The sequence below is a fragment of the Micromonospora sp. NBRC 107095 genome, from assembly GCF_030269705.1.
GTDB lineage: Bacteria > Actinomycetota > Actinomycetes > Mycobacteriales > Micromonosporaceae > Micromonospora > Micromonospora parva.
Window position 1 is genome coordinate 229416 of the sequence record NZ_BSTU01000003.1, and the last position, 115343, is coordinate 344758.

105 protein-coding genes (1 of these 105 only partly in view) are annotated in these 115343 nt (G+C 72.3%); 52 read left to right on the plus strand and 53 right to left on the minus strand.

Annotated elements, in window-relative coordinates:
• The 3 genes from QSK15_RS17820 (at position 1) to QSK15_RS17830 (ending at position 2357) form a co-directional block, all read left to right on the plus strand.
• Positions 1-585 (plus strand): TetR/AcrR family transcriptional regulator, encoded by a 585-nt coding sequence (locus QSK15_RS17820; RefSeq protein ID WP_285795301.1) that lies wholly within the window; start codon positions 1-3, stop codon positions 583-585.
• Between the two features lie 17 nt (positions 586-602).
• Entirely contained in the window at positions 603-1274 is a 672-nt protein-coding gene (locus tag QSK15_RS17825; protein WP_285795302.1) for a lysophospholipid acyltransferase family protein, read from the plus strand.
• A gap of 156 nt (positions 1275-1430) precedes the next feature.
• Positions 1431-2357 (plus strand): endonuclease/exonuclease/phosphatase family protein, encoded by a 927-nt coding sequence (locus tag QSK15_RS17830; protein WP_285795303.1) that lies wholly within the window; start codon positions 1431-1433, stop codon positions 2355-2357.
• A 104-nt stretch (positions 2358-2461) separates the two neighbouring features.
• Here QSK15_RS17830 and QSK15_RS17835 read toward each other — a convergent pair whose 3' ends face one another.
• The 5 genes from QSK15_RS17835 to QSK15_RS17855 form a co-directional block, all read right to left on the minus strand.
• On the minus strand, positions 2462-3586 hold the full coding sequence (locus QSK15_RS17835) for a glycosyltransferase family 4 protein (protein WP_285795304.1): 1125 nt from the start codon (positions 3584-3586) through the stop codon (positions 2462-2464).
• Positions 3583-4842 carry a M48 family metallopeptidase gene (locus QSK15_RS17840; RefSeq protein WP_285795305.1) on the minus strand — a complete coding sequence of 420 codons (1260 nt, stop codon included), beginning with the start codon at positions 4840-4842 and terminating at the stop codon, positions 3583-3585. Before QSK15_RS17840 ends, QSK15_RS17835 begins: the two co-directional genes overlap by 4 nt.
• Before the next feature lie 102 nt (positions 4843-4944).
• A complete protein-coding gene (locus QSK15_RS17845) occupies positions 4945-5163 on the minus strand; it encodes a hypothetical protein (RefSeq protein WP_285795306.1) in 219 nt (72 codons plus the stop codon).
• 342 nt (positions 5164-5505) lie between these two features.
• The gene (locus QSK15_RS17850) at positions 5506-6225 is read right to left on the minus strand and encodes a DinB family protein (RefSeq protein ID WP_285795307.1); all 720 of its coding nucleotides are present in this window, start codon (positions 6223-6225) and stop codon (positions 5506-5508) included.
• Positions 6226-6429: 204 nt separating this feature from the next.
• Positions 6430-7881, minus strand: coding sequence for an NYN domain-containing protein (locus tag QSK15_RS17855; protein WP_285795308.1), 1452 nt, complete (start codon positions 7879-7881; stop codon positions 6430-6432).
• A gap of 127 nt (positions 7882-8008) precedes the next feature.
• Between QSK15_RS17855 and QSK15_RS17860 the strand changes: the two genes are divergently transcribed.
• From QSK15_RS17860 to QSK15_RS17880, 5 genes are all read left to right on the plus strand, one after another.
• Positions 8009-9763 (plus strand): DEDD exonuclease domain-containing protein, encoded by a 1755-nt coding sequence (locus QSK15_RS17860; RefSeq protein ID WP_285795309.1) that lies wholly within the window; start codon positions 8009-8011, stop codon positions 9761-9763.
• A 127-nt stretch (positions 9764-9890) separates the two neighbouring features.
• Positions 9891-11684, plus strand: coding sequence for a RelA/SpoT family protein (locus QSK15_RS17865; protein WP_279518205.1), 1794 nt, complete (start codon positions 9891-9893; stop codon positions 11682-11684).
• Between the two features lie 53 nt (positions 11685-11737).
• Positions 11738-12280, plus strand: a complete 543-nt coding sequence (locus QSK15_RS17870) for an NUDIX hydrolase (RefSeq protein WP_285795310.1) — start codon at positions 11738-11740, stop codon at positions 12278-12280.
• Entirely contained in the window at positions 12277-13146 is an 870-nt protein-coding gene (locus QSK15_RS17875) for a nucleotidyltransferase family protein (protein WP_285795311.1), read from the plus strand. Before QSK15_RS17870 ends, QSK15_RS17875 begins: the two co-directional genes overlap by 4 nt.
• A 77-nt stretch (positions 13147-13223) precedes the next feature.
• Positions 13224-13511, plus strand: a complete 288-nt coding sequence (locus tag QSK15_RS17880; protein ID WP_238680081.1) for an Lrp/AsnC family transcriptional regulator — start codon at positions 13224-13226, stop codon at positions 13509-13511.
• A 105-nt stretch (positions 13512-13616) separates the two neighbouring features.
• Here QSK15_RS17880 and QSK15_RS17885 read toward each other — a convergent pair whose 3' ends face one another.
• From QSK15_RS17885 to ctaE, 5 genes are all read right to left on the minus strand, one after another.
• Positions 13617-14309, minus strand: coding sequence for a DUF4142 domain-containing protein (locus tag QSK15_RS17885; protein WP_285795312.1), 693 nt, complete (start codon positions 14307-14309; stop codon positions 13617-13619).
• A 193-nt stretch (positions 14310-14502) separates the two neighbouring features.
• Complete coding sequence (qcrB, locus tag QSK15_RS17890) at positions 14503-16134, minus strand: cytochrome bc1 complex cytochrome b subunit (RefSeq protein ID WP_285795313.1); 1632 nt, start codon at positions 16132-16134, stop codon at positions 14503-14505.
• Positions 16131-17219, minus strand: coding sequence for a cytochrome bc1 complex Rieske iron-sulfur subunit (gene qcrA / locus QSK15_RS17895; protein WP_285795314.1), 1089 nt, complete (start codon positions 17217-17219; stop codon positions 16131-16133). The genes qcrB and qcrA overlap by 4 nt, the downstream gene beginning before the upstream one ends.
• 64 nt (positions 17220-17283) lie before the next feature.
• Positions 17284-18120 carry a cytochrome bc1 complex diheme cytochrome c subunit gene (qcrC, locus tag QSK15_RS17900; protein WP_285795315.1) on the minus strand — a complete coding sequence of 279 codons (837 nt, stop codon included), beginning with the start codon at positions 18118-18120 and terminating at the stop codon, positions 17284-17286.
• 70 nt (positions 18121-18190) lie between these two features.
• Positions 18191-18790 (minus strand): aa3-type cytochrome oxidase subunit III, encoded by a 600-nt coding sequence (gene ctaE, locus QSK15_RS17905; RefSeq protein WP_030337743.1) that lies wholly within the window; start codon positions 18788-18790, stop codon positions 18191-18193.
• 108 nt (positions 18791-18898) lie between these two features.
• Here ctaE and QSK15_RS17910 point away from each other — a divergent pair, with 108 nt between their 5' ends.
• The 4 genes from QSK15_RS17910 (at position 18899) to QSK15_RS17925 (ending at position 21949) form a co-directional block, all read left to right on the plus strand.
• Positions 18899-19819: a cytochrome c oxidase assembly protein gene (locus QSK15_RS17910; RefSeq protein ID WP_377618298.1), complete on the plus strand. Its 921-nt coding sequence runs from the start codon at positions 18899-18901 to the stop codon at positions 19817-19819.
• A 106-nt stretch (positions 19820-19925) separates the two neighbouring features.
• On the plus strand, positions 19926-20321 hold the full coding sequence (locus QSK15_RS17915; RefSeq protein ID WP_285795316.1) for a response regulator: 396 nt from the start codon (positions 19926-19928) through the stop codon (positions 20319-20321).
• A 90-nt stretch (positions 20322-20411) separates the two neighbouring features.
• The gene (trpD, locus tag QSK15_RS17920) at positions 20412-21455 is read left to right on the plus strand and encodes an anthranilate phosphoribosyltransferase (RefSeq protein WP_285795317.1); all 1044 of its coding nucleotides are present in this window, start codon (positions 20412-20414) and stop codon (positions 21453-21455) included.
• Between the two features lie 290 nt (positions 21456-21745).
• Positions 21746-21949, plus strand: coding sequence for a hypothetical protein (locus QSK15_RS17925; RefSeq protein ID WP_285795318.1), 204 nt, complete (start codon positions 21746-21748; stop codon positions 21947-21949).
• Between the two features lie 146 nt (positions 21950-22095).
• On the opposite strand, the gene QSK15_RS17930 is transcribed toward QSK15_RS17925, so the two are convergent.
• Positions 22096-22521 (minus strand): cytochrome c oxidase subunit 4, encoded by a 426-nt coding sequence (locus QSK15_RS17930; protein ID WP_285795319.1) that lies wholly within the window; start codon positions 22519-22521, stop codon positions 22096-22098.
• A gap of 9 nt (positions 22522-22530) precedes the next feature.
• Entirely contained in the window at positions 22531-23502 is a 972-nt protein-coding gene (ctaC, locus tag QSK15_RS17935; RefSeq protein ID WP_285795320.1) for an aa3-type cytochrome oxidase subunit II, read from the minus strand.
• Between the two features lie 288 nt (positions 23503-23790).
• Here ctaC and QSK15_RS17940 point away from each other — a divergent pair, with 288 nt between their 5' ends.
• Both QSK15_RS17940 and QSK15_RS17945 read left to right on the plus strand, forming a co-directional pair.
• Positions 23791-24942: a cysteine desulfurase family protein gene (locus QSK15_RS17940; RefSeq protein ID WP_285795321.1), complete on the plus strand. Its 1152-nt coding sequence runs from the start codon at positions 23791-23793 to the stop codon at positions 24940-24942.
• Positions 24939-25172: a sulfurtransferase TusA family protein gene (locus QSK15_RS17945; protein ID WP_285795322.1), complete on the plus strand. Its 234-nt coding sequence runs from the start codon at positions 24939-24941 to the stop codon at positions 25170-25172. Before QSK15_RS17940 ends, QSK15_RS17945 begins: the two co-directional genes overlap by 4 nt.
• 118 nt (positions 25173-25290) lie before the next feature.
• On the opposite strand, the gene QSK15_RS17950 is transcribed toward QSK15_RS17945, so the two are convergent.
• The 3 genes from QSK15_RS17950 to QSK15_RS17960 form a co-directional block, all read right to left on the minus strand.
• A complete protein-coding gene (locus QSK15_RS17950) occupies positions 25291-26268 on the minus strand; it encodes a carbohydrate kinase family protein (protein ID WP_285795323.1) in 978 nt (325 codons plus the stop codon).
• A 198-nt stretch (positions 26269-26466) separates the two neighbouring features.
• Positions 26467-26835 carry an iron-sulfur cluster insertion protein ErpA gene (gene erpA, locus QSK15_RS17955; RefSeq protein WP_030337969.1) on the minus strand — a complete coding sequence of 123 codons (369 nt, stop codon included), beginning with the start codon at positions 26833-26835 and terminating at the stop codon, positions 26467-26469.
• Between the two features lie 169 nt (positions 26836-27004).
• Entirely contained in the window at positions 27005-28141 is a 1137-nt protein-coding gene (locus tag QSK15_RS17960; protein ID WP_285795324.1) for a glycerate kinase family protein, read from the minus strand.
• A gap of 68 nt (positions 28142-28209) precedes the next feature.
• On the opposite strand from QSK15_RS17960, the gene nadA reads away from it, so the two are divergent.
• The 6 genes from nadA (at position 28210) to QSK15_RS17990 (ending at position 38997) form a co-directional block, all read left to right on the plus strand.
• On the plus strand, positions 28210-29409 hold the full coding sequence (gene nadA, locus QSK15_RS17965; RefSeq protein WP_285795325.1) for a quinolinate synthase NadA: 1200 nt from the start codon (positions 28210-28212) through the stop codon (positions 29407-29409).
• Positions 29410-29621: 212 nt separating this feature from the next.
• The gene (gene murA / locus QSK15_RS17970; protein WP_030337972.1) at positions 29622-30977 is read left to right on the plus strand and encodes a UDP-N-acetylglucosamine 1-carboxyvinyltransferase; all 1356 of its coding nucleotides are present in this window, start codon (positions 29622-29624) and stop codon (positions 30975-30977) included.
• 72 nt (positions 30978-31049) lie between these two features.
• Positions 31050-31643, plus strand: a complete 594-nt coding sequence (locus tag QSK15_RS17975) for a DUF3043 domain-containing protein (protein WP_030337973.1) — start codon at positions 31050-31052, stop codon at positions 31641-31643.
• 158 nt (positions 31644-31801) lie between these two features.
• Positions 31802-32362, plus strand: coding sequence for a helix-turn-helix domain-containing protein (locus tag QSK15_RS17980; RefSeq protein ID WP_285795326.1), 561 nt, complete (start codon positions 31802-31804; stop codon positions 32360-32362).
• 384 nt (positions 32363-32746) lie between these two features.
• Complete coding sequence (locus tag QSK15_RS17985) at positions 32747-37954, plus strand: WG repeat-containing protein (protein WP_285795327.1); 5208 nt, start codon at positions 32747-32749, stop codon at positions 37952-37954.
• Between the two features lie 44 nt (positions 37955-37998).
• Positions 37999-38997 carry an aldo/keto reductase family protein gene (locus QSK15_RS17990; protein WP_285795328.1) on the plus strand — a complete coding sequence of 333 codons (999 nt, stop codon included), beginning with the start codon at positions 37999-38001 and terminating at the stop codon, positions 38995-38997.
• Between the two features lie 105 nt (positions 38998-39102).
• Here the strand turns inward: QSK15_RS17990 and QSK15_RS17995 are convergent, their stop codons facing one another.
• Both QSK15_RS17995 and QSK15_RS18000 read right to left on the minus strand, forming a co-directional pair.
• Positions 39103-39900 carry a site-2 protease family protein gene (locus tag QSK15_RS17995; protein WP_285795329.1) on the minus strand — a complete coding sequence of 266 codons (798 nt, stop codon included), beginning with the start codon at positions 39898-39900 and terminating at the stop codon, positions 39103-39105.
• Positions 39900-40100, minus strand: a complete 201-nt coding sequence (locus QSK15_RS18000; RefSeq protein ID WP_030337978.1) for a hypothetical protein — start codon at positions 40098-40100, stop codon at positions 39900-39902. Before QSK15_RS18000 ends, QSK15_RS17995 begins: the two co-directional genes overlap by 1 nt.
• 146 nt (positions 40101-40246) lie before the next feature.
• Between QSK15_RS18000 and QSK15_RS18005 the strand changes: the two genes are divergently transcribed.
• From QSK15_RS18005 to QSK15_RS18020, 4 genes are all read left to right on the plus strand, one after another.
• On the plus strand, positions 40247-42049 hold the full coding sequence (locus QSK15_RS18005; RefSeq protein ID WP_285795330.1) for a serine/threonine-protein kinase: 1803 nt from the start codon (positions 40247-40249) through the stop codon (positions 42047-42049).
• 59 nt (positions 42050-42108) lie between these two features.
• Entirely contained in the window at positions 42109-44082 is a 1974-nt protein-coding gene (locus QSK15_RS18010) for a bifunctional adenosylcobinamide kinase/adenosylcobinamide-phosphate guanylyltransferase (RefSeq protein ID WP_285795331.1), read from the plus strand.
• On the plus strand, positions 44072-44845 hold the full coding sequence (gene cobS, locus QSK15_RS18015) for an adenosylcobinamide-GDP ribazoletransferase (RefSeq protein WP_285795332.1): 774 nt from the start codon (positions 44072-44074) through the stop codon (positions 44843-44845). Before QSK15_RS18010 ends, cobS begins: the two co-directional genes overlap by 11 nt.
• Before the next feature lie 67 nt (positions 44846-44912).
• Positions 44913-46202 (plus strand): DUF2314 domain-containing protein, encoded by a 1290-nt coding sequence (locus QSK15_RS18020; protein ID WP_285795333.1) that lies wholly within the window; start codon positions 44913-44915, stop codon positions 46200-46202.
• 122 nt (positions 46203-46324) lie between these two features.
• Here QSK15_RS18020 and gcvT read toward each other — a convergent pair whose 3' ends face one another.
• The gene (gene gcvT, locus QSK15_RS18025; protein WP_285795334.1) at positions 46325-47455 is read right to left on the minus strand and encodes a glycine cleavage system aminomethyltransferase GcvT; all 1131 of its coding nucleotides are present in this window, start codon (positions 47453-47455) and stop codon (positions 46325-46327) included.
• A gap of 162 nt (positions 47456-47617) precedes the next feature.
• Between gcvT and QSK15_RS18030 the strand changes: the two genes are divergently transcribed.
• Entirely contained in the window at positions 47618-49192 is a 1575-nt protein-coding gene (locus QSK15_RS18030; RefSeq protein WP_285795335.1) for a leucyl aminopeptidase, read from the plus strand.
• Positions 49193-49239: 47 nt separating this feature from the next.
• On the opposite strand, the gene QSK15_RS18035 is transcribed toward QSK15_RS18030, so the two are convergent.
• Positions 49240-49569, minus strand: a complete 330-nt coding sequence (locus tag QSK15_RS18035) for a hypothetical protein (RefSeq protein ID WP_124777748.1) — start codon at positions 49567-49569, stop codon at positions 49240-49242.
• A 178-nt stretch (positions 49570-49747) separates the two neighbouring features.
• Between QSK15_RS18035 and lpdA the strand changes: the two genes are divergently transcribed.
• Both lpdA and sucB read left to right on the plus strand, forming a co-directional pair.
• Positions 49748-51139, plus strand: a complete 1392-nt coding sequence (gene lpdA, locus QSK15_RS18040) for a dihydrolipoyl dehydrogenase (protein ID WP_285795336.1) — start codon at positions 49748-49750, stop codon at positions 51137-51139.
• Positions 51140-51205: 66 nt separating this feature from the next.
• Positions 51206-53038 carry a 2-oxoglutarate dehydrogenase, E2 component, dihydrolipoamide succinyltransferase gene (gene sucB / locus QSK15_RS18045; protein WP_285795337.1) on the plus strand — a complete coding sequence of 611 codons (1833 nt, stop codon included), beginning with the start codon at positions 51206-51208 and terminating at the stop codon, positions 53036-53038.
• Positions 53039-53103: 65 nt separating this feature from the next.
• On the opposite strand, the gene QSK15_RS18050 is transcribed toward sucB, so the two are convergent.
• On the minus strand, positions 53104-54039 hold the full coding sequence (locus QSK15_RS18050) for an SDR family NAD(P)-dependent oxidoreductase (protein ID WP_285795338.1): 936 nt from the start codon (positions 54037-54039) through the stop codon (positions 53104-53106).
• A gap of 152 nt (positions 54040-54191) precedes the next feature.
• Here QSK15_RS18050 and QSK15_RS18055 point away from each other — a divergent pair, with 152 nt between their 5' ends.
• Together QSK15_RS18055 and QSK15_RS18060 are read left to right on the plus strand one after the other, a co-directional pair.
• Entirely contained in the window at positions 54192-55529 is a 1338-nt protein-coding gene (locus QSK15_RS18055; protein ID WP_285795339.1) for a low temperature requirement protein A, read from the plus strand.
• A 92-nt stretch (positions 55530-55621) separates the two neighbouring features.
• On the plus strand, positions 55622-56116 hold the full coding sequence (locus QSK15_RS18060; RefSeq protein ID WP_285795340.1) for a hemerythrin domain-containing protein: 495 nt from the start codon (positions 55622-55624) through the stop codon (positions 56114-56116).
• On the opposite strand, the gene QSK15_RS18065 is transcribed toward QSK15_RS18060, so the two are convergent.
• Positions 56113-56508: a MerR family transcriptional regulator gene (locus QSK15_RS18065; RefSeq protein WP_285795341.1), complete on the minus strand. Its 396-nt coding sequence runs from the start codon at positions 56506-56508 to the stop codon at positions 56113-56115. The two genes, QSK15_RS18060 and QSK15_RS18065, sit on opposite strands and share 4 nt — an antisense overlap.
• A 55-nt stretch (positions 56509-56563) precedes the next feature.
• Here QSK15_RS18065 and QSK15_RS18070 point away from each other — a divergent pair, with 55 nt between their 5' ends.
• The 3 genes from QSK15_RS18070 to QSK15_RS18080 all read left to right on the plus strand — a co-directional run bounded on the left by QSK15_RS18070 (position 56564) and on the right by QSK15_RS18080 (position 59695).
• Positions 56564-57556: an aldo/keto reductase gene (locus QSK15_RS18070; RefSeq protein WP_285795342.1), complete on the plus strand. Its 993-nt coding sequence runs from the start codon at positions 56564-56566 to the stop codon at positions 57554-57556.
• A 156-nt stretch (positions 57557-57712) separates the two neighbouring features.
• The gene (locus QSK15_RS18075) at positions 57713-58612 is read left to right on the plus strand and encodes a TIGR01777 family oxidoreductase (protein ID WP_285795343.1); all 900 of its coding nucleotides are present in this window, start codon (positions 57713-57715) and stop codon (positions 58610-58612) included.
• 168 nt (positions 58613-58780) lie between these two features.
• A complete protein-coding gene (locus QSK15_RS18080) occupies positions 58781-59695 on the plus strand; it encodes an LLM class flavin-dependent oxidoreductase (protein ID WP_285795344.1) in 915 nt (304 codons plus the stop codon).
• Positions 59696-59795: 100 nt separating this feature from the next.
• Here the strand turns inward: QSK15_RS18080 and QSK15_RS18085 are convergent, their stop codons facing one another.
• On the minus strand, positions 59796-61019 hold the full coding sequence (locus QSK15_RS18085; protein ID WP_285795345.1) for an extracellular catalytic domain type 1 short-chain-length polyhydroxyalkanoate depolymerase: 1224 nt from the start codon (positions 61017-61019) through the stop codon (positions 59796-59798).
• 219 nt (positions 61020-61238) lie between these two features.
• On the opposite strand from QSK15_RS18085, the gene QSK15_RS18090 reads away from it, so the two are divergent.
• The 3 genes from QSK15_RS18090 to QSK15_RS18100 all read left to right on the plus strand — a co-directional run bounded on the left by QSK15_RS18090 (position 61239) and on the right by QSK15_RS18100 (position 64233).
• Positions 61239-63071, plus strand: coding sequence for a DUF6311 domain-containing protein (locus QSK15_RS18090; RefSeq protein WP_285795346.1), 1833 nt, complete (start codon positions 61239-61241; stop codon positions 63069-63071).
• A gap of 80 nt (positions 63072-63151) precedes the next feature.
• Positions 63152-63793: a lipoyl(octanoyl) transferase LipB gene (gene lipB, locus QSK15_RS18095; protein ID WP_285795347.1), complete on the plus strand. Its 642-nt coding sequence runs from the start codon at positions 63152-63154 to the stop codon at positions 63791-63793.
• Between the two features lie 47 nt (positions 63794-63840).
• The gene (locus tag QSK15_RS18100; protein WP_285795348.1) at positions 63841-64233 is read left to right on the plus strand and encodes a VOC family protein; all 393 of its coding nucleotides are present in this window, start codon (positions 63841-63843) and stop codon (positions 64231-64233) included.
• 44 nt (positions 64234-64277) lie between these two features.
• On the opposite strand, the gene aspS is transcribed toward QSK15_RS18100, so the two are convergent.
• Entirely contained in the window at positions 64278-65564 is a 1287-nt protein-coding gene (aspS, locus tag QSK15_RS18105) for an aspartate--tRNA(Asn) ligase (RefSeq protein WP_285795349.1), read from the minus strand.
• 446 nt (positions 65565-66010) lie between these two features.
• On the opposite strand from aspS, the gene lipA reads away from it, so the two are divergent.
• Together lipA and QSK15_RS18115 are read left to right on the plus strand one after the other, a co-directional pair.
• Complete coding sequence (gene lipA, locus QSK15_RS18110) at positions 66011-67006, plus strand: lipoyl synthase (RefSeq protein WP_081883748.1); 996 nt, start codon at positions 66011-66013, stop codon at positions 67004-67006.
• Between the two features lie 53 nt (positions 67007-67059).
• On the plus strand, positions 67060-68760 hold the full coding sequence (locus QSK15_RS18115; protein ID WP_285795350.1) for a hypothetical protein: 1701 nt from the start codon (positions 67060-67062) through the stop codon (positions 68758-68760).
• 15 nt (positions 68761-68775) lie between these two features.
• Here QSK15_RS18115 and QSK15_RS18120 read toward each other — a convergent pair whose 3' ends face one another.
• Together QSK15_RS18120 and QSK15_RS18125 are read right to left on the minus strand one after the other, a co-directional pair.
• On the minus strand, positions 68776-71826 hold the full coding sequence (locus tag QSK15_RS18120) for a helix-turn-helix transcriptional regulator (protein ID WP_285795351.1): 3051 nt from the start codon (positions 71824-71826) through the stop codon (positions 68776-68778).
• Complete coding sequence (locus tag QSK15_RS18125) at positions 71823-71993, minus strand: hypothetical protein (protein WP_167337283.1); 171 nt, start codon at positions 71991-71993, stop codon at positions 71823-71825. The genes QSK15_RS18120 and QSK15_RS18125 overlap by 4 nt, the downstream gene beginning before the upstream one ends.
• A 207-nt stretch (positions 71994-72200) precedes the next feature.
• Between QSK15_RS18125 and QSK15_RS18130 the strand changes: the two genes are divergently transcribed.
• A complete protein-coding gene (locus QSK15_RS18130; RefSeq protein ID WP_285795352.1) occupies positions 72201-72887 on the plus strand; it encodes a DUF4191 domain-containing protein in 687 nt (228 codons plus the stop codon).
• Between the two features lie 221 nt (positions 72888-73108).
• Here the strand turns inward: QSK15_RS18130 and QSK15_RS18135 are convergent, their stop codons facing one another.
• On the minus strand, positions 73109-73507 hold the full coding sequence (locus tag QSK15_RS18135; RefSeq protein ID WP_352232185.1) for an RDD family protein: 399 nt from the start codon (positions 73505-73507) through the stop codon (positions 73109-73111).
• 263 nt (positions 73508-73770) lie between these two features.
• Between QSK15_RS18135 and glnA (QSK15_RS18140) the strand changes: the two genes are divergently transcribed.
• The 3 genes from glnA (QSK15_RS18140) (at position 73771) to QSK15_RS18150 (ending at position 76640) form a co-directional block, all read left to right on the plus strand.
• Positions 73771-75195 carry a type I glutamate--ammonia ligase gene (gene glnA / locus QSK15_RS18140; RefSeq protein WP_285795353.1) on the plus strand — a complete coding sequence of 475 codons (1425 nt, stop codon included), beginning with the start codon at positions 73771-73773 and terminating at the stop codon, positions 75193-75195.
• A 99-nt stretch (positions 75196-75294) separates the two neighbouring features.
• Entirely contained in the window at positions 75295-75660 is a 366-nt protein-coding gene (locus QSK15_RS18145) for a PadR family transcriptional regulator (protein WP_285795354.1), read from the plus strand.
• The gene (locus QSK15_RS18150) at positions 75657-76640 is read left to right on the plus strand and encodes a hypothetical protein (protein ID WP_285795355.1); all 984 of its coding nucleotides are present in this window, start codon (positions 75657-75659) and stop codon (positions 76638-76640) included. Before QSK15_RS18145 ends, QSK15_RS18150 begins: the two co-directional genes overlap by 4 nt.
• A gap of 60 nt (positions 76641-76700) precedes the next feature.
• Here the strand turns inward: QSK15_RS18150 and mptB (QSK15_RS18155) are convergent, their stop codons facing one another.
• The 5 genes from mptB (QSK15_RS18155) to QSK15_RS18175 all read right to left on the minus strand — a co-directional run bounded on the left by mptB (QSK15_RS18155) (position 76701) and on the right by QSK15_RS18175 (position 85139).
• A complete protein-coding gene (gene mptB, locus QSK15_RS18155) occupies positions 76701-78239 on the minus strand; it encodes a polyprenol phosphomannose-dependent alpha 1,6 mannosyltransferase MptB (protein ID WP_502889627.1) in 1539 nt (512 codons plus the stop codon).
• Positions 78240-78253: 14 nt separating this feature from the next.
• A complete protein-coding gene (gene mptB / locus QSK15_RS18160) occupies positions 78254-79654 on the minus strand; it encodes a polyprenol phosphomannose-dependent alpha 1,6 mannosyltransferase MptB (protein WP_285795356.1) in 1401 nt (466 codons plus the stop codon).
• Between the two features lie 61 nt (positions 79655-79715).
• Positions 79716-81332 carry a hypothetical protein gene (locus QSK15_RS18165; protein WP_285795357.1) on the minus strand — a complete coding sequence of 539 codons (1617 nt, stop codon included), beginning with the start codon at positions 81330-81332 and terminating at the stop codon, positions 79716-79718.
• Positions 81325-84372 carry a bifunctional [glutamine synthetase] adenylyltransferase/[glutamine synthetase]-adenylyl-L-tyrosine phosphorylase gene (locus tag QSK15_RS18170; protein ID WP_285795358.1) on the minus strand — a complete coding sequence of 1016 codons (3048 nt, stop codon included), beginning with the start codon at positions 84370-84372 and terminating at the stop codon, positions 81325-81327. Before QSK15_RS18170 ends, QSK15_RS18165 begins: the two co-directional genes overlap by 8 nt.
• Positions 84372-85139: a type 1 glutamine amidotransferase gene (locus QSK15_RS18175; RefSeq protein ID WP_285795359.1), complete on the minus strand. Its 768-nt coding sequence runs from the start codon at positions 85137-85139 to the stop codon at positions 84372-84374. Before QSK15_RS18175 ends, QSK15_RS18170 begins: the two co-directional genes overlap by 1 nt.
• Before the next feature lie 114 nt (positions 85140-85253).
• Here QSK15_RS18175 and QSK15_RS18180 point away from each other — a divergent pair, with 114 nt between their 5' ends.
• The gene (locus QSK15_RS18180; RefSeq protein ID WP_285795360.1) at positions 85254-86189 is read left to right on the plus strand and encodes a S66 peptidase family protein; all 936 of its coding nucleotides are present in this window, start codon (positions 85254-85256) and stop codon (positions 86187-86189) included.
• A 94-nt stretch (positions 86190-86283) separates the two neighbouring features.
• On the opposite strand, the gene QSK15_RS18185 is transcribed toward QSK15_RS18180, so the two are convergent.
• Entirely contained in the window at positions 86284-87162 is an 879-nt protein-coding gene (locus QSK15_RS18185) for a Vgb family protein (protein WP_285795361.1), read from the minus strand.
• 182 nt (positions 87163-87344) lie between these two features.
• Between QSK15_RS18185 and QSK15_RS18190 the strand changes: the two genes are divergently transcribed.
• A complete protein-coding gene (locus tag QSK15_RS18190; RefSeq protein WP_285795362.1) occupies positions 87345-87821 on the plus strand; it encodes a hypothetical protein in 477 nt (158 codons plus the stop codon).
• 315 nt (positions 87822-88136) lie between these two features.
• Here QSK15_RS18190 and QSK15_RS18195 read toward each other — a convergent pair whose 3' ends face one another.
• The 4 genes from QSK15_RS18195 to glnA (QSK15_RS18210) all read right to left on the minus strand — a co-directional run bounded on the left by QSK15_RS18195 (position 88137) and on the right by glnA (QSK15_RS18210) (position 91340).
• Positions 88137-88520, minus strand: a complete 384-nt coding sequence (locus tag QSK15_RS18195; RefSeq protein WP_285795363.1) for a VOC family protein — start codon at positions 88518-88520, stop codon at positions 88137-88139.
• A 174-nt stretch (positions 88521-88694) separates the two neighbouring features.
• Positions 88695-89387, minus strand: a complete 693-nt coding sequence (locus QSK15_RS18200; protein WP_285795364.1) for a helix-turn-helix transcriptional regulator — start codon at positions 89385-89387, stop codon at positions 88695-88697.
• A gap of 88 nt (positions 89388-89475) precedes the next feature.
• Positions 89476-89901 carry a DUF350 domain-containing protein gene (locus QSK15_RS18205; RefSeq protein ID WP_285795365.1) on the minus strand — a complete coding sequence of 142 codons (426 nt, stop codon included), beginning with the start codon at positions 89899-89901 and terminating at the stop codon, positions 89476-89478.
• An 89-nt stretch (positions 89902-89990) separates the two neighbouring features.
• A complete protein-coding gene (gene glnA / locus QSK15_RS18210; protein ID WP_030330117.1) occupies positions 89991-91340 on the minus strand; it encodes a type I glutamate--ammonia ligase in 1350 nt (449 codons plus the stop codon).
• 285 nt (positions 91341-91625) lie between these two features.
• Here glnA (QSK15_RS18210) and QSK15_RS18215 point away from each other — a divergent pair, with 285 nt between their 5' ends.
• On the plus strand, positions 91626-93383 hold the full coding sequence (locus tag QSK15_RS18215; RefSeq protein ID WP_285795366.1) for an NAD+ synthase: 1758 nt from the start codon (positions 91626-91628) through the stop codon (positions 93381-93383).
• Positions 93384-93572: 189 nt separating this feature from the next.
• The gene (gene panB / locus QSK15_RS18220) at positions 93573-94418 is read left to right on the plus strand and encodes a 3-methyl-2-oxobutanoate hydroxymethyltransferase (protein ID WP_210865449.1); all 846 of its coding nucleotides are present in this window, start codon (positions 93573-93575) and stop codon (positions 94416-94418) included.
• A gap of 50 nt (positions 94419-94468) precedes the next feature.
• On the opposite strand, the gene npdG is transcribed toward panB, so the two are convergent.
• From npdG to QSK15_RS18240, 4 genes are all read right to left on the minus strand, one after another.
• Positions 94469-95167, minus strand: coding sequence for an NADPH-dependent F420 reductase (gene npdG / locus QSK15_RS18225; protein ID WP_030330123.1), 699 nt, complete (start codon positions 95165-95167; stop codon positions 94469-94471).
• Positions 95168-95268: 101 nt separating this feature from the next.
• On the minus strand, positions 95269-96699 hold the full coding sequence (locus tag QSK15_RS18230) for an RNB domain-containing ribonuclease (RefSeq protein WP_285795367.1): 1431 nt from the start codon (positions 96697-96699) through the stop codon (positions 95269-95271).
• An 80-nt stretch (positions 96700-96779) separates the two neighbouring features.
• A complete protein-coding gene (locus QSK15_RS18235) occupies positions 96780-97592 on the minus strand; it encodes a histone (protein WP_352232186.1) in 813 nt (270 codons plus the stop codon).
• Between the two features lie 83 nt (positions 97593-97675).
• Positions 97676-97879 (minus strand): hypothetical protein, encoded by a 204-nt coding sequence (locus tag QSK15_RS18240; protein ID WP_030330129.1) that lies wholly within the window; start codon positions 97877-97879, stop codon positions 97676-97678.
• Positions 97880-98219: 340 nt separating this feature from the next.
• Between QSK15_RS18240 and QSK15_RS18245 the strand changes: the two genes are divergently transcribed.
• Together QSK15_RS18245 and QSK15_RS18250 are read left to right on the plus strand one after the other, a co-directional pair.
• Positions 98220-99320: a M48 family metallopeptidase gene (locus tag QSK15_RS18245; RefSeq protein WP_285795369.1), complete on the plus strand. Its 1101-nt coding sequence runs from the start codon at positions 98220-98222 to the stop codon at positions 99318-99320.
• Positions 99321-99380: 60 nt separating this feature from the next.
• Positions 99381-99878 carry an NUDIX hydrolase gene (locus tag QSK15_RS18250; RefSeq protein WP_285795370.1) on the plus strand — a complete coding sequence of 166 codons (498 nt, stop codon included), beginning with the start codon at positions 99381-99383 and terminating at the stop codon, positions 99876-99878.
• Between the two features lie 3 nt (positions 99879-99881).
• Here QSK15_RS18250 and QSK15_RS18255 read toward each other — a convergent pair whose 3' ends face one another.
• From QSK15_RS18255 to QSK15_RS18265, 3 genes are read right to left on the minus strand one after another with little or no spacing between them, the layout of a single operon-like run.
• Positions 99882-100838, minus strand: a complete 957-nt coding sequence (locus QSK15_RS18255) for a hypothetical protein (protein ID WP_285795371.1) — start codon at positions 100836-100838, stop codon at positions 99882-99884.
• 31 nt (positions 100839-100869) lie between these two features.
• Positions 100870-101880: a hypothetical protein gene (locus QSK15_RS18260; protein ID WP_285795372.1), complete on the minus strand. Its 1011-nt coding sequence runs from the start codon at positions 101878-101880 to the stop codon at positions 100870-100872.
• Positions 101874-102206, minus strand: a complete 333-nt coding sequence (locus QSK15_RS18265) for a PadR family transcriptional regulator (RefSeq protein ID WP_285795373.1) — start codon at positions 102204-102206, stop codon at positions 101874-101876. Before QSK15_RS18265 ends, QSK15_RS18260 begins: the two co-directional genes overlap by 7 nt.
• A 173-nt stretch (positions 102207-102379) precedes the next feature.
• Between QSK15_RS18265 and QSK15_RS18270 the strand changes: the two genes are divergently transcribed.
• Positions 102380-102970, plus strand: a complete 591-nt coding sequence (locus tag QSK15_RS18270) for a GrpB family protein (protein WP_285795374.1) — start codon at positions 102380-102382, stop codon at positions 102968-102970.
• A 123-nt stretch (positions 102971-103093) separates the two neighbouring features.
• Here QSK15_RS18270 and QSK15_RS18275 read toward each other — a convergent pair whose 3' ends face one another.
• Together QSK15_RS18275 and QSK15_RS18280 are read right to left on the minus strand one after the other, a co-directional pair.
• Entirely contained in the window at positions 103094-103993 is a 900-nt protein-coding gene (locus tag QSK15_RS18275; protein WP_285795375.1) for a hypothetical protein, read from the minus strand.
• 25 nt (positions 103994-104018) lie between these two features.
• A complete protein-coding gene (locus QSK15_RS18280; protein WP_285795376.1) occupies positions 104019-104618 on the minus strand; it encodes a GNAT family N-acetyltransferase in 600 nt (199 codons plus the stop codon).
• A gap of 66 nt (positions 104619-104684) precedes the next feature.
• Between QSK15_RS18280 and QSK15_RS18285 the strand changes: the two genes are divergently transcribed.
• A complete protein-coding gene (locus QSK15_RS18285; RefSeq protein ID WP_285795377.1) occupies positions 104685-105569 on the plus strand; it encodes a transglutaminase domain-containing protein in 885 nt (294 codons plus the stop codon).
• Here QSK15_RS18285 and QSK15_RS18290 read toward each other — a convergent pair.
• The 4 genes from QSK15_RS18290 to QSK15_RS18305 all read right to left on the minus strand — a co-directional run bounded on the left by QSK15_RS18290 (position 105556) and on the right by QSK15_RS18305 (position 109143).
• Positions 105556-106497 carry a redoxin domain-containing protein gene (locus QSK15_RS18290; protein WP_285795378.1) on the minus strand — a complete coding sequence of 314 codons (942 nt, stop codon included), beginning with the start codon at positions 106495-106497 and terminating at the stop codon, positions 105556-105558. The two genes, QSK15_RS18285 and QSK15_RS18290, sit on opposite strands and share 14 nt — an antisense overlap.
• Entirely contained in the window at positions 106498-107724 is a 1227-nt protein-coding gene (locus tag QSK15_RS18295; protein WP_285795379.1) for an epoxide hydrolase family protein, read from the minus strand.
• A 151-nt stretch (positions 107725-107875) separates the two neighbouring features.
• Positions 107876-108352: a nitroreductase/quinone reductase family protein gene (locus tag QSK15_RS18300; RefSeq protein ID WP_285795380.1), complete on the minus strand. Its 477-nt coding sequence runs from the start codon at positions 108350-108352 to the stop codon at positions 107876-107878.
• Between the two features lie 11 nt (positions 108353-108363).
• The gene (locus QSK15_RS18305; RefSeq protein ID WP_285795381.1) at positions 108364-109143 is read right to left on the minus strand and encodes a glucose 1-dehydrogenase; all 780 of its coding nucleotides are present in this window, start codon (positions 109141-109143) and stop codon (positions 108364-108366) included.
• Between the two features lie 145 nt (positions 109144-109288).
• On the opposite strand from QSK15_RS18305, the gene QSK15_RS18310 reads away from it, so the two are divergent.
• A complete protein-coding gene (locus QSK15_RS18310) occupies positions 109289-109909 on the plus strand; it encodes a TetR/AcrR family transcriptional regulator (protein WP_285795382.1) in 621 nt (206 codons plus the stop codon).
• 54 nt (positions 109910-109963) lie between these two features.
• On the opposite strand, the gene QSK15_RS18315 is transcribed toward QSK15_RS18310, so the two are convergent.
• The gene (locus QSK15_RS18315; RefSeq protein WP_285795383.1) at positions 109964-110812 is read right to left on the minus strand and encodes an SDR family oxidoreductase; all 849 of its coding nucleotides are present in this window, start codon (positions 110810-110812) and stop codon (positions 109964-109966) included.
• Positions 110813-110933: 121 nt separating this feature from the next.
• Here QSK15_RS18315 and QSK15_RS18320 point away from each other — a divergent pair, with 121 nt between their 5' ends.
• Both QSK15_RS18320 and QSK15_RS18325 read left to right on the plus strand, forming a co-directional pair.
• The gene (locus QSK15_RS18320; protein ID WP_285795384.1) at positions 110934-111536 is read left to right on the plus strand and encodes a TetR/AcrR family transcriptional regulator; all 603 of its coding nucleotides are present in this window, start codon (positions 110934-110936) and stop codon (positions 111534-111536) included.
• A gap of 55 nt (positions 111537-111591) precedes the next feature.
• On the plus strand, positions 111592-112509 hold the full coding sequence (locus QSK15_RS18325; RefSeq protein ID WP_285795385.1) for an expansin EXLX1 family cellulose-binding protein: 918 nt from the start codon (positions 111592-111594) through the stop codon (positions 112507-112509).
• Between the two features lie 50 nt (positions 112510-112559).
• Here QSK15_RS18325 and QSK15_RS18330 read toward each other — a convergent pair whose 3' ends face one another.
• The 3 genes in view from QSK15_RS18330 to QSK15_RS18340 are tightly spaced (at most 42 nt apart) and all read right to left on the minus strand, a layout consistent with a single transcriptional unit that may run on beyond the window.
• Positions 112560-113933, minus strand: coding sequence for a hypothetical protein (locus QSK15_RS18330; RefSeq protein ID WP_285795386.1), 1374 nt, complete (start codon positions 113931-113933; stop codon positions 112560-112562).
• Between the two features lie 42 nt (positions 113934-113975).
• On the minus strand, positions 113976-115172 hold the full coding sequence (locus QSK15_RS18335; RefSeq protein WP_285795387.1) for an RNA polymerase sigma factor: 1197 nt from the start codon (positions 115170-115172) through the stop codon (positions 113976-113978).
• On the minus strand, positions 115169-115343 hold the 3' portion of the coding sequence (locus QSK15_RS18340) for a YciI family protein (protein WP_285795388.1). 167 nt of this gene lie beyond the right edge of the window; 175 of the gene's 342 nt are visible here — the last part of the coding sequence; its start codon lies beyond the right edge, outside the window; it ends in the stop codon at positions 115169-115171. The genes QSK15_RS18335 and QSK15_RS18340 overlap by 4 nt, the downstream gene beginning before the upstream one ends.

Sequence of the window (115343 nt, forward strand, 5' to 3'; positions counted from 1 at the left end):
ATGGACGCCGACGAGACCGGGCTGCGGGCGCGACTGGTGGCCGCCGGGGTGGACCTGGTGCTCAGCGAGGGCCAGTCGGCGGTGTCGCTGCGGGAGATCGCCCGCCGCGCCGGGGTCTCGCACGGCGCACCGCGCCGCTACTTCCCCACCCACGTCGACCTGCTCTCGGCCATCGCCCGGGAGGGCTTCGCCGACCTCACCGCACGGGTCGAGCAGACGATGCGCGACGTCGGGCCGGACCCGCGTACCCGATTGACCGCCCTGGCCCGGGCGTACCTGGACTTCGCGGCGGCCCATCGCGGCATGTTCGAGTTGATGTTCCGCCACGACCTGCTGGACAGCGGCCGGCTGCGGCTGCGGGAGACGAGCCTGCCGCTGTTCGCCGTGCTGGTCGACCTGGTGGCGCAGGTGCGCCGCCCCACCGACGCCCCTGCGGCGGTGCTCGCCGGGGCGCTCTGGGCCAACCTGCACGGCATCGCCCAACTCTGGGCCTGGGGCAGCCTGCCGCTGGCCACCGGCGCCACCGACGACGACGCCCTGCTGCGCTCAGCGCTCGACGCCCATCTCGGCCCGCCCTCCACCTAGCCGAACCCGGAGAACCCGTGCCCCTGCTGTACGACCTCACCAAGCTGACCGTCGGCACCACGCTGCGGCTGGGCTGGCGGCCCCGGGTGGAAGGGCTGGAGCATCTGCCCCGGCACGGCGGCGCGATCCTCGCCGGCAACCACCTGTCCGTCGCCGACGAGTTGTTCCTCGTCACCTCGACGCCCCGCCACGTCACCTTCTGGGCGAAGGTCGAGTACTTCACCGGCCGGGGGCCGGGCGGCTGGCTCAACCGGCGGATCGTCGCCGGCATGGGCGCCATCGCGGTCGACCGTACCGACGGCCGGGCCGCCCTGCGCGCCCTGGACGCCGCCATCCCGGTGCTACGCGCCGGCGGCCTGGTCGCCGTCTATCCGGAGGGCACCCGCTCACCGGACGGGCGGCTCTACCGGGGCCGCGTCGGAATGACCCGACTGGCCCGCGACGCCGAGGTGCCGATCATCCCAGTCGGCGTGACCGGCACCGCCGAGGTGCTGCCCGTCGACGCCCGGCTGCCCCGCCGACACCCGGTCACCCTGCGGTTCGGCACGCCGATCCCGGTCGCCGGACGGATCAACAGCCCGCGCGACATCCGGACGGTCACCGACGAGGTGATGGCGGCGATCCAGCAACTCACCGGCCAGGAGTACGTACCGCGTTACGCGCCCGCCCGGGAGAACCCAACCGCCTGAAACCACCCTCGGCCGGCCCCTCCGAACGCAACCAGCAGTGCGCGAATATGCCGCCTGCGGCCCGATTCGCGAGTTCTTTCGCCTCTAACGACCGGGTCCACATTGGAATTGGACCATGGCTAAGATTGACAATCTCACGCCATCACGGGGGTAAATGTGCGTATCTGGAAGGGCGGCCTGGTGGCCGCAACCGTTCTCACTGTCCTATTGGCCAGCGCCGGTGTCAGTTCAGCGGCCGCTAACGTCAGCTACAACGTCTGGACCTGGAATGTGGCGGGCTGGACGATGCACCGCGGATCGACCAACAACGGTCTGATTAACGTGATCTCCGATTCCATCCGAAACCGCTCGACACATCTCGCCGCGCTCAACGAGCTTTGCTGGGGGCAGTACAAGGCGGTTCAGGCGAATCTCCGGGCGTCCAACTGGGGCGAGGACCCGGAAGACTACTCGAGGTTCGAGAGCACCAACGACACCGGCTGCAACGGCGAAAAGTCCGGCATCGCCCTCTTCAGCAAAGCGCCGATGGGCACGGCCAACCGCATCACGTTGCCCGACGACGGCCGGGTGGAGAAGCGAAAGCTGTTGTGCGCACCACTTGAGGCCCGTCCCCACCTTCGGTTCTGCACCACCCACATCACCACGTCGAGCGACGACATCGGGGGAAGTCCGATCAACCAGCAACAACTCGACGCGGTCCGCGCTCACGTGGATGCGTTCAACGCCAACGGCGACACCGTGATCATCGCCGGCGACTTCAACGCCCAGCCCAGCTACAACCGTCTGGACAAGTGGTATGCGCGGTCGGTGAACAACTCGAACAACCCCGACAACGTCGGCGCTCATCGCGAGCTTGACGATCGTGATTCGCGCTGCGTTGGATACGGCGAGAACAGCCAGGACGATGGCACCCCTCCCGGTCCGTGTGGGCCGGGCAAGAAGGTCGATTTGATCTTCGTACGGGAAGACAAGATCGTGGGTGCCTACGACGGCGATTCGCTGAGCATTTCCAACAACTGCGGCGGCGCCTGTTCCGATCATCGAATCGTCATCGGATCGGTAACCGTGACGGTAGCTTCCTGACCCACCAGATTCCACGCAAGGGCGGTAGCAGTGGGGTCTCGTCCACGCCGACGAGGCCCCACTTGACCGGGATGGTGCCGGGGCCTGCTGCCTCCAGGTAACCGTCAGCCGACGAGCAACGCCGCCATGCGGTCCGCCTGCGCCTCCCAGCGCCACTCCCGTTCCACCCAGGCCCGGCCCGCCGCACCCAGTTGGCGAGCCAGGTCCCGGTCGGCGAGCAGCTCGCCGACCCGGTCGGCGAGCTGGCCGACGTCCCGGCCGCGGACGACGTAGCCGGTCTCCCCCTCACGGACCGCGTCCGGTGCGCCTCCGGAGTCACCGGCGACCACCGGCAGGCCGGTGGCGGACGCCTCCAGGTAGACGATGCCCAGCCCTTCGACGTCGAGGCCACGGTTGCGGGTACGGCACGGCATCGCGTAGACGTCACCGGCCGCGTAGTGCGCCGGCAGCTCGACCGACGGCACCGTGCCGGTGAACACCACATCCCGCTCCACACCGGTCTGGCGGGCCAGCTTCTCCAGGGTCGCCCGGTACGGCCCGCCACCGACGATCAGCAGCGCCGCGTCGGGCACCCGGCGGCGGATCTCCGGTAGGGCCCGGATCAGCGTGTCCTGCCCCTTGCGCGGCACCAGCCGGGACACGCAGACGACCACCGGCCGGTCGGTCAACCCGAGCCGCGCCCGGACCTGTTCACCGTCCACGGTCGGGTGGTACATGTCCACGTCGACCCCGGGCGCGAGGCGACGCAGGTCGGTCACCCCGTCCAACACCCGGGCCAACCGGCTACGGGTGTACTCGCCGAGATAGGTGGTCACGTCCACACCCCGGCCGATGCGCCGCAGCGCCGGCCGGGCGGCCGGCACCGCCGCCCAACCGACCTCGTGGCCGTGGGTCTGCGCCACCACCCGCTGGATGCCGGCCCGTCGCCGCAGGCCGGCCGCGAGCAGCCCCAGCGGGGCCGCCGCGCCGAACCACACCGTGTCGCAGTCGTACGCGCGCGCCAACCGGGCCGCCCGGCGGGCGATCAGCGGGGTGGGCAGCAGGACCCGGGTGCGCTCCCGGATCACCTCGAACGGCTGGTCGGCGTCGAACTTCGCGGCCCCGCGCCAGCTCGACGCGTAGACGACCACCGAGCCGGCCGGTTGCCGGACCGCGAGGTTGTGCACGAAGGACTGGATCCCACCCGGGCGGGGCGGGAAGTCGTTGGTGATCAGCAGGGTGCGACTCATCGGCCAGCCTCCCGGGCGTACGCGCGGGCGGCGGCCATCCGCTCCACGGTGGACGGATGCGAGGCCGAGTAGAGGTATTCCCAGCGGGGCGGGTCGGGATCGCCGAGGTTGACCGAGCCGAGCCGGCGCTGCATCGACTCGAAGGACTCCGGGTCGTTGGTGAGCGCGAGCGCGTGGGCGTCGGCCCGCGCCTCCACTCGACGGGACATCAACGCCTGCACCGGAGCGGCGACCAGCCCGGCCACTGTGACCAGGGCGACCAACAGTGGAAACGCGACAGGTTGGGCCACCGAGTCGACGCCGGCCAGCCGCAGCAGTGGACCCCACGAGCCCAACAGGTAGAGCGCCACCACGGCCGCTGCCGCGCCCAACGCCCCGGTCAGCGTGCCGACCGCCACATCGGAATCCTTCGCGTGCCCCAACTCGTGCGCCACGACGGCGGTCACCTCGGCCGGGGTCGCCTCACGCAGCAGCGTGTCGTACACGACCACCCGTCGGGTCGGACCAAGGCCGGAGACGTACGCGTTGACCGCCCGGGTGCGGCGGGAGGCGTCGGCGACCAGCACGTCCCGCACCGGGACCCCGTCGCGGGCGGCCATGCTCATCAGCTCGGTGCGCAACGGGCCCTGCTCCATCGGGGTGAACCGGTTGAACACCGGCTCCACCAGCACCGGCAGCACGAACGACAGCAGCACCACCAGCACGGCGGCGCCGGCCGCGCCGAACGCCCACCACCAGCGCGGCGCGAGCCGGATGACGGCGTAGAAGCCGAACAACGCCACCGCGCCGATCACCGCGCTGACCGCGTACGACTTGAGCAGGTCGACAGCCCAGCCGCTCCAGCCGTTGGTGCTCAACCCGTAGCGGGTGAGAACGCTCTGCCGCCAGGCGGCGAACGGAAGTGTCACGAGGTCGGCGACGAGCATCACCGCCAGCCCGCCGAGCACCGCCTGCGCGGCCCAGTGCCCGCCGAACGGCCGGCCCACCAGCTCGACCAGGCGACTGCCCAGCGGGGTCAACCCGAGCGCGAGGGCGATCAGCAGCCCGACGACGAGCGCGGCGTAGCCGCCGGGGCGCAGTGCGGCCCGGAACTCCCGCCCCTTGGCCACCTGCTCGGCCGGCAGGTCACGCAGCGCGGCGAGCTGGTCGGCGCGGGGCGCCGGTGGACGGTGCCACGGGATGAGCAGCGCGGCCAGCACGACCAGCGCGACGGTCAGCCCGGCCAGGGCCAGCAGCGCCCACCCGCGCGGGGTCACCGCGTCACCGCCCGTTGTACCCCGCTCATCGCGCCGCTCCTCCCGCCGTGACCGCTCATCCTATGGCCCGCGAAAAGCCCGCTTCCGGGCGCGGTGTCGCGCTCAGGCGACCCGGCGGGTGGGGCGGCGGCGAGCGGCCGGTGGGCGGGCGGGCGCGGTCAGCACCTCCACGTCGAAGCCGGCTCGGGCGAGCACCTCGATGGCCTCGACCTCGGCGGCGACCAACCCGGCCGCCGGGGACGTCTCGTCGAACAGGGCGGTCAGCGGGCAGCCGGAACAGCCGTCGGCCCGCCTCGCGCACCCGTCGCAGTCGATGAGCATCACGCCTCCTGATCGGCTCGCGGCACCGGGGCGACTCTCGCCGTCGCCGGCCGAGCACCGTCGGTGACATCGACACTAAACACCGGGTACGACAGGAACCCCGTCCGACCGCCCGTTTCAGGGCTAGATCCACTCCACATCAGCGATATCGGGGTATCCCACCCTTTCGGAACGCCCGACATCACGGAACTCCTGCCGGGCGCCGCGGCCCTATGAGGTGGTCGTCCGGCTCGCCTGGATGACGCCGGGCACCGACGCACTGCGTCGTGAGCTGGCCCGGCGACTACCGACCAGCTGACCGGCGAGGGCCCGAGCGCCCGCCTGGTCGTCGGGGGCGAGGTCTCAGCCCTGCGCGTCGAGGTCACGCAGTGCGTAGCGGAGGTGCTGCCACTCCTCCTGGAAGATCACGTGGAGGCAGTGCCGGACGGACACGCTGTGAGCGGGCCACCAGGCGCTCGGCCGAAACTCCGCGAGCAGCTCCGGCGTGACGGTCGCCAGGAACTCGCGCACCATGGCCTGCCGCTCGGCCCGCACCTGGAGGACCGCGTCGAATGTCGGCTGCTCGGTGGCGAAGACCGACATGTCGAAGCCGTCGGTCTCGTACTCGGCGTGCCACTGACCCAGCGGGTGGAACGGCTGCGGCAGGCGCAGGACTGCCTTGCCCAACCAGGCGTCGGCGGCGAACGCGAGATGGCGCAGCGTCTGCGCGAACGACCACTCCCCGTCGATCGATGCGTCGACCGCACCCTCGGGCATGGACACGGCCCGGTCGACCGCCGCCGCCCAGGCTCGTTCGAGCGCGGCCCACCCCGCCCGGAGATCGTCCGGGTTCTCGGCCCGCCGGAGGTCGCGCCCGGGAAAGCGCCGGTTCAGCTCGGCCTCGACCAACGGCACGACATCGACGCCGTTGACCAGGAACGTGCCGTCGGCCAACCACGGCGCGTCGATGTCCAGCCCATCGACGTCGACGCCGCGCATCACCCCACCGGCCAGTGTCGACCTGTTGAACCGGGCACCGCGCAGGTCCCGATCGACGAACACCGTGACGTCGTCCCGTGCCATGGTGACTCCCTCCGCCGACGACAGCGGCGACATTAGCCCTCGCGTACGACAGCGACCGTCCGACAATCGATTGAGCAGGATCGACCCGGGTTCAAGGAACACGGGCCAACCCCACCAGTCGGACACCCCGACATCATGGAACTCGTGTCGATCACGGCGCTGGAGTCCGGATGTGCGGACGGAAACCGGCGTGTCGCGGGGACGTCAGGAGCGGGCGAGCCGCCGCAGCAGCGAGTCCGCGCCCAACGGGTACGCCCCGTGCCGGCGTACCCCGTCGGCGACCTCGCGGTCCGACGAGACCACGACCACCGGCCGCCCCGCCGGCTCGGCGCGGACCAGCCGCCGGATCAGCTCGTCGGCGGTCTCGCCCTTGCGGGAGAAGAGCACCCGCACGCCGCGCGGCGCGGGCGGCAGCCCGTGCATCCGCTCGGCGCCGTCGAAGACCACTGTGACCTCGTCGCCGGTCTGCGCGGCGATCCCGCCCAGCCCGGTGATGAGGCGCTTGCGCTGCTGCTCCAGGGACATCTCACCGAAGCCACGCTTGGTGACGTTGTAACCGTCCACCACGAGGTGCGCCCGGGGCAGGGCGAGCAGTTGGTCGAGCCGAGCCGGGTCGTCGGTGTCGCGGGCGCGGGTGGCCGGGCCGGCCGAGGCGCTGCCCGGTTGCTCGGCGAACGCGTCGGCGACGAAGTCGGCGGGGAGTTTGTCCACCGGATCGAGCGCCAGCTCCCGGCGCAGCCCGACGGCGGCCTGGCCGATGGTCTCCAGGAGCAGCCAGAGCCGGGCGTCGTCGACCGAGCGAGCCTCCTTGGCACTGGCCCGCGCCACCCCGGCGGCGGCCTCGGCCTCGGCCAGCCGGGCCCGGGCACGGCGGAGTTCGGCGTCCACGTCGGCGCTGGCGCGGGCCGCCCGGCCGCGTTCGGTGGCCAGCATCTCGGTGGCCTTCCGTTCGCGGGCCTGGGTCTCCCGCAGGGTGCGGGCCAGCTGCCGGGACTCCTCGCGGAGCTGACCCAGCTCCTCGCGGACCCGGGCCAGTTCGTCGCGGAGCTTGTCGGCCTCGACCCGGGCCACCGCTCGGTCGTGCTCGGCCCGGGTGGCCCGCTGCTCGGCCTCGCGGACCAGCTCGGCGACGACGGCGCTGTCCGCCTCGGCGCGCACGGCCGCGCCGCTGGCGTCGATCAGCTCCCGCCAGCCCCGCGGCCGGGCCAGGTAGGCCAACGCGGCCACCTCGACCGGGTCGGCGGCGGCGGGGGCGGTGCCCTCGACGACGGCGGCCCCGAGGTCACCGGCGTCGGCCAGGACCCGCGCGGTGACCCGCTGGCGGAACAGCGGGTCGGCCGTGAGCTGGGCGGCGATGACCGGCGCGCCGAGCCGGGCGCGGCGGTTGGGGGCGAACTTGGCCACCCGGCGCAACGGCACCGGCACCTCGTCGGCGGGGAGCGTGGGCAGCACCGCCGCGGTCAGCGTCACGATCCGCTGCCGAACCGGCTCGGGCAGGGTCGGCTCGGGTTCGGCGGCGGGCCCGTCGTCCGTCGTCGACCCCGGTGCGCCGGATGGCTCGGTGACTACGTTGTCGTCCGGGTTGCCCACGGCACCGTCGAGCGCGACCGGATCCTCCTGCGGGAGGTGGTCGTCGAACGGCTCGGTGAGGGGCATGTGGCAAGTCTCCCACCGCGACCGGGCCCACCGCCCGGTGAGTGAGCCGATCTCTCATCCTAGCCCCATGGTGACGGATGGGACGGCTGCGACCGGAGTGTCGCACCGGGGCGCTAGCGTGCCGCCGATGGCACAGGCGGAGTACGTCCAGGAGTCACTTGCCGGCCTCGACCCGGCGATGGGCGGGGTGGACCCGGCCCTGCCGCTCTACGCGACGACCTTCGTGGTCGTCGACCTGGAGACCACCGGCGGCGCGCCGGACGGCGGCGGCATCACCGAGATCGGCGCGGTGAAGGTGCGCGGTGGCGAGCAGTTGGGGGTGTTGGCGACACTGGTCAACCCGGGGCAGCCGATTCCGCCCTTCATCACGGTGCTGACCGGGATCACCCAGGCCATGCTGGTGCCGGCGCCCCCGATCGAGCAGGTGCTGCCGAGCTTCCTCGAGTTCATCGACGACGCGGTGCTGGTGGCCCACAACGCCCCGTACGACGTGGGCTTCCTCAAAGCCGCCTGCGCGAAGCACGGCTACCGCTGGCCCAACCCCCGGGTGCTGGACACGGCGGCGCTCGCCCGCCGGGTGCTGACCCGCGACGAGGTGCCCAACCGCAAGCTCGGCACCCTGGCCGCCTACTTCCGCACCAGCATCCAACCGACACACCGGGCCCTGGACGACGCGAAAGCCACCGTCGACGTGCTGCACGGCCTGATCGGCCGGCTCGGCGGGCACCGGGTGGACACGGTCGGCGACGCCATCGAGTTCGCCCGCGCGGTCACCCCGACCCAGCGCCGCAAACGGCACCTGGCCGAGGGGCTGCCCAAGGTCCCCGGGGTCTACATCTTCCGGGCCGCCGACGACCGACCGCTCTACGTGGGCACCTCCGTCGACATCGCCACCCGGGTGCGCAGCTACTTCACCGCCGGCGAGAAGCGCGCCCGGATCTCCGAGATGCTGGGCGCGGCCGAGCGGGTCGAGGCGGTGGAGTGCGCCCACTCGTTGGAGGCGGAGGTCCGGGAGCTGCGGTTGATCGCCGCCCACGCCCCGCCGTACAACCGCCGGTCCAAGTACCCCGAACGCATGGTCTGGCTCAAGCTGACCGACGGTCCGTACCCTCGGCTGTCGATCGTCCGCGACCTGTCCCCCACCGACACCGCGTACCTCGGGCCGTTCACCTCCCGGCGGGCCGCGGAGCTGGCCGCCGCCGGCTTCCACGACGCGGTGCCGCTGCGCCAGTGCACGCACCGGCTCTCGCTGCGCACCGTCACGCCAGCCTGCGCGCTGGCCGAGCTGGGTCGCTGCCCGGCACCCTGCGAGCACAAGATCACCCCCGAGGAGTACGACGACAGCGCCGTCGCACCCTTCCGCGCGGCGACGGCCAGCGACCCCCAGCCGGTGGTGGACGCGCTGCTCGCCCGGATCGACGTGCTCTCCCGTGACCAGCGCTACGAGGAGGCCGCCGTGGTGCGCTCCCGGCTGGCCGCCGTACTGCGGGCCACCGTGCGGATGCAGCGGCTGGCCGCGCTGACCGGCATCGTCGAACTGGCCGCGGCCCGGCCGGCCGCCCGGGGCGGCTGGGAGTTGGCGCTGATCCGCCACGGCCGGCTGGCCGGCGCGGGGGTGTCCCCACCGGGCGTGCACCCACGGCCCACCCTGACCACGATCCGGGCCACCGCCGAGACGGTGGCGGGCGGGCACGGTCCGGTGCCGGCCGCCACCGCCGAGGAGTCCGAGCGGATCCTGTCCTGGTTGGAGCGGCCGGAGACCCGACTCGTCGAGATGTCCTCCGGTTGGTCCTCTCCGGCGAGTGGTGCGGGCCGGTTCCGTGACCTGCTGGCGAAGGCCGAGAGCGGCGCGTCCCACCAACTCTCGACCGAACGCTCATGACCAACTGACCGATCGGACTACGTCGACTCGCTTAGGCTGTTAGAGAAGTGCAGTCCTGCCCGATTCGTGGGCCTGCTCCCGCCGCCGGCTTCCGGCGACGCGGAGCCGGGGTGAGGAGGTGTCCCTCGTGGACGTCGACGCCGGACACGGCGCCGCCCTGGGGGGCGCCCTGCCGACACAGCCGGGTGAGCTGCCGCTCGCCCGCCGGCTGCGATCGCTGCTCAGCTGGCCCACCACCGATTCCGACCCGGTCACCCAACTGGTCCGCACCCACCGGGGCATCCACGCCGGCACCGACCCCGCGGTGCTGCGCCGCGCCTACACGATCGCGGAGAACATGCACCGCGGGCAGTTCCGCAAGAGCGGGGAGCCCTACATCACCCATCCCCTCGCGGTGGCGCAGATCTGCGCCGAGCTGGGAATGGACACCACGACCCTGGTCGCGGCGCTGCTGCACGACACCGTGGAGGACACCCGCTACACCCTCCAGGCGCTCTCCGAGGATTTCGGCGGCGAGGTGGCGCACCTGGTCGACGGGGTGACCAAGTTCGACAAGGCGTTCTACGGCAAGGCCGCCGAGGCGGAGACGATCCGCAAGATGATCGTCGCGGCCGCCAAGGACGTCCGGGTGCTGATCATCAAGCTGGCCGACCGGCTGCACAACATGCGCACCCTCGGGGTGCGCTCCGCGTCGTCGCGGGAACGGATCGCCCGCAAGACCCAGGAGGTGCTGGTCCCGCTCTGTGACCGGCTGGGCATCCAGACCCTCAAGCGCGAACTGGACGACGTGGTGCTGCTGCACCTGGAGCCGGAGGAGCACGCCCGGCTGGCCCGGCACGTGCACGACCGGCCAGGCTGGGACTCGTACCTCGACTCGGTGGTCGCCCGGGCCCGGGTGGCGTTGCGGCGCAGCCGGGTCGACGCCGAGGTGAGCCCCCGCCCCCGGCACCTCTACTCGATCTGGAAGGACACCATCGCCGGCGGCCACACCGCCCCGTACGACCTGCCCCGCATCGTGGTGGTGGTCGACGGCCCGGCCACCGACTGCTACGCCGCGCTCGGCGCGATCCACGGCACCTGGCGACCGGTGCCCGGCCGTTTCAAGGACTTCATCGCGTCACCGAAGAACAACCTCTACCGGTCGCTGCACACCAGCGTCTGCGGCCCGCAGGACCGCACCGTGGAGGTGCTGATCCGCACCGAGGAGATGCACCGCTCCGCCGAGTACGGCATCGCCGCCGACTTCCGTTTCCCGCGCTCGGGCAACGGCAGCGCCGCAGCCCGCGCCGAGCAGTTGGACTGGCTGCGCCGGGTGCTCGACTGGGAACCGGACGCTGCCGACCCGGCACAGTTCTACGAGTCGCTGCGCTGCGATCTCGCCGAGGGGCAGATCCAGGTTTTCGCCGACGGACGGCAGATCGTGCTGCCGGCCGGCGCCACGCCCGTCGACCTCGCCTACGAGCTGGGCAGCGAGCGGGGCGACCACTGCCTCGCCGCACGCATCAACGGTCGGCTCGCCCCCCTGAGCTCCGAGCTGGACGAGGGCGACGTGGTGGAGATCTTCACCGAGAACGACGGCGACAACGGTTTCGAGGCCGGGGTGGCGCCGCGGGGCCCCCGCCGGGAGTGGCTGAGCTTCGTGAAGTCGCCGAACGCGCAGATGCAGATCAACAGGTGGTTCGCCGAGCACACCGAGCCGGGCATCACGATCAGCGACAAGGTGCGCCTCGGCCGGGCCACCATCGGGCTCGCCCTGCGTCAGCACAATCGGGGCCTCGCCAGTGACCTGCCGTTGCTGCGCCTCTCCGAGGAGTTGGGCTACCCCGACCTGGAGACCCTGCTGGTCGCGGTCTTCGACCGGGTGATCGAACCGGACACCGTGGTCCGCCAGCTCATCGACCTGGTCGACCATCGGCAGTGACCCGACGGGCCCCAGCGCGTCCGAAGGACATTCGCGACCACTAGCCTGGAGTCATGATCCCCCGCTCCCGCGCCACCGGTCGGGCCCTCTTCTACCAGGCCTTCTACCGGCTGCCGCTGCCGGTGCGCCGGCGTCTGGTCCGGCTGGCGGTGCCCAAGTACGTCGTCGGCGCGGTGACCCTGGTCCGTGACTCCGAAGCGACGGGCGCGGGTCGGCTGCTCATGCTGCGCCAGCCGCCGGGCAAGGCGTGGTCCCTTCCCGCCGGCCTGCTCGACCGGGGCGAGGCCCCGGTGGTCGGCGCGGCCCGTGAGCTGTTCGAGGAGTCCGGCATCCGGCTTCCGCCGTCCCGGCTGCGCCCGGCGGTGCCGAACGCGATCGTGCACGCCAAGGGCTGGGTGGACATGGTCTTCGAGACCGACGTGCCGGCGTCCAGCACCGACCTGACCGTCGACGGGGCGGAGGTCTTCGAGGCGGCCTGGCACCCCCTGGACGACCTGCCCAAGCTGACCTGGCCGACGGCCCGGCTGCTCGCCTACTACGACATCGGGCCGCTGGCCGGGAAGTTCCCGCCACCGGTTCCCGACGACACCCCGTGACCGGCGCGGCCGGTCTGCCGGCACAGCTGTGCGCGGTGGTGCTCGCCGCCGGCGAGGGCACCCGGCTGCGCCCCCTCACCGAACGAGTGCCCAAGGCGCTCTGCCCGGTGGGCAACGTGCCCCTGCTGGATCGGGCGTTGGGGCGGTTGGCCGGCCTCGGCCTGACCGGTCCCGACCGGGTCGCGGTGAACGCCTGCTACCTCGGCGAGCAGGTCGTGGAGCACGTCGGTGACCGGGCACACCTGTCGGTGGAGCCAGGCGACCCGCTGGGCACCGCGGGCGGGGTGGCCAGGCTGCGGGACTGGATCGACGGTCGGCCGGTGCTGGTCGGCAACGCCGACGCGTACCTCGCCGACCCGACCGCTCCCCCGGGCCCGGACGTGGCCGCCCTGCTCGACGGCTGGGACGGGCACACCGTACGCCTGCTCGGCCAGCCTGCCGCGGACCCGGCGGCGCCGGGCACCTTCGCCGGGCACTGCTTCACCGGCTTCTCGCTGCTGCCCTGGCGTCTGGTCCGGGACCTGCCGGTCGTCTTCTCGGACCTGGTCCGCGCCGTGTGGCGGCCGGCCGAGGCGGCGGGCGCCCTGACGGTGGTGCCCTATCCGGGCACCTTCTTCGACACCGGCACCCCGGCCGACTACCTGGCGGCCAACCTGCACGCCGCCGCCGGCGGCGCTATCGTCGCGGAGTCCGCGACGGTGACCGGCCGCTGCGTGGAGTCCGTGGTCGGCGCTGGCGCGCGGGTGGACGGCGACGTGTCCCGCACGGTGGTGTGGCCGGGCGCCACAGTACGCGCCGGTGAGCGGCTCGAGAACGTGATCCGCGCCGGGAGCGACCTGACGGTGCCCTGCGCCGCCCAGGGCTGAGCGCGCCGGCTCCCGCCTCCGTCCCGGGCCGGAACATCTAGCATGGGCGACGACGCCGACGAACGGAGAAATGCCCCGTGATCACCGCGATCGTGCTGATCGACTGCGCCACCGATGCGATCCCCGAGGTGGCGGAGAACCTGGCCAACCTTCCCGGTGTCAGCGAGGTCTACTCGGTGGCCGGGCACGTCGACCTCATCGCCATCGTCCGGGTCCGCGAGTTCGACCAGATCGCCCAGGTCATCGCGGGCAGCATCTCCAAGGTCGAGGGTGTGCTCAACACCGAGTCGCACATCGCCTTCCGGGCGTACTCCCAGCACGACCTGGAGGAGGCGTTCGCGATCGGCCTGGCCAGCGCCGACTGACCCGCTCGCCGCCACCAGGCCCGCGCCGGCGGCACGGCGGCGGGTAGCGCGCACAGGGCGGCCGGCCCACCCCGCTGGGTGGACCGGCCGTCTGCTGTGGCTACGTCAGCTCTCGCTGGGAGCCGGTACCTCGGTGGAGCCACCGCCCGGAGCCGGCGACTCGGTGCCGGTGCCGCCGCCCGGAGCCGGCGACTCAGTGCCGGTGCCCGGAGCCGGCGACTCGGTGCCGGTGCCGCCCGGGCTGGGCGTACCGCTGGCGCTGGTCTGCGGAACCGGGATGCCCAGCTTGTTGGCGAGCGCCACCAACTCGTCGTAGTGCGTCTGCAGCGTCGGAAGCGCCGTCTGCGCCAACTGGACCACCGACGGCTCGGAGCCCTGCGAGATCTCCGTCTGGGTGGCCTGGATGGCCTGGACGTGGCCGGCCAGCTCACTGGTCACCCAGAGCCGGTCGAACTCCGCGCCGCTGGCGTTGTTCAGCTTGTCGATGACCGCCTGCTGGTCGGCGTTGGGCTCGTTCGGCAGTTCCACGCCGAGCTGCGACGCGGTCTGCTGCACCGTCTGGTCCAGCTGGGTGTGGTCGGTCTTCAGCATCGCGCCCAGGTCCTTGACCCCCTGGTCCTTGCCCTTCTGCTGGGCGAGGTCACCAGCGGTGATCTCGAACAGGTTGACCTGGTGTACCGCCTGCAGGTACTGGGTGTCCTGCGTCGACGGCTGTGCCGCGGCCTGCGCGGCCGCGGCCGGCGCGACACCGACCAGTACCAGCGCGGCCAACAGGCCGAGGCGTTTGATACCCAACATGCTTCCCCCCCTTGAGACGTTGGACCGCACGGATACCCGGCTCACCGGGGTTATTCCTGCGATCCCCCGGGCGCGCGGGGTCGACCGGTCCTGCCGTGGCCGTCCGACTCCTGGTCGGATGGGCGGGGGGTGCGGATACGACGTGGCGCCCGCCGGAATCCGACGGGCGCCACGTAACGGTGCGACTGGGTGGTCAGTGGCGGCTCTCGCCGCTGCCGACCTCCTCGCGCTCGGGCCGGGCCTCGACCGGCGGGTGCCCCGGTGAGACCGGTGCCTCGACCGGCTTCTCGATCGGGTAGAAGAAGCCCCGGATGGCCGGGCCGAGGGCCCCCAGCCGGTTCATCTTCTTCGGTACGACCCAGCCGACGTAGTCGAGCTGGCCGTGACCGTCCGCGTGCCCGTTGGACGCGCTGAGCGGCTGGTGCACCTCGACGAACCGGCCGTCCGGCAGCCGCCGAATGATGCCGGTCTCCACGCCGTGCGCGAGCACCTCCCGGTCGTGCTGCTGCAGGCCCAGGCAGAGCCGGTAGGTGACGTAGTACGCCAGCGGCGGGGCCACCAGCAGGCCGATCCGGCCGGCCCAGGTCATCGCGTTCAAACTGATCTGGAACTTGTCCGCGATCACGTCGTTGGCGCCGGAGAGCGTCAGCACGATGTAGAACGCGACGGCCATGGCGCCGACGGCGGTCCGGGCCGGGGCGTCCCGGGGACGCTCGAGCAGGTTGTGGCTCTTGTAGTCCTTGCGTTGCCGAGCTTCCAGGAACGGGTACATCGTCGACAGGCCCACCAGGATGCCGGGTAGCACCACCGTCGGCCAGAACAGCGGCGGGATGACGTACCCGTCACCGAGCGGGATGTTGATCTCCCAGGCCGGCATGAGTCGGGTCGAGCCGTCAAGGAACATGACGTACCAGTCGGGCTGGCTGGCGGCCGAGACCACCCACGCCTCGTACGGGCCGAACAGCCAGATCGGGTTGATCTGGAACAGACCGCCCATCAGCGCGATGACGCCGAAGACGACCATGAAGAAGCCGCCCTGCTTCAACGCGTACCGCGGGAACATCCGCTCGCCGACCACGTTGTTGTTGGTCCGGCCGGGGCCGGGCCACTGGGTGTGCTTCTGCTTGAAGACCAGGCCCAGGTGGACGCTGATCAGCGCGACCAGCAGACCCGGGATGAGCAGCACGTGGGCGATGAAGAACCGGCTGATGATGATCGTGCCCGGGAACTCGCCACCGAAGATCGACGAGGTGACCCAGGAACCGATCACCGGGATGGACAGCATAATCGCCGAGGCGATCCGCAGGCCGGTGCCGGACAGGCCGTCGTCCGGCAGCGAGTAGCCGGTGAAGCCGGCGAGGAAGCCGACCCAGAACAGCAGCGAACCGATGATCCAGTTGGTCTCACGCGGCTTACGGAACGCACCGGTGAAGAAGACCCGCAGCATGTGCACGACGATCGCCGCCATGAACAGCAGCGCCGCCCAGTGGTGCATCTGCCGCATCACCAGACCGCCCCGGACGTCGAACGAGATGTCCAGGCTGGAGGCGTACGCGGCGGACATCGGGGTGCCCTGCAACGGCGCGTAGCTGCCGTCGTAGACCACCTCGGTCATCGCCGGCTCGAAGAAGAAGGTGAGGAACACACCGGTCAGCAGCAGCACGACGAACGAGAACAGCGCGATCTCGCCGAGCAGGAAGGACCAGTGGTCCGGGAAGACCTTGTTCAGCAGCTTGCGCAGCGGGGTGGCCACCGCGAAGCGGTCGTCCACTCCCACCGCTGCCTTGCCCGGCGTCGCCGCAAGGTCAAACTTTCGACGCTTCATGGCCGCTCCCAGAAATCAGGCCCGACGGTCTCGGTGTAGTCGGACTTCGCCACGAAGAAGCCCTCGGAGTCCACCTCGATCGGCAGCTGCGGCAGCCGCCGGCTGGCGGGGCCGAAGACGGGCCGGGCGTTGTCGGTGATCAGGAACTGGGACTGGTGGCACGGGCAGAGCAGCCGGTTGGTCTGCTGCTCGTACAGGCTGGCCGGGCATCCCGCGTGCGTGCAGATCTTGGAGAACGCCGCGTAGTTGCCCCACATGTAGTCACCGTGGCCGATCCGCTCGTTGGCCCGGCGCGACTCCTGCGCGTCCGAGTCACGGAGGTGGATCAGCAGCGTCGGCGAGTCGGCGTGCTTGTTGCTCACGCCGTGGTCGATGCCGGGGAAGACGGTCAGCTGACCACCGGTGCTGATGTCCGCCGGGCGGATCGGCCGGCCGTCCTCGCGGACCAGGCGGATCCGCTGGCCGCCCTCGGCCGTGGCGAACCCGGTGGTGAACATCTGGTTGTTCTTGTGCGGCTGCGAGATCAGACCGCCGACCAGCGGCGCCGCGGCGACCGCGGCGACCGGCGCGAGACCGGCCAGCAGCGAGATGCCGAGCAGCGGGCGACGCTTCACGCCCAACTCGTCCGCCATGTAGAGCATGGTCTGGCCGGTGATGGTGCGGCCTTCCTCGTCCACCTGGCCCTCGTGCCGGTCCTGGATCGAGACCTCCTTGGGCAGCAACTTCTTGCCCCAGGTCAGGATGCCGAAGCCGACGGCGAGCAGCGCCACGCCGAGGGTGAAGCCGAGCAGCGGGGTGTAGAACTTATCGCCGCCCCGACCCGCCTCGTACTGCCACGGCCACCAGATGTAGATGGCCAGGAAGGCGGTCGCGGCCAGGCCGGTGATCAGGAAGAAGCCGGCGACCACCCGGGTCAGCCGACGCTCCGCCTTGGTGCCCGGCAGCACCTGCGGCTCGTAGTGGACGATCTCGATGTCGTCCCGGCGCGCACCCTCACGAACGATGTCGAACCGGGTCAGCTTGGGGTCGTTCACGTCGAGCGGCGCCGGGCCCTGCGAGGCCTGGTGCTCGGTGTGGGGGCTCATGCCGTCACCTCGCTACGGGTGGCGCCGAGCGGCACCACAGCACTGAATCGGATGGCCTGCTCGGTCACGACTTACCCGCAATCCACAGGCTGGCGAAGACGAGCGCCACGATGCCAACCAGGAAGATCGCCAGGCCCTCGGTGGACGGGCCGTACCGTCCGAGGTTGAACCCACCCGGGTCCTGGTCGTGCTTCAGCGTCTCCTGGATGTAGGCGATGATGTCGGCCTTCTGCTCCGGCCGGAGCTGGTTGTCGCCGAACACCGGCATGTTCTGCGGGCCGCTCAGCATCGCCGCGTAGATCTGGCGGTCGGTCGCGGGGTGCAGGCTCGGGGCGAACTTGCCCGAGGAGAGCGCACCGCCGCCGCCACCGAACGCGTGGCACTGCGAGCAGTTGATCCGGAACAGCTCACCGCCGGCCGCGACGTTGCCGTCCTCACGGAGGTCGTCGCCCTCGGGAACGACCGGGCCGCCGCCCAGCTCCTGGATGTACTGGGCCAGCTGCCGGGTCTGCTCGTCGGTGAAGACCGGAGGCTTGCGGTGCGCCTGGGCCTCCTGGCGGGCCATCGGCATCCGCCCGGAGCTGACCTGGAACTCGACCGATGCCGCGCCGACGCCGATCAGGCTCGGCCCGCGGCCCTCGACGCCCTGGGCGTTGCGGCCGTGGCAGGTCACGCAGCTCACGTCGAACAACGCCTTGCCCTCGGCGGCGGCGCCGGTCAGCTGCGGGTTGTCCTGCGCCTGGGCGCCGGGGGCGAAGACGGTGTATGCGCCGCCGGCGAGCATCAGCGCGGCGATCAGCCGGACCGCGGCGCCCAGCCGGCGGCGGCCCCTGCTGCGCGCGGCGGTCTGCTCACGCAACCGCGCGAGCAGACCGCGTCGGCGGTCGTTGTCAGAAGTCATGAGCGGTGTCCTTAACCGGTTGGACCTGTCTCAGGGGACGGAGCAGCAGCGCGGAATGTGACGCGCAAGATCACTGGAGCCAGTAGATCATGGCGTACAGCCCGATCCACACGACGTCGACGAAGTGCCAGTAGTACGACACGACGATCGCCGACGTCGCCTGCGCCGGAGTGAACCGGCCCATGGTCGTACGGACCATGAAGATGACGAAGGCGATCAGACCACCGGTCACGTGCAGGCCGTGGAAGCCGGTGGTCAGGTAGAACACCGATCCGTACCCGTCTTCGTTGATCTTGATGCCGTCGGCGACCAGGTGCCGGTACTCGTTCAGCTGGCCGAGGACGAAGATCAGGCCCATCACGAAGGTGACGGTGAACCAGCGCCGCAGCGCGTGCACGTCACCCTTCTCCGCCGCGAAGACGCCGAGCTGGCACGTCACCGAGGACAGCACCAGGATCACCGTGAAGGTGGTCGCGTACGGGATGTTCAGCGCCTCGGTGTGCTTCTCCCACTGCTCCGGCGCAGCCGCGCGGATCGAGAAGTACATCGCGAACAGCGCCGCGAAGAACATGAGTTCACTGGAGAGCCACACGATCGTCCCGACGCTGACCATGTTCGGTCGGGTCAGAGAGTGGATCCGGCTCTTGTCAATGGCTGGGGCCGCAGTCACGCCGTCATTATTGCCCCTGACCGGGGCCGGCGATCAGCGGGGTGGCAAACCTGCGCCTTCCGTGGCCCGAGCGTCGGGGTCCGGTTCGCCTGGCCTAGCCTGAAAAGCGTGCTGCACGTCGATCCGATCTTCGCCGCCACCTCGGCCCCGCCGCCGTTCACCGTCGGCGCGGTGCTGAGCGAGACCCGCCTGGACAGCTGGCTGGCCCTCGGCCTGGTGCTCGCCGCAGGCCTGTACCTCTACGGGGTGTACCGGCTGCGCCTGCGCGGCGACCGCTGGCCGGTCATCCGAACCGTGTTCTTCCTCGGTCCCGGGCTGGGCGGCATCGCGCTCGTCACGGTCAGCGGGCTGCACGCGTACGACACCGCGCTGCTGTCCGTGCACATGATCCAGCACATGGTGCTGTCCATGGTGGCACCGATCTTCCTGGCGTTGGGCGCGCCGATGACCCTGGCCCTGCGGACCCTGCCGGTCGGCCCGCGCAAGCGCCTGCTCGCGATCGTGCACAGCCGCGTCGCCCGGGTCTACAGCTTCCCGCTGGTGGCGTTCGCCATCTTCGTGGTCAATCCGTTCGTGCTGTACTTCAGTGATCTGTACCGCTACACCCTGGAACACGCCTGGGCGCACGAGCTGGTGCACGCGCACTTCATCATGACCGGCTGCGTGTTCTTCTGGCCGTTGCTCGGCCTCGACCCGCTGCCCGGCCGCTGGCCGTACCCGGCGCGCGCTCTGCTGATGCTGCTCTCCGTGCCGTTCCACACCGTGCTCGGCCTCACCATCATGCAGAGCAGCACGCTCTTCGGCGGCGACTGGTACCCGTCGCTCAACCTGGGCTGGGTCGACCCCTGGCAGGATCAGGTGGTCGCCGGCGGCATCCTCTGGGCCGGTGGCGAGTTCGTCAGTGTGACCATGCTCGCCGTCCTAGTGGTGCAGTGGGTCAAGCAGTCCGAGCGGGAGGCCCGGCGGGTGGACCGCGAGCTGGACCGCCAGGAGGCCCGCGACCGCGCCGCCGACGCCGCGCCCGCCTGAGCTGGGCGGACGGTACGCCCCGACGCGGACGCCGGGCGGGATGTCGGCTACGTCACGCCGACCGGTACGATCTGCGGGCAGCTACGAGGTGGGAGTCAGGCCAGCCATGAGTGAGCGCATGTGCACCGTTTTGCTCTACAGCGACGACCCGCAGGTCCGTGACCGGATGCGGCTGGCCGTCGGCACCCGACCCGCGCCCGGTCTGCAGATCGAGTTCGTCGACGCGTCGACCTACGCGGAGACCATCCGGCTGGTCGACGACTACGAGATCGACCTGCTGCTGCTCGACGGTGAGGCGAGCCCGGGCGGCGGCATCGGCATCGCCCGACAGATCAAGGACGACCGGGACGACGCTCCCCCGACCTGCCTGGTGATCGCCCGCGCCGCTGACCGATGGCTCGCCGCGTACGCCGAGGTCGACGCGACGCTGGTGCACCCGCTCGACCCGGTGACCACCGGCGGCACGGTGGCCGAGCTGCTGCGGACGCACGCACCCGCCTGACGTCCACGCTCCTCCGGCACCCCCACGGCGCCGGAACTCCTCGGCGCCGGTTCCAGCCCACCCGCACTTCGCATGCTCGGGAGGCCCGCCATGGGCGATCGGACCTGGCCGCACCTGCTCAACGCGCTGCTGCGCGGCGACGAACTCTCCACCGCCGACACCGCCTGGGCGATGGACGAGATCATGACCGGCTCGGCCAGCGCGGCGCAGATCGCCGCCTTCGCCGTCGCGCTGCGGGCCAAGGGCGAGACTCCCGCGGAGCTGGCCGGCCTGGTGGAGGCGATGCTGGGCCGAGCCGTCCCGGTGACGCTCCCCGAGGAGCTGCGCCGCACCGCGCTCGACGTGGTCGGCACCGGCGGTGACCTCGCCCACACTGTCAACATCTCCACGATGACAGCGCTGGTGGTCGCCGGCGCTGGCGTCCGTGTCGTGAAGCACGGCAACCGGGCCGCCTCCTCCCTGTGTGGCACGGCCGACCTACTGGAGTTCCTCGGCATCCCCCTGGATCTCGGCCCCGAGCAGGTCACCCGCTGCGTCGAGGAGGCCGGCATCGGGTTCTGCTTCGCGGCCCGATTCCACCCCGGAATGCGGCACGCCGGCCCGGTCCGCCGGGAGGTGGGCGTGCCCACCTTCTTCAACTTCCTCGGCCCGCTGACCAACCCGGCCCGCCCCCGGGCCGGCGCGGTCGGCTGCTTCGACCTGCGGATGGCCCCGGTGATGGCCAGCGTGTTCGCGGCTCGTGGCGACTCGGCGATCGTGATGCGCGGCGAGGACGGCCTGGACGAGTTCAGCACCGCAGCGCCGACCTGGGTCTGGGCGGCCCAGGGCGGCACCGTACGCGAGGCTGTGCTGGACGCGACGGACCTCGGGGTGCCCCGGTCCACCCTGGCGGACCTGCGCGGCGGTGACGCCGCGTACAACGCGGGCGTGGCCCGTCGCCTGCTGGCCGGTGAGACGGGCCCGGTCCGGGACGCGGTCCTGGTCAACGCGGCTGCGGCGCTGGCCACCCAGGGCCCGCTGGACGGCGACCTGACCGAGGCGCTCCGCGCCGGTCTGGCCCGCGCGGCCGAGTCGATCGACTCCGGCGCGGCCGCCGCGACCCTGGATCGCTGGATCGCGATCGCCACCGCCTGACCCCACCGACGCCATCTCACCCGTCGGCGCCGTCTCACCCGTCGGCGCCGTCTGCGGGCGGCGTCCCGGCTTGATCAACTCGGGTTCCTCGAATCCGTGGCGTCCAGGCGGCCGGAAGGCCCCGACGTCAATGACGTCGAGTGGATCACACCCGGATGCCGACGAATGGGCGACGGTGCGCGGAGATGTGTCGGACCCGGCTGGGAAACTACAGCTGAGTAGTTCTCCGCTCCGTCGGTGCGTCGAGTCGCATCCGCGGACGGTCCGCCAGGTATCGAGAGGAGACGCCCGTGTCGCACCGCGAGCTCTACTGCGACGTCTGCGAGGGCGTGGCGCTGTTCGAGGCGCCGCCGTGCGTCGACGGCCACGGCACCGACTGTCCTGAGCTGATCTGCGTCGACTGCGGCGCCGCCGTGGTGGTCAGTGTGTTCGCCGTCCCGGTCGCCCGGCTGGCCGGCCGCCGACGCCGGCCCGCCCGCCGCCACGCCGCCTGACCGCTCACCGCCGCACCGACCGGGCCGCCACCCGCCGCCTGACCGCCGGCGCCGTTCGACCGGGGTCGAGCATGACCGAAGGCCCGCTCCCCACCGGGAAACGGGCCTTCGTCGTGCCGGGTCGGTCGCGATGGCGACCGGGTGGATCAGTGTTCGGCGGTACGGCGGGTGCCGCTGTAGTACTCGAACAGCAACCCACAGGCGGCGAAGACAACGGCCACCAAGCCGGCGCCGATCAGCCAGTACTGCCAGAACACCAGGCCGAGCGCGGCGATCGCGGCGGCCAGCGCCAGACCGAACGGCCAGTAGCTGCCCGGGCTGAAGAAGCCGACCTCGCCAGCGCCGTCAGCGATCTCGGCGTCCGGACGGTCTTCCGGGCGCAGGTCGATCCGGCGGGAGACGAACCAGAAGAAGCCACCGCACATCAAGCAGAGCAGGAACGACAGCAGCAGGGCGACGGTGCCGACCCACTCGATGCCGCCCGACTGCCCGTTCGTCCAGGCGCCGTAGAGGATGGTGGCACCGAAGAGGAAACCGGCGATGATCAGGAAGATACGCCACTCGGTCTTCATGCCGCTGCCTCAGCTTCCGGTGCGGGCCGGAACTTCGTCCGGGTTGAAGTTGTCCTGCGTCCGCCGCGTGTCGAACGGCGAGGTGGTCACCGCGTACGGCTGCTCACCGATCGCGGACAGCGCGTCCTGGGTGGACTTGCCGCTCTGCTTGGCCGCGAGGAACTGGTCGTACTTCTCCGGCGACACCACCCGCAGCTCGAAGTTCATGAACGCGTGGTAGCTGCCGCACAACTCGGCGCAGCGCCCGACGTAGGCACCCTCGGCCTCCAGGCTGGAGACCTCGAACACGTTGCGGATCTTGCCCGGCATGACGTCCCGCTTGAAGAGCAGCTCCGGCACCCAGAACGAGTGGATGACGTCGCGGCTGGTCTCCTCGAACCGGATGGACCGGTTGGTCGGCAGCACCAGCACCGGGATGACCTCACTGGTGCCGAGCGTCGACGCGGTGGTCTTGGCGTCCGGGCCCTGCCCGTCGCGGTAGTTGAACTGCCAGTTCCACTTGAACGCGACGACCTCGACCGTGACGTCCGGGTTCTTCGACAGCTTGTCCACGTCGGTCTGCACGATCGCCGTGTAGTAGAAGAGCACAGAGACGATCAGAATCGGCGCGATGGTGTAGAGGAACTCCATCGGCATGTTGTAGCGGGTCTGCACCGGCAGCGTGTTGCCACGCTTGCGGTAGCGCACGACACACCAGAAGATCAGACCCCACACGAAGACACCGACCGCGAGGGCGGCGATGCAGGAGGCGATCCACAGGTCGTACATCCGCCGCGACTCGGGCGAGATGCCCCCCTGCGGCCAGCCGAAGCCGTCGAACGCCGCTCCAACGTCACAGCCCGTGAGCAGGACCAGCAGCGCGACGCCACTGAGACCGAGCCCGGCCAGCCGACCAGCACCGCGCCGCCGGCGCCCACCGGCCCCTGGGGAAGCGCTGTGCCGTACGGCCGACGGCCGTACCTCCGAACTCCTTGCGACCACCTGGTCCTGCCTCCCTAGCGCGCCGCGGTGCGTCTTTCCTCGGCACCGACGGCAAAGGCGTCACCGACGGTCGCAGATTACTCGACCATGACGGACTCGGCCGTGGTGGGGTCACTGTCCGCCCCCCATCGGGGGGAACCTAGGCATACCGCCGCGATACCGTCGGGCCTGTGAGCGCGAGGAGTGAGCCGGGGTTGCGAGCCCCGCAGCCGCGAACAAAGGCGGACCTGTGAGCGCGAGGAGTGAGCCGGGGTTGCGAGCCCCGCAGCCGCGAACGAAAGGTGCACCGTGAGCGCATCCCCGGTCTACCTGGACGCGGCGACCGCCGCGCCGATGCATCCGGTCGCGCGGCAGGCGTTGCTGGCCGCGCTCGACGACGGCTGGGCCGACCCGGGCAAGCTGTACACGCAGGCCCGCCGGGCCCGGCAACTGCTCGACGCCGCCCGCGAGGCCACCGCGTCGACGCTCGGCGTCCGCGCCGACGAGGTGTCCTTCACCCCCAGCGGTACGACCGCGGCCCACGGCGCGGTGCTCGGGGGCCTGGCGGGGCGGCGTCGGGTCGGGTCGACGCTGGTGCACTCGGCGATCGAACACTCGGCGGTGCTGCACGCGGCGCAGCGGCACGTCGGCGCGGGCGGGGCCGCCAGCGCGGTGCCGGTCGACCGGTCGGGCCGGCTGGACCTGACCGCGTGGTCGTCCGCCGTCCGGGCCCCGGGGGTCGCGCTGGCCGCGTTGATTACCGCCAGTCACGAGGTGGGGACCGTGCAGCCGGTCGCGGAGGCGGCGGCCGCGTGCGCCGACGTGGGGGTGCCGCTGTACGTGGACGCGGCACAGTCGGTGGGTCGGGTGCCAGTGCCGGCCGGTTGGTCGGTGCTCACGGCGAGCGCCCACAAGTGGGGCGGGCCACCCGGGGTGGGGGTGCTGGCGGTCCGCAAGGGCGCCCGCTGGGAGTCACCCTGGCCGGCGGACGAGCGGGAGAGCGGACGTACGCCCGGGGTGGTGAACCTGCCCGCGGTCGTGGCGGCGGCGGCGAGCCTGCGGGCGGCGGCGGCCGACGCGGCGGCCGAGGCGACCCGGCTGGCGCCGCTGGTGGACCGGATCCGGGAGCGGGTCGCGGCGGAGGTGCCCGACGTGGAGGTGGTCGGCGACCCGGTGCTCCGGCTCCCCCACCTGGTGACCTTCTCCTGCCTGTACGTCGACGGCGAGGCGCTGCTGCACGCCCTGGACCGGCGGGGCTTCGCCGTGTCGTCGGGGTCGTCGTGCACCTCGTCCACGCTGCGGCCGTCGCACGTGCTGGAGGCGATGGGGGTGCTGTCGCACGGCAACGTGCGGGTCAGCCTGCACCGGGAGACGACCGAGGCGGACGTGGAGCGGTTCCTGACCGAGTTGCCGGGCATCGTCGCCGGGCTGCGCGCGGAGGCCGGGGTGGTGGGGCTGTGACGATGCCCGACGAGGTGATCGACTGCCGGGGTCAACGCTGTCCGCTGCCGGTGATCGCGGCGGCGCGACGCATGCCCGAGGTGCCGGTGGGCGCGGTGGTGAGGGTGCTCGCCGACGACCCGGCCGCGGCGGTGGACATCCCCGCCTGGTGCCGGATGCGCGGCCAGGAGTTCCTGGGGTCCGTCAACGGTCCAGACGGTCCGGCGTACGACGTCCGCCGCACCCACTAAATCCACCGGCCCCTGCGACCCCCTCCGCCCCCGCGTCGTGCGGTTTCTGCGGGGACAAAGGGGTGCATTAGCCGCGAGACGGCGACAGAAAGTGCAAGATCGCGGGGCGGGTCGGGGGTTACGGCAGGAGGTGGGGGCGGATCTCGTCTGCTGCTGCGTCGCCGTACGACTCGGCGAGGCGCTTGACGAACAGGTCGCGGCGGACGTCGTACTCCTGGGTGCCGACGGTTTCCAGGACCAGCGTGGCCAGCAGCGAGCCGACCTGGGCGGCGCGTTCCAGGCCAACGCCCCAGGAGAGCGCGGTGAAGAAGCCGGCCCGGAAGCCGTCGCCGACGCCGGTCGGGTCGACCGCCCGGATCTCCCGCGCGATCGGTACGTGGATCGGGTCCATGCCCCGCCCGGCGATCTCCACACCGTGCTTGCCGAGCGTGGTGACCCGCACCTTGACGAGGTCCAGCAGTTGGTCGTCGCTCAGCTGCGCCTTGCTCTGCAGCAGTGACTTCTCGTAGTCGTTGGTCATCAGGTACTCGGCGCCCTCGATCAGCGCCACCACGTCCTCGCCGCCCATCCGGGCGAGCTGCTGCGACGGGTCGGCGGCGAAGGCGTACCCGCGGGTGCGGCACTCGGCCGAGTGCCGCAGCATCGCCTCCGGGTCGTTGGCGCCGACCAGCACCAGATCCAGGCCGTCGAGCCGTTCCGCGACCGGGGCCAGCTCGATGTTGCGGGCCTCGCTCATCGCACCGGCGTAGAACGACGCGATCTGGCACATGTCGGTGTCGGTGGTGCAGACGAAACGGGCGGTGTGCGCCACCTCGCTGACGTGCACCGAGTCGCAGTCCACGCCGTGGCGCTCCAGCCAGGAGCGGTAGTCGGCGAAGTCGGCGCCGACCGCGCCGAGCAGCACCGGGCGCAGGCCGAGCTGGCCCATCCCGAAGGCGATGTTCGCCGCCACGCCGCCGCGGCGGAGCACCAGGTCGTCCACCAGGAAGGAGAGGGACACCTTGTGCAGCTGATCGGCGATGAGCTGGTCGGCGAAGCGACCGGGGAAACTCATCAGGTGATCGGTGGCGATCGAGCCGGTGACGGCGATCTTCATGTCAACCCTCGGGGTCGGGAGCAGGGCGCGGTCAGCCTACCGGCACGGCAACCCGGTGGTCACCGCTCGGTCGGACAACGGCAACCGGCCCGCCACGGTGCCCTTCGGGACCGCTCCCAGACCGGTGAGACCCCCGACCGGTACGACGATGGGGCCGTTCCGGAGAACGGCCCCATCGTCGCTGGTGTGTGGTGTGACTCAGTTGAACGAGTCACCGCAGGCGCAGGAGCTGCCCGCGTTGGGGTTGTCGATGGTGAAGCCCTGGGCGTCGATCCGGTCGGCGAAGTCGATCGTCGCGCCGGAAAGGTACGGGGCGCTCATCCGGTCGACGACGACCTCGACACCACCGAAGTCGGTCACGACATCACCGTCGAGCGAACGCTCGTCGAAGAACAGCTGGTACCGCAGGCCGGAGCAGCCGCCCGGCTGCACGGCGACGCGGAGCCGCAGGTCGTCGCGGCCCTCCTGCTCGATCAGGGCCTTGACCTTCTGCGCCGCGACGTCGGTGAGGACGACGGAAGTAGGGGCCTGGGCCTCGGTCGACTCGGTCTGCGCTGGCGTGGTCACGTGGAAGTCTCCCTGCGCGGTTTGGGTCCGGACGCACTGGCCAACGTCGCGCGCCGTCCAGTGATTCCCGGTTGTGGTCCTCAACCGATCGTACGCCGCCCCGGCCCGGCTCACCCGCGTGGCGTGACCGCCACCGCAGGTCGGCCGGCCCACAGCGCGGCTGGAGCGCTCAGCGGCTCCACTGCCGGGCCAGCCGGGCACCCAGCTCGCGCAGCCCGTCCGCGGGCCGGCTCAGCGCGGCGTCGAGCCCGCCGCTCTCCTCCCCACCGAAGTGCTCGACCAGGCTGTACGCGTCGGTCACCCCGGCCGAGGCGGCCTCCCGTCGGCCGGTGCTCACCTGCCCGGCCACCACCACGCAGGGCACTCCCCGGTCGCGGGCGGCGCCGGCCACCCCGGCGACGACCTTGCCGCGCAGCGACTGGTGGTCGAACGACCCCTCACCGGTAACCACCAGGTCGGCGGTGTCCAGTGCGGCGTCGAGCCGGGTGGCCCGGGTGACCAGGCCGATCCCCGACTCGCAGGTGCCGCCCAGGGCGAGCAGCGCTGCGCCGATCCCGCCGGCGGCCCCGCCCCCGGGCAGCGTGCCCAGCCCCGTCGGGCAGCCGGCCAGGTCGCGTTCCAGCACCGCCGCGAAACGCTCCAGTGCCGCGTCGAGCAGCAGCACGTCACCGCGGTCGGCGCCCTTCTGCGGGCCGAACACGTTGCTGGCCCCGTGCAGGCCGAGCAGGGGGTTGTCCACGTCGGTGGCGGCGACCAGCCGGACGCCGCGCAGCCGGGGCGCACCGTCCAGCGCGTCGACGGCGGCGAGCGCCGCCCCGCCGTACGGCAGCGCGGCACCGCCCGGGTCGAGCGGGGTGACGCCCAGCGCGGCGAGCATTCCGGCGCCGGCGTCGTTGGTGCCGGAGCCGCCCAGCCCGATCACCACGGTGCGGGCGCCGCTTTCCACGGCGGCGGCCACCAGCAGACCCAGCCCGTACGAGGTGGTGGTCTTCGGGTCGCGTTCGGCTGCCGAGAGCAGGTGCAGCCCGCACGCCTGCGCGCTCTCCAGGTAGGCGGTCGCGTCGGCGGTGAGCAGGATCTCACCGGCCGCCGGCCGGCCCAGCGGGTCGACCGTCGACACCGGCACCCGCCGACCGCCGAGGGCTTCGGCGAGCACCTCCACGAAGCCCGGCCCGCCGTCGGCGAGCGGCCGGATCAGCAGATCGTCTCCGTCGGTGACGGTGCGCCAACCCTCGGCGACGGCGGCGGCCACCTCGGGTGCGGACAGGGTGCCGGCGAACTTGTCCGGGCAGAGCAGCACGCGCATGCCGAGCAGTGTGGCAGCCCACACCGAGCGGAGCTGCGTCGCGCCCGCGCTGTGGGAGCATGGGTTACGTGACTTCGACCTGGGTGGAACCCTCCAACACGGCGACGGCTCTGCTGCTGCTCGGCCGGGGCAGCGACCCCGACACCGAGCGCGGCGTCGAGTGTCCGGGCGACCTGCCGGCGCCCAGCGATCCGGATCTGGTGGCCCGGGCCACCGCCGCGAAGGCGAAGCTGGGCAGCAAGGTCTTCGTGCTGGGGCACCACTACCAGCGCGACGAGGTGATCCAGTTCGCCGACGTGACCGGCGACTCGTTCAAGCTGGCGCGGGAGGCCGCGGCGCGTCCGGACGCCGAGTACATCGTCTTCTGCGGCGTGCACTTCATGGCCGAGAGCGCCGACATCCTCACCACCGACAGCCAGCGGGTGATCCTGCCCGACCTGGCGGCGGGTTGCTCGATGGCGGACATGGCCGTCCTGGGCCAGGTGGAGGCCGCCTGGGACACACTGGCCGAGCTGGGCATCGCCGCTGACACCGTCCCGGTGACGTACATGAACTCGTCGGCCGACATCAAGGGTTTCGTGGGCCGCAACGGCGGGGTGGTCTGCACCTCGTCCAATGCCAAGCGCGCCCTGGACTGGGCCTTCGAGCAGGGGTCGAAGGTGCTCTTCCTGCCGGATCAGCACCTGGGCCGTAACACCGCGGTGCTGGAGATGGGCCTGTCGCTGGACGACTGCGTGCTCTACGACCCGCACAAGCCCGGTGGTGGGCTCACCCCGGAGCAGCTGCGCGACGCCAAGATGATCCTCTGGCGGGGGCACTGCTCGGTGCACGGCCGGTTCACGCTGGACAGCGTCAACGACGTGCGGGAGCGGGTGCCCGGGGTCAACGTCCTGGTCCACCCGGAGTGCCGGCACGAGGTGGTCACTGCCGCCGACTACGTCGGCTCCACCGAGTACATCATCAAGACGATCGAGGCGGCTCCGGCGGGCTCGGCGTGGGCGCTCGGCACCGAGCTGAACCTGGTCCGCCGGCTCGCGCTGGCGCACCCGGACAAGCAGATCATGTTCCTGGACAAGGCCGTCTGCTACTGCTCGACGATGAACCGGATCGACCTGCCGCACCTGGTCTGGGCCCTGGAGGAGCTGGTCGCGGGCCGGGTCGTCAACCAGATCACGGTGGACGCCGACACCGCCCACCACGCCCGGGTCGCGCTGGATCAGATGCTCGCCCTGCCCGGCGCGGACACTCCTCCACCGGCGGTGTCCTGATCACGATCCGTAGCGTTCTTGGTACGCAAAAGTGCCGGATCACCGATTAATGCCACACACGCCGATGTGACCGAGTCCTTTCTCGTCACCGAGGGCTATGCTGCCCAAGCGACGACACACGCGGGCCGTTTCGATATGGCCGCATCCGGGGTAGCGACAACGTTCAGGCGCCCCACCATCAACACGGCAGCACCGACGCGCTGGAGGTTGCGTTGACCGACGACGTCCTGGTTGTGCACGGAGGCACTCCGCTCGAGGGGCGGATCCGCGTGCGCGGCGCGAAGAACCTGGTATCGAAGGCGATGGTCGCCGCGTTGCTCGGCGACAGCCCGAGTCGGCTGTTCGACGTGCCCAAGATCCGCGATGTCGAGGTGGTGCGAGGTCTGCTCGGCCTGCACGGTGTCAAGGTCACCGACGGCACCGAGGACGGCGAGCTGGTCTTCGACCCGGCGAACGTGGAGAGCGCCAGCACCGACCAGATCAACGTGCACGCCGGTTCCAGCCGGATTCCGATCCTGTTCTGCGGCCCGCTGCTGCACCGTCTCGGGCACGCGTTCATCCCGGACCTCGGCGGCTGCCACATCGGCCCGCGCCCGATCGACTTCCACCTCCAGGCGCTGCGGGAGTTCGGCGCAACCGTCGACAAGCGGCCGGAGGGATTGCACCTGTCCGCGCCGAACGGGCTGCACGGCACCAAGTTCGCCCTGCCGTACCCGAGCGTCGGCGCCACCGAGCAGGTGCTGCTGACCGCCGTGATGGCCGAGGGCGTCACCGAGCTGCGCAACGCCGCGGTGGAGCCGGAGATCATCGACCTGATCTGCATCCTGCAGAAGATGGGCGCGATCATCAAGGTCCACACCGACCGGGTGATCGAGATCCAGGGCGTGCCGAAGCTGCACGGCTACACCCACCGGCCGATCCCGGACCGGATCGAGGCGGCGAGCTGGGCGGCCGCCGCCCTGGCGACCCGTGGTCACGTCGAGGTGCTCGGCGCGCAGCAGGCCGACATGATGACCTTCCTGAACATCTTCCGTTCGGTCGGCGGCGAGTACGAGGTCACCGACGCCCGCGCGCCGAAGCTGGGCGACCCCGGCCAGGAGGGCGGCATCCGCTTCTGGCACCCCGGCGGTGAGCTGAACGCGGTGGCGCTGGAGACCGACGTGCACCCCGGTTTCATGACCGACTGGCAGCAGCCGCTGGTCGTGGCACTGACCCAGGCCCGCGGCCTGTCGATCGTCCACGAGACGGTCTACGAGCAGCGGCTCGGCTACACCGAGGCCCTGAATTCGATGGGTGCCAACATCCAGGTCTACCGGGACTGCCTCGGCGGCACCCCGTGCCGCTTCGGCCGGCGCAACTTCAAGCACTCCGCGGTGATCGCCGGGCCAAGCAAGCTGCACGCCGCCGACCTGGTCATCCCGGACCTGCGGGCCGGTTTCAGCCACCTGATCGCGGCGCTCGCGGCCGAGGGCACCTCCCGGGTGTACGGCGTGGACCTGATCAACCGGGGCTACGAGGACTTCGAGGCGAAGCTCGCCGACCTCGGCGCCCACGCCGAGCGTCCGTAAGTACCGACACACTCTTCACGCCCGGTGCACCGCGATGTGCACCGGGCGTGGACCGTTGGCTACCCTTGCCGCGTGCCGTCGCTCTTTCGCCGCAAGTCCACCGACCTCGTCGACGAGGCCGTCACCTCGGTGACCCCCGAGGAGACCGCCGAGCGTCCCCGGGGTTACACCCCGGCCAAGGGTCGGGAGACGCCCAAGCGGCCGACCGTCGGCCGCCGCCCGGCCGGTCCGAGCCGTCCCCTCACCAAGGAGGAGGAGCGGGAGCGTCGCCGCCAACTGCGCGCCGAGGCGGCGGCGGAGTTCCGCCGTGAGGGTGGCCCCCGCGACCGTGGCCCGGAGCGGCTGCTGGCCCGCAACGTGGTCGACTCCCGGCGTACCGTCGGCACCTGGTTCTTCGGCGGCGCGCTGATCGTGCTGATCGGGTCGAACGCGGCCATGCCGGCGCCGGTCCGGTTGATCTCCAACCTGCTCTGGGGCGCGCTGGCGCTGGGCGTGGTCATCGACTCGGTGCTGATCTGCCGCAAGATCAGCAAGCTGATCCGGGAGCGCTTCCCGAAGTCCGACCAGCGGATGGGGTCGCTCTACCTCTACGCGGTCATGCGGTCGATCACCTTCCGCCGGATGCGCGCTCCGGCGCCTCAGGTCAAGCTGGGCGACAAAGTCTGACCCGCCCCAATTCCGCGCGACCACGGCGAAACTGCCGCCTCAGACATCTTCGGGGCGGCAGTTTCGCCGTATCTGCGCGGATCCTGCGGTGCGTTCATCATGCTGAACGGGTTGCCGTTGTTCGCCAGAGCGAACGTTCGACCCCATGGAGCGAAGGCATGCCTCCGGAACCGGCTGCCCCGCTGGCCACCATCGCCGCCGCCCTGCGCCGGGAACGGGAACGGGTCGGCATCTCGCTCACCGAGTTGGCCCGGCGGGCGGGGGTGGCCAAGTCCACCCTCTCCCAACTGGAGTCGGGCAGCGGCAACCCGAGCGTGGAGACACTCTGGTCCCTGGGCGTCGCCCTCGGCGTGCCGTTCAGCCGGCTGGTGGAACCGGTGGACGACGTCGTACGGGTCATCCGGGCGGGAGATGGGTCGCACGTCCGCTCCGAGCAGGCCGACTTCAGCGGAACGCTGCTCAGCGCCGGTGCGGCGCACCTGCGCCGGGACGTCTACCTGATCCGGCTGGAACCGGGGGCGATCCGAACCGGTCAGGGACACACTCCGCGCAGCATCGAGCACGTGGTGGTCGCCGCCGGCCGACTGCGGGTGGGGCCCGAGGGCGCGTCGGTCGAACTCGACCCCGGCGACTACGCCACGTTCCCCGGCGACGCCCCGCACCATTACGAGGCGCTCGCCGCCGGCACGTTCGCCGTCCTCATCATGGAACATCCCTGACCGGTCGCGGAGACTCCCGCCGGAGCCGGTTGGCCGCCGGGTGCGGTATGGTCGGAGACCAGATTCGGTTATAGGCCCAAATGTCCGAAACCAATGGGATAACGTTTGCGCTGGTGGGCGGTGCCACAGTGGCGGTGAGCGAGCCCACGCCGTTACCCTCCATCCGCAGCCACGGCCTGCCGGAGCGGCGACCTGACCGGCACGTGCGGCCCCAGCGCGACAATTTGCAACGAGGTGACAACGCGTGAGCGAGCGGACGCGAGCCGGCCACCGGGGCGTGGCAGGCGGCGACCGGACGCCCAGCGGTCACCCGGCGGCGGCTGCGGACAGCTCACTCCCCGCGACGATCGGCCCGGCGGCCGGGTGTGGCGACGGGCTCGCCGGATGAACGGCCGCTACACCGACCGGTGGCCAGACCCGAACGAACCGGCCTGGGTGATCGAGCCGACCACCGAGTGGCACCCCCAGTTTCCCGGCCAGCGCTACCCCGGCGACATCGGCATGCCGCACCAGCCGCCACCCCGTGGGCGGGCGACGGTGTCCGGCCGCGCCGAGGTGCCGCCGCTCGCGCCCACCCGCCCGGACGGCACCTACCTCGGCCGGTCGTGGTCCGACGAACCACCGGCGGAACAGCCACCCCACGGCCGGTCCTGGGTGGACGACGAGCCGGGCGAGACACCGGCCTACGGCCGACTCCGCGACGACGAGCGCTCGGCGTCGACCTATGGGCGACCCGACAGCGCCGACTCCCGCCACTACGACCACGAGCCGTACCGTCGACCGCTGCCCGAGCCACCCCGCCGCGACGAACGTCGCTCCCCCGAGTCGGACCGGCGCACCGCCTGGTCCGACCGACGCCCCGCCGACGAGCGGGGACCCGCGCGGGAGGCCGCCTGGCACCGCGACCAGCCCACCCCGGAGCGGTACGACAGCCGCCGCCCCCGGCAGGAGCCCACCGAGCGGGACCGTGGCTACCGGGGCACACCGCCGGTCTCCCCCGCGCCCCGGCCCGAACCCGGCTGGGTGCCCGAGCCGGACGACGCGCCACGTCGACGCGGCACACCGGAGCGACCGGCCGCCGGTTACGAACGACACCCCGGCGACGGGTACGGCGTCCGACCCACCCGTGACCACGACGGCCGCAGCGGCGACGGGGTCGACCCGTGGGCACCCGTTGACGGCCGCCCCCGCTACCGCGCCGACGGGTACCCGGACCGGGCCTCCGACGACCTGCGCCGCCCAGAGCCGCGCTACCGCCCGGACGAGGGGACCGACTCGCGCTACCGCACGGACGAGGGAATCAGCGCAGCGCCCGCACCCAACGGTGGACGACGGCGTCGGCCCGAGGCGGACCTGCCCGGCCAGCCCCGCCTCGACGACGACCGGCGTCGCCCCGACACCGACCCGCACTGGCAGCAGCCCCGTGAGGCGGCAGCCCGCGCCGAGGCGTACCCGGACCGGCGGCCCCGCGAACAGGCCCGCCCGGACGCGTACCCCGAGAACGGGTACCGCGAGAACGCGCCTCGTGAGGACGCGTACCGCGAGCCTCGGCCGCAGCCGGGCCAACGGTCGGACGGCAGTCTGCCCTGGCCACCGCCGGGTCCGGTGCGCCAGGACCGCAGCCCGGACCGGGCCCGCGAGCCGGGCCACCGCACTTCAGACCCGCACCGCACTTCAGACCCGCACCGCACCGAGCCGCACCGCGGCCCGGACCCGTACCGCACCACCGACCCGGGCGTCGCGTCGCGGCCGACCGGCCGGCCCGAACGGCCGCCGGTCACGCCGTCCCGGCCCGACGAGCGACCGGTACGGCCCGACGAGCGACCGGCGGCCGCCACGGCGCGGCCCGACGAGCGAGGGGTACGTCCGGCCGCGACAGCGCCGCCCACAGCCGGCCGTGCCATGCCGGTCCCATCGGCCTCGCCCGAGCGACCGGTCTCGCCGGCACCCGTCTCCCCCGGCGGGGACCGGCCGGCGTCGCAGACACCCGTGTCCCCCGGTTCGGACCGGCCGGTCTCGCCGGCACCCGTCTCCCCCGCGCCCTCTGGTTGGGACCGGCCGGTGTCCGCCGCCCCGGTCTCCCCCGTCTTCCCGGACCGGCCGGTGTCGCCGGCACCCGTCGCCCCCACGCCCTCCGGTCCGGAGCGTCCGGTGTCCGCCGCTCCGGTGTCGCCAGGCCCGGTGTCCGCCGCTCCGGTGTCGCCCGCCGCCGACCTGCCCGTCTCGGGACCGCCCGCCGCCCGCCTGCGGCTGGAGTACCTGTCCGCGCCGGTGGAGCCGCCCGGCGCCGACGCGCGGTCCGACGTCCCGCCAGCACCGGCACGCCGGCCGCTGACCGAACCGCCGTCGACGGCCGGGGCGCGTCACACCCCGCCGCCGCGTTACCCCGGCCCGGACACCGGGGACCGCCCGGTGGACCAGCGGCGCGGCGAGGCGCCGGGCCCGGATCACCGTCGGGTCGGCGACCCGCTGTTCGGCAACCCGGAAACCGACCGCCGTCCGGTCACGCCGGACCGTTCGCCGTCCACGGAGCGGCCGCACTCCGCCGATCGACCGGCCGCCCCGCAACACCCAGCCGCTCCGCAACACCCGTACCCGTCGGGGCGGCCGGACGCGCCGCAGCGCCCGTACCCGCCGGAGCGGGTGGTCCCGGTGGCGGACGCACGCCCGTCGGTCGCCCCGCCGCCCACCTGGCAGGCACCGGCGTCACCGGCAACCCGCCCCGCCCCCCGCCCGGACGACCCCACGCCGGTGGCACCTGCTCCCGGTCCGGCGGACGGCACGGTCCCGCAGCCGCCGGCGGTGGACGTCGCGCCGGTGCTCCCGCCGGCCCCCGGTACGCCGCGCCGCTACGTACCCCCGCCACCCTCGGAAGAGCCGGTGGCGCCCGTTCGTGAACCGGACGACGTCGCGAGCGTCCGGGGGCCGGACGCGTGGTTCAGCCCGGCTCAGCCCGCCGATTCCTCGCCGGGTGCGCCGACGAGCGACGAGCGGCAGTACGACCCGACCGACGATGAGTCGACGACCGGCAGCCCCGGCCTCTTCACGACAGTGGCCGCACCGGACACGGAGACGTCGACGCCGACGGCTGACACCCACCTGGACGTGACCGACGCCAGCGGGTCGACAACAGACGAGGCCTTCGCCCCGGTCTCCGCGCCGCCCGCTACCCCGGTCTCCGCGCCGCCCGCTGCCCCGGTCTCCGGTGCTCCCCGGCGCTGGCTGGACGACCTGGACGACGACCCGAAGCCCGCGTTCGATACGGCAACTGTGGACGGTGACCAACCCGTCTCCGGCGCACCGGGGCTCGCGATCCCCCACCAGCAGGCCGAACGCGACCTCGCAGCCGAACCCGACGTCGACGATCAGGCCTTCACCGCTTCGTCCAATGAGGACGCCGACCCGGTCGGGTACCACCCGACTGACGAACTCGCGCCATCCGACGAGTCGACCGGCGCTGCCGGTCCTCCGAGCGCGAACCCGGCGGAAGGCTCGGACGTCGACGAGTGGCCAGCGGAAGCCGCGCCGCCCGCGACGTCTGCGGACGAACCGAACCCGCCCGTCTCGGCACCGCCGTTTCCGGCACCACCCGTCTCGGCATCGCCCGCCTCGGTCACGCCGGTCTCCGCTCCCCCGGCAGCGCCGGTATCGGCAGTGCCGGCAGCACCCGTCTCCGCACCTCCAGCGCCGCAGGAGCCCGTCTCCGCGCGGTCTCTCGGCACAACGCCCAGCTCTGCGCCACCCGCGCCGGCAGAGCCCCACTCCGTAACGCCGGTCTCCGCACCACCAACACCCCTCTCCGCGCCACCCGCGCCGGCAGAACCCCACTCCGTAGCGCCCATTTCCGCACCACCAACACCCGTCTCCGCGCCACCCGTCCCGGCGGCGTCCGTGTCCGCACCGCCAGTGCCCGTCTCGGCGGCGTCGGTGTCCGCGCCACCAGCCACAGCGCCCGTTTCCGCGCCACCGGCCCCGGCATCACCGTCCACCACGGCACCGGTCTCCGGACCACCCGCGCCGGTCGAGCCGACGTCCAAGCCACCCGCGCCGGTGCAGCCGACGTCCGGGCCACCCGCGCCGGTGCAGCCGACGTCCGGGCCACCCGCGCCGGTGCAGCCGACGTCCGGGCCACCCGCGCCGGTGCAGCCGACGTCCGGGCCACCCGCGCCGGTGCAGCCGACGTCCGGGCCACCGGCCCCGGCCGTACCCGGCCCGAGGAGCGGCGCGGACGGGGAGAACATGCCGGTGTCCGCGCCGCCCGCCGAGGCACCGCCAGTGGTGACCCGCCCGTCACTGGCCGACCCGGGCGACCCTGAGCAGGTGCTGGCCGCGTACCGCTGGCGGTTGGACCCGGTCACCCTGCGCGAGGAGCTGACCGAGCCGGACGACCTGCGGGCCATTCGGCGACGGCTGACCGAGAAGTTGGGCTCGGCGGTCGACAACCGTGCCCGGGCGCGGCTGCTCAGCCTGCGGGCGGTGGCCTCGCGGATTCTCGGCGAGCTGGACGACGCGCTGGCCGACGGTCGGCTCGCCCTCACCTACGCCGAGGCCACCGGCGAGCTGCGCCGGACCGCGCTGGCCCAGGCCCGGCTGGCCCACGTGTTGCGCTGGCGCGGCGACTTCGCCGAGGCGGACCAGCTTTTCGCTCAGGCCAACTCGGTCGAGTTGCCTGACCGGTTGCGGGCCGCGCTGCACGAGCACGCCGGGCGGTCGTGTTACGACCAGGGGCGGCTCATGGAGGCGTGCGAGCACTTCGAGAAGGCACTCGACCTGCGGGGGGCCGGCGACGCCGAACTGCTGGACCGGGTCCGGGTGGCCCTCGACGCGGTCACCGTCCGGGCCGAGGCTGATGGCTTCGGGCCGTACCCCCGGGGTCGGGACGAGGTCCTCGACCGGGACCGCCCCCCGTTGCCGAACCGGGACGGGCAGCTGTGGGGTTACACCAGCCAGGACGGCGAGGTGGTCATTCCCGCCCGGTACGCCGAGGCGCAGCCCTTCCACGACGGGTTGGCCTGGGTCCGCCGACCGGACACCGACCGCTGGTCGTTGATCAATCTGCTCGGCACGACGGTGATCCCGCCGTCCTTCCGGGCCGCGCATCCGTTCAGTGACGGCCTGGCCTGGGTGGTCGGCGAGGGCGGTTGGACGGCGATCGACGCGACCGGGGCGGTGCAGGTCGCACCCAACTTCGCCGAGGTACGACCGTTCCGGCGCGGGCTGGCCGCGGTGCGGCGCGAGGGGTGGGGGGCGGTCGACCGGACCGGCCGTGTCGTCGTGCCCACCCGCTACCACGCCTTCGTCACCGAGCTGGCCGACGGCCAGCAGGTCGACGGTTTCACCGATGAGGGGCTGGCCGTGGTCGACGTGGCGGGCCGGCGGGGTGTGGTGGACCGCACCGGCACGGTGCTGGTCCCGCCGGCGCACCCGATGCTGGTCATCCACCCGGTGGCGTTCCTGATCGAGAGCGGCAACGGGCGGTGGGGTGCGCTGGACCGGCGCGGGGTGCCGCTCATCGACCCGGTGCACGGCGATCGCGCCGAGGTGCTGGAGGAGATCGACCGGCTACTCACCGACGCCAATCCGGTGCTCTGAGCCATCAGTCGCCAATGATGATCCACTAGGGCTAGGGTCGGTACATGGAATTCCGACACCTGGGCCGTTCCGGCCTGATGGTCAGCGAGATCTCGTACGGCAACTGGATCACCCACGGTTCGCAGGTCGAGGAGGACGCGGCGTTCGCGTGCGTCCGGGCCGCCCTCGACTCGGGGATCACCACCTTCGACACCGCCGACGGGTACGCCGGAGGACGGGCCGAGGACGTGCTCGGCCGGGCGTTGCAGAACGAGCGCCGGGAGAGCCTGGAGATCTTCACCAAGGTCTACTGGCCGACCGGGCCCAGCCGCAACAACCGTGGATTGTCCCGCAAGCACATCATCGAGTCGATCAACGGCTCGCTGCGCCGGCTGCGCACCGACTACGTGGACCTCTACCAGGCCCACCGCTACGACCACAGCACCCCGTTGGAAGAGACGATGGAGGCGTTCGCGGACGTCGTCCACTCCGGCAAGGCGCACTACATCGGCGTCTCCGAGTGGACCGCCGACCAGCTGCGCGCCGCCCACCCGCTCGCCCGGGAGCTGCGCATCCCGCTGATCTCCAACCAGCCACAGTATTCGATGCTCTGGCGGGTCATCGAGGCCGAGGTCGTGCCGGCCAGCGAGGAACTGGGCATCGGGCAGATCGTCTGGTCACCGATCGCGCAGGGCGTGCTCTCCGGCAAGTACCAGCCGGGCCAGCCGCCGCCGGCCGGTTCCCGTGCCACCGACGAGAAGTCGGGTGCCGGGTTCATCTCCCGGTTCATGAACGACGACGTGTTGACCCGGGTCCAGCAGCTCAAGCCGCTCGCCGAGCAGGCCGGGCTCAGCATGGCCCAACTCGCCGTGGCGTGGGTGCTGCAGAACCCGAACGTCTCGTCGGCGATCATCGGCGCGTCTCGCCCCGAGCAGGTGCACGACAACGTGAAGGCGGCCGGGGTGAAGCTCGACGCCGACCTGCTCACGGCGATCGACGACGCTATCGCTCCGATCGTCGAGCGGAACCCGGCGAAGACCGAGTCCCCCGCGCAGCGTCCCTGACGCCGTTCCGGCCCGGCCGGCGCGAACCTCCACGCCGACCGGGCCGGGCCCGCTCAGCTCCGCCCGTCACCGAGCCCGCTCAGCTCCGCCCATCACCGGGCCCGCTCAGTTCTGCCAGAAGCGGATCAGCTCCAGGCCGGTGGCGTAGAGCCACGACGGCAGACCGAGCAGGTCACCGACCGCGAAGACCGCGTCGAAGAACCAGCCGCCGATGCGCGGGTTCCACAGCAGCGCGAAGAGCAGGATGAAGCCGTACGGCGCGAACAGGTCGTACATCTTGCGCCACTGCGGGTTGAGCCACGGCTGGATCATGTTGCCGCCGTCCAGGCCGGGCACCGGCAGCAGGTTCAGCACACTGGCGGTGAGCTGGAGGAAGGCGAGCAGCGCCACCCCGGCCCAGAACTCCACCGGGCCACCCGACCGGGTGCCGAGTTGCACCGCCGCCACCAACACCAGCGTGAACAGCACGTTCGTCGCCGGGCCGGCGAGGCTGACCAGGGTGTGCCGCAGTCGGCCCGGGATGGCGTGCCGGTCCACCCAGACCGCCCCACCCGGCAGGCCGATGCCGCCGAGCAGCACCACCACCACCGGCAACACGATCGACAGCAACGGGTGGGTGTACTTGAACGGGTTGAGCGTCAGGTAGCCGCGATGGGCGATGTCCCGGTCGCCGGCCCGGTAGGCCACCACCGCGTGCGCGTACTCGTGCAGGCAGAGCGACACCAGCCAGCCGGACACCACGAAGAGGAAGACGTTGAACCGGACGTTGCCGTACCCGTTCCAGGTCAGCACCCCGCTGACCGCGAAGAGGGCGACCAGGCCGAGGAAGACCGGGCTGGGCCGGAACGCCGCCCTGGGCACGCCGAGGACCAGCCCGTCGCCGCCCGGGCGGTCGTAGGCCATCACTCGGCCGTGGGCAGCAGGCTCATCCGGTACTCCACCCGGTCGTCCTCCACGAGCGCGACCGAGGTGACGCCGGACGCCGCGAGCTCCCGCCAGGTCTGACCGATCCAGGATTCGGCGTCGGCCTGGCTGCCGAACGACTCCGCCGGCCCCTCGACCGTCTGACCGTCAGTGCCCTCGTACCGCCAGCTCCACGCCATGCCGCGTCTCCCCTCGCCGCTGAAGTCCCCGTGGGACGAACCCCCGCCAGCGTAGTCGGCCCGGCGCGCAACGGCCGCTCGCTCGCCCCGGCCGGGGAACCACGGGGTGGATCAATCCGATCGACGCCAGCCGGTACGGTGGCCCGGTGTTGACGCGGGGAGTGCTGCTCGGTGACCGGTACCGGCTGGGCGAGCGGGTGGCGACAGGTGGGATGGGCGCGGTCTGGCGCGGCACGGACGTGCTGCTGGAACGCGAGGTCGCGGTGAAGGTGCTGCTGCCGTCGCTGGTCGCCGATCCGGAGTTCACCACCCGGTTCCGGGCCGAGGCGCGGATGCTCGCCGCGCTGCGGCACCCGGGCGTGGTCCCGGTGCACGACGTGGGGCAGGCCGTGCTCGACGACGGCAGCCAGGTCGACTACCTGGTGATGGAGTACGTCGAGGGCGAGCCGTTGTCCGCCCGGGTGCGCGCGGTGCGGCGGCTGGATCCGGCCACCACCATGTCGGTGCTGGCCCAGGCCGCGGACGCGCTGCACACCGCCCACCTCGCCGGCATCGTGCACCGGGATGTGAAGCCGGGCAACCTGCTGGTCAAGGCCGATGGCACCGTGGTGCTCGTCGACTTCGGCATCGCCCGGTCCCGGCACATGGCCGGGCTCACCGCCGCGAACATGGTGCTCGGCACCGCCTCGTACATGTCCCCCGAGCAGGCCACCGGGCAGCCCGTCTCGGCCGCCACCGACGTCTACGCGCTCGGCGCTGTGGCGTACTTCTGCCTTGCCGGGCAGCCGCCCTTCCACGGTGACAATCCCCTCGCGGTGGCGCTGCGGCACGCCCAGGAGGACCCGGCGGCGCTACCGGCGGACACTCCGCCAGCGGTCGCCGCCGTGGTGTCCCGCGCGCTGGCCAAGCGTGCGGAGGACCGGTTCGGCAGCGCCGCTGAGTTGGCCGCTGCCGCCGCCGACGCCCGGGACGCCACCCTGGCGAGCATCCCGGTCTCCGCCCGCCCACCGTGGGCGCTGGCCGCTCCGGCCCCGGGCGTCGCGGCCTCCGCCGCGCCCGCCGTTCCGCTGCCCGCTGCCGCTCCCGCGTCACCTGTCGCGGCTCCTGCGCCAGCTGCCGCGGCGACGCCGCCCGCCGCGCCGGTGTCGGCGGGGCCCGCCGCGCTGCGCGCACCGGCGAGCGTCGCGGCCGAGCCGACGACCGCACCGAAGCCGACCCGGGAGGACGCGCTCCCGGGCGGGCCGACGGGTCGACGCCTCCCCCTGCTGGTCGGGGCCGGCGCTGTCGTCCTCGTCGCGCTTGCCGTCGCGGTGACCGTGGTGGCGCTGCGACCCGAAGCGAAGCCGGGTTCGGCGGACCAGCCACCCGCGCTGGCCGGCGAGTCGGCGGCGGTCACCGACGCACCGCCGCCGCCCGCTGACACGACCACCACCGCGCCCCGGCCCAGCACGACGCCAGGCGCCAGCCGCACCGCGACGGCCGGCCCGTCCGGCTCCCCCGTCGACGCGTCGACCAGCGGCGACCCCGCCCGCACCCCGGTGCCGGGCGACCCGCCGACCGCCACCGCCAGCAGCCGGCCCACGCCCAGCCGCACCCCGTCCAGCCGACCCAACCCGTACACCGCCGCCCAGGCGTGCGGCAGCGGCTACCAGGTGATCGACTCGGCGACGCTGACCGGCGGCGACGGGCAGCGCAAGGGTCGGGTCTTCCTGCTGTACCACGCGGGCACCGGCACCAACTGCGTGGTCACCCTCAAGGACACCGCGGTCGGCGCGAAGTCGGCGGCCTCGGCGTACCTGGAGGTGCAGGGGCGGGCGCGCAGCACCGACAGCGGGTCCTTCGACTACTACGCCGGACCGGTGCGGGCCAGCGCCGCCGGAACGTGCGTCAAGTGGGGCGGCTCCACCGGCGGGGTCAGCTACGGCAGCGGGTTCGAACACTGCGACTGAACGACGGCGAGCACCGGGCCGGCAGGCACCGCGGGCCCGGGCGGCCTTAAGGTACGGGCATGTCCGTAGACGGGTGGAACACGGTCCTGGTGCTCGGCGGTATCCGGTCCGGCAAGTCCGAGTTCGCCGAGTCCCTGGTCACCGACGCGCCGGTGGTCCGCTACGTCGCCACCGCGCCCGAGGGCGACCCGGAGGACACCGAGTGGGCGACCCGGCTGGCGGCGCACCGCGCCCGTCGGCCGGGCAGCTGGACCACCGAGGAGACCACCGAGGACCCGCGCCGGCTGGCCGACGTGCTGGCGTCCGCCGAGACCAACGAGACGGTGCTCGTCGACGACCTCGGCGGCTGGGTGACGGTGCTGCTCGACCCCGACCACCAACCCGCCGACGACGTGGCGACGATCGCCGAGCTGGCCGAGGCGATCCGTGGGTGTGCCGCCCGGGTGGTGCTGGTGAGCCCCGAGGTGGGGCTGTCGCTGGTGCCGACCACGCCGCTGGGCCGGGCGTTCACCGACGCGCTGGGCGCGGCCAACCGCGCGGTCGCCGACGCCTGCGACGCGGTGGTTCTCGTCGTCGCCGGCCAGCCGGTCTGGCTCAAGTCGGTGGCCGCCGTGACCGAACCGGCAGCCCTCGCCACCGAACCGGCCGCCACCGAACCGGCCGCCACCGTGACCGCGGCGACGGCCGCCGGCACCGCGCCGGTCGCGGCGAGCCTGGCCGACACCGAGCCGACCCCCGAGGTGCAGCTGCCCGACGTGCTGACCCACACGCCGCCGGCCACCCCGACGCCGGAACCGGGCAACGCGTGGGCCGCACCGACAATGGCGCTGCCGATGGTGGCCACCGGGCTGGTCATCCAGCCCGGCATGGAACTGCCGATGCCCGACGAGTACGCGGGCCCGCAGGCGGTGGACCGGCTGGCCACCCTGGACGTACCGGGCGCCGGGCTGGGCGTGCTGGACCGGGTGGTGGGCTTCGCCGCCGCCACCCAGGGCACCTCCACCCCGGCCGCCTGGGGCTCGGTGCGGGTGCTGCTGCTGCACGGCGACCACGCCGGTGGGGCGTCGGCCGGCACCGTAGCCGGTGAGTCGGCGCGCCGCGCCGCGCAGGCCCGCGCCGGCCAGGGCGCGTTGGCCCGGCTGGCCGCCGAAAGTGGCGCCAGTCTTCAGGTGGTGGACACCCCGGCTGCCGCGCCGATCGAGGACCAGCCGGCCCTCACGCCGGAGCAGGTGGAGTCCGCGCTGCGCTACGGCTGGCGGTTGGCCGAACAGGCCGCCGACGCCGGCGTACAGCTGCTGGTGCTCGGGGCGTGCGGCGCCGGCACCGAGGCGGCGGCCGCAGCGGTGCTCGCGGCGACCGCGGGCGCGGAGCCGCCCGCCGTGCTGGGCCGGGTGATCACCGACTCCGGCGAGATCGACGACGCGGCGTGGATGACCCGCTGCGCGGCGGTCCGCGACGCGCTGCACCGCACCCGCCGCTCGTCACGTGGTGCCAAGGACATCCTCGCCGAGCTGGGCGGCGGCGACGTGGCGGTGGCGACCGGCGTGCTGTTCGGTGCCACCGCCCGCCGGGTGCCGGTGCTGCTCGACGGGCCGGTCGGGTTGGCCGCCGGCATGGTGAGCCGTGACCTGGCCGGTCAGGCCCGGCACTGGTGCCTGCTGGCCGACCACGGCGGGCACCCGGCAGTGCGGCTCGCCGCCGACGTGCTGGGCCTCACCCCGCTGCTCGACCTGCGGCTGGATCTCGGCGAGGGCGCGAACGCGCTGGTCGCGCTGCCGCTGTTGCGCTCGGTGCTGGCGCTGGCCGCCGCGCTGCCGGCGCACCCGTCGCTGGGTGGCGGTGACGACACCGACCCGGCCGGGGACGAGCCGGAGTCCACCGACCCGAGCTACGCCGACCCGGACCTCACCGAGCCCGACTCGACCGGCCCGGACGTCACCGAGCCCGACTTCGCCGAGCCGGAGCCGGCCGGGCCGGGCCCGGCCAGCACCGGGACGGACGAGCAGCCGGCGTCGGGCCTGCGTGCCGGCTGAGCCACGACTGCTCGCGGGAGCCCGGCTGGCAGTCACCACGTTCACCACGCTGCCGGTGCGGGCCGGGCGCATCGATCGCCCGGTCGCCGGCACCGCGATGGCCCTCGCCCCGGTGGTCGGCGCGCTGCTCGGCGTCCTGCTGGCCGGTGTGCTGCTGCTGGCCGGGGCGCTCGCTCCCCCGCTGGTGGCGGCCGGCGTCACCGTCGGCGTCGCCGCGCTGCTCACCCGGGGGCTGCACCTGGACGGGCTGGCCGACACCGTGGACGCGCTCGGCTCGTACCGGCGCGGAGCGGCTGCCCTGGAGATCATGAAGAAGCCGGACGTCGGCCCGTTCGGGGTGGTCGCCCTGGTGGTCGTACTCCTGGTGCAGGCGGCGGCGCTCGCCGACCTGGCGGGCCGGTCCTGGCCGGCGGCGCTCGCGGCGGTGGTGGCGGCGACCGCGGCCGGGCGGTTCGGTGTCACGGTGGCCTGCCGGCGGGGAGTGCCGGCGGCCCGGCCCGACGGGCTGGGCGCGCTGGTCGCCGGCACCGTCGGCCCGGTGGCAGTGGCCGCCGGCGCGGTCGCCGTCGTGCTGCTGGCGGTGCCCGCGGTGGCGGGCCGTCCGTGGCAGGGGCCACTGGCCGTCGTCGCCGCGATCACCGTCGCGCTACCGCTGCTCACCCACGTGGTACGCCGGCTCGGCGGCATCACCGGCGACGTCCTCGGCGCGACCGTCGAGGTGGTCACCACGCTGGTCTACCTGGGTCTGGTGCTGTCCGGCTGAACCGGGCACGACGAGCCGGGTAGCGTTCGCCTCGACAACACCGGCACGGCCACCGGGGGATCCCACCATGCTCATCACTGACGACTTCCTGCCCGTACCGGTGCCGGAGTCGCTCAGCGCGACCTACCTGGTGCCGATGACAGGGCTGCCGAAGGTCAGTGCGAAGACCGCGGTGGCGGCCCTGACCGGCCGGCTCGCCGAGCCGGTGCACGGGCTGGCCCGGCAGATGCTCGACAGTCCGCTGATGAGCGTCGACACCCGGCCGATCGCCGAGTTTCCCGAGCTGCCGCCGGACCTGCTCACCGCGTTCGGTGCCACCACTGAGCAACTGGCCCGGCTGGCGGCGGCGACGCACCTGGTGGTCGTACAGGCCGAGTACCGGCCCGGCTGGCCGCCGGCACACGAGTGGGCCGCCCGGGCGGTCGCGGCGGCCGTGGCCGAATCCGTCGACAGCGACGTGGTGGACGTCTTCGGTCTCCAGTTCCTCGACCCGGCGACCGCGCTGCGGTCCCTCCCGGACGAGCAGGGCCGCATCCGGCTCGTCGACTGGGTGCTGGTGCCGTACTCCTCGGACACCGAGGGGCTGTGGTTCACCACGAAGGGGTTGCGCCGCTTCGGCCTGCTGGAGTTGCAGACGCAGGGGGTGCCCGACCACCTCACCCGCGCCTGGGGTGCGGTGATGACCGGGGCGGCCCGCCGGCTGCTGCGGGACTGGACCGACGGGCTCACCGGCGAGGAGGTGCCGGCGTTCGTGCAGCTGCCGGTGCTGGCGACGGTCACCGGGCACGACATCGCCGTGGCGTACGGCAATCCGGAGCAGCACGGTGCCACCGCCCCGGTGCTGCTCCGCCTCGAACTGGACCCGGCGACCGACCCGGAGGCCGACTCGTTCCTCAGCCTGCGCCCGCCGGCCGGGCACCCCGGCCCGGACGGGCGGTACTACGCCGCCGCCTGCGCGACGCTGTTCTCCGGGATCCAGCCGGACGTGCGCTACGCGCGCTCCGGTGACGCGATGAGCCGTGCGGTCGCCACCGCCCGGGCCGCGCTCGGTGACGCGCGGGCCAGGTTCGTCGCCGGTCGGTTCCCCACCGAGTCGCAGCTGGTGGTGAAGTACGGCCTGCCCGGGGACGACGGCCCGGAGTACGTCTGGGCGGGCGTCACCTCGTGGGAGGTCCCGGAACGGATCGTGGGCGTGAGCGCCAGCGACGCCAACACCGACCAGAGCGTCCGCATCGGCGCCCCCGTGGTGGTGGAGACCTCCGACGTGGTCGACTGGGCGGTCCTGGACGCGACAGGCGTCATCGAAGGCGGCTGGACCCAGGCAGTCCTGGACTCCGGCGAACCCCCCACCCCCTAACCCCGCCCGCTCCCGGCCCCTCCCCCTCTTCCGCGTTGATCATGAAGTTATTGCCAAGACACGCCGACGGCGCTGGCAGCAACTTCATGATCAACCAGGCTGGGGGGTGGGGTGGGGGTGGGTTACTTCACTGAGGGGGTTACGAAGGGGGTTTTCGTTAGGGTTACGGGGGCTCGGCGGCCTCGGATGTCGATCTCGACTTCGGCGCCGTCCGCGAGGTTGGCGTCGGTGTCCAGCAGGGCCAGGGCGATGCCCTGCTTCCTCGTCGGGCTGAAGGTGCCGCTGGTCACGGTGCCGACCTGGACGTCGCCCACGTGCAGGGTCATACCGGGGCGCGGGATGGCCCGGTCCACGGCCACCAGGCCGCGCAGCGTCCGCCGGGGGCCGGCGGCCTTCTCGGCGAGCAGCGCGTCGCGGCCCCAGAAGGCCGGCTTGTCCCAACCGACCGCCCAACCGGAGCGGGCCTGCACCGGGCTGATGTCCAGGGAGAGGTCCTGCCCGTGCAGCGGGTAACCCATCTCGGTGCGCAGCGTGTCCCGGGCGGCCAGCCCGCAGGCGCGCAGCCCGAACGTCGCGCCGACCGCGAAGAGCGCGTCCCAGACCGCGACCGCGTGCTCCGCCGGCACCACCAGCTCGTAGCCCAACTCGCCCGTGTAGCCGGTACGGCAGACGGTCAGCTCCACCCCGGCCAGGCTCGCGGCGGAGAAGCTCATGTACCCGTGCTCGGTGGGCAGGTCCAGGGCGGCCAGCAACTCGGCCGAGCGGGGGCCCTGCACGGCCAGCACCGCGTACGCCTCGTGCTCATCGGTGACGGTCACCTGCGCGGGCGCGGCGGCGCGCAACCGGCGTACCACCTCGGCGGTGTTCGCCGCGTTCGGGATGAGGAAGACGTGGTCGTCGGCGTAGAGGTAGGCGATGATGTCGTCCACCACGCCGCCGGTGGCGTCGTCGCAGCAGAGCGTGTACTGCGCCCGGCCCGGACCGATCCGGCCCAGGTCGTTGCTGAGGCAGGAGTTGACGAAGTCGGCCGCGCCGGGGCCGCTCACCCGGGCCTTGCCCAGGTGCGACACGTCGAAGACCCCGACCGCCGTACGCACCGCGGTGTGCTCCTTGAGCACTCCCCCGCCGGCGTACTCCAGCGGCATCTCCCAGCCCCCGAAGGGGGCGAACTTGGCTCCGGCGGCGGTGTGCCGCTCGTGCAGCGGGGAACGGCGCAGCCGGGTCGCGGCGGCGTCGGAGGTCACGTCGGTCATGGGTGGCAACTTACCGGGGGCAACGTCGCTGGTTAGCATCGGCGGGAGCCCGCTGGCGCCGTCGGCGGGACAGCCATGACGTCCGGCAGGTAGGTTCCGCCGGAGACCTTCACCGCTGGTACGCGACGCCGCGACCGGCCCGGCCCGCCCGGAGTAGCTTCAGTGACATCACCCCGCACCACCAACCTGAGCCTGGTCGACACCGACCCGGCCGAGCTCGCCGTCGACGCGATCGTGATCGGCGTGCACAGCCAGACCGGAGAGCAGGGCGCCACCAGCGGCCTCGCCGGCACCCTGCTGCTCGCCAGCGGCGCGGAGAGCATCGCGGCCGCGTTCGACGGCAAGCTGACCGAGACGCTCGCGCTGCTCGGCGCGACCGGCGGGCCGGGTGAGGTCATCAAGCTGGCCACCCTGGGCACCGTGACCGCCCCGCTGGTCACCGCGGTCGGGCTCGGCCCGGAGCCGTCGGGCGCCGCACCGGCCCCGGAGACGCTGCGCCGGGCCGCCGGTGCCGCGATCCGGGCCCTGGCCGGCGCGCGCACCGTCGCGCTGGCGCTGCCGCTGCCGGACGACGCGGACACGTCGGCCGAGCTGCGGGCGGTCGCCGAGGGTGCGCTGCTGGGTGGGTACCGGTTCGCCGGCTACAAGACCCGGCCCCAGCCGACCCGGCGGGAGCCGGTGGCCGAGGTGCTCATCGCGGTGCCGGACGCCGGCGACGCGGACGCCCAGGCGGAGGTCGCCCGGGCGCAGGCGGTGGCGGGCGCGGTCCGGCTCAGCCGGGACTGGGTGAACACCGCGCCGAACCAGCTGCGTCCGCCGTCGTTCGCCGACGCGGTGGCGAGCGCGGCGCGCGAGGCGGGTCTCGACGTCGAGGTGCTGGACGAGGCGGCGCTGGCCGCCGGCGGGTACGGCGGCATCGTCGCGGTCGGGCAGGGCTCGGAGGCCCCGCCGCGGCTGGTGAAGCTGACCTACACCCCGCAGGGCGGTGGCAACGGCAAGCGGGTCGCGCTGGTCGGTAAGGGCATCACCTTCGACACCGGCGGCATCTCGATCAAGCCGGCGCAGGGCATGTGGGAGATGAAGTCCGACATGGCGGGCGCCGCCGCGGTGGGCGCGACCATGCTGGCGATCGCCGCGCTGAAGCCGTCGGTGGCGGTCAGCGCGTACCTGCCGATGGCGGAGAACATGCCCTCGGGCACCAGCTACCGGCCGGGTGACGTGATCACCATGTTCAACGGCAAGCGGGTCGAGGTGCTCAACACCGACGCCGAGGGCCGGATGATCCTGGGCGACGCCATCGCCCGCGCCTGCGCGGACGGCACCGACTACCTGTTCGAGACGTCCACCCTGACCGGCGGCCAGGTCATCGCGCTGGGCAAGCGGGTGGCCGGCGTGATGGGCACCCCGGAGCTGTGTGACCGGGTGAAGGTGGCCGGCGACGCCGTCGGCGAGCCGGCCTGGCCGATGCCGCTGCCCGACGACGTCCGTAAGGGCATGGAGTCGGATGTGGCGGACATCTCGCAGGTCAACGCCGGCATGGACCGGGCCGGTCACATGCTGCAGGGCGGCGTGTTCCTGCGTGAGTTCGTGGCCGACGACGTGGCCTGGGCGCACATCGACATCGCCGGGCCGGGCTACCACTCGGGCGAGCCGACCGGCTACTGGACCAAGGGCGGCACCGGCGTTCCGGTCCGCACCCTGGTGCAGCTCGTCGAGGATGTCGCCGCCAACGGCTGACGCGACGGACATCGAGGGGGCCTCCGGTCGACACCGGGGGCCCCTTCTCAGTACCCCTCGGGCCGGCGCTTGCGGCGCTCGTTGAAGTCGCGCATCCGCTGCGGGTAGCCCATCAGCCGGACGTCGTACACCGGGATGCCCATCCGGTACGCGAAGCGTCGCGCCCCGTCCGGCCCGTCGATCCGGCGGCGGGTCCACTCGCCGTCGTCGGCGATCAGGATGACGGTGGTCTCCGTCACGGTCGTCCGCGGCTCGATGTACGCCTCGACGCCGCGCCGACTCCGGATGAAGTTCTCCAGATGGTCCAGATCGCCACGATCGGCGGCACGGTCACGGCTCGGCACAGCCGCCTGTTTGCGGCGCCGGAACAACCCCACCGGATCTCTCTCCCACCGTGCGTCATCGACAACGGTGCCAAGGGTACGTGTCGATGACGTGTCGTTGGGCACCTCACTACGCACCCTGTGCTCAGTGGTGACAAGATGACCGAGGTGGGGTGTGTCCGTGTTACACCTCTGTGACCCCCGATGCAGCGACGCGACCTGGGAGTTGGACGTGAGCGAGCCGAACGAAGCGACCTTCGACATTGTGATTCTCGGAGGTGGCAGCGGCGGCTACGCGACCGCGCTGCGCGCCGTCCAGCTGGGTCTGAAGGTCGCCCTGATCGAGAAGGGCAAGCTCGGCGGGACGTGCCTGCACAACGGCTGCATCCCGACGAAGGCCCTGCTGCACGCGGCCGAGATCGCCGACCAGGCCCGCGAGTCGGAGCAGTTCGGCGTGAAGGCCGAGCTGATCGGCATCGACATGGCCGGCGTGAACTCGTACAAGGACGGCGTGATCGCCCGGCTGTACAAGGGCCTGCAGGGCATGTTGAAGGGCAACAAGGCGATCACCATCGTCGAGGGCCACGGCAAGCTGGTCGGCAAGAACGTCGTCGAGGTGGACGGCAAGCGCTACACCGGCCGCAACATCGTCCTGGCCTCCGGCTCGTACGCCAAGAGCCTGCCCGGCCTGGAGATCGACGGAGAGCGGATCATCACCAGCGACCACGCGCTCACGATGGACCGGGTGCCGTCGTCGGTGATCGTGCTCGGTGGCGGCGTCATCGGCGTCGAGTTCGCCAGCGTGTGGAAGTCCTTCGGTGTGGACGTGACGATCGTCGAGGCGCTGCCCCGGCTGGTCGCCGCCGAGGACGAGGAGTCGTCGAAGGCGCTGGAGCGGGCGTTCCGCAAGCGTAAGATCAACTTCAAGGTCGGCAAGCCGTTCGAGAAGGTCGAGAAGACCGACAACGGCGTCAAGCTGACCATTCAGGGCGGCGAGACCGTCGAGGCCGAGCTGCTGCTGGTCGCCGTCGGTCGCGGCCCGAACACCGCCAACCTCGGGTACGAGGAGCAGGGCGTCAAGATGGACCGTGGCTACGTGCTGACCGACGAGCGGCTGCGTACCAGCGTGCCGAACGTGTACGCGGTCGGCGACATCGTGCCCGGCCTCCAGCTCGCGCACCGGGGCTTCCAGCACGGCATCTTCGTGGCCGAGGAGATCGCCGGCCAGACCCCGGCCGTGATCGACGAGGTCGGCATCCCGCGCGTCACCTACTGCGACCCGGAGCTGGCGTCGGTGGGTCTCACCGAGGCGAAGGCCAAGGAGCAGTACGGCGCCGACAAGGTCAAGACGTACAACTACAACCTGGGTGGCAACGGCAAGAGCCAGATCCTCAAGACCACCGGGTTCGTGAAGCTGGTCCGGGTCGAGGACGGTCCGGTGGTCGGCGTCCACATGATCGGCGCCCGGGTGGGCGAGCTGATCGGTGAGGCGCAGCTCATCTACAACTGGGAGGCGTACCCGGCCGAGGTCGCCCAGCTCGTGCACGCCCACCCGACCCAGAACGAGGCCCTGGGCGAGGCGCACCTGGCCCTCGCCGGCAAGCCGCTGCACTCGCACGCCTGATCATCCAAACCGCGGCGTCCGGCGACGGGCGAAGATCCCACCAGGGGAATGAAGGAGTCTCAGAAAATGCCGGTATCGGTCACCATGCCCCGGCTCGGCGAGAGCGTCACCGAGGGCACCGTCACTCGCTGGCTCAAGCAGGAGGGCGACACGGTCGAGGTTGACGAGCCCCTGCTCGAGGTCTCGACCGACAAGGTCGACACCGAGATCCCGTCGCCCGCGGCGGGCGTGCTGAGCCGGATCGTGGTCGGCGAGGACGAGACCGCCGAGGTCGGCAGCGAGCTGGCTGTCATCGCCGGTGAGGGCGAGTCGACCGGCGGTGGCGAGGCCGCGCCGCAGGAGCAGGCTCCGGCCGAGGCGGTCGAGCCGGCCGCCGAGCCGACGGCCGCCGCCGAGGGCACCGCCGCCGAGGTGGCCCAGGACGAGGCACCGGCCGAGGCGCCGGCTCCGGCCGCCGCCTCGTCGGGCGAGGGCACCGCGGTGAAGATGCCCGCGCTGGGTGAGAGCGTCACCGAGGGTACGGTCACCCGCTGGCTGAAGCAGGTCGGCGAGACCATCGAGGTCGACGAGCCGCTGCTGGAGGTCTCCACCGACAAGGTGGACACCGAGATTCCGTCGCCGGTCGCCGGCACGGTGTTGGAGATCAAGGTCGCCGAGGACGAGACCGCGGCGGTCGGTGCCGACCTGGCGATCATCGGCGTTGCCGGCGCGGCCCCCGCCCAGGCGCAGCCCGAGCCGAAGGCGGAGGCCAAGCCGGCGCCGAAGGCCGAGCCGAAGCCGGAGCCGAAGGTCGAGGAGCCGACCCCCGGCATGTCGTACAACGAGCCCGCCGCGGAGACCGAGAGCTCGGCGCAGCCGGCCAAGACGGAGCAGGCCGCGCAGCCGGCCGCCGCCACCTCGACGCCACCGCGCCCGTCCGCACCGGCGCCGGGTGCCGGCGACGAGGCCGCCGGGTACGTGACTCCGCTGGTACGCAAGCTGGCCAGCGAGCACGGCGTCGACCTGGCCGCGTTGAACGGCACCGGCGTGGGTGGTCGGATCCGCAAGCAGGACGTCCTCGACGCGGCCGAGCAGGCCAAGGCCGCCAAGGCTGCTCCTGCCGCCGCACCGGCCCCCGCCGCCGCGCCGTCGGCGGCTGCCGCCAAGCCGGCCGCGAAGCCGCAGCCGAGCGCCAAGCGGGGCACCACGGAGAAGCTGCCGCGGATCCGGGCGACGATCGCCAAGCGGATGCAGCAGTCGCTGCACGAGACGGCGCAGCTGACCACCGTCGTCGAGGTCGACGTCACCAAGGTCGCCAAGCTGCGGGCCAAGGCCAAGGACTCGTTCCAGGCCAAGCACGGCGTGAAGCTGTCCTTCCTGCCGTTCTTCGCCCTCGCCGCCGTCGAGGCGCTGCAGACCCACCCGATCATCCAGGCCAGCATGGACCTGGAGGGCGGCACCATCACCTACCCGGCCGCCGAGCACCTCGGCATCGCCGTGGACACCGAGCGCGGGCTGCTCGTGCCGGTCATCCACAACGCCGGTGACCTCAACATGGGCGGCATCGCCAAGCGGGTCGCCGACCTGGCCGAGCGCACCCGGGCCAACAAGATCACCCCGGACGAGATGGCCGGGGCGACCTTCACGCTGACCAACACCGGCAGCCGGGGTGCGCTCTTCGACACCCCGATCGTGCCGTCGCCGCAGTCGGCGATGCTCGGTACGGGTGCCGTGGTGAAGCGTCCGGTCGTGGTCAACGACCCGGAGCTGGGCGAGGTCATCGCGGTCCGGTCGATGGTCTACCTGGCCATGTCCTACGACCACCGCCTGATCGACGGCGCTGACGCGGCCCGCTTCCTGACCGCGGTCAAGGAGCGGCTGGAGGCCGGCAACTTCGAGTCGGAGCTGGGCCTGGCCTGATCCATCCGCACCGCCGAAAGGGGCGCCCCGGTCGAGGACCGGGGCGCCCCTTTGCGCTGTGCTGCTCAGCCCTTGAGCAGTGCGGTGGAGACCTGCCAGAGCCGCTCGGCGGCCTCCGGGTCCAGCGCGTACTCGGCGACGCCCGTCCGCCCGCCGGGCTGGGCCGGGGCAGCCTGCTGACAGTCCTCGAAGTAGCGCCCGCCCACGCCGTCCAGCAGCGGCGACGCGGCGACCAGCACCGAGGTGGCGGCACCCTGCTCGACCGTCTTCCAGGCCGCCGCGTTGCCCGCGCGCATGCGGTCCAGTTCCTCCTTGCTGACGTAGCGCTGGAGGTTGGTCTGGATCGCGCCGGGCATCAGCGAGTTGGTGAAGATGCCGTCGTCGGCCCAACGGCGGGTGGCCTCCACGGCGAAGAGCACGTTGGCCGTCTTGGACTGCCCGTACGCCTGCCACGGCTCGTACTCCCGCTGGTCGTACTGGATGTCCTCGAAGACCACCGGTGAGCGCAGGTGGGCGGCGGAACTGACCGAGACGATCCGGGCCCCGTCGGCGGCCGCGAGAGCCCGGTGCAGCCCGGTGGCGAGCGCGAAGTGCCCCAGGTGGTTGGTGGCGAACTGCATCTCCCAGCCCTGCGGGGTCCGGGACAGGGGCGCGGCCATGATGCCGGCGTTGTTGACCAGGATGTGCAGCGGGCCGTCCCAGTTGGCCACGAAGTCGGCGACCGAACCCTGATCGGCGAGGTCCAGCGGGGCGACCAGGACCCGGTCGTTGCCGGTGGTGCCGGTGATGTCGTTGGCGGCCTGCTGGCCCGCGTCGGGGTTACGGACCGCGAGGGTGACCGCCGCGCCGGCGCTGGCCAGGGCGCGGGCGGTCTCCACGCCGATCCCGGAGGACCCGCCGGTGACGACCGCCCGCCGCCCGACGAGGTCCACGCCCTTGATCACGTCCATCGCCGTGGAGTCATGAGCGAATGGGGTGCTGATCGGATTGTTCGTCGTCATTGTCCATCCTTGTTTGGGTGGGGTGGACCGGCCGGCCCGCTGCGGGAGGCCGCGGTCCCGGTGTTTCCCCGACCCGGGCCGGTGGTAACGCTGGACCCGTCGCCATCGCCGTTCGACCCTCCGACCAGCCCGAACGCTGCCAGAGTTGGGACGTGGGCGGCTACCGGCGGGGTGGACAGCTGGGACCGGCCGTGCCGATCGCCCCCGGGGCGCGGGTGGACAAGTTCGAGGTCTTCTTCGACCTGGTCTTCGTCTTCTCGTTCTTCATCATCACCCGGGCGACTGCGGCGAACATCTCCGGGCGGCAACTGCTGCACGCCGGCCTGGTGCTCGCCGTGCTCTGGTGGATCTGGGTGGTGCACAGCCTGGTCGCCACCCGGGTCCGGCTCGGCGAGGGCTACGTGCCGGTGCTCATGGTGATCGCGATGGTCGCCCTGTTCGCGTTCGCCCTGGCGCTTCCGCAGGCGTTCAGCGACCCGAAGGGGAGCGCCGCCGGCCCGATGCTGGTGGCCATCAGCTACGTCGTCGTCCGGGCCGTACACATGATCCTTTATCAGCATGTGGTACGGGACAGCCCGCAGGAGCGCCGGCAACTGCGGCGGTTCGCCCCGGAGTTGACGGTGAGCATCGTGCTGCTGCTGGCCGCCGCCCTCATCCCAGCTCAGATCAGCGACCCCGACCGTGCCGCCATGGTCCGCGACGGGCTGTGGATCACCGTGGTGGTGGTGCAGTACGCGACCGGCTTCATCGTCGGGACCTGGGGCTGGGGGGTGACCAGCGCCGAGCACTGGACGGAACGCTACGACCTCATCCTGATCATCGCCCTGGGCGAGTCGATCATTTCCACGGGGGTGGGCGGCAATCTGCTCGGCAAGCCGGTCACCTGGCCGGCGGTCGCCGCCGCCGCGCTCGGCATCGTGGTCACCGCCGCCCTCTGGTGGGCGCACTTCGACTTCATCGGGCCGGCCGCCCGGATCGCACTGCACGCGGCGGAGGGTGCCCCCCGGGTGGCGATGGCCCGCGACGCGTACGCGTACCTCTACCTGCCGATGATCGCCGGGGTGATCCTCTTCTCGATCGGCAACGAGGAGATCCTGCACAAGATCACCGACCCGGCCGGCGGGATCGCGGAGAAGATCGAGGGGCCGGCGGTGCCGATGCTCTTCGGCGGGCTGATCTGCTACTTCGCCGTCAACCTGCTCTTTCAGCTGCGCACCCTGCACACCGTCACGTGGACCCGCATCGGCGTCATCCTGGTGCTCACCGCGGCCCTCCCGGTCGGCCAGCACCTGCCGGCGCTGGGCGCGCTCACCCTCGCGACAGTGATCTGCGTGGCGCTGGTGGCCGTGGAGGTGACGGTCATGTCGCAATCCCGGCACGCGTTGCGGGCCGCCGTCTTCCAGGAACGGACCAGCCACGAGGCCCACGAGGCCGGCTGGCGGGCGCGCTGGCACGACGTCCGGGAGACCGACGAGCCCACCACGCCGTGACGCGGCCGGTATAGGATCCGGCGCAGCGTCGCGGTGTACCCGGCACGAAGGCCGCCGTGGGCATGGAGGCGCGGGGACAGCATGGGACGAACGTGCACCCACCCACGTCACCGGCCGGCCGGCTCGCCGCCGTCGGCAATCAGATGATCGAGATCCACCTCTGGCTCAGCGCGGAACTGGCCCGGTTACAGGACAGCCTCGACACCCCGTCACGGGACCTGCGGGCGCACTGCCTGACCTTCTGCGCCGCGCTCGGGCGACACCACACCGGCGAGGACGCGGGCGCGTTCCGGCTGCTGGCCGAGGAGGTCCCCGAACTGCGCCCGGTCATCGACAACCTGATCACCGACCACGAGGTGGTGGCGGGGATCCTGGAACGGGTCGAGGCACTGCTGGGCGGCGACGCGGCGGTGCCGGTCGCCCAGGTGCGCGCCGAGTTGGGCGGGCTGGCCGCCCTGCTCGAATCGCACTTCCGCTACGAGGAGAAGCGGCTGGTCACCGCGCTGAACGCGCTCACCGGTCGATCCGGAACGACCGAACAGCTGCTCGGCCTGACCGCGCCGCCGCACGTCCCCGATCCCCGCTAGGTGCCGTGTCCGACCTCCGGGCCGGGGGCGGCGGCGGGCAGTCGCTCGTAGTAGCGGATCTTCTCCCGGAGGTGCTCGTACTGGTCTTGGAGCAGGCGCATCTGCTCCTCGACCCGTACCGCGTGGTGTCGCAGCAGCTCACAACGCTCGTCGACGGTGTGGTCGCCCTCGCGGGCCAGTTGCGCGTAGCGGCGCATCTGCGCGATCGGCATCCCGGTGTCGCGCAGACACCGGAACAATTCGAGCCAGCCGAGGTCGTCGTCGGTGAAGACCCGCTGCCCGCCCGCCGTCCGCTCCACGTCGGCGAGCAGGCCGATCTTCTCGTAGTACCGCAGGGTGTCCAGGCTGAAGCCGCTGCGGCGGGCGGCCTCCGAGGGGGCGTAACCGCTCATTCGCGAGATGGTAGTGCTTGACCTGGAGCGCGCTCCAGGTTGGAGGCTGGTGACCATGACGACGACACGGACGCTGGGACGCAGCGGCATCACGGTGAGCGCTATCGGAATGGGATGCTGGGCCATCGGCGGCCCGCTCTGGGGTGACGACGGGCAGCCGTTCGGCTGGGGTGAGGTGGACGACGCCGAGTCGATCCGCACCATCCACCGGGCGCTCGAACTTGGGGTGACCCTGTTCGACACCGCCAGCAACTACGGCGCCGGACACAGCGAACGGATCCTCGGCCGAGCGGTGGCCGGGCGACGGGACAGCGTGGTGATCGCCACCAAGTTCGGCAACGTCAGCGAGGAGAGCGCCCGGCGGGCACTCGGCACCGACGCCAGCCCGGCGTTCGCCGTGCGCAGCCTGGAGGACTCGCTGCGCCGGCTCGGCACCGACTACGTGGACCTCTACCAACTGCACCTCAATGCACTGCCGGTCCCCGCCGCGCTCGATCTGGTCGACACCTTGGAGGGCCTGGTCGACCAGGGCAAGATCCGGGCGTACGGCTGGAGCACCGACGACCCCGCCTCGGCGCAGGCGTTCGCGGCTGCCGGCCCGCACTGCGCCGCGATCCAGCACGACGAGTCGGTGCTGCGCGACAACGCGGCGGTGCTGGCGGTCTGCGACAAACATGACCTGGCCAGCCTCAACCGTGGGCCGTTGGCGATGGGACTGCTCACCGGATCGACCCGGGCGGTCGGGGCGGATGATGTGCGCGGACGGGCGCCGGAGTGGCTGGAGTGGTTCACCGACGGCCGGCCGACACCACGCTGGGCGGCCCGGGTCGACGAGGTCCGCGCGGCGCTTACCGCCGACGGGCGCACCCTGGCGCAGGGCGCGCTCGGGTGGCTGCTGGCGCGCAGCCCCCGTACCGTGCCGATCCCCGGCCTGCGCACGGTGGCCCAGGCCGACGAGAACCTGGCCACCCTGGAACTGGGCCCGCTGAGCCCGGAGTCGTACGCCGAGGTGGAACGCCTGCTCGCCGACCTGCGCCCCACCCCCTGACCCGCCCTGATCCCGGGCCCCGGCCCCGTCGATCTTGCATTTGCTGCGCCGAAAAAAGGACGTGTCGGGGCATAACGGCAACAGAAAGTGCAAGATCGACGAGGGGTGGGGCCGGGGCGTGCGTCCACGGGTGGGGGTTTGGACGAAGATGGGGGTATGCGGATCCTTCTGGCCGGCGCGTCCGGCTTCCTCGGCACCCGGCTGGCCGACCGGCTCACCACCGACGGGCACCAGATCACCCGGCTGGTCCGTCGGTCGCCGCGCGACCCGCAGCAGCGGCAGTGGGACCCCACTGCCGGGCAACTCGACCCGGCAGTCGTCGCCGAGGCCGACGCGGTCATCAACCTGGCCGGCGCGGGCGTCGGCGACAAGCGCTGGGACGACGACTACCGCCGGTTGATCCGCACCAGCCGGGTGGACAGCACCACCACGCTGGCGACCACCATCGCCGGGCTGCCCGCCGCGGACCGACCCCGGGTGCTGCTCAACTCGTCGGCCGTGGGCTGGTACGGCAACACCGGCGACCGGGCGGTCGAGGAGGACGCGCCGGCCGGCGAGGGCTTCCTGGCCGACGTCTGCCGGGTGTGGGAGGCCGCGACCCGGCCGGCCGAGGACGCCGGGGTACGCGTGGTCCGGCTGCGGACCGGCCTGCCACTGGACCGCGAGGGCGGGCTGCTCAAGCCGCAACTGCTGCCGTTCAAGCTGGGTATCGCCGGACGGCTGGGCAGCGGCCGGCAGTGGCTGCCGTGGATCTCGATGGCTGACTGGCTGGACGCGACCCGCTTCCTGCTCGACCACGACGACATCGCCGGCCCGGTGAACGTGGTGGGACCGAACCCGGTGACGAACGCCGAGTTCACCCGGGAACTGGCCCGGCAGTTGCACCGCCCGGCGATCATCCCGATCCCCGCGCTGGCGCTCAAGGTGGTCCTCGGCGGTTTCGCGCACGAGGCCCTCACCAGCACCCGCGTCCTCCCGGGCGTCCTCACCCGAGCCGCCTACCGTTACCAGCACCCCACCCTCCCCCAAGCCCTCACAGCAGCCCTGACCCCCTGACCACCCCGCCGCCATCGGCGATGATCAAGAGGTTTGCGTCAGGTTCCGGCTTCCGGATGACGCAAACCTCTTGATCGACAGAGGGCTGGGGGTCCCGCCCACCCCGGGTTGTTCGGCCCTCGGCAGAAAACTGCGGTCAGTGGGCCGGCGTCGGCCGAAGCTGGACCGATGGCGACTTTCTCCCTCCAAGCGACCCCGACCGACGCGGCGAGCTGGGCCGAGCTGGCCCGCCGGGCCGAAACTGCCGGCTTCGACGCTCTGCTCGCCGCCGACCACCCTGGCGACGTGACGTCACCGTTCGTGGCGCTGGCCGCCGCCGCCCCGGTCACCTCGACGATCGGGCTCGGCTCGTACGTGTCAAACCTCGGCGTACGGGAACCGATGCTGCTCGCGGCCGACGTGGCCACCCTCGATCTGATCTCCAATGGACGGGCCCGGCTCGGTGTCGGCGCCGGTCACACCCCGGCGGAGTGGCGCGCGGTGGGCCGGGAACGCCCCGACGTGGCCGGTCGGGTCCGCCGTTGCGTGGCCGTCGCCGAGGCGGTCCGCACCCTGCTCGACGGCGCCGCGGTCACGGTCGACACGGCCGAGCTGACGATGCGCGAGGCGGTGCTGCGCGAGCCCCGGCCGGTGCAGAAGCGGATTCCGCTCACGATGGGTACGGCGAACTCGACGCTGCTGCGGTGGGCCGGCGCGCACGCCGACGTGGTCGGGCTGACCGGGTTCGGACGTACCCTCGCCGACGGCCACCAGCATGAGGCCCGTTGGCAGGCCGACCAGATCGAGGCGCAGCTGGCCTGCGTGGCCGCCGGCGCAGCCGGCCGGGCCGATCCGCCGGCGCTGGAGGCGCTGGTGCAGACGGTGGTGGTCACCGACGACGCGGAGGCTGCCGCCGCGGAGCAGGCCCGGCGCACCGGAATGACCGTCGCCGAACTGCTGGCCACTCCGTTCGTGCTGATCGGCACGGTGGACGAGATCGTCACGGCGGTCGCCGAGCACGAGAAGCGCTGGGGGGTGACCCGGTTCGTGGTCCGCCGCGACGCGCTGGATCCGCTCGCGCCGGTCCTGGCCCGGCTGACCTGATCCCCTGATCCCCTGACACCGGCGTTGATCAAGAGGTTTGCGTCAGGTTCCGGCTTCCGGATGACGCAAACCTCTTGATCAACAAGGGCTGGGGGTGGGCTCAGCAGCCGATCACCCAGTGGTTGGGGGCGGTTTGCTTGAGGGCGGTGGTGTAGAAGGTGTTGTAGAGGCCCATCCGCTGGTTGGAGCCGTTGGCGTAGGCGTAGCCGCCGGACTGGTACGCCCGACCGGCCGTCACGTGCGCGTAGTTGCTGGCCGTCACGCAGGTCGCGGGCGTGGTCGGGGTCGGGGTCGGGGTGACCGTCGGCGTCGGCGTGACCGTCGGGGTGGGGGTCGGGCCGGTGCCGCCGCCGTTCAGACCGAAGAAGAGCGCGTCACGGTACGTCGAGCAGATGGTGTCCAGGAAGTACGCCCCGGCGGTGCCGCACTGTTCGGCTGCGGAGCCCGGGTCGACCGGGGTGCCGTGGCCCATCCCGGAGATCCGGTAGAGCCGCACGTCGTCGTTGCCGTACACCTCGAGGCTGGTGTTGCCGGGCAGAGACGAGGTGCTGGTCGGGGTCTGCGACACGCCCCGGACGTTGGTCCACTGGTCGCGGGACTCGGTGCCGTTGAGCGGGGTGACAGTGGTGTCCGAGGTGCCGTGCCAGATCGCCACCCGCGGGCGCGGGCCGGTGTAGCCGGAGTACGCGCCACGGACCAGGTCGCCCCAGGCTGCCGGGGTCTTGTCCGCACCCGGGTTCATGCAGCTGAACGCGTTGACCATGCTGGTGGCGCAGCGGTACGGGATGCCCGCGATGATCGACCCGGCGGCGAAGACGTCCGGGTAGGTGGCGAGCATGACCGCGCTCATCGCCCCGCCCGCGGAGAGCCCGCTGACGTACACCCGGGAGCCGTTCACCCCGAAGTTCGCCTTGGCGTGGTCGACCATCTGCTTGATCGACAGCGCCTCGCCCTGGCCTCGGGTGGTGTCCCCCGCCTCGAAGAAGTTGAAGCAGGAGTTGGCGTTGTTGCCGGACGGCTGCTGGGCGACGATCAGGGCGAACTTCCACTGGTCGGCGTACTTCTGCCAGCCGGAGTTGGCGAAGTAGCCGGAGGCGTTCTGCGTACACCCGTGCAGCAGGACGACCGCGGGGGAGTTGGCCGGCAGGTTGTCCGGCCGGTAGGCGTACATGGCGAGGTTGCCGGGGTTGGAGCCGAAACCGGTGACCTGGGTGAGGGTGGCGGCCTGGGCGGGTGCGGCGATGGCGACCACGCCCGCGGCGGCGAGGGCGACCCCGGCGACCGCACCGAGCAGCCGGGTGAGGATGGACGAGGAGCGGCGCACGGCGGCCTCCTGAGGGGGGCGGACTGTGAACTGGGTCACGGTCGAGTTGCCGAGACGTTACGACGGTGTGTCGCCGCTATGACATGGCGCACACTCACACATTCACGACGGGCGCTGTGTACGCCGAACCATCGACGAGGCGGACCTAATCCGTCCCCAACGGTCCCGTCCTTGCAGGTCTGACCGGCCCGTCCAGGTCCGGTTGGTAACGTCCGCTGCGTGCCGTCCTCCCCGTCGCTGGCCACCGGGCCCGCACCCGCGTCACCGCCGCGCGCCGTCCGGAACCGCCGGGCCGACCTGATCGTCGTGCTGGTGGCGCTCGCGCTCGCCGTCTGGGTGACCAGTGGGCTGTGGCGGGACCCGAACGTGCGGACCATCACCGTCAACTCCAGCGACCAGGCGCTGTTCGAGTGGCTGCTCGCCTTCGGCGGGCACGCGGTCACCCACGGGGAGAACCCGCTCTTCACCCACCTGATCAACGTTCCGGACGGCGTGAACCTCGCGGTCAACACGACGGTCACCGTGTACGCGGTGGTCTTCGCCCCGCTCACGTACCTGATCGGGCCGCCGGCGACGTTCCTGGTGATCCTCACCCTGAACCTGCTCGCCACGGCGTTGGCCTGGTACTGGCTGCTGTCGCGGCACCTGGTCCGCAGCCAGCTGGCCGCCGGGGTGGGCGCGCTGTTCATCGCCTACTCCCCCGGCATGGTGTCGCACGCCAACGCGCACCTGAACTGGACCGCCGGTTGGCTGGTGCCGCTGTTGATCTGGCGGCTGTTCGCGCTGCGCCGCCCGGGGCACTGGCTCCGCGACGGGGTGATCCTCGGCGTGCTGGTCGCGGTGGCCTTCTCGATCGCCGCCGAGGGGCTCTTCTTCACCGCGCTGGCGCTGGGCGTGTTCGTCGCCATCTGGGCGCTGCACCCGGCCAACCGGGCCGAGGCGCGCACCGCGCTGCCCGACTTCCTGCGCGGTCTCGGGGTGACCGCAGTGGTCGCCGGGGTGCTGTTGTCGTACCCGCTGTGGTTGCACTTCGCCGGGCCACAACGGTTCCACGGCACCGGCTTCGACCCGGTGATCCACTCCGAGGACATCGCGGCGTTCGCCGCCTTCCCGCGGCGCTCGCTGGCCGGTGAGGTCGGGTTGGGCACCTCGCTGGCACCGAACCCGACCGAGGAGAACTCGTTCTTCGGCATCCCGCTGCTGGTTCTCACAGTGGTCTGCTTCATCGCGCTCTGGCGGCGGGCCGACGCGCACCGCCGGGCCACCCTCTGGGCGTTGGGCGTCGTCGCGCTGATCTTCACGGTGCTCTCCTTCGGTCCGGTCGCCAAGGTCGACGGCCGACGCACCGACCTCCCCATGCCGTTCGACCTGCTCGGCCAACTGCCGGTGGTGAACGCCGCGCTACCGGCCCGGCTGGCACTGGTGGTCGCGCCGGTGGTCGGGCTGTTGCTGGCATACACGATCGACCAGTTGCGCGCCGCACCACCGCGGCACCGCTCCACGGAACTGGCCTGGCTGATCGGTTTCGTGGTGGCCCTGGCGCCGCTGCTGCCCACCCCGCTGCTGACCGACGAGCGGGAGCCGATCCCGGAGTTCATCACCTCCGGCACCTGGCGGGAGTACGTCTCACCCGACGGGGTGCTGACCCCGCTGCCGCTGACTGTGGACATCTACCCGGACGGCCAGCGGTGGCAGGCGTACGCGTTGTCGCACCGGCAGGGCGAGTTCGCCATTCCGGGCGGCTTCTTCCTCGGCCCCGGCGGGCCGGACGGGCGGGGCCGGATCGGTCCGGTGCCGCGCACCCTGAGCGCGTTGATGGACCAGGCCGGCCGGACCGGGTTGGTCCCCATCGTCACCGACGGAACGATCCGGGAGGTCCAGTCGGACCTGCGGCACTGGCGCATCGAGACGGTGGTGCTCGCCGACCAGGTGCACGGCGCGAAGTTCGAGGTGGACGAGGAGGCGCTGCGGCGCACCGCCACCGCCCTGTTCGGCGAGCCGCAGCGGGTCGACGACGTCTGGCTCTGGCGGATCCCACCGGCTGACCGGTAGCCCCCGACACCCGTGGTGATCTTCGCCGGTGAGGCGGCTCACCAGGGAAGATCGCCCAGGGCGGGACTAGGCTTGGTGCCGTGACAACGACGACCCCCGGCCTGACGGCCGTTCGTGCCGGCCTGCTCGACTACCAGGCCGCCTGGGACGAGCAGCGACGCCTGCACGAGTCGGTGGTGGCTGGCGAGCGCGGCGACACCGTGCTGCTGCTGGAGCACCCGAGCGTCTACACCGCCGGCAAGCGCACCGAACCGTGGGACCGGCCGATGGACGGCACCCCGGTCGTCGACGTGGACCGCGGCGGCAAGATCACCTGGCACGGGCCGGGGCAGCTCGTCGGTTACCCGATCCTGCGCCTGCCCGACCCGGTGGACGTGGTCGCCTACGTGCGCCGGACCGAAGAGCTGCTCATCGACGTGTGCGCCGAGTTCGGACTGACCGCCGGCCGGGTCGAGGGGCGCAGCGGGGTCTGGGTGCCGGAGGACGACCGGGGGCCGGCCCGCAAGGTGGCCGCCATCGGCATCCGGGTGGCCCGGGGCGTCACCCTGCACGGCTTCTCGATCAACTGCGACTGCGACCTGACGTACTTCGACCGGATCGTGCCGTGCGGCATCCGGGACGCCGGCGTCACCTCGCTCACCGCCGAGCTGGGCCGCCCGATCAGCGTCGCCGACGTGCTCCCGGTGGTCGAGCGTCGGCTCGCCACCCTCGTCACGGTCTGAGCAGGCCCGGCTCCGGGGTGGCCGAGGGCCGGCCTATCCTCGGGCCAATGCAGATCGACCTCGTCACCGTTGTCGTCACCGAGTACGACCCGGCCATCGCCTTCTTCACCGAGGCGCTCGGCTTCGAGGTGGCCGAGGACTCCCCGTCGCTGACCAACGACGGGCGGCCGAAGCGCTGGGTGGTGGTCCGCCCGCCGGGCGGCGGCACCGGGTTGCTGCTGGCCCGCGCCGACGGCGAGCGACAGGAAGCCGCGGTGGGCGACCAGACCCACGGCCGGGTCGGGTTCTTCCTCCAGGTCGACGACTTCGACGCCACGTACCGCCGGATGGTCGAGATGCACGTCGAGTTCGTCAAGCCGCCGCGCACCGAGCCGTACGGCAAGGTCGCTGTCTTCCGCGACATCGCCGGCAACCTCTGGGACCTGCTCGGCCCCGCCTGAGCCGCGGCCGGCCCACCCGCTCGGGTGGGCCGGCAGGGCGTCACCTACGGAGTCAGGCGGTGCAGGTCGCGCGGGAACGCGGTGACCTCCCGGATGTTGGCCGCGCCGACCAGCCGGGCCACGAACCGTTCCAGTCCGATGGCGAAGCCGCCGTGCGGCGGCATGCCGTGCCGGAACGCGTCCAGGTAGCCGGCGTACGGCTCGACCGGCTCGCCCCGGGCCGCCAACGCCGCCAGGTAGTCGGCGTGCCGGTGCAGCCGCTGCCCGCCGGTGACCAGCTCCAGACCTCGAAAGAGCAGGTCGAAACCGTTCGAGTACGCGGGCCGCGCCGGGTCCGGGTGGGTGTAGAAGGGCCGCTTCGCCATCGGGTAGCCGGTGACGTAGAGGAAGTCCGACCCGTGTTCGCGCCGGGCCCACTCACCCAGTGCCCGTTCGTGGGCGGGCGCGAGGTCCGGTTCGTCGGCGGGCGCGCCGGCGATCGTCAGCGCCTCGGTGAAGTGCACCGCCGGGATCTCCGCAGGCACCTGCGGCGCGGTGACGCCGAGCGTCGCCAGGGCCGCGCGGGCCCGCTCGCCCACCGCGCCCACCATTGCGGCCAGCGTGTCGCGCAGCACCCGCATCACGTCCCGGTGGTCGGCGACGAAGCCCAGCTCCGCGTCGAGCGACGTGTACTGCGCGAGGTGTCGGACCGTGTCGTGCGGCTCGGCCCGGAAGACCGGCCCCACCTCGTAGACACGTTCGAAGACGCCGACCATCAGCTGCTTGTAGAACTGCGGCGACTGGGCCAGGTACGCGGGCCGGCCGAACCAGTCCAGCGCGAACACGTTCGCCCCGCTCTCGGTGCTGGAGCTGACCACCTTCGGCGTGTGGATCTCCACGAAGTCGTGGGCGTCGAGCGCGGTCCGGAACCCGGCCACCGCGGCCGCCGAGATCCGCAGCGCAGCCGAGCGGGTGGAATGCCGCAGCGCGGTGGGCGCGTGGTCCAGCTGGGTGGGCAGGCTCGCGGTGAGCGCCGGCCGGTACAGGTCGAACGGTGGCGGCGCTGCGGGCGGCCCGAGTGGACGTACCGTCGGGTCGGTCAGCTCGACCCCGGCGGGCGCGGTGCCGTTCGCGGTGGCCGTGGCGGTGACCTCGACGACCGTCTCCTCGGTGAGTTTCTCCAGTTCGGCGCGGACGGCCGGGTCGGTGACGACCACCTGGGCCAGGCCGGCGGCGTCCCGCACGATCAGGAAGGCCACCGACTTGAGCAGTCGGCGGCGGTGCACCCAGCCGGCGATCCGCACTGTCGTGCCGATACTGGCGGGCAGGTGATGGGACAGGGTTCGTTGCATGGCGCGCTGCTCCTCGGTCGATCGCCACGCCGTCGCCGCCCGGGGAAAGCGAAGCGTCGCATCAGCCCCAGGCAGGTGTGGGCGAGCGGGAACCTCGCGGTGCCACCACACCTTCGCCCCCGCCGAAGCGGAGGCCTCGTTCGTCGCCTGATGACCGGGGCCAGCCGGGCGGGCTCTACTGGGCCTCGCGGCCGTTCTGCCCGCAGCTCGGGAGGGTCTTCACGCACCGGCGCCAGACCGCCTCTCAGCAACCGGCGGCTCTCTGCACTGGCGGGTCGGGGCGCTACTCGGCTCCGTCATCGCTGTTGGCGCCGACCGTAGCACCCGAAACCCGCTCGTGTGACGCCCATTTTCGCCATGCCGGTGTCCGGCGTCACAAGGTCTGGGGCGTGACGCCGGTCGCCCGACGCACATAGACACCTGCCGTCCGGCGTAGGCTCGTTTTCGTGACGATCGAGCACTCCGCGCCGACGACCGGCCAGGCAGCGCGCACCGCAACAGCGGCCCCCGAAGGGCGGCGTCTGCTGCGGATCGAGGCGCGCAACGCCGAGACGCCGATCGAGCGCAAACCGCCATGGATCAAGGTCAAGGCCAAGATGGGTCCGGAGTACACCCAGCTGCGCGGGCTCGTCTCGCGCGAAGGGCTGCACACCGTCTGCCAGGAGGCCGGCTGCCCCAACATCTACGAGTGTTGGGAAGACCGGGAGGCCACCTTCCTCATCGGTGGTGACCAGTGCACCCGGCGCTGCGACTTCTGCCAGATCGACACCGGAAAGCCGGCCGAGTTCGACGCCGACGAGCCGCGCCGGGTCGCCGAGTCGGTGGTCTCGATGGGTCTGCGCTACGCCACCATCACCGGTGTCGCCCGCGACGACCTGCCCGACGGCGGCGCGTGGCTGTACGCCGAGACCGTCCGACAGATCCACGCTCTCCAGCCGGGTTGCGGCGTCGAGCTGCTGATCCCGGACTTCAACGCCGTCCCCGAGCAGTTGGCCGAGGTTTTCGGCTCCCGCCCGGAGGTGTTGGCGCACAACGTGGAGACCGTGCCGCGCATCTTCAAGCGCATCCGCCCGGCCTTCCGCTACGACCGTTCGCTGGACGTGATCCGGCAGGCCCGCGCCGACGGCCTGGTCACCAAGAGCAACCTCATCCTGGGCATGGGCGAGGAGCGGGCCGAGGTCTCGCAGGCGCTGCGTGACCTGCACGAGGCCGGCTGCGAGCTGATCACCATCACCCAGTACCTGCGCCCCTCCCCCCGCCACCACCCGGTGACCCGCTGGGTCAAGCCGGAGGAGTTCGTGGAGCTGCGTGAGGAGGCCGAGGAGATCGGCTTCGCCGGGGTGATGAGCGGGCCGCTGGTGCGTTCGTCGTACCGGGCCGGCCGGCTGTACCAACAGGCCATCGACGCCCGCGCCGCCGCCTCGGTCGTCACCGTCAGCTGACCGCGCCGGCAACGCCGCGCGGCCGTTCGACGTCCGGGTGTCATGATCCTGTGATGACCGTCGGCGTACGCGAGCAGCCGCGCGGCGCGGGCGCACCCCGCCCGCGCCCCGGCGTACGTGCCGGCCTGGTCGGTTGGCTCACCGGGTTGGCCGTGCTCGCCGGGGTGGGTTACCGGCTGTGGCTGTTGCGGCAGACCGCGCCGCCGACGAACAGCGACGAGGCCACCATGGGGCTGGCCGCGCTGCACATCGCCCGGGGCGAGGGTTTCCCGATCTGGTTCTACGGCCAGCAGTACATGGGCACGTTGGAGGCGTACCTGGCCGCGCCGGTGTTCGCCGTGGCCGGTGGGCCGTCGTTGCTCGGGCTGCGGTTGCCCACGCTGGCCCTGTACGCGCTGTTCCTGCTGCTGGCGTGGCGGTTGACGCTGCGGCTGACCGGGGACCGGTGGTTCGGGCTGCTGATGGTCGTGCTGCTGGCCCTCGGCTCCGACCGGGTCGTCAAGAACCAGCTGATCGCCGGCGGCGGCTACCCGGAGATGAACGTGGCCGCGGCGGCGCTGGCGCTGCTCGCCGTGGACCTGGCCAGCGACCGCCCCGGGCAGTCGGCCGACACCGGGCGACCTGACGGCAGGTCCGCCGGGCGACCGGGCTGGCGGCTGGCGCGCTGGGCCACCTGGGGGTTCCTGGCCGGGCTGATGCTCTGGGTCGACCCGCTCGTACTGCCGTACGTCGCGGCGACCGGGGTGGTCCTCGTCGGGTTCCGCCGCCGGGAACTGTGGGGCGCCGCCGGGGCACTGCTCGGGGTGGCGGCCGTGCTGGGGGCGGCCCCGCTGCTGCTGCACAGCGTGCTGACCGGGCGCAACCCGCTGCACGCCGTGCTCGTGGCCAGCGGCGCGAACGCCAGCGCGGGCTGGGCGGACCGGCTGCACGGCGGTCTGGTGCTCGGCCCGCCGCTGGGCATGGGCTTCTGCGCTCCCGGCCAGTGCGCCACCTGGCAGCTGTGGTGGGCACTCGTCCTGCCGCTGCTGCTGGCCGTCGCCGCCGGCACCGCCTGGCGGGCGCTGCGCGCCCCCGACAGTGGCCCTGCCGGTGTCGGCCCCGGCGCGGTGTCGCCCCGGGTGGCGGCGGCGGTCCGGCTGGCGCTCGTGCTGGCCGCGCTGGCCACCCTCGGCGCGTACACCGTGAGCAGTGCCGCCGGTCTCACCCCGGTGGAGAGTTCCCGTTACCTGTCCTGCCTGCTCATCTCCCTGCCGGCGCTGCTCTGGCCGGTATGGACGGTGGCCCGGCGTGGGCTGCGACCGGCGGCGACCGGCCGGCACGGCGTCGGGTCGGCGGCGGCCCGCTCGGTCGCGGTGGTGCTGCTCGCCGCCACCGTGGGCACCACCGCCCACGCCACCTGGCGGGCGGCGGAGACCGTCGGGGCGACCCGGGCCGCCGAAGCCCGGCACGCCGAGTTGGTGAGCACCCTGCGTCAGCTCGGCGTACGGCACGTGCGCGCCGGTTACTGGACCTGCAACCGGCTCACCTTCGCCACCGCGGAGCGGGTGGTCTGCGCGGTCGTCGACGACAACCTCCGCCCCGGGTTCGACCGCTACCCCGCGTACCGGCGCGAGGTGGACGGCGCGACGGCGCCGGCCTGGGTCGCGCCGGCCGGCTCGCCGCTGGCCGGGGCGCTCGACGAGCGGCAGCGGGTCGCGCCGGGCAACCTCGACCTGGTCACGATCGAGGGCTGGCGCATCTACCTGCCCCGCTGATCCCGCAGCCGCCGGTCAGCGCGGTGCGGCGGCCTCGGTGAGCAGGCCCAGACGGTGGGCCAGGGCGGCGGCCTCCACCCGGTTCGTCACGCCCAGCTTCGCGATGATCCGGGAGACGTGCACGCTCGCCGTCTTCGGCGAGATGAACAACCGCTCGGCGATCCGGCTGTTGCTGTGCCCCTCGGCGACCAACCGCAGCACCTCCCGCTCCCGGGCGGTCAGCAGGTCCGCGCCGGCCCCGCCCCCGGCCGCACCGCGCAGGCCGACCCGCCGCGCCAGGGTGGTTGCCGCCTCGACCAGCGGCGCCGCGCCCAACCGCCGGCCGATCTCGGTGGCCTCGGTGACCGCCGCCGCCGTCTCGTCGCGTTCCCCGGCGGCGGCGGTCACCTCGGCCAGCGCCAGCAGTGCCCGGCCCAGCGGGTACGGCTGCCCGTCGGCCCGCCACGCGTCGACCGCCACACGCCAGGCCGGCAGCGCCTGGTCGCCGACCGCGAGCAGCGCGCTGACCTGGGCGGCGTGCGCCCGGGCCGCCGGGTGCCGCGCCGGCAGGTCGGCGGCGAGCGTGGCCACGGCGGCGGCCAGCTCCCGGTCACCCACCCGGGCCGCGGTACGCGCGGCGGCGCTGAGCACCGGCCAACCCTCGCGGGGCAGTTGCGGCAGGCTGTCGTCGGCCACCGCGACGCGGGCCGCCCGTACCGCCTCGACCTTGTCGTCAGCGGCCAGCGCCGCCTCGATCGCCAGCTCGTGCAGGGGCAGCCGGTGGTTCGGCCACAGGTACGGCCGGTTGAGGAAGGTGAGCGCCCGGTCGACCAGCTCGTCGGCGCCCGGATGGGCGCGGGCCAGCCGTAGCCCGGCGCCCAGCTGGAGCCAGTGCAGCCCGGTGACACCCGACAGGTCGATCCGGGCGGCCTCCGCGCAGACCGCCTCGGCCTCGTCCCACCGACCCAGCGCGATGAGCGCCTCGGCCCGGTTGGAGAGCAGGTACGCCCCGGTGGAGCGGCTGATCCCCACCCGACGCGCCTCGGCCACCCCGGTCTCGGCGGCCTGCGCGGACTCGGCGTAGCGGCCCAACTCGCAGAGCATGTCCGACTCGAAGACCATGGCGAGCACCAGGGCGGGCGCGTCTCCGGCCGCACGGGCCGCGGCCGCCGCCTGGCCCAGCTCGGCCAGCCCTCCGGTGAGGTCCCGCTCGCCGTGGCAGAGCAGCGCGATCCGCGTCGACAGCAGGGCCACCTGCTCTCCGAGCGCCTCGGCGTCGGTGGCGGCCTCGGCGCCCACCCGGGCCGCCTTCTTCGGGTCGATCTTCACCAGGTGGGTGGCGATGTCGGCGAGCAGCCGGACCCGTTCCACGCCGGGCGGGCCACCGGCCGCCAGCCGGTACGCCTCGTCCAGCTCCCGGCTGCCGTCGCTCTTGCCGAGCAGGGCCATCAGTCGACCGCGCTGGTCCAGCAGGCGGGCGGCACGCAGCGGCGCGGCGTCGGCGTCCACCTCGGCCAGTCCCGCCCGGGTCAGGGTGATGGCCCGACTGAAGTCGCCGGCGGTGACCGCCGCGTCCAGGGTCTGTTCCAGCAGCGCCAGGTGGTCCATGCCGAGCAGGTCGGCGGCGTCCGGCACCAGCTCCCACAACTCCAGCGCCCGCTCCAGCAGTCGGCGCTGCTCGGCGTACGCGTACCGGTCGGCGGCGGCGCACGCGGCGGCTCGGGCGGCGGCGAGGGCACGCGGGTGGTCGTGCGCGGCGTACCAGTGGTGGGCGATCTCGGCCGGGGCCCGGCCGGCGGCGACCAGGTGCGGTTGGGCCTCGATGGCGGCGGCGAAGCGGGCGTGCAGCCGGGCGTGCTCACCGGGCAGCAGCTCGTCGTGCACGGCCTCGCGGACCAGCGCGTGTCGGAACTCGTAGTCACCGTCCGGGTTGGCCACCACCAGTTGGGCGGCGACGGCGGCGCGCAGCGCGTCCTCCAACTCGGCCTCGGGCAGGCCGGCGACCTCGGCGAGCAGGTCGTGGGCGAACCGGGTCCCGCCGGCTGCGGCGATCCGCAACACCCGCTGGGCCGGCTCGGGAAGCCGGTCCACCCGGGCCAGCAGCAGGTCACGCAGCGTCTCGGGGAGCGCCGCGCAGCCGATCGGGTCACCGGCGACGGCCAGCTCCTCGATGAAGAAGGGGTTGCCCTGGGTGCGGTCGTGGACGTCGTCGACGGCACGGGCCAGCGGTTCGGCGCCGAGCAGGTCGGCGAGGATCGCGGCGGTGCCGTCGCGGTCCAGGCGGCCCAGCTCGACCCGCTCCACACCCCGGGCCCGGTCCAGCTCGGCGAGGAACGGCCGCAGCGGGTGCCCGCGCTGCAACTCGTCGGTGCGGTAGGTGCAGACCAGCAACAGCCGGCCCGGCCTCGCCGCCCGGACGAGGAAGCCGATGAGGTCGCGGGTGGAGCGGTCGGCCCAGTGCAGGTCCTCGATGATCAGGACCAGCGGGCGAGCGTCGGCCAGCCGCTGGAACAACTCGGCGACCAGGTCGAACAGGTAGCCGCGCGGGGCGTCGCTGAGTGCGGCGGCACGCGGTGCGGCCAGCGCCACCGAGGTGCGGCCCAGCTCCGGCAGGAGCGGGGCGAACTCCGCCTCGTAGCCGGCGAAGACCTCAGGGCCGTCGGCGCGCAGCACCGCGCGCAACGCGGCGGCGAACGGGGCGAACGGCAGACCCGCCTCGCCCAGCTCCAGGCACTGGCCGACGAGCACCCGGGCAGCGCCGTCGGTGGCCCAGCCGGCGAACTCCTCCAGCAGCCGGGTCTTGCCCACGCCGGCCTCGCCGCCGACCAGCACGGTGGTCGGCTCCCCGGCCCGCGCCCGGCCCAGCGCGTGGCGCAGGGCCGTGGTCTCGCGGTGACGCCCGACGAGGACGGAACTGGCGGCGCGCACTGTCACGTGTTCGAGCATGCCATGGCGGCCGGCCGCGCCGACCCCGCCGATCGGCCGGTGGCCGGGCGGCGGGGTCGGATCGGGTCGAGCGGGCACCCCGGCGGGTGCCGTGAACGTGGCTGCCGCGGTGGAGGTGGCCGCCGCGCTGGGCGCGGTCACCGGCGGGCGTCGTCGGTGCGACCGGCCTGCCTGCGCCGGCCCAGCCACCCGCGGCTGACCGGACGCGACAGCGACCGGGCGAGCCGGTCCGCGGCCGCGTCGGCGCGCAGCTCGGCGGCGTGGGTACGGTGCAGGGTGAGCAGGAAATCGCTGTCGTTGCCGAACATGTCGGGCTCCTTCGGGGTGTCGTCGTCTGCTGCTGACGACTCTCCGCGCGAAGGCCCCACCCGGGCATGGGCACGGCGCCTCATCTTCCCCGCCCACAGCCTCCTTACCCGGGCCGTCCGGGCGCGTACGGCGACGTAAGGTACTCAGCTGCCCGGGCACCCGGACGCGGATCAACCGGGCCGGCGGCGACCACTAGACTCTGCGACATGGCAAAGCCCCAGGAGAAGGTCTCGTTCGGCCAGCGGCTGAAGCAGATCGGGATGGTGTTCCAGTTCACCGCCAAGCAGGACCGGTGGTTCGCGCCGTTGGTCGCCGCGGCGGTGCTGATCCCGCTCGCGCTCACCGTGGTCGCGGTCATCCTCTGGGGCTGGATCTGGCTGCCGCTGGGCATCCTGTTCATCCTGCTCGCGGTGCTGATCGTGCTCAACCTGCGGTCCAACAAGGCGATGATGAACGCCGCCGAGGGGCAACCCGGCGCGGCGGCGCAGATCATGGAGAACATGCGCGGCGACTGGCGGGTGACCCCGGCGGTCAGCTCGACCACCCAGATGGACATGGTCCACCTGGTGATCGGCCGTCCGGGCGTGATCCTGCTGGCCGAGGGCAACCCGCAGCGGGTGCGCGGTCTGCTCGGCCAGGAGAAGCGGCGGCTGTCCAAGGTGATCGGCTCCGCTCCCCTGCACGACTACGTGATCGGGCAGGACGAGGGCGAGCTGCCGATCCGCAAACTGCGGACGACGCTGCTGCGCCTGCCCCGCGCCCTCTCCGGCAAGGACGTCAACTCGCTGGACAAGCGGCTCAAGGCGCTCACCGCCCGGCCGCAGATGCCCAAGGGCGCGATCCCGAAGAACATGCGGCCACCAGGCGCCTTCCGCCAGTCGCGGGGCCGCTGACCCTGAGGCGTACGCGAAGAGCCGGACCCGTACGGGTCCGGCTCTTCCGCGTCGTGGCGCCCTGCGCGCCTTGCGTCCCCGTGCCCCGTGCCCCGTGCCCCGTGCCCCGTGCCAAGATCCGCGCCAAGATCCGCGCAACTACAGGGATACTGCTGCCTCAAACACGCGGGAGGCAGCAACATCCCTGAAACTGCGCGGATCTTGAGAGCGGCGACAGCGGGTCAGGCGCGGGGGGCGTCGACGATGACCGAGTCGGCGAGTTTGTCGTGCAGGCCGCGACGGTGCTCGTCCATGATCAGCGCGGGGACGACCAGGGCCAGCAGCAGGCCCCGGATCAGCCCCCGGAGCACGCCGATCCGGCCGCCGTCATGCCAGTTCACGCAGCGGATCCTGGTGATGTACATGCCGGGCGTCTGGGCGAACAGGCCGAGGAAGATGCCGTACACCAGGACCAGTACCAGCACCGGGGCCCAGCCGTCGCGTACCGGGTCGGCGAAGAGGTTGGACGCCAGCAGGCAGAGCACCCAGTCGATGATCAGCGCCCCGAACCGCCGGCCGAGGCTCGGCGCGGTGAAGGTGGGGTCGGTGGCCGGCGCTGCCGGGAGGTGCGGATTGGTCACAGCGCTCAAGGGTATCCGCGCGGGTATGAGGGTCTGCCGGGTGCCGCCGCCACCGTGTGCCGATTCAGGCCAAAGGCATCAGATGTCACTACACTGGCACAGTCGGTACGGCGTTCCTGGCGGGCCGCAGGCGTGGACGGGGACGTCGCTGACCCTCCGCGAGGGACGTAACACGGCAGAAACAACGGAGACACGGCCGGGCAACCCCCCGGCCCTAGCGTCGCCAGAAGCCTAGCCACCCCGTGGACGTGCCAGGAGGATGTGTGTTCGCCAATCCCGAGGAACTGCTGCGATACCTCAAGAACGAGGACGTGAAGTTCGTCGACGTTCGTTTCTGTGACCTGCCCGGCGTGATGCAGCACTTCAACCTGCCGGTCGAGTCCGTCAACGACGATCTCTTCACCGACGGCCTCGCGTTCGACGGTTCGTCGATCCGCGGTTTCCAGGCGATCCACGAGTCGGACATGCTCCTGCTCCCGGATGTCGCCACCGCGTTCATCGACCCTTTCCGCGCGCAGAAGACGCTCGCGCTCAACTTCTTCATTCACGACCCGTTCACCCGCGAGGCCTACAGCCGCGACCCGCGCAACGTCGCGAAGAAGGCCGAGGCGTACCTGGCGGCGAGCGGCATCGCCGACACCGCCTACTTCGGCGCGGAGGCGGAGTTCTACATCTTCGACTCGATCCGCCACGAGACCTCGGCGCACCAGTCGTTCTACTACATCGACTCGGTCGAGGGCGCGTGGAACACCGGCCGCGAGGAGCCGGGCGGCAACCGCGGCTACAAGACCGCGTACAAGGGCGGCTACTTCCCGGTGCCGCCGGTCGACCACTACGCCGACCTGCGGGACTCGATCGTGCGTCGGCTGGTCGACACCGGTTTCACTGTGGAGCGTTCGCACCACGAGGTGGGCACCGCCGGCCAGTCCGAGATCAACTACAGGTTCTCGACGCTGCTGCACGCCGCCGACCAGCTCCAGCTCTTCAAGTACATCGTGAAGAACGAGGCGTGGGCCAACGGCAAGACCGCGACGTTCATGCCCAAGCCGCTCTTCGGTGACAACGGCTCCGGCATGCACACCCACCAGAGCCTCTGGCTCAACGGTGAGCCGCTGTTCTACGACGAGACCGGCTACGCGGGTCTGTCCGACACCGCCCGCTGGTACATCGGCGGTCTGCTGCACCACGCGCCGTCGCTGCTGGCCTTCACCAACCCGACGGTCAACTCGTACCGTCGCCTGGTGCCGGGCTTCGAGGCGCCGGTCAACCTGGTCTACTCGCAGCGCAACCGGTCCGCCTGCACCCGCATCCCGGTGACCGGCAGCAACCCGAAGGCCAAGCGCGTCGAGTTCCGCGTTCCGGACCCGTCGGCCAACGTCTACCTGGCCTTCTCGGCCATGATGATGGCCGGCCTCGACGGCATCAAGAGCAAGATCGAGCCGCCGACGCCGATCGACAAGGACCTCTACGACCTGCCGCCGGAGGAGTGGGGCGACGTCAAGCAGGTGCCGGGCTCGCTGCCGGCCGTGCTCGACTCGCTGGAGGCCGACCACGACTACCTGCTCGACGGTGGCGTCTTCACCCCCGACCTGATCTCCACCTGGGTCGACTGGAAGCGCGCCAACGAGGTCGACCCGGTGCGCCTGCGCCCGACCCCGCACGAGTTCGCCATGTACTACGACTGCTGAGCAGTCACCTCACCACCGGCTGGGCCGGCTCCGCGTCAGCGGGGCCGGCCCAGCCCGTTCCACTCCCCGCTATACCTTCGTGTCCGGTATATTGCGGCGGTGGACACACCGCTACGCGAACCCACCTTCCTGATCCTCACCGCACTCGCCGCCGAGCCGATGCACGGCTACGGGCTGACCCGCGAGGTCGCCGCCCTTTCCGACAACCGCGTGTCGCTCCGCCCCGGGACGCTCTACGGGGCACTCGACCGGCTCGTCGACGCCGGCCTCGTCGAGGTCGACCGGGAGGAGGTGGTGGACGGTCGGCTGCGTCGCTACTACCGCCTCTCCCCCGGCGGCGAGACCACGTTGAGCGCCGAGACCGAGCGGCTGCGCCGCAACGTCGAAGCCGCAACCACCCAACTCTCCAAGCGGCGTCGCGCCGCCCGCCCCGTCACCCCGCGTACGGTCGGAGGGCTGGCATGAACGACCTGGAACGGCGTTACCTCCGGCTGCTGCGCGCGTACCCCGCCGAGTACCGGCGCGCCCGCGGCGCCGAAATCGTCGGCACCTACCTCGACCTGGCCGCCAGTGACCAACGCTGGCCGACACCGCCGGACGCCGCGGACCTGGTGCGCGGCGGCCTCCGCCAGCGGCTGCGGGCCGCGGGCGTCACCGGTCTGGTTCCGGGGGTACGCCTCGCGGCGCTGCTGGCCCTCGTCACCGCGAGCGCTCTCGCCGGCCTCTGGGGTACGGCAGAACTCCATCCGCCGCCCGCGGAGTGGGGTGTCCCTCACGTCGGCCCCTTCGTCTCGCTCGGTGTCGTCGCGTGGGCGGCATGGCTGCTGGTGGCGGTGATGATCGCCGTCGCGCCGAGCCGGGTCGCCCGGTGGGCCATCACCCTCGCGCTCTTGCTGACGATTGCGCTGCCCCCGGTGGCCGCGGCGCTCGACGCACCCCGACCGCCGCTGATGGTGCTGCTGCCGCAGGTGGTCCTGGGCCTGCTGGGGCTCGCCCTGCCCGACCAATCCTCCCGGGCGATCCGTCTCGCGCCGGTGCTGTCCGCACTGTCGGCGGTGGTGGCGACGGAATTCCTGGTGGGCTTGGACGCGGTCGGCACCTACTACGGCGCCACCCTGGAGATCTTCCTGCCCACCGTCGGCGGACTGTTGCTGGTCGTCGGGGCTCTGCTGGCCATGGGTCTGGCACTGGGCGGGGACACCCGCGGCGGCTGGGCGCTCGTCACACTGCTCACCCCCGCCGGCTTCCTGGCGGTGCCCGGCCTGGCCGACAGCTTCGGCCCGGCGTACGGCGCCGTCACCTTCACCGAACTGGCCGTGACCGCTGTCGCTGTCGCGCTCGCCGGCCCCGCCATTCTGTTCCTGACCGTCGTGTTCCGCTCCCGCCGAACCCCCACCCCGAACCCCTCAGGCCACCCCTGCCCCACCTGCGGCGCGCGAGCCTGACGACGACGATCATGAGGTTGGCGAGGCGTTCGGTCCGGACAACCCTCGTCAACCTCATGATCAACGCCGCTGGCGGCGAGCGGCGCGTAGCAGGACGGTCAGGAGCAGGGCGGTCATCGCCACCGCGCCGGGAGCCTTGGTGAACCGGGCCAGATTGGTGCCGTCGGGCAGGGTGAGGAAGGCCGCCGCCGAGGCCGGCAGCACGAACCATGTGGTCCGCCCGGCGGTGAGTGCGAGCAGCGCGAGGGGCCAGGTCGCATACCAGGGGTGGAAGACCGGGGACAGCACAACGGTGGCGACCAGCGCCAGTGCCGCACCGCGCAACACCGCCCGGGAACGCGCCACCTCAACCCGCACCGGCGCGACCAGAGCCCGGCCACTGATCGCAACCGGGTCGGCGTCCAGCCGGCGCAGTGTCCGCCAGGCCCGCCACCACAGCACTACCAACATCCCGGCGAGCAGCAGCAGGGCGACAGCGCGGAGCACCGGCACCGCCTGCGGGTCCCGGCCGACCAGCGCGCCGGCGTAGTCCACCACGAACCCGACGGCGGTGGGTGGTGACGTCCACTGCTCGGAGTCGCCGCTGTGCGTCAGCCCGCCCACCCAGCCGAACCCGAGACCGGACGCCGCCGAGGTGACCAGCAGCGCACCGAGCAGCCCGGCGGCCAGCCAGCCACCGTCGCGCCACAGCGCCCGCACTGTGTACGGGTGCCGCACCCCGGCCAGCACGGCGAACGGCACCACCACCACGGCAGTGGCCTTCACCGTGACCGCCAGGCCGAGCAGCGCCCCGGCCAGCAGCAGCGCGGCCGGCCGACCCGGTCGCCGGATCGCCACCAGCAGCCCGCCAAGCAGCAGACCCAGCATCACGGCGTCGTTGTGCGCCCCGGCCACCAGGTGCACCCCGACCAGCGGGGCTGCCAACGCCAGCCACGCGGCCCTCCGGGCCGGTAGACCGACTGCCCGTGCCAGGCCGGGCAGGCAGTACGCGGCCAGCAACAGCCCGGCCACGGCGATCACGCGCAGCGCCACGATCGTGCCGGTGAGCCCGCCACCGAGGCCGACCGCCAACGCCGCGAGCAGGACGAAGACCGGCCCGTACGGTGCCGCGGTGTCCCGCCAGATCGGGGCGACCGTGTCCACCCAGGGGCAGCCGGCCGCCGCCACCCCCACCGCGTACGGGTCGACGCCGTGCGCGTACGTCCAGCCCTGGCAGGCGTACGAGTAGACGTCCCGGCTGCCCAGCGGTGGCGCGACGACCAGCGGCAGCGCCCACAGCCCGGCCGTGACGTACGCCCACCGGGTCGACGGGGCACCGTCGCGCAGCGACCACCACGCGCCGACCAGCAGCACGGTGCCGACCAGCCAGCAGGTCAGCGCGGCGGGGCCGTCCGTGGCTCGCCAGATCGACGCGGGCGTGACGCCCAGCGGGGCGTCGGGCAGCGCCCCGCCGAGGTATCCGGCCGCGGCGAGCAGGACCGACCCGACCAGGCCTACGTACCGGGCCGAACGCGCGGCCCGGCCGACGGGCCGCGCGCCCGACGGAACAGTCAGCCGTGACCCGGACGGCGGCGGGACCGGCGCACCGGGAGCGGTCACCGGCGCACCTTCCCTCAGTCGACGGCGACCGGCTGACGGGCCGCCCGAGCCGACCGTACCAACCGGACGACCACCACGATCACCAACAGCGTCATCAGCGGCGCCCCGACCGTCTTGGTGTACCGGGGCAGCCCGGTGCCGTCCGGCAGGATCAGGAACGAGGCGACCAGAGCGACCAAGACGAACCATCCGGTCCGCCGGGCGGTGGCGGCCAGCACGAACAACGGCCACGTCCAGTACCAGGGGTGCACCACCGGCGAGAGCGCGACCGTCACGGCGAGCGCGAGGCCGGCGTAGAACAGCGGGTCCCGGGTGCGGGAACGCCACCAGAGCCAGACGAGCAGGACGGCCAGCACCACCACGGCGATCGCGCGGGTCGCCGGCAGTGCGTCGACGTGACCGCCGAACGGCGCCGCGAGATAGCCGATGGTCTGCCCGATGGCGGTCGGTGGGGAGGTCCAGGCGATGGCGGCGCCGCCCTGGGAGAGTCCGCCGACCCAGCCGAAGTCCAGCCCACCGGCGACTGTCACGCCGACCACCGTGGCGACCGCCCCGCCGACCACCCAACCGCCGTCGCGGATCAGCGTCCGGATCCGGTACGGCCCGGCGGTGGCGGCCAGCGCGGCGAACGGCACCACCACCACGGCGGTGACCTTGATCGCCACGGCGACACCGAGGAGCAACCCACCGACCAGCAGCAGCCCGCGTCGGCCCGGGTGGGAGGCCACCACGGCCAGCCCACCGACCAGCGCGGCGAGCATCAGCACGTCGTTGTGGGGGCCACCGATCAGGTGTGTCGCGACCAGCGGGCAGCCCAGCGCCAACCACACCGCCCGGCCGGCCGGAACCCCGGCCCGGCGGGCCAGCACCGGCAGCGCCCACGCGGTCAGCGCCACGCCAACCAGCGACAGGGCCCGGAACAGCACGATGCTGGCGGTCAGCGAACCGGTGACCTCGACCACCGCGCCCGCGATGAGCACGAACAGCGGCCCGTACGGCGCCGGAGTGTCCCGCCAGATGACCGAAACCGTGTCCAGCCAGGGACAGGGCAGCGCGGAGACACCCTGCTCGTACGGGCTGATACCGGCGGCGAAGCTGGCGCCCTGACAGGCGTACGCGTAGACGTCCCGACTGCCGAAGGGGGGCGCGACGAGCAGCGGCAGCAGCCACAGCCCCACGGTGACCAGCGCCCAACGGGTCGACGGCACGCCGTCACGCAGCGCCCACCAGGCGTACGCCAGCAGGCCGGTGCCGACCGCCCAGGCGACGAGAATCAGCGGGCCGTTGGGACCCTGCCAGATGCTGACCGGGGTGCTGCGCAGCGGGCCGCTGGGGAACGCTCCCCCGAGGAACGCGGACAGCGCGATCAGCGTCGAGCCGGCCAGGCCGGTCCAGCGCGCGAGGTGGGAAGGCACGCCCGACATGCTGCCAGCACTCCGGTCGGGCAGCGACGGCAGGCACCGTCAGCAGGCACCGTCAGCAGTGCCGGGCCGGGGCCAGGCTGCTGGAGATCGTGTAGTCGCCGGCCGAGCGGACCCGCACCTCGGTGAACCCGTCCGCGCCCTGTCGCACGCAGCCGTCCGGGCCGTCCAGCGACAGCCAGCGTGACCAGCGCACCCGCACCGGCACGTCGCCGGGCGCGGCGGTCAGCCGCACCGAGCCCCGGTCGGCGGCGACGAGTTGGCCGGGTGCGCCGACCAGCGGCGTCGGGTCGGCGACCGCGTACAGCCGCCAGGTCGTATCACGCCAGACCTCGCGCAGGTACGGCAGGCCGGCGCGGATCAACGCGGCCTCGTCCCGCCCCCACCGGTCGGCCGGCGCGTCCGGTGCGATCGCCACGTACGTCACCGCCTCGTCGTGGAGCCACCGCTGGTAGGTCTGCGCGTTCAGGGTGCCGTCGTAGAACAGCGCGTTGCGGTCACTGTCGACCTGGCGTTCCCAGCCCCGGGCCAGCGGCGCTGTCGGTGGCAGGTACGCGGACTCCCAGTGGTCGCGCAGCGGCACCACCTCGACCCGTCCGACGGGCTGAAGGCGTTGCAGTTGCTCGACGAGCGGACGGTGGAACGCCGGGGCGCTCTCCGGGGCACCGGCCCGGGTGACGTCGCTCGTCATCACCGGTGACTGCCACCACACCGTCGCGGCGAGCAGCCCGGCCAGCCACGCCTTCGGCAGCGGCGCGTACCCGGCCAGCACGGGCAGCGCGAACAGCATCGGCAGCCGCAGCGCGTTGGAACCGATCGGGCTGGGCACGTAGTACGCCCCGACCAGGAGCAGCACGGTGAGCACCGCGCCGATGCGCAGCACCCGGCGACGGCGCGGCAGCAGGACCGCCACCAGCACGGCGAGCGCGACGTTGATCCGCATCGACTCGGCCGAGTACGGCTGGGTGCCGCCGTTGCCGAACAGGACCGCGATCGGCGCCACGGTGACGATCGGCGCCAGGGCCAGGACGAAACCCTCGGCCAGTGGAGCCTCGGCCCGCCATCCACCCGCCAGCGCCCGCCCCGGCCCGTCGCCGCGCCGCAGGGCTGCCAGCAGCAGCGCGGTGCCGGCCAGCCCCGTGAACAGGCCGGCGACCGGGCTGGCCGCCGTCGCCACTGCGGCGCAGGCGGCGGCGAGGGCCAACCGGACCGGACGCGGCGGGCGTTCGGTGCTGACCGCGCAGAGCGCCAGCAGGCCGAACGTCAGCCCGACGGCGAAGGTGATCCGCCCGCTCGCCAGGTTGCCGACCAGGACCACCGCACCGAGGACACCGGCCAACAGCGGGCGCCGGGCCCGGTTGCGGGCGAACAGCCAGGCCAGCGCGAACGCGCCGAGCACGGCGGCGACGGCCCCCAGTGGACGCACCCCGACCAACGCGCCCAGCCGGGCCGTGAACAGGCTGTAGCCGTACTGGTTGACGCCGCCGTACCAACCGAGGTCGAGCGGCGTCGCACCGTACCGGTCGGCGAAGTCGGCGCGGGCCACCTGCGCCGCGAGGTCGGTGCCCATCCGGGGCGCGAGCAGGAACGCGACGGCGAGCAGCACCGCCACCCCGGTTGCCGCCACCCAGCCGGTGCGCCGCCCGAGCGGGCGTGGCGACACCTCAGGCATCGAGGACCCGTTCGGCCGCGGCGCGGGAGCGGCGGCCGGTGCGCAGGTACTCGTCGAGGAACTCCCCCGGGTCGTCGCGGCCGAGCAGCCGGGCCACCCCGGCCAACTCCACCCCGTGCCGGGGCAGTTGGTCGCCGGCTCGGCCCCGGACCAGCATCAACGCGTTGCGGACCTGGGCGGCCAGGGACCAGCCGGCGGCCATCTCCGCGGCGTCCGCCGGGTCGATCAGGCCGGCCCGCTCGGCCGCCGCGAGGGCATCGAGGGTACGCGTACCGCGCAGCGCCGGGTTCGCGCCGGCGTGCCGGAGCTGGACGAGCTGCACCGCCCACTCCACGTCGGCGAGCCCACCGCGACCCAGCTTCGTGTGGGTGGCCGGGTCGGCCCCACGGGGCAGCCGTTCGGTCTCCACCCGGGCCTTGATCCGCCGGATCTCGACGACCTGCTCGCGGGTCAGCCCGTCGGCCGGGTACCGCACCGGGTCGATCATCGCCTCGAACTCGGCGCCCAGGCCCGCGTCGCCGCAGACGAACCGGGCGCGCAACAGCGCCTGCGCCTCCCACACCCGCGACCAGCGGGCGTAGTACTGCGCGTACGCGGCGAGGCTGCGGACCAGCGGACCCTGGCGGCCCTCCGGGCGCAGGTCGGCGTCGACCCCCAGCGGCGGGTCGGGGGCGGGCACGCCGAGCAGCCGACGAAGTTCCTCGGCGATCGCGTGCGCGGCGGCGCTGGCGGCGCTCTCGGCGACCCCGGCGGGCGGGTCGTAGACGAAGAGCACGTCGGCGTCGGAGAGGTAGTTCGACTCGTACCCGCCGAGCCGGCCCATGCCGATCACGGCGAACCGCAACCCTTCCGGCGCGGGTTGGCTGGCCCGGGCGGCCCGCAGCGCGGCGGCCAGGGTGGCGTCGGTGACGTCGGCGAGCGCCGTACCGACCTGGGTGATGTCGGACAGGCCGGGGGCCGGCCGGTTCGCACCGTCCGGCCGGGTGGGGCTGGGTGCGAGCGAACCCGCCCGGCAGAGCACGTCGGCGCAGGCCACCCGGACCAGTTCCCGGCGGCGCAGCGCGCGCACCGCGCTGGTCGCCTCGACCGGGTCGGCGTGCCGGGCCGCCGCCGCCAGGAACCCCTCCCGCAGCACCTCCGGCGGGCGTGGGGCCAGCTCGTTCTCCTCGGCCAGCAGCCGCAGCGCTTCCGGGTCGCGGGCGAGCAGGTCGGCCACGTACCGGGACAGGGCGAGGACCCGGGCCAGCCGGCGGGCGACCGGGCCGCCGTCGCGCAGCAGCCGCAGATACCAGGGGGTGCTGCCCAGCTTGTCGGAGACCTTGCGGTAGTTGAGCAGCCCCCGGTCCGGCTCCGGCGCGTCGGCGAACTCGCTGAGCAGCACCGGCAGCAACGTGCGCTGGATGGCTGCCGTGCGGCTCACCCCGCCGGTGAGCGCCTGGAGATGACGCAGCGCCCCGGCCGGGTCGGCGAAGCCGAGGATCTCCAGACGGTTCCGCGCCGCCTCCGGGGTGAGTCGCAACCCGTCGGCCGGCACCCGGGCCACCGACTCCAGCAGCGGCCGGTACAGCAGTTTGGCGTGCAGTCGGCGTACCTCGGTGGCGTGGGTGACCCACTCGGCCCGGAAGCTCTCCACCGCGCTGCGCCCCGGCGTGGCCGTGAAACCGAGCGCCGCGGCGAGCCAGCGCAACGCGCCCGGCTCGGCGGGCACGGTGTGCGTACGACGTAGCCCTTGCAGTTGCAGCCGGTGCTCGACGCTGCGCAGGAAACGGTAGCCGCGCAGCAGTGCCTCGCCGTCGGCCCGACCGACGTAGCCGCCGGCGACCAGGGCGCGCAACGCCGGGATGGTGCCCGGCTCCCGCAGCGTCTCGTCGCCGCGACCGTGCACGAGTTGCAGCAACTGGACGGCGAACTCGATGTCGCGCAGCCCGCCGGGACCGCGCTTGATCTCGCGTTCCAGCTCCTTCGGCGGGATGTGGTCGATGATCCGGCGGCGCATGGCGCGGACGTCCTCGACCGCCTCGGGTCGTTCGGCGGCCCGCCAGACCAGCGGCGCGAGCTGGTCGATCCACTCCTGGGCCAGCGGCAGGTCCCCGGCGGCCGGGCGGGCCTTCAGCAGCGCCTGGAACTCCCAGGTGCGCGCCCACCGCCGGTAGTAGGCCAGGTGGCTGGCGAGGGTGCGCACCAGCGGGCCCCGGCTGCCCTCGGGGCGCAGCGCGGCGTCGACCGGCCAGGCGACCAGCCCGCAGATGGAGATCAACCGGGTCGCCACCTGGGTCGCGGCGGACAGGTCGGCATCCTCGGCGGCCACGAAGATGACGTCCACGTCGGAGACGTAGTTCAGCTCACCACCGCCACACTTGCCCATCGCCACGACCGCCAGCCGGGGCCGGTCGGTGCCCTCCGCCAACTCGGCGACAGCGATCTCGTACGCCGCTGACAGCGTCGCGTCGGCCAGCGCGGAGAGCGCGGCCATCGTCTGCTCCAGGCCGCGACCGCCGGTCAGGTCGGCCGCCGCGATCCGCAACAACGCCAGGCGGTACGCGGTCCGCAACGCCGCCACCGGGTTGCCGCCGTCGGCCGGCTCCAGCCGCCCCTCGGCGATCGGGGCGAGCCCGTCCGGGGCGGTCCGCAGCGCCTGGTAGTGCTCGGGGTGGGCCACCAGGTGGTCGCCGAGCGCCGACGAGGCACCGAGCACCGCGACCAGCCGCCGCCGCAGCCCGGGGTCGTTGTGCAGGTCGGCGAGCAGCGACGATTCGACACTGCCATCGGTGGCGCGACTTCCGGCGGTGCCGTCGGCGCTGCGGCTCTCCGCTTCCACGATGCGGTGCAGCTGCCGCAGCGCCAGGTCCGGGTCGGCGGCCCGGGACAGCGCCGCGAGCAACTCCGCGGCGGCCTCGTCGACCGGCTCCTGCTCGGCCGGCTGCCACAGCCGCAGCCCCTCCGGGCCGAGCAGGTCCGCGGCGCGCGCGCCGCCGTCGCCTTCGGCGGTGCCGAAGCCGTACCGGGCGAGCCGGCCCGTTGCCCTGGTCGGCCGGCTCATCAGTGCCCGAGCAGCGGCAGGCCGCGCCGCGTCGTGCTGTCGTCCAACTCGCCGAGGGCCAGCGCGGCGAACCGGGCGGCGAACGGTTGCCAGACCTCCTCGATGTCGGCCAGCACCGAGGCGCAGGCCGCGACCACCAGCTCCGGGTCGTAGCCCAGCTCGGCGAGTTGGGTCGAGTCGGTGGCCCAGTCGGCGATCATCGCGGCGTCGCACTCGATGTGGAACTGCAACCCCCACGCCCGGTCACCGAGGCGGAACGCCTGATGCGGATAGCGGGTGGACGCGGCCAGCAGGGTCGCGCCGCGGGGCAGCTCGGTGATCTCGTCGGAGTGCCACTGGAGCACGTCCGGGATCAACGGCACGTACCGGAACAGCGGATCGTTCTCGGCGGCGTCGCGCCGGCCGACCACGCCGGGGCCGATCTCCGGCCCGGACGGGCTGCGCTCCACCAGGCCGGCGTGCGCGGTGGCGAGCAGCTGCGCGCCCAGGCAGACCGCCAGGGTCGGCACCCGGTGCCGGACCGCCTTGCGCAGCAGGCCCTCCACTGCCGGAAACCACTGCGCGCCGGGCGAGCCGTCCGGCAACGGGTACGCCTGCTGGTCGCCGCCCAGCACCACCAGCGCCGCGTACCCCTCCAGGTCGGCGGGGAGCTCGTCGCCGGCGTGCGGGCGCACCACCCACAGCTCCAGCCCAGCCTCGGTCAGCCACTCACCCAGCCGGCGCGCGTCGTCCGTCGGGTCGTTCTCGATCACCAGCGCGGTTGCCACCCGTCGAGGCTAGCGGGTAGACCGCACGGCACCACCCCCCGGCACGGGCCGGTGCGGCGTCCCGCCGCCCGGGAGCGGGTCCGGGTCACGGCGGAGTGGTTAGGCTCTGCTGTTGTGGTCAACGAGGACACGCCTGCCGTACGCCCGCCCGTGCTGCGCCCCGGTGACACCGTGTTGCTGGTCTCGCCGTCCGGGCCGACCTCGCCGGAGCGGGTGGCCCGGGGCATGGAGTTGCTCACCGGCTGGGGGCTGCGCCCGGTGCCCGCGCCGAACGCGTACGCCCGTCACGGCTACCTCGCCGGCACCGACGACCTGCGCGCCGCCGACCTGAACGCGGCCTTCGCCGACCCGCAGGTGCGCGGAGTGATCTGTACGCGCGGCGGTTACGGCGCCCAACGGATCGTGGACGCCATCGACATGGCCGCCGTTCGCCGTGACCCGAAGGTGGTGGCCGGCTTTTCGGACATCACCGCGTTGCAGTTCGCGCTGTGGCGGGGCGCCCGCCTCGCGGGGGTGCACGGCCCGGGGGCGGCCTGGCGCGACGAGCGGACGCCGCTGCGCTCCGCCGAGTCGCTGCACGCGGCGCTGATGACGACCGAACCGATGACCGTCGAGGCGGTACCCACCGAGGAGACCTTCGACGTACGCGTCCCGGGTCGCGCCACCGGCGCCCTGCTCGGCGGCAACCTGTGCATGATCGCCGCGTCGATCGGCACACCGGACCTGCCCGACCTGACCGGTGCGGTGCTGTTGATCGAGGACGTGCAGGAACCCCCGTACAAGGTCGACCGGATGCTCACCCACCTGCGCCGGGCCGGCGCGCTGGACGGCCTGGCCGGGGTGGCGGTCGGGCAGTTCACCGAGTGCGGCGACGGCTGGGACACCACGATCGTCGACGTCCTCTCCGAACGCCTCGGCGACCTGGGGGTACCGGTCCTCGGCGGCCTTCCGATCGGCCACGGCCCCAACCAACTCACCGTCCCGGTAGGTACCCAGGCCACCCTCGACACCACCACCGCAACCCTCACCACAACCCCAGCAGTCCAATGACCCCCGCCCTGGCGCCGGAGTGCCCGGTGATCATGAAGTTGTTGTCACTTGCCACGGCGTGTCGTGGCAACAACTTCATGATCACCGCAGGGGGTTAGGGGGCCAGGTGGGCTATTGCTCCTGATTCCAGGGCTGACCAGATGCCCTTCGGGGTCCGGGTGATGCCGTGGGGTTCGGAGTTGGGGGTGGGTAGCGGGTAGCTCTCGATCCGCCCGGTGGGATCGAGGTGACCGATCCGGTTGGCACCCCACTCGGTGAACCACGCGCCGCCGTCCGGGTCGGCCACTATCGCGTGCGGACGGGCCGCCCGGTCCGGCAGCGGGATCTCGACGACCTCGCCATCCGGGGCGATCCGGCCGAGTTGGCCGGCCGCGATCTCCACGAACCAGATGGTGCCGTCGTCGCCGCAGGTGATGCCGACCGGGCCGGCCTTCAGTGTGGGTAGCGGATACAGCGTCACGGTGCCGTCGAGGCCGATCCGGCCCACCGCGTTCGCCTGGTTGAGGGTGAACCACAGCGCCCGGTCCGCGCCGGCAGTGATCATCGAAGCGAACCCGCCGGTCACCGGCAGCGGGAACGCGCTGTGGGTGCCGTCGATCTCCACCCGGCCGATCGTGTCGGAGGTCATCCCGGCGTACCAGAGCGCGCCATCAGGCCCCGCCGCGATGCCGCACGGCCCGGTGCCGGCCGGCAGCGCGATGGTGCGCTGCTCGCCGTCGACGGTGATTCGGCCGATCCGGTCGTCGCCCGAGCGGGTGAACCAGAGCGCCCCGTCCGGTCCGGTCGTGATGATCAACGGGCGGCTGCCCGCGGGCTCCAGCGGGTAGGTCCGGACCGCACCGTCGGGCGAGAACCGGGCGATCCCGCCGGACTGGGCCAGCGTCAGCCACAACGCGCCGTCCGGGCCAGGCGTGATGCCGTACGGCCCAGAATCCGGCCCGGTGAGGCGAATTTCCCGAATGTCGACGGTCATGTCGCGTCCTTCCGTCGGTGAATCGTCCACCCTGACCGTTCAGGCAGCGACGACACAACCGATTTCGACTACCGCCGGCCAGGATTGTCAGCTCGCTGACAGGGTCGCCATGGCCTCCGCCCAGGCTGCCCGGTCACTGTCGGTAACGACAGCGCACGATCACCGAACCTCTGGAGGACAGCATGTCCCGCACCATCCGTAGGAAGCACCTGCTGGCCGGCCTGGCCACCGCCGGCGTCCTCGGCGTCGGGATCGCGGCCCCGACGATGGCGTTCGCCGCCGACACGCCCACGCCGGCTCCGAGCACCAGCACCGCCCCGGCTCCGGGCGCCAAGGCCGACCGGCAGGGCGAGTTCGCCGAGGCGCTCGCCAAGGAACTGGGCGTGCCCACCGACAAGGTGACCGCCGCACTGGAGAAGGTCCGTGAGCAGCACCGGCCGACCGACCGGCCCCAGCGACCGTCCGCCGAGGACCGGCAGGCCGCGCTCCAGCAGCGCCTGGAGCAGGCGGTCAAGGACGGCAAGCTCACCCAGGAGCAGGCCGACGCCATCACCAAGGCAGTCGAGGCCGGCGTCTTCCCCGGCCCGGGCGGCCACCGTGGCCCGGGCGGCCCGCACGGTGCCGGTGGCCAGCACGGCGAAGGTAAGCCCGGCAAGTGATCCGACGGGCCGGCCCCGGCAGGCGCTGACCCGCCGGGGCCGGCCTCGGCACACCACCAGCGACGCCGGTCCACGCCCCACCCGGCCCGTTGCGGCTTGATCCACTCGGTTTCCTTGAAGTCGGGGTTTCCGACGCCCTCGGATACCCCGACTTCCTGAAAACGGAGTGGATCACCGGCTCCGGTTTCAGCCACGCCAGGCCAGAGCAGGACCGGCCAGGCCACCCCCACGCCAGGCCCGGCCACGCCACGCCACGCCAGACCAGGCCACGCCAGGCCAGACCGGAGCAGGGCCGGCCAGGCCTGGGAAGGGTGGTCAGCTCTGCTGGGGCGGGGGCGAGAACACGCCCAGGCGATTGCCGGTCGGGTCGATCAGGTGGGCCGACGTGAGACCGCTCGGCGTCGTACGCGGCGGCACCAGCACCCGACCGCCGGCCGCTTCGGCCCGCTTGCAGGTCTCCGCGACGTCGGCGACCTCGGCGTAGAACACCGCGTAGTTCGGGGAACTCCCGTCGGTTGCGCGGATCGCCCCGCTGATCCCGGTGTCGCCACCGGCTCCGGTCACCCGGTAGGACCCGCTGTTGGCCGGCGCCTGCTCCTCGAAGGTCCAGCCGAACAGCTCTCCGTAGAACTTCTCCGCGTCCTCGGGCCGGTCGGTGCCGATCTCGAACCAGGTGATGGGCGTGGTGGACCTGGACATCTGTTGCCTCCAGAGATTCTTGGGCGGCCGTTCGGCCGTCGTCTGAAGCAGTCTCGAGGCCGTACGCGACAGCGTCCTGTCGGTGTTTCCGGATCATCCGACGGGTTTTCGTCGACCACCCCGACCAGATCGTCGTCGACCCGGCCCGCCCCGACCGCGCCGCGCCGAGCCGTCTCAGACCAGGCTCAGCGGGCGGAGCCGTTCGTGCGGGATGTCGAGGTCGGTCAGGCGCAGCTCCCGGGCCACCACGTCGGGCAGCGCCCGGACCGTCCGGATCCGGTCGGTGCGGAAGCAGCGAAGCTCGTCGCGCAGCCGGCACCAGGCCACCAGGTACCAGTGTCGGGAGTTGCCGAGGTAGCCGAGTGGCTCGACGTCACGGGTCGAGTCGGCACCGGCGCGGTCGGCGTACCGGATGCGCAGCACCCGCCGCGCGGTGACCGCCTCGGCGACGGAGGCCGGGACGGGCGTGGCCGGCCCGTCGCCTATCAGGTGCACCCGGCCGGCGAGGCGGTGTGCCTCGGCGGCGTCGGCGGCCGGCAGCACCGCCACCAGCTTGCGCAGCGCGGTGGCAGCCGGCCCGGCGAACGGCGAGTCGGCGAGGCGGTGCAGCGCCACAGCCATCGCCACTGCCTCGGCGGCGGTCAGGTTGACCGGCGGCAGGGTGCGGGCACGGTCCAGGACGTAGCCGCCGGTGCGCCCGGGCTCGGCCCAGATCGGCACCCCGGCCTCCTGCAACGCGCCGAGGTCCCGTTCGATGGTCCGGCTGCTCACCTCGAAGCGGGCGGCCAGCCAGCGGGCGCTGCGCGGGCGTGGTGACACCGCCCGCAGTTCCTCGACCAGGGCGTACAGGCGATCCGTGCGGTTCATGCCCGGCACGCTACGGCCGGGGTACGACGCCCCCGGCGACCGCCCGGAGTCGTACGCGCCCGGGGCGCGCGGCCTCAGACGCGCGGCCTCAGGCTATGCAGGCGCAGACGATCAGCGCGGCACCGAAGTGGGTGGCGGCGCTGACCCGGGCGGCCGGGTGCGGCTCCGGGGAGCAGATGACCTCGCCGAGCTTGCCGGGGGTGAGCAGGTCCAGCACCACGAAGGCCAACGCCATGATCGCCAACCCGACCAGCCCGAAGAGCACCGTGGAGGCGAGCCCCTTGCCGAAGTCGCTGTAGCTGGTCAGGATCGCGGTGAAGACGATCCCGGCGATGCCGAGCTGGTTGGCGGCGAGCAGCAACCCCGCGTTGGCGTTGCGCTCGACCCAGATCAGGTCCCGTAGCCGGCCCGGGGTGAGCAGGTCGACGAGCCCGAACCCGGCGGCCATCAGCCCGACGCCGACGATCCCGAACACGACGCTCTGCCAGGCACCGCTGAGCAGATCCTCCAGCACCGACTTGCCTCCCGACTCTCCGCCCGGAGGGGTACCGGCGCGGTGATCGAGACGATAGCGGCAGCGCGCAATCGCGTCAGCCCCTGCGCCTACAGCGCCAGGTAGCGCTGCCGCTCGTACGGGGTGACCTCGCGGCGGTACTGCTCCCACTCGGCCCGCTTGTTGCGCAGGAAGAAGTCGAAGACGTGCTCGCCGAGCACCTCCGCCACCAACTCGGAGCCGGCCATCACGTCGATCGCCTCGGCGAGGTTCTCCGGCAGCGCCTCGTAGCCCATGGCGCGCCGTTCCGCGCTGGTCAGTGACCAGACGTCGTCCTCGGCGCCCGGCGGCAGCTCGTACCCCTCCTCGATGCCCTTGAGGCCGGCGCCGAGCAGCACCGCGAAGGCGAGGTACGGGTTGGTGGCCGAGTCCAGTGAGCGGACCTCGACCCGGGCCGAGTTGGGCTTGCCGTACGCGGGAACCCGGACCAGCGCGGACCGGTTGAGGTGGCCCCAGCAGACGTACGCCGGGCTCTCCGTGATCCGGTCGGGCAGGTGCTGCGGGAAGAGCCGCTTGTACGAGTTGACCCACTGGTTGGTGACGGCCGTGTACTCCCGGGCGTGCACCAGCAGGCCGGCGATGAACGACTTCGCCACCTTGGACAGCTTCATCGGGTCGCCGCTGTCGTGGAAGGCGTTGCGCTCCCCCTCGAACAGCGACAGGTGGGTGTGCATGCCGCTGCCCGGCTGGTCGGTGAACGGCTTCGGCATGAAGCTGGCCTGCACGCCGGTGGAGAGCGCGACCTCCTTGACCACGTGCCGGAAGGTCATGATGTTGTCGGCGGTGGTCAGCGCGTCGGCGTAGCGCAGGTCGATCTCCTGCTGGCCGGGGGCGACCTCGTGGTGGCTGAACTCCACCGAGATGCCGATCCGTTCCAGCGCCAGCACGCCCTGGCGGCGGAAGTCCCGGGCCACGGCGTGAGTGGTGTGCTCGAAGTAGCCGCCGGTGTCGACCGGGGTGGGCACCGAGCCGTCCTGCGGGCCGTTCTCCAGCAGGAAGAACTCGATCTCGGGGTGGGTGTAGAAGGTGAAGCCCTTCTCGGCCGCCTTGGACAGGGCGCGGCGCAGCACGTGCCGGGGGTCCGCCCAGGACGGACTGCCGTCGGGCAGCAGGATGTCGCAGAACATCCGGGCGCTCTCGCCGCTGACCCCACCCTCGAAGGGGAAGACCTGGAAGGTGGTCGGGTCGGGCATGGCCACCATGTCCGATTCGAAGACCCGGGCGAAGCCCTCGATCGCCGAGCCGTCGAAGCCGATGCCTTCCTCGAAGGCCGCCTCCAGCTCGGCGGGCGCCACCGAAACGCTCTTGAGCGTGCCCAGAACGTCGGTGAACCACAGCCGGACGAACCGGATGTCCCGCTCTTCCAGCGTCCGGAGGACGAACTCCTGCTGACGGTCCACTTCCCCAACCCCTCGCGACACTGTTTTGTCCGCCTTGGCCGGGCTGCGCCCGACCTGATCGCCCAGTCTTCCCGGGCCTGGTTACGCAGACGTTACGCGAACTGCCGCCGGCCGTCCCCTCGCATCCCGCCCGCCGAGCGAGGGCCCCGGCCGGACCCGCGACGTCCGCCGCCGGGCGGGCCGGGCTCCCGCCGTCGCGGCCTGGTCGACGCCCGTGGCGGCAGGTGGCGGCAATCTCGTCCGAGGGTACGGATTGTCGCCACGAGGCTGGGGCAAGATGAAGGCATGCCCACCCTGCGTCTCGCCCTGTCCCAGGTCAACCCGACCGTCGGCGACATCGCCGGAAACGCCGACCTGGTCCGCAGCTGGACCCGCCAGGCCGCCGATGCCGGTGCCCAGTTGGTGCTCTTCCCGGAGCTGATGCTCACCGGTTACCCGGTCGAGGACCTGGTCTTCCGGCGGTCCTTCGTCGCCGCGTCCCGGGCCGCCGTGGAGCGGCTGGCCGCCGACCTGGCCGCCGACGGTCTCGGCGAGGTGCCGGTGGTGGTCGGCTACCTGGACGCCGACGGGCCGCCGCAGGTCAGCGGGGACGCCGAGGCGGGCCGGGGTGCCCGTAACGCCGCCGCGCTGCTGCACCGGGGCGTGGTGGCCGCCCGCTACTTCAAGCACCACCTGCCCAACTACGGGGTCTTCGACGAGGACCGGTACTTCGTCCCCGGCGACACGCTGAGCGTGGTGCGGATCGCCGGGGTGGACGTGGCGCTGACCATCTGCGAGGACCTGTGGCAGGCCGGGGGCCCGTTCGCCGCCGCCCGCGAGGCCGGCGTCGGCCTGGTCGTCAACATCAACGGCTCGCCGTACGAGCTGAACAAGGACGACATCCGGTTGCCGCTGGTCCGTCGCCGGGCCGCCGAGGCGAACGCCACGATCGCGTACGTCAACATGATCGGCGGGCAGGACGAGTTGGTCTTCGAGGGCGACTCGATGATCGTGAGCGCCGACGGTGAGCTGCTCACCCGGGCCCCCCAGTTCGTCGAGCACCTGCTCGTGCACGACGTCGAGCTGCCGGCCGCCAGCGCCGCGCCGACCATCGAGACGGTGGCGGACGGCATGCGGATCGTGCACAGCACCCTGGACGGCGTTCCGCCCGCGCCGGCCGGCCCGGCCGCCGTCGGCGGGCTAATCGAGCCGGTGGCCGACGAGGCCGAGGTGTGGCAGGCGCTGGTGCTGGGCCTGCGCGACTACGTCAACAAGAACCGGTTCCCCTCGGTGGTGCTCGGTCTCTCCGGCGGCATCGACTCGGCGGTGGTGGCCGCCCTCGCCGTCGACGCGCTCGGGCCGGACCGGGTGGTCGGGGTGTCGCTGCCCAGCCAGCACTCCTCGGAGCACTCCCGGGAGGACGCCGCCGACCTGGCCAAGCGCACCGGCCTGGACTACCGCGTCGAGCCGATCCAGCCGATGGTCGACGGTTTCCTGGCCAACCTGTCGCTGTCCGGGGTGGCCGTGGAGAACCTGCAGGCCCGGGTCCGTGGCGTGATCCTGATGGCGCTGTCGAACCAGGAGGGCCACCTGGTGCTGACCACCGGCAACAAGAGCGAGCTGGCGGTCGGCTACTCCACCCTGTACGGCGACTCGGTGGGCGGCTTCAACCCGGTCAAGGACGTCTGGAAGACGCTGATCTGGCGGCTGGCCAAGTGGCGGAACCGGGACGCGGCGCGGCGCGGTGAGACCGCCCCGATTCCGGAGAACTCGATCGGGAAGCCGCCGAGCGCCGAGCTGAGCCCGGGCCAACTCGACAGCGACAGCCTGCCCGACTACGACGTCCTGGACCCGATCCTGATCGGTTACGTCGACGGCGACCTCGGCCGTGACGGGCTGGTCGAGTCGGGTCACGACCCGGCGATCGTGGACAAGGTGCTGCGGCTGGTGGATACCGCCGAGTACAAGCGACGGCAGTCGGCGCCAGGCACGAAGATCTCCATGAAGGCGTTCGGTCGGGACCGCCGTCTGCCGATCACCAACCGGTGGCGCGAGCACGGCTGAGCCGTACCCCTGGGGGTGCCGGGTCGGTGGCGCGGCCCGGCGCCGCCTCGCCGGGCCCTCGCGGTGCGGGCCTCGCGTCGCGGCGGAGTGACATCTTGCACTGGGCCCTGCCGTCAGCCCGTCGCGCGGTGCGACGATCGCGACGGAACCCGGGGACCGCGCAGGCGGCCTCGAGGAAGGGAGACAGAGATGGTGGAGTCCACTCCGAACGAGGTGACCGCGTTGTACGGCGGCCCGGCCACCCGACGGGTCCGCACCCGCGACCTGATGGCCGCCAAGGAGCGCGGCGAACGGTGGCCGATGCTCACCTCGTACGACCAGTACACCGCGTCGATCTTCGATCAGGCGGGGGTCCCGGTGCTGCTGGTCGGCGACTCGGCCGCGAACAACGTGTTCGGCTACGAGACGACCCTGCCGATCACCGTCGACGAGCTGCTCCCGTTGGTACGGGCGGTGGTGCGGGCGACCCGGCAGGCGCTGATCGTCGGTGACCTGCCGTTCGGCTCGTACGAGGAGGGCCCGGCCCAGGCGCTGCGGACCGCCGTCCGGTTCATGAAGGAGGGTGGCTGTCACGCGGTGAAGTTGGAGGGTGGCCGCCGTAACGCCGCGCAGATCGCCGCGATCGTCGGTGCCGGCATTCCGGTGATGGCGCACATCGGTTTCACCCCGCAGAGCGAGCACACCCTGGGCGGCTACCGGGTGCAGGGCCGGGGCGACACCGCCGACGAGGTGCTGGCCGACGCGCGGGCGGTGGCGGAGGCGGGCGCGTTCGCCGTGGTGCTGGAGATGGTGCCCGGCGAGGTGGCCAAGCGGATCACCCACGAGCTGCCGATTCCCACCGTGGGCATCGGCGCGGGCCCGGACACCGACGCGCAGGTGCTCGTCTGGCAGGACATGGCCGGCCTGCGCACCGGCAAGGCCCCCCGGTTCGTCAAGCGGTACGCGGACCTGGCCGGCGCGCTCACCGACGCCACCCGCCGGTTCGCCGACGAGGTCCGCGGCGGCGAGTTCCCCGCCGCCGAGCACACCTTCTAGCCAGCGGTGTCGGGGTGTCCCTCGCACTGGGGACACCCCGACACCGAAGCTCAGAGGTCGGTGACGCGGATGCCGGCGTGGGCCTTGTAGCGCTTGTTGATGGCGATCAGGTTGGCGGTGAACGCCTCGATCTGGTGGGCGTTGCGCAACCGGCCGGCGTAGATGCCCCGCATGCCGGGGATCCGGGCGGCGAGCGCGCCGACGATGTCGACCAGTTCGCGGTCCTCGGTGCAGATCAGCACGTCCAGATCGATCCGGTCGACCTCGGGGTCGGCGAGCAGCGGCGCGCTGACGTGGTTGAACGCGGCGCAGACCCGGGAGTTGGGCAGCAGGGCGGCGGCCTGCTGCACGGCGCTGCCCTCGTCGACGGTCAACGCGTACGGGCCCTGCTTGTCGAAGCCGAGCGGGTTGACGCAGTCGACGACGATCCGGCCGGCGAGCGGCTCGGCGAGGGCGGCGACGGTGGCGGCGTGCCCGTCCCACGGCACCGCGATGATCACCACGTCGCTGCGTCGGGCCACCTCGTCGTTGGCGGCACCGGTGACGCTGCCGCTGGCCGGCACCCCGGGCAGGGCGGCGATCTCGGCCGCGGACTCGGCGGCCCGTTCCGCCGACCTCGATCCGATCAGCACGGTCTGACCGGCCCGCGCGAACCGGTAGGCGAGGCCCCGCCCCTGGTCGCCGGTGCCACCGATGATGCCGACCGTCAGCCCGGACACGTCGGGCAGCGTGCTCGCGTCGTATGCCATGGCCTCATCCTCGCAAACCGCCCGGTGGGTCAGCAGCGCCGAGCGTTGTGAGAATCCCCGCTGCCCCGGACTCCCCCGGCGCTGACGGGCACCGGCAGCGCTCAGGCCAGCTCGAACAGGACGCTACGGGCCGCCGGGTCGGCGGTGACCAGCCGGACCCGGACGCGTTCCCCGAGCGGCAGTTGGCCGAGGCAGCGGGCGCGTACCGGCGGGGCGTCCAGCGCGACGGCACCACCGGGCGGGCGGGGCCGGGACTTGCCGTTGGGCGGGGCGTCGACGTCGAGGACGGCCGCGTCGAAGGTTTCGCCGACCCGGTGTTCCAGCACCGCCGCCTCGGCCAACTCGACGGCGCCACGAGCGGCCGACGAGGCGACCCGGTCGGTGCTCGCCATCGCCTCGGGCAGCCGGGGCAGCGCGGCGCGGGCCCAGTCGGGCACCGGCTGGCCGGCGTGCAGGGCCAGGCAGACCTCGGTGGCGTACCGGTCGGCCAGCCGCCGCAATGGGGCCGTCACGTGGGCGTACGCGGCCGCCACGCCACCGTGTTCCGGCTGCTCCGGCAACACGCCGTCGAAGGCGGTGTACGCGGCACCGCGCATCAGCTCGGCCGCCTGGTCGATGAACGCCGCGGCGCGCGGCTGGGCCGGGTCCAGTCCGGCGATGACCTGACCCGGGCCCACGTCGTCGGGCCAGTGCACGCCCAGCGGGGCGGCGGCGGCCCGGAGCCGCTGCACCGCCTCCGGTTTGGGCGCCGGCATGGTCCGCAGCAGGCCGACCCGGCCGGCCAGCATGATGTCGGCGGCGGCCATCCCGGTCAGCAGGGAAATCTGCGCGTTGTGCTCCTCCATGGGCACCGGCGCGCGCAGCACCAGCCGCCAGCCCTCACCGTCGGGCTCCAGATCCTGCTCGGGCAGCGGCAGGTTGATGGCGCCGCGCCGCAATCCCCGCGCGGTCAGCAGGTCGCCGATCTCCGGCAGCAGGGCGATCGGGTCGGCCAGCCGTCCGGCCTCGGCCGCCGCCTGCACGCCGGGGTAGTCGAGTTTGGCGCGACTGCGGACCAGGGCGCGTTCCAGCTCGACGGCCACGGTGGCGCCGTCGGCGTCCAGGTCGATGGTCCAGAGCACCGCGGCCCGGTCGACGTCGGGCAGCAGGCTGGCGGCACCCTCGCTGAGGGTGTGCGGGTGCAGCGGCACGTTCCCGTCGGGCAGGTAGATGGTCTGCCCCCGCCGCCAGGTCTCCGCCTCCAACGCCCCACCAGGGGTGACGTGCGCGGCGACGTCGGCGATCGCGTACCGCACCCGATAGCCCTCACCCGGGCGGCGGGCGAGGTGCATCGCCTGGTCCAGATCCCGCGAGGTGGCGGGGTCGACAGTGACGAACGGTATGTCGGTACGGTCGACGGGCGGCTGCGGCGGTGCCGCAGCCGCCTCGTCGGCCTCACGCTGGGCGTCGGCCGGGAAATCCTCGGGCAGGCCGAGTTCGCGGCGCAACGCGCCGAAGTCGATGCGGGGCGCGAGTACGCGTCGGATGACCACGGGTCAATCCTGACAGTGCCACCGGTGATCCGCTTCCGGTGACCGGCCGGGAAATCCACCTGGCAAGAGATGGTCCGTGCTCAGCCGGTCGCCTTCCGGGCGGCGGAGCGGGCGCCCTTCGGAGCGGTGGCCCGGGCGGCGACCGGGCGGGCCGGTGACTTGCGGGCGGTCACCTTGCGCGCCGGGGCCTTGGCCGCGACGGTCTTCTTCGCCGGGGCCTTCTTCGCCGCCGCCTTGCGGGCGGTGGTCGACGAGGTGCCCGTCGCCTTCGCGGCCGGGGCCTTCCTGGCCGGGGCTTTGCGCGCGCCGCCGCTGGGACGGGTGGACGCGGTCTTCTTCGCCGCTGTCGTCTTCTTCGCCGCTGTCTTCTTGGCGGCGGACGCCTTGGTCGCGACCTTGCGCGCCGGGGCCTTCGCCGCGGTGGTGGTCTTGCGCGCCGGGGCCTTCACGGCCGTGGTCTTCTTCGCCGCCGAGGCCGTCGTCTTCTTCGCCGCGCTCCCCGTCTTCTTCGCCGTCGCGGTGGTCTTCTTCGCGGCGGCGGTGGTCTTCTTCGCCGCCGACGCCGGGGCGCGCTTGGCGGTGGCGGTCGTCTTGCGGGTGGCGGCAGCGGTCTTCGCCGGCGCCTTCTTTGCCGCTGCGGTGGTCTTGGTCGTCGCCCGCTTCGCCGGGGCCTTCTTCGCGGGGGCCTTCTTCGCCGCCGTGGTGGTCTTCTTGGCCGGTGCGCGGCCTGCCGCACCGGCGGCCTTCCGGGCCGGTGCCTTCGCGGCACCGACGGTGGACTTGCGCACGGGGGTGGTCCGGCTCGCCGCCGTGTTCCGCTCCGCCGCGGCGGTCTTCTTCGCGGTGGTGCGTCGGGCGGCCGGGCGCTTGGTGGCCTGCTGTGCTTCGGCCATCGTGGTTCCCTCCTCGGGGGACGTGCTCTCGCGTGCGTCCTCGCGGAGCACGAAATGCCTCGGCGCGAGCCGTCCCGCGCCGCCTATCTGTCGTCCCCGGCCCAACGAGCGTCCTCGGCATCCCACGCCTCGTTCCGCTCCTGCACTCGTTGCAGGGCGTTCTCGGCGTCGGCCGCCGAGTCGTACGGCCCGAGAACGTGCTTCGCCGGACACACGTTGGCGTCCGTCTCGACCCGGTGATGTCGGGTGCACCAGTAGAACTGCCCACCACGTTCGCTGTCGCTCATGGGAATCACTGTGCACCGCGAACCGGCCGGCCGCCACCGGATCGCACAAGTCGCCGACGATCTCCACAGTAGATATGCATCGGCTTTGTCGGGCCGAAACACGGAAAAGAGGTCGGACGAACAGCCGGTTCCTGCACGAAGCCGGCCTGGGGAATGATCTGCGTTCGTGATCAATACGGTGACCAGCACGGGGGCGTGCCCGGGGTGTGGGTCGACAACGGCGTCGGTAAGAGATGCGGTGCCATGGTGTCCCGGCTGCGAGTGGAATCTGGACGCTTACGACCCGGCACGACGCCGACGCGAGTTCGGGTGGAGGTGGATCGACCGGTGGACCTACCGGATGGCATTCCGGGCCACCAGGCAGCAGTTCACCCAACTGGTCGGGCGACCGCTGGGCACAAGCGGCTCCGGAACCGCTCGGACGCTCACCGCGGCAGCGTCACTGCTACTGATCGCGGCGGTGATCGCGCTCGCGGTGGTCGGCGGATGGCTGATCGTGGCGTTCCCATTTCCCAACCTGGCGGTCGTGCCGGGTGTGGCGATGGTCGGTCTCGCGATCGCGTTGCGGCCTCGATTCGGTCGCCTCGACCCGGAACTGGAGGTGCTCGACCGCGATCAGGCACCGGAGTTGTTCGGCCTGATTGACGAGGTGGCCACGGCTGTCGGGGCGCCGCTGCCGGACGTGGTGGGCGTGGACAGCGCCATCAACGCGTACGCGGGCACTGTCGGATTGCGGCGGCGAAAGGTGCTCTGCCTGGGGCTTCCGCTCTGGGGTTCGCTCCCCGCCGGTAGCCGGGTGGCGCTGCTCGGCCACGAACTCGGTCACTTCGTCAACAATGACCCACGCCGAGGGCTGCTCACCCAGCCCGTGTTCACCATGCTCGGCTCGGCCGCCGACCTGTTCCGGCCGGTGCGGACAAACGTCGGGGCCGGGCTAGTGGAGATGCTGGGCGACGCGCTGGGCCGCGCGTTCCAGTGGGTGGTGTCGCGGGTGCTCTTCGCCACGTACCTACTGCTCGCGGCGGTGGCGTTGCGGGACAGCCAGCGCGCCGAATACCTCGCGGACGATCTCGCCGGCCGGGCGGCCGGCACGACCGCCGCTACCGAATTCCTCGACATCCTGCTCACCACCGAGTCGCTGGAGCTGGCAGTGCGTCGGGATACCCGAGCGGGACACGGCCCGGACCGGTGGCGTGCCGCCCTGGCCGAGTCCCGGGTAACCAGGGCCGACCAACTACCGCTGCTGCGGCAATTGTCGGTCCGCGACGGGGCGTCGCTGTTCGCCGCTCATCCGCCGACCGGACTGCGGCGCCAGATGCTCGCCGGTCGCGCGTGGCAGGACCCCTCGGTGACGCTCAGCGAGGCCCGCATGGAACGGATCGACGCTGAACTTGGCAGGGAGTACGACCGCTTCCGCCGTACCGTCAGCTGGTCGGGCTGACGCCCGACGAGCGCCCGCGCGACGGCGTTGGCCAGAGCCGTCGCGGCCTATGATCGCCGAATGGCGATTCCGGACTACATCGTGGGCATGCGCAAGCACGTCGGCCACGACCTGCTCTGGCTGCCGAGCGTCAGTGCGGTGATCCGCAACGACGACGGTGAGCTGCTGCTCGGACAGCGCGCCGACGACGGGCGCTGGTCGGTGATCAGCGGTTTCGTCGAGCCGGGCGAGCAGCCGGCCACCGCGCTGGTCCGCGAGGTGCGTGAGGAGACGGGGCTGGACGTCGCGCCGGTGCGGATGTCCAGCGCCGTGTCGCACCCGCACACGTACCCGAACGGGGACCGGTGCGAATACCTCAACCTGGGGTTCCTGTGCCGGCTGGTGGCCGGCACCGCCCGGGTCAACGACGACGAGTCGCTGGACGTGCGGTGGTTCCCGTTGGACCGGCTGCCCGAACTGGACAAGCACGCCCTGCTGGTCATCGCGTACGCGCTGCGGGAGAACCGGTTGGCCGGTTACCTGGAGCCGGGCACGGCATGGGACGACGTGCCCGACTGAGGTTCACACCGGGGTCGGCAACAGGGCGATGGGCACGGCGGGCGCGGACCGGGCCGCCCGGATGGTGTACGCGAGCGCGTACGGCATGCACGCCAAATAGAACATCGGCTCCAGCAACAAGTGGTCGGTGATCAGGAAGATCTCCCACGACGTGGGGCGGGGCAGGCCGAAGTTCCAGTCGGTCCAGCAGGCAAAGAGCCACAACGGCGCGGAGATCCGGTCGACGCTGTCCGCTGTCATCGCGTCGGCCGCAACGGTGCCAGGCCCCGGAATGGTCTGGATCACAAAGAGGATCACGGCCAGGTCGGCGGCGACGAGCGCGCCGAGGATGCCCACCCACCAGGCGGCGCGGAGACGACCCCGGGCGGCGAGGCTCGCCGCGGCCCAGAGGGCCAGCGTCAGGCCCGCCGACCAGAGCAGCAGACCGGGCACGAAGCTGCCGAAGACACTGCCGTTGAGGACGGACATGAGCCCGAGTGCGGCCACACCGACGGGGAGCACCACGCCGAGCGCGATGCGCAGCGGCCCGTGCAGAGCGGTGTGCCGGGCCGACCGTGCCGCGTACTTCGCCAACAGCACCGCGAGGCCGAGGATCAGCGTCGACCAGAGCGGCAACTGCACCGCGCTCGACCAGCTCACCCGCATCGACAGCCAGTTGTAGGCCTGCGCCATGGCCAGCGCGCTGACGACCACGATTCCGGCGCAGGCGAGCGGGGCCAGGAGCAGGGCGGCGGCGGTACGCCGGGCCTGCTGATGCATCAGGCGACGGTCGAGGAGCGGGGTGCCGGCTCGGCTGACGGCGAGGCTCGCCGCGAAGCCGACCATCCTCGTCCAACGACCACTCTCGGCGAGCACATGCAGCTCGGCGGCCCATTCACGGCGCAGGTCGTCGCGGACCTCGGCCGGCCAGCGGCGCGCGGCCAGCCCCAGCAGCAGCTGGGCGATCCGACGGGTCACCATGTCGGCGCTCCGGTGGTTGCTCGCGTGGCGCTCACCCGTTCGCCGCTCGGGTGCCCGGGTCGGGCTTTCGGCTCGACGTGGACGTCCAGCCGGTGGCGCCGCGCGTCGCCACCAGAGCGGCGGGCGCGGACCGGGCCGCCCGAATGGTGTACGCGAGCGCGTACGGCATGCACGCCAGGTAGAGCATGGGTTCCACCAGCACCCGGTTGGTGATCAGGAAGATCTCCCACTGGATCGGCCGGGGCAGGCCGAAGTTCCAGTCCGTCCAGCAGGCGAAGAGCCACAGCGGCGCGGAGATCGGGTCGACGCGTTCCCGGGCCTCGATCACCGGCCCGGCACCGATTCCGCCCGGGTAGGTGTCGACGACGGGGAGGATCACCGCGAGGTCGGCGGCGACGAGCGCGCCGAGGACGCCCACCCACCAGGCGGCGCGGAGGCGACCCCGGGCGGCGAGGCTCGCGGCGGCCCACAGGGCGAGGGTCAGGCCGGCCAACCAGAGCAACAGACCGGGTACGGCACCGGCCAGGCTCTCGGGACTGGTGACGCGCACGAACAGGATGACGGCCGCGCCGACGGGGATGACCACGCCGAGCGCTATGCGCAACGGACTGGCGAGGGCGGTGTGCCGGGCCCAGCGGCCAGCGAACACCGCCAACACGACCGCCAGCACGATGACGACCGTCGTCCAGATCGGCTTCTGCGCCCGCTCCGCCCAAGCGGCCCGGAACATCAACCAGTTGTAGATCGGGAACATCACCAACGCACCGGCGGCCACGATCCCGACGCAGGCGATCGGGGACAGCAGGAGCGCGGCGACGGTGCGGCCGGTTCGACCACGCATGAGGGTGCGGTCGACGAGCGGGGCACCGGCGCGACTGACGGCGAGGCTCGCCGCGAAGCCGACCATCGTCGTCCAACGACCACTCTCGGCCAGCACGTGCAGCTCGGCGGCCCATTCACGGCGCAGGTCGTCGCGGACCTCGGCCGGCCAGCGCCGGGCGGCCAACTCCAGCAGCAGCTCGGCGGCCCGGCGGGTCACCACGCTGGCGCCCCGGTGGGTTCGGTGCCACCCCAGGACGGACGGCCGTCGGGGATCGCGGCCCGCAGCTCGGCGAGCGTCCGTCGGGCCTGCGCCACGCCTTCGGCGGTCAGCCGGTAGTAGCGGCGAGCCGGCCGGCCGGCCGTGGCGGGGTCGATCACCTCCCAGTCGGCGGCCAGCCAGCCGGCCCCCTGCAGCCGGTGCAGCACCGGGTAGAGGGTGCCGCTGGGCAGGCCGGTCAGTCGCATCAGGTCCAGCCCGTAGTGCTGCTCGTCGGGTTCGGCGAGCAGCGCCGCGAGCACCTTCGCGACCGGGATCGTGATCCGCATCCGGCCACTGTATCGGAACTCTACATAGGGTGGGAGCACCTTCTCCGCGTGTCGGTCGGGTGCTGCCGCATCGATCATCGTGGCGTCGCCACCGTCAGTTCGCCCACCGCGTGGGCGGCCAGCGGCGCGGCGGTCACGTAGTCTGGCGGACTTTGTCTCCTGAGGAGGTTGACGTGGCCGAGTATCCGCAGGACGTCGTGCACCGCTTCCACGGCACCCCCGAACAGGTCGACGCCGGGTTGGTCGGCGAGCCACCCCGGATCTGGGCGTCCATCGTCATCGAGGAGTACGACCCGGCCTGGGCGCAGCGATTCGTCGCCGTCCGGTCGTCGATCGTCGAAGCGCTGGGCGACGTGGCCCTCGGTGTGGAACACGTGGGGTCCACGGCGGTGCCGGGGCTGGCGGCCAAACCAATCATCGACGTCGACCTCACCGTCGAGGACACCGCGACGGAGCCTGCCTACCTCCCCGCGCTGGAGCGGCTCGGGTACCGGCTCGTCCTGCGCGAGCCCTGGTGGCACGGGCACCGGATGCTCGTCGGCCCGGCCGAGGACGTCAACCTGCACGTCTGGCCACAGGGTGCGCCCGAGCCGGTCCGGCACCGACTCTTCCGCGACTGGCTGTGCTCGCATCCGGACGACCGGGCGCGGTACGCCGAGACCAAGCGCCGCCTCGCGCGGGACACGGCACACCGGCCGCGCGACTACAGCCTGGCGAAGAACGACGTCATCGACGAGATCTACGCGCGCATCTTCGCCGCCTGATGACCTCGTGTCGCCGACGGCCACGCGCAGATCTTGGACAGTTTCCGTTACTAGCTAACGGAAACTGTCCAAGATCCGGCCGTAGGCCGGGGATGTGAGCCTGCGAGCGACCATCCGGATTCGTCAGGAACAGTCGAAGCGGTAGTCGAACGGCCGGGTGGGGCAGGCGGTGCAGACGAACAGGTAGATCCCGCCGGCATCGCCCAGCATGAGGCCGCTCGGGTTCTGGATCGCCCGCCACGGGTGATCGTCGTCGGTGTCCCATCCCCAACCGGCCATCGCCGGACGATCCTCTACCGGAATCCACCGCTTCTCGTCACCGCGGCTGAACTCCCAGCTGGCAACCGTCAGCAGATGGTCCATGGGGGATCCGCACCCGCAGACCGGCCAGTCCGGAGACTGGGTCCAGCCGGGGTAACCGCCGACCTTGATCCCCGAGGCGACCGCCAGATCGGTTTCGTACTCCCAACCGGTCTCCTGCGCGACCTGGCTCATCGTGGCCTCGATCTGCGGCCGGACGGCAGCCGGGAGGTCCCAGCCCGGGTACTCGGTGACGCGCTCCGGGTCGAGCACGCACGGGTTGGGGACGTACGCCGGATCTGACTCCACATCCGGTACGGGCATTTCTCGAAGCCGGGTGCCGATGTCGGCGCGACGACGCCATCGCAGTGCAGGGCGGGGTGCCGTCCACGGGTCATGGTCAAATGGGCACCATAGGACCTGCACCACGTCCGTGCCCACTGGGAACGGCACTTCGGGCACGTCCTCGGCCAGCAACTGCGCCACCGGCACCAGCGGTGCCGCCGGCTCACCCGGACAGTCGCGGTAGTGGTCGCCGGACTCCGGCCCGTCGCAGGTCGGCCAGGCTTCGTCGGCCGGCCACAGCAGCGGGCCGCCTACCGAGCTCTGCTCCGCGGTCGGCGAACCCGGGCGGGGATGCAACCGGACGGTCGTCCGGGCCAGGGGCGCAACCGCCGGAAAGACCTGCGGCACGTCGATGGGGCTGGCGGGGGTGGTGTGCACGCCGTCGATCGTAGGAGGCGCGCCATCAGCGTGTTCGGCGCGGCGGTTGCTGCATGATCCAGGTGGGCACCGGCTCCGACAGGGAGCCCACCACCTCCCAGCCGGCCCGGCGGTACAGCCCGACGTTACCCGGGTTGCTGGTCTCCAGGATCGCCGGCAGGCCTTCGGCGGCGGCACGAGCCAGCCCGACCCGCATGACGGCCCGACCCCAACCGCGTCCGGCGCTGTCGGGGTGGGTACCCAGGACACCGAGGTACCAGAACGGGTACGTCGGCAGGGCCGCGTGCACCGTGTCGTCGTAGCCCTGGACCCGGGCCAGCACGTCGGCCGGGTAGGGACCCTCCGTCGGCGACCCGGGCACGGCGGCCGGCCCGGCGCTCGGCTGCCCGGTCGCCGGCGGCTCCCAGATGGCGACGGACGCGCCGGCACCGATCGTCCAGATCGACGACCGGTGCACCCGCTTGTCGAAGAGGTGCCCGAAGAAGACGGCGGCGTAACGCGGGTAGGTGTCCTCGTCGGGGAACAGGAACCGCAGCACGGGGTCCTTGACGAACGCGGCGACCAGCGAACCGACCACCGCTTCGCGGTGGGCTGGGGTGGCGATGGTGATCTCGGGCGTTGTCACAGCAGTCGACACTAGCCGGAAAATGCGCCTTGACCCTGACACGGTGGCGGGCCGGAGACTGCTCCCATGGACCTCGACGACTACCGGAGCCACTCCCCCTACAGCGCCCCCGGCCGGCACCGCGGGCTCCTCGACGCCGTGGCGACCGACATCCCCACCGTGGCAGCGACCGTTCGCAACGTGATCGTCCACTACCGGGTCGGCGGCGTGGAGCTGCCCGACGACCGGCTGGAGGAGGTGAATCACCGCTGGGTGGACCGCATCCTCGACACCGACCAGTCCCGATTTCCGCTGCCCCTCACGAGCGCACGCCCGGCAGCCGAACGGGTGGCCGGCTGCTGTCGGGACCACACACTGCTGTCGGTCGCGATCCTGCGCCAACACGGCATTCCCAGCCGCAGCCGGGTCGGCTTCGCCTCCTACTTCACCCCAGGCTGGCATCACGATCATGTCCTGGTCGAGTACTGGGACGGTCACCGCTGGGTCTGGGTGGACCCGGAGCTCGACCCGGCCGGCGACTGGCAGTTCGACGGCTACGACATCGACCCGAGGGCGGGGCTCTTCGACTCGGCGGCGCGGGTGTGGTCGGCGTACCGGGCCGGGACGATCGATCCCGACGTCTACGGTGTGGCTCCCGACCTGCCGGCCCACGGCGCGTGGTTCATCTACGACTACGTCCTGCACGAGCTGGCCCACCGGCAGAAGGACGAGTTGCTGCTGTGGGACAGCTTCGGGGCGATGACCGACGACCTCGCCGACGCCGACCTCACGCTCGCCGACGAGATCGCCGCGCTGCTGCTTCAGGCGGACGACGGCGACGAGGCCGCGGAGAAGGCGTTGGCCGACCGGTACGCCACCGACAGCCGGCTGCGTCCCGGCGCTCGGGTGCGCAGCTTCTCGCCGGTCTCCGACACGGTGAGCACCGTCGAGTTGCGCGTCAGCCGAAGGTGAAGGCGTACGCCTCGGCCCCGGCCTCGCCGAACGTGATCTCCAGGGTCCGTTCACGGATCGCGTCGTCCTGGCGGACGAGCTGGTAGAGGCGGCCGTCCTGGAGGACGCCGTTGCCGCCCTCGTCGACGTCGACGCCGTGCGACGGGCCGGGGGCAGCGCCGTCGAGCAGCACCCGGAACGGGATCGGCTGTCCCGCCCCGGGTGCCAGCACGAGATGCGCGTCGCGGGCGTGGAACCGGACGGCGACACCGCCGCCGGCCCGGTCGAGCACGACGTTCTCCGAACCGATCGTCCACTCCCCCGCCAGGGCCCACTGGTTGAGGTCGAGGCTCTCCGGCACCTGGTAGGCGCGGCGTTCGTCCAGCGCGGGCTCGTTCGGCGACGCGAAGTGTTCACCGCGGCTGAAACCGAGGTACGTCTCGGGTGTGCGCAGGTTGGCCCAGTCGGCCTCCGCCTCCGGGCCGACCCCCTCGACGGGTACGGGTGCGCGCTCGATGCCGAGCAGTTGCTGGAGCACCCGTTCGGACTGCTCGTAGCGTCCCTCGCCGAAGTGGTCGTCGCGGATGACGCCGTCGGTGTCCACGAAGTAGAGCGCCGGCCAGTAGTGGTTGCCGAAGGCACGCCAGATCACGTAGTCGTTGTCGACCGCCACCGGGTAGTCGATGGACCGGGCAGCGACCGCCCGCCGCACCCAGTCGACGTCGTGCTCGAATCCGAACTCGGGCGTGTGCACCCCGACGACGACAAGCCCGTCGTCGCGGTACGCCTGAGACCAGGCGCGCACGTACGGCTCCTGGCGCAGCCAGTTGATGCAGGTCAACGTCCAGAAGTTGACCAGGACGGCGCGGCCGCGCAGGTCGGCGGGGCCGAGTGGCTCGGAGTTGAGCCACTCGGCCGCCCCGTCGAGCGGGGGCAGGTGCACGGCCATCTAACGCAGCGACCGGAAGGCGGTGCGAAGCTCCTCGGAGAAGATCTTCGGCTGTTCCCAGGCCGCGAAGTGCCCGCCCACGTCGAGCCTGTTGTAGTAGATGAGGTTCGAGTACGCCTGCTCGGCCCAACTCTGCGGCGCCTCGTACAACTCGTCGGGGAAGACGCTCACGGCGACCGGGATCTTCACGCCCTTGGCGGCGAAGAACGACAGCTTGTTCTCCGCGTACAGCCGGGACGCGGAGACCGCGGTGTTCGTCAACCAGTAGAGCGAGATGTTGTCCAGAATGTCGTCGCGGGTCAGGCCCGCTTTCGCTCCGTCGAAGACCTGCGCGATCAGGGCCAGGCTCTTCGCGTCGTGATCGAGCAGGAAGGACGCCAGGCCGACCGGGGAATCCGCCAGCCCGGTCAGCGTCTGCGGACGTGTCGCCATCATGAGGGCGTACGCGACGTGCTTCCAGACGTAGTTGGCTTCCTCGGCGGCACGCATCTCGTCGTCGGAGAGCCCTGATGGCAGTGAACCCATGGCGTTGTTCGCGCCGGTGGTGTCGCCCTGGAACAACAGGTCGATCTCGGGTGGGATCGCACCGGGCATGTTGGTGTGGATGCCGAGCAGTTCCGGAGGCGCCTGGAGGCCCATCTGGTCGACGATGACCGCGCCCCAGTCGCCGCCCTGCGCGACGAACCGGTCGTAGCCGAGACGTTTCATCAGCTCGGTCCAGGCGGTCGCGATCTTCTGCGGGTTCCATCCCGACTCGGTCGGCTTGCCGGAGAAACCGTGGCCGGGCAACGATGGGATCACCAGGTGGAAGGCGTCCGACGCGCTTGCCCCGTGCGCCGTGGGATCGGTGAGCGGCTCGATGATCTTCATCTGCTCGATGATGGACCCGGGCCACCCGTGGGTGACGATGAGCGGCAGCGCGTCCTCGTGCTTTGAGCGCACGTGGATGAAGTGGATGTCCACCCCGTCGATGGTGGTCATGAACTGCGGTACGGAATTCAGTCGCGCCTCGACCTTGCGCCAGTCGTACTCCTTCTCCCAGTAGCGGGCGACGGCCTGGATCGTCGCGAGTGGCACGCCCTGCGACTGGTCGTCCACCGTTTCCTTGTCCGGCCAGCGGGTCGCCTTGATGCGCCTTTTCAGGTCGTCAAGGTCGGCCTGGGGAATGTCGACCGAGAACGGCCGAATCTCCGTGGTGCCCGGACGGGTCTTGGTTTTGACAGCCATGCGTGTTTCCTCTCCGTCTAGGTTTACGCCTCGCGAGGAGAAAGCATCGGGTGCAGGCTCTGCCCGGACTCAGGTGCCAACCATTGGGCACGCCGCCGCCTTATTTCGGAGCCTAGTGTCGGCCGACCACGATGGTCGGCGAAGTCGACACTTACTCGGTTGCCTTCCGGACATCGGTCGACACACCGGCCATCGGGAAGCTGATGCGCATCAGCCGACTGTCGGCCCAGTCTTCGAGCCGCGTCGGCCGGATGGTGCCGGGGTCGTGGGGCTGGTTGAGATCCGCCACGATCTCCGCGAGCACTGCCTGACGTTCAGCCGGGTCGGTGACAGGCGTGGCCCGTGCGGGCAGATCCGCACGTACCCCGTTCTTGAGGTGGAAGGTGAAGTCGGGATTGGCGAGAAGGTTCGCGTGCCAGTCGGTAGCGCCACCGCCGGCTCCGCTACACAGGTAGGTGGTGCCCGCAGCCCGGTAGAAGAAGATCTCGATGCGACGCGCCCGGCCGGTGCGGCGCCCCAGCGTCGTGATGTCGATGATCCGTTCTCTGGTGCCCGCAGCGGGGGTGATCTCGATGGCTCGTCGGATGTGGTCGGGCAGGTGGGACAAAGACAAGTCCGACGGGGTCATGCCTGGAGTGCTCATGCGGTCGCGGCCTGAAGGGCGGGGCCGAGGAGGAGTCCACCGTCGATGACGTACTCCGACCCCGTGATGAACGACGCGTCCGATGACGCGAGGAACAGGAGCAGACGGCTGACGTCGGTCGGCTCCCCGAGCCGGGGGATCGCGAACGGCTCGGGTGAGTAGAAGTCGGCGATCGCCGCGACCGCGCCGGCTGCTGGTTCGTGGATGAAGGAGGTCGATATCACGCCGGGGTGGATGGTGTTCACCCGGATGTGGTCGCGGCCCAGCTCAAGTGCTGCCGTTTGGGTGAGGCCTCGTACGGCCCACTTGCTGGCGACGTACGGCGCGTAGTGAGCCGTGCCGCCCAGGCCCATGGTCGAGGCGATGTTGACGATGGCTCCCCCTGCCGCCCGGCGCAGCGCGGGGGTGGCGACCTTGATGCCGAGGAAGGTCCCGGTGAGGTTGATGTCGAGGATGCGCGACCAGGTGGCCTGCTCCGTGTTGTCGATCGTTGCCGGCGGATTCTGCACGCCCGCGTTGTTGACGAGGACGTTCAGGGCGCCGAAGGCGCTCTCGGCGGCCAGCACAGCGTCGGACCACGAGCTCTCGTCGGTCACGTCGAGACGGGCGAAGCGAGCGCGGGTCCCGAGTTCGTCGGCGAGAGCGGCGCCGCGTTCCGCGTCGATGTCGCCGATCACCACGTTCGCTCCCTCGGCGTGAAAGGCGCGTACGTGGCTCGCGCCCTGGCCGCCGGTCCCACCGGTCACGAGCACGGTCTGGTTGTCGAAGCGGGGCATCAGATGTTCCTTCGGTACGAGGGTGGCTGACCGGGGTCATCGGTGATGAACGGGCGGCCAGTGGTGAGCCGGTCGACTCACCTCTCCCCCGACACTAGGTCGACGGAAGAGGCGAGTCAAGCCACTCACCTCGTATGCTCGGCCCATGAGCAGGGTCTTGACGACGTACCACCAGCGCGTCGCCCAGGAGAAGCGCGCGCTGATCGTGACGGCCGCGACCGCGCTGTTTCTCGAGTTGGGCTACGACCGGACGTCGCTGGCGCGGATCGCCGAGCGCTCAGGAGTTTCGCGGGCCACCCTGTTCAAGCAGTTCCCGAGCAAGGCCGCGCTGTTCGACGCCATCGTGACCGAGTCCTGGTCGACCGCCGACGAGGAGGACCCTCCGCCCACGGGCAACGTCGTCGACGGGCTGAGCATCATCGGTCGCCGTTACGCCGCGTTGCTGGGCCGCGCCCAGATGACCGACCTGTTCAGGATCGTCATCGCCGAGCTGCCGCGGTTCCCGGAGCTGGCCCACGCGCAGTTCTCGCGCGGGAAGATGCCCTACTTCGAGTCCGTCCGCAGCTATCTCCTGGCGGAGCACGAGGCGGGAACGGTGCGGGTCGAGGACGTGGAACTCGCTGCCACCCAGTTCCTGGGCATGATCTCCAACTACGTCTTCTGGCCGACACTGCTGGTGCCGGGCTGGGAGGTGAGCGCCGAACGCACCGCCCAGGTGGTCGACGAGGCCGTCCGCACCACCGCCGCCCGGTACGCCACGACGTGACCAGAGACCTCCGCGCACCGCACCGACGCCCGGCAGGAGCTCCGGGTGCGCCGGTCACGGGCGCTCGACGGCTTTTTCGGCGGCGCGACTGACCTGCTCCCAACCCGCCCAGGTGTCCATCCGCCGACGGGAGATGTCGAACGCCAGGTCGTACACCATGCTGCCGAGCAGGAGCCGCAGCGGCGGGTCGTCGCTGTCGACCAGCCGCAGCAACGCCTCGGCGGCCAGCCGGGGTTCGCTGTCGATCGAGCCTTCCGCCCACTGGCGTTCCAACTCGGCGCGCAGTGGCGCGTAGGCGTCCATCGGGGTGGTGGCGCGCACGCTGGTGTAGAGGTCGGTCCAGTAGCCGCCCGGCTGCACGATGCTGACGGTGATGTCGAAGGCCGCCGCCTCCATCGCCAGCGCCTCACTCATCCCCTCCAGGGCGAACTTGCTCGCGCTGTACAGGCCGGTGCTGGGGAAGCCGCCGAGCGCGGCGATGCTGGAGACCTGCACGATGTGGCCGGACCGTTGGGCGCGCAGGTGTGGCAGCACGGCCTGGCTGACCCAGAGCGCGCCGAAGAGGTTGACCTCGAACTGGGCGCGCGCCTCGGCCTCGGTGAACTCCTCGATCATGCCCATGGACAGGGTGCCGGCGTTGTTGACGACGATGTCGAGCCGGCCGAAGTGCTCGACGGCGGTGCCCACGGCCGCGATCACGGCCGCGCGGTCGGTGACGTCGAGGGTCAGGGCCAGCAGCCGGTCGGCGTACTTCTCGTCGAAGTCGCTGTGAGCGATGGTCCGGGCGGCGGCGACCACCCGGTCGCCGCGGTCGAGCGCGGCGTCGGCGAAGGCGCGGCCCAGGCCGCGGCTGGCGCCGGTGATGAACCAGGTGCGCGGGGCGGCGTCGGACGGGGTGCGCATGCGGAGCCTCTTTCCTCTTGGCGAGACGAGACGGTCCGTCTCGTTATGCCAGAAGGCTAGACCCCCGGCGACACCACGTCAAGACGAGACGGTCCGTCTCGTCGTTGCTATCGTGTGCCCCATGACGCCCAACACGGCCCGCCGACGCGAGACCTCGCGCCGCGCCATCCTCACCGCGGCCTTCGACCTGCTCCAGGAGACGGGGTACGCGAAGCTCAGCATCGAGGGCATCGCCGCGCGGGCCGGCGTCGGCAAACAGACCATCTACCGCTGGTGGCCGTCGAAGGGCGCGGTCATCTTCGACGCCTTCCTCATGCTCAGTGAGGCCACCGAGGGTGGGCCGCCGACGCTGCCGGACACCGGCGACCTGGCGGCGGACCTGACAGTGGTGCTGCGCGCGACGGTCGAGGAGATGAACGACCCCCGCTACGAGCAACCGATGCGGGCGCTGGCCACCGAGATCGCGCTCGACCCCGAGCTGGCCGCGGCGTACGCCGAACGGTTGGACGGGCCGTTGAAGGAGGCCAAGCGGCAGCGCCTGCGCAGCGCCCAGCGGGCGGGCCAGATCGCCGACGACGTCGACCTCGACGTGGCGGTGGACCTGATCTGGGGTCCGGTGCTCGCCCGCTGGCTGCACCACAGCGGCCCGCTCACCGCCGAGTACGCCGACCTCGTCGTCAGCACCGCCCTCAACGGACTGCGGCCGCGCCGATCCGACGAGTGACGACCGGTGGGACGACTTTGCGCTGCCGCAGCACGGTGCGGCAACATCAGGCGCCGTGACGGCACCAGGCACGGCCCCGGACAACGACATTCCGGCCCGCACGCCCCGGGTGAGTCGGCGGGTCAGACACTGGTTGGCCGGTGCCGGGGTGGCCACCCTGGCCGCCGTCCTCGGCATCACCCTCGCCGTACGCGGCGGCGCCACCCCGGCCTGCGCCGCGCCGCCGACCGGCAACGCCGTCCACAAGGGCAAGGCCAGCTTCTACGACGCGGGCCGCTCGGGCGGCAACTGCTCCTTCCCGGGCCCGCCGGCGGACCGGCTCTACGTGGCCCTCGGCGCAGCCCAGTACTCCGGATCGGCGGCCTGCGGCAGCTACCTGGAGGTGAGCGGTCCGAAGGGCACGGTCCGGGTCATGGTGATGGACCGGTGCGGCGGCTGCGGACCCAGCAAGATCGACCTTTCCACCGAGGCGTTCACCAGGATCGCCGACCGGTCGCAGGGCATCGCACCCGTGACGTACCGGGCGGTGGTGAACCCCCCGCTCGACGGCGGGCTCACCTTCCGGATGAAGGGTGGCGCGTCGCAGTACTGGTTCGCGGTGCAGGTCGGCAACCACGGCAACCCACTGCGCTCGGTCGAGGCGAAGGGGCCGAGCGGCGGCTTCCGCAAGGCCGTCCGCCAGAGCGACAACCACTGGACCATCGAGGGCGGGATCGGCCCCGGGCCGTACAGCATCAGGGTGACCGACGTGTACGGACGCCAGGCGACCGCGACCACCATCCGGATGGTCACCAAGCAGGTCCAGCGCAGCACGGCCGCCCTCGCCAACGCCTCCCCCACACCCAGCAACTCCCCCACGCCCTCGCCGACCGCCAGCGCTGCGCCTTCGCCGAGCGCGACGGAATCGGTGGCGCCGACGGCGACAGTCGAGGCGCTCGCCGACGCCCCCGGGCTGGACGCCTCTCGCTGCTGACCGACCTGCCGAACACGATCGTCAGTCCCTGCGCGCACGCAGGATCCGCCTCAGCGGAACGCCCGCGCGACAATCGTCAGTAGCGCCGCACCGAACACCAGTACGCGGTGCACCGCGTACACGATCCACACGCCGAGCATGCCGACGGCGGTGACGATCAGGGCTGGGCCCACGAAGGCCGCTTCCTCCACCACCCAGCCGCCCGCGATCACCACCGTGACCACGACGCCGAGCAGCACAACGGCACGTCCCACCCCCTTTGCCGCCTGCCACAAAACCGTCGCGTGGGCCCGATCTGGCCGGACGCCCGCCGGGGGCATGACCGGCGATGCCGGCGCCCGCGCCGCCAATTCGTCGAGTTGCCGGCCCGCGGCGCGGTCCCGTTCGTCGACGGAGCGACGCAGCACCGCCTCCAGCGCGCGCAGGTCGTCCCGGTCACGGAGCAGCCCGGTGCGTGGATCACCGAGGAGCAGGAGCGGAACCAAGGGCTCCTCGTCGGCCGAGTGAGCGAGCAGCCACGCGTCACCGAAGCCCTTCAGCTCACCCGGTCGCAGCACCGTGACGCTCCCGGAGAGCAGGCTGATCCGCGGCGATGCCGGAGCAGAACCGAGCACCAGGTCAGCGCCGTCGATGATCACTTCGGCGTCGATCAGGTCCCGGCAACTCTCGGTGAGACGCCGAGCGACTGTGGTGACGACGCCGACCACCACCACTGACACGACCAGCACGATGGCGCCGAGCAGCTCGTTGCGTTGTGTCGCCACGACGACGAGCACCAGCGACGGGACGAGGACGACCAGGTACCAGCCGACGAACAGCACGGCCCGACGGCGGTCCAGCCACCGGTTGAGCCGGGCACGCTCGGGCTGGTCCGGAAAGCGCCGCAGAGAAATCCCGTCGGCCGGCGGGACCGGTTGTCGGCTCAGTTGGTGGAAGCGCTCACCCGCCAGCACCGCCAGATCCCGCGCGAACTGGTCCTCGTCGTAGGCCACCTCGGCGAGCTCGAACAGCTCGATGGCCGGCCGGCCGTCCACCGGGCTCTTCTCCGGCAGCGGGACGCCCAGGCTCACCCCGGCCGCCGGCACCAGGAGCAGGCGCGGGCCCCGCAGCAGGTGCCGGCCGGCGGTCGCGGGCGGGTCGGCGAGCACGACCGCGGCGACCTCGTCCCACCGCAACTGGCGATGGAGCTTCGGTGTCCGCACCGACCAGCCCGCCGTGTCGACGTCGACGCGGAACGGCAACACCGCGTCCCGCACCAACCGGCCGCCTGTCGCCAGGCCGAACGCCACGGCCGCCGCGCCCAGGAACAGGCCGACCCAGGCGACGTCCAGCATCGCGTACGCGATCCCGACAGCGCCGGTGAGCAACAGCATCCCGAACAGCAGGAGGACGAGACGGTCGAAGTACGGCTGCCGTACCTTCACCAGCTCATCGTTGAGCACCGGGTCAAGCCCGGCGAGGTGGGCTCAGGCCCAGTTGAGGCGGTGGCGCAGGAGGGCGCGTTCGGCCGGGTTGGTGGCCAGGGCGAGCGCGCGTTCGTCGGCGGTGCGTGCCTGGGTGGCGTCGCCGAGGTCGCGGAGCAGTTCGGCTCGGATGGCGTGGAACAGGTGGTAGTCGTTCAGTTCACCGGCCAGGGTGTCGACTTCGGTGAGCGCGACCAATGGCCCGCTGACGTAGCGCAGGGCGATTGCCCGGTGCAGCCGCGTGACAGGTGATGGGGCCAGGCGCAGCAGCATGTCGTAGAGCACAGCGATCTGGGCCCAGTCGGTCTCCTCCCACCGGCCGGCCTCGGCGTGACAGGCGACGATGGCCGCTTGAAGCTGGTACGGGCCTGGTCTCTTCCGCGCTGCGGCCTGGGCGATCAGCCTGCCGGCGACGGCGATGGCCCGGTGGTCCCAACGGGATCGGTCCTGGTGCTGGAGCTGGACGATCTCATCGTCCCGGTTGAAGCGGGCGCCGGCCCGGGCTCGGTGCAGCCGGATGAGCGCGAGCAGACCCGCGACCTCTGGTTCGGTGGGCATGAGTTGATGCAGCAGGGCGGCGAGGAACTCGGCGTCGTCAGTCAGGTCGCCGGATTGGGCCCGGTCACCGCCCGTGGACAGGTACCCCTCGTTGAAGAGCAGGTAGATCACCGCAAGGACCTCGGTGAGCCGCGAGCCGAGATCGTCTTCCGACGGGATCCGGTACGGGATGGCCGCGTCGCTGATCTTCCGTTTGGCGCGGGTGATGCGCTGCCCTACGGTGCTCTCCGGGACGAGGAACGCTCGGGCGATCTGCGCGGTGGTCAGACCGCACACCACCCGCAGGGTGAGGGCGACCTGGGCGGCCCGGGGCAGCGCCGGATGGCAGCAGGTGAAAATCAACCGAAGTCGGTCGTCCGGTGGCGGCTCGGCCGGCCATGTCACCAGCGCGAGCTTGCGGCGGTGGCGCTGCTCGCGGCGGATCTGATCCAGACCGCGGCGACGGGCCACGGTGTACATCCAGGCAGCTGGCCGCTCGGGGATGCCCTCGACCGGCCAATGGGTCAGCGCGGCCTCGATGGCGTCCTGGACGAGGTCCTCGGCGGCGCTGAAATCACCGACCAGATGCACCAGGGACGCGGCGAGCTGGCCCGCGTGTTCTCGGACCACGCGGGTCAGCTCGGCGTGCGTCGGTTGGCTCATCCGGCGATGGGACGGATCTCCACCACCGGGCAGGCCGGCCAGGACCTGGCGATCCGCAGCGCCTCGTCAAGGTCGGCCACCTCGATTTCGGCGTAGCCACTGATGATTTCTTTGCCCTCCACGAACGGGCCGTCGGAGATCAGCGGCTCGCCTCGGTCCAGCCGAAGCGTG

Bases quoted from the DNA above. Each gene is read 5' to 3' on its own strand.
- QSK15_RS17820 (WP_285795301.1), top strand. From the start codon at position 1: ATGGACGCCGACGAGACCGGGCTGCGGGCGCGACTGGTGGCCGCCGGG.
- QSK15_RS17835 (WP_285795304.1), bottom strand. From the start codon at position 3,586: ATGAGTCGCACCCTGCTGATCACCAACGACTTCCCGCCCCGCCCGGGT.
- QSK15_RS17845 (WP_285795306.1), bottom strand. From the start codon at position 5,163: ATGCTCATCGACTGCGACGGGTGCGCGAGGCGGGCCGACGGCTGTTCC.
- QSK15_RS17850 (WP_285795307.1), bottom strand. From the start codon at position 6,225: ATGGCACGGGACGACGTCACGGTGTTCGTCGATCGGGACCTGCGCGGT.
- QSK15_RS17855 (WP_285795308.1), bottom strand. From the start codon at position 7,881: ATGCCCCTCACCGAGCCGTTCGACGACCACCTCCCGCAGGAGGATCCG.
- QSK15_RS17860 (WP_285795309.1), top strand. From the start codon at position 8,009: ATGGCACAGGCGGAGTACGTCCAGGAGTCACTTGCCGGCCTCGACCCG.
- QSK15_RS17870 (WP_285795310.1), top strand. From the start codon at position 11,738: ATGATCCCCCGCTCCCGCGCCACCGGTCGGGCCCTCTTCTACCAGGCC.
- QSK15_RS17885 (WP_285795312.1), bottom strand. From the start codon at position 14,309: ATGTTGGGTATCAAACGCCTCGGCCTGTTGGCCGCGCTGGTACTGGTC.
- qcrB (WP_285795313.1), bottom strand. From the start codon at position 16,134: ATGAAGCGTCGAAAGTTTGACCTTGCGGCGACGCCGGGCAAGGCAGCG.
- qcrA (WP_285795314.1), bottom strand. From the start codon at position 17,219: ATGAGCCCCCACACCGAGCACCAGGCCTCGCAGGGCCCGGCGCCGCTC.
- qcrC (WP_285795315.1), bottom strand. From the start codon at position 18,120: ATGACTTCTGACAACGACCGCCGACGCGGTCTGCTCGCGCGGTTGCGT.
- QSK15_RS17915 (WP_285795316.1), top strand. From the start codon at position 19,926: ATGAGTGAGCGCATGTGCACCGTTTTGCTCTACAGCGACGACCCGCAG.
- trpD (WP_285795317.1), top strand. From the start codon at position 20,412: ATGGGCGATCGGACCTGGCCGCACCTGCTCAACGCGCTGCTGCGCGGC.
- QSK15_RS17930 (WP_285795319.1), bottom strand. From the start codon at position 22,521: ATGAAGACCGAGTGGCGTATCTTCCTGATCATCGCCGGTTTCCTCTTC.
- QSK15_RS17950 (WP_285795323.1), bottom strand. From the start codon at position 26,268: ATGAAGATCGCCGTCACCGGCTCGATCGCCACCGATCACCTGATGAGT.
- QSK15_RS17960 (WP_285795324.1), bottom strand. From the start codon at position 28,141: ATGCGCGTGCTGCTCTGCCCGGACAAGTTCGCCGGCACCCTGTCCGCA.
- QSK15_RS17980 (WP_285795326.1), top strand. From the start codon at position 31,802: ATGCCTCCGGAACCGGCTGCCCCGCTGGCCACCATCGCCGCCGCCCTG.
- QSK15_RS17985 (WP_285795327.1), top strand. From the start codon at position 32,747: ATGAACGGCCGCTACACCGACCGGTGGCCAGACCCGAACGAACCGGCC.
- QSK15_RS17990 (WP_285795328.1), top strand. From the start codon at position 37,999: ATGGAATTCCGACACCTGGGCCGTTCCGGCCTGATGGTCAGCGAGATC.
- QSK15_RS17995 (WP_285795329.1), bottom strand. From the start codon at position 39,900: ATGGCCTACGACCGCCCGGGCGGCGACGGGCTGGTCCTCGGCGTGCCC.
- QSK15_RS18000 (WP_030337978.1), bottom strand. From the start codon at position 40,100: ATGGCGTGGAGCTGGCGGTACGAGGGCACTGACGGTCAGACGGTCGAG.
- QSK15_RS18010 (WP_285795331.1), top strand. From the start codon at position 42,109: ATGTCCGTAGACGGGTGGAACACGGTCCTGGTGCTCGGCGGTATCCGG.
- QSK15_RS18020 (WP_285795333.1), top strand. From the start codon at position 44,913: ATGCTCATCACTGACGACTTCCTGCCCGTACCGGTGCCGGAGTCGCTC.
- gcvT (WP_285795334.1), bottom strand. From the start codon at position 47,455: ATGACCGACGTGACCTCCGACGCCGCCGCGACCCGGCTGCGCCGTTCC.
- sucB (WP_285795337.1), top strand. From the start codon at position 51,206: ATGCCGGTATCGGTCACCATGCCCCGGCTCGGCGAGAGCGTCACCGAG.
- QSK15_RS18050 (WP_285795338.1), bottom strand. From the start codon at position 54,039: ATGACGACGAACAATCCGATCAGCACCCCATTCGCTCATGACTCCACG.
- QSK15_RS18065 (WP_285795341.1), bottom strand. From the start codon at position 56,508: ATGAGCGGTTACGCCCCCTCGGAGGCCGCCCGCCGCAGCGGCTTCAGC.
- QSK15_RS18070 (WP_285795342.1), top strand. From the start codon at position 56,564: ATGACGACGACACGGACGCTGGGACGCAGCGGCATCACGGTGAGCGCT.
- QSK15_RS18075 (WP_285795343.1), top strand. From the start codon at position 57,713: ATGCGGATCCTTCTGGCCGGCGCGTCCGGCTTCCTCGGCACCCGGCTG.
- QSK15_RS18080 (WP_285795344.1), top strand. From the start codon at position 58,781: ATGGCGACTTTCTCCCTCCAAGCGACCCCGACCGACGCGGCGAGCTGG.
- QSK15_RS18100 (WP_285795348.1), top strand. From the start codon at position 63,841: ATGCAGATCGACCTCGTCACCGTTGTCGTCACCGAGTACGACCCGGCC.
- aspS (WP_285795349.1), bottom strand. From the start codon at position 65,564: ATGCAACGAACCCTGTCCCATCACCTGCCCGCCAGTATCGGCACGACA.
- QSK15_RS18115 (WP_285795350.1), top strand. From the start codon at position 67,060: ATGACCGTCGGCGTACGCGAGCAGCCGCGCGGCGCGGGCGCACCCCGC.
- QSK15_RS18125 (WP_167337283.1), bottom strand. From the start codon at position 71,993: ATGTTCGGCAACGACAGCGATTTCCTGCTCACCCTGCACCGTACCCAC.
- QSK15_RS18130 (WP_285795352.1), top strand. From the start codon at position 72,201: ATGGCAAAGCCCCAGGAGAAGGTCTCGTTCGGCCAGCGGCTGAAGCAG.
- QSK15_RS18150 (WP_285795355.1), top strand. From the start codon at position 75,657: ATGAACGACCTGGAACGGCGTTACCTCCGGCTGCTGCGCGCGTACCCC.
- QSK15_RS18165 (WP_285795357.1), bottom strand. From the start codon at position 81,332: ATGCCTGAGGTGTCGCCACGCCCGCTCGGGCGGCGCACCGGCTGGGTG.
- QSK15_RS18170 (WP_285795358.1), bottom strand. From the start codon at position 84,372: ATGAGCCGGCCGACCAGGGCAACGGGCCGGCTCGCCCGGTACGGCTTC.
- QSK15_RS18185 (WP_285795361.1), bottom strand. From the start codon at position 87,162: ATGACCGTCGACATTCGGGAAATTCGCCTCACCGGGCCGGATTCTGGG.
- QSK15_RS18190 (WP_285795362.1), top strand. From the start codon at position 87,345: ATGTCCCGCACCATCCGTAGGAAGCACCTGCTGGCCGGCCTGGCCACC.
- QSK15_RS18195 (WP_285795363.1), bottom strand. From the start codon at position 88,520: ATGTCCAGGTCCACCACGCCCATCACCTGGTTCGAGATCGGCACCGAC.
- QSK15_RS18200 (WP_285795364.1), bottom strand. From the start codon at position 89,387: ATGAACCGCACGGATCGCCTGTACGCCCTGGTCGAGGAACTGCGGGCG.
- QSK15_RS18215 (WP_285795366.1), top strand. From the start codon at position 91,626: ATGCCCACCCTGCGTCTCGCCCTGTCCCAGGTCAACCCGACCGTCGGC.
- panB (WP_210865449.1), top strand. From the start codon at position 93,573: ATGGTGGAGTCCACTCCGAACGAGGTGACCGCGTTGTACGGCGGCCCG.
- npdG (WP_030330123.1), bottom strand. From the start codon at position 95,167: ATGGCATACGACGCGAGCACGCTGCCCGACGTGTCCGGGCTGACGGTC.
- QSK15_RS18235 (WP_352232186.1), bottom strand. From the start codon at position 97,592: ATGGCCGAAGCACAGCAGGCCACCAAGCGCCCGGCCGCCCGACGCACC.
- QSK15_RS18240 (WP_030330129.1), bottom strand. From the start codon at position 97,879: ATGAGCGACAGCGAACGTGGTGGGCAGTTCTACTGGTGCACCCGACAT.
- QSK15_RS18245 (WP_285795369.1), top strand. From the start codon at position 98,220: ATGGCATTCCGGGCCACCAGGCAGCAGTTCACCCAACTGGTCGGGCGA.
- QSK15_RS18250 (WP_285795370.1), top strand. From the start codon at position 99,381: ATGGCGATTCCGGACTACATCGTGGGCATGCGCAAGCACGTCGGCCAC.
- QSK15_RS18255 (WP_285795371.1), bottom strand. From the start codon at position 100,838: ATGGTGACCCGTCGGATCGCCCAGCTGCTGCTGGGGCTGGCCGCGCGC.
- QSK15_RS18265 (WP_285795373.1), bottom strand. From the start codon at position 102,206: ATGCGGATCACGATCCCGGTCGCGAAGGTGCTCGCGGCGCTGCTCGCC.
- QSK15_RS18285 (WP_285795377.1), top strand. From the start codon at position 104,685: ATGGACCTCGACGACTACCGGAGCCACTCCCCCTACAGCGCCCCCGGC.
- QSK15_RS18290 (WP_285795378.1), bottom strand. From the start codon at position 106,497: ATGGCCGTGCACCTGCCCCCGCTCGACGGGGCGGCCGAGTGGCTCAAC.
- QSK15_RS18295 (WP_285795379.1), bottom strand. From the start codon at position 107,724: ATGGCTGTCAAAACCAAGACCCGTCCGGGCACCACGGAGATTCGGCCG.
- QSK15_RS18300 (WP_285795380.1), bottom strand. From the start codon at position 108,352: ATGACCCCGTCGGACTTGTCTTTGTCCCACCTGCCCGACCACATCCGA.
- QSK15_RS18305 (WP_285795381.1), bottom strand. From the start codon at position 109,143: ATGCCCCGCTTCGACAACCAGACCGTGCTCGTGACCGGTGGGACCGGC.
- QSK15_RS18310 (WP_285795382.1), top strand. From the start codon at position 109,289: ATGAGCAGGGTCTTGACGACGTACCACCAGCGCGTCGCCCAGGAGAAG.
- QSK15_RS18315 (WP_285795383.1), bottom strand. From the start codon at position 110,812: ATGCGCACCCCGTCCGACGCCGCCCCGCGCACCTGGTTCATCACCGGC.
- QSK15_RS18320 (WP_285795384.1), top strand. From the start codon at position 110,934: ATGACGCCCAACACGGCCCGCCGACGCGAGACCTCGCGCCGCGCCATC.
- QSK15_RS18335 (WP_285795387.1), bottom strand. From the start codon at position 115,172: ATGAGCCAACCGACGCACGCCGAGCTGACCCGCGTGGTCCGAGAACAC.